The organism is Synechococcus sp. UW179A, assembly GCF_900473965.1.
Classification (GTDB): Bacteria; Cyanobacteriota; Cyanobacteriia; order PCC-6307; family Cyanobiaceae; genus Synechococcus_C.
In genome coordinates this window covers 1-109,464 of sequence record NZ_UCNJ01000004.1, presented here as the reverse complement: position 1 = coordinate 109,464, position 109,464 = coordinate 1, and the positions used below count along the sequence as shown (strand labels likewise).

General features: G+C 51.0%; 126 protein-coding genes, 1 tRNA gene and 2 pseudogenes (1 of these 129 only partly in view). 61 read left to right on the top strand and 68 right to left on the bottom strand.

The genetic code is table 11. From position 1 onward, the window contains the following. The 7 genes in view from lysA to DXY31_RS02130 are tightly spaced (at most 27 nt apart) and all read left to right on the top strand, a layout consistent with a single transcriptional unit that may run on beyond the window. On the top strand, positions 1–1,014 hold the 3' portion of the coding sequence (gene lysA / locus DXY31_RS02160) for a diaminopimelate decarboxylase (protein ID WP_114991508.1). It extends 348 nt beyond the left edge of the window; the window shows 1,014 of its 1,362 coding nt (coding positions 349–1,362); its start codon lies beyond the left edge, outside the window; its stop codon occupies positions 1,012–1,014. A 27-nt stretch (positions 1,015–1,041) separates the two neighbouring features. Further along, complete coding sequence (cdaA, locus tag DXY31_RS02155; protein ID WP_170953500.1) at positions 1,042–1,875, top strand: diadenylate cyclase CdaA; 834 nt, start codon at positions 1,042–1,044, stop codon at positions 1,873–1,875. Further along, positions 1,872–2,669, top strand: a complete 798-nt coding sequence (locus DXY31_RS02150) for an isoprenyl transferase (protein WP_114991505.1) — start codon at positions 1,872–1,874, stop codon at positions 2,667–2,669. Before cdaA ends, DXY31_RS02150 begins: the two co-directional genes overlap by 4 nt. 26 nt (positions 2,670–2,695) lie before the next feature. Then, positions 2,696–3,703: a biotin synthase BioB gene (bioB, locus tag DXY31_RS02145; RefSeq protein WP_114991587.1), complete on the top strand. Its 1,008-nt coding sequence runs from the start codon at positions 2,696–2,698 to the stop codon at positions 3,701–3,703. Continuing rightward, positions 3,700–4,680 carry a rhodanese-related sulfurtransferase gene (locus DXY31_RS02140; protein ID WP_114991501.1) on the top strand — a complete coding sequence of 327 codons (981 nt, stop codon included), beginning with the start codon at positions 3,700–3,702 and terminating at the stop codon, positions 4,678–4,680. Before bioB ends, DXY31_RS02140 begins: the two co-directional genes overlap by 4 nt. Next, the gene (locus DXY31_RS02135; RefSeq protein ID WP_114991498.1) at positions 4,677–5,678 is read left to right on the top strand and encodes a DUF952 domain-containing protein; all 1,002 of its coding nucleotides are present in this window, start codon (positions 4,677–4,679) and stop codon (positions 5,676–5,678) included. Before DXY31_RS02140 ends, DXY31_RS02135 begins: the two co-directional genes overlap by 4 nt. Further along, the gene (locus DXY31_RS02130) at positions 5,678–6,172 is read left to right on the top strand and encodes a hypothetical protein (protein ID WP_114991495.1); all 495 of its coding nucleotides are present in this window, start codon (positions 5,678–5,680) and stop codon (positions 6,170–6,172) included. The genes DXY31_RS02135 and DXY31_RS02130 overlap by 1 nt, the downstream gene beginning before the upstream one ends. On the opposite strand, the gene lipA is transcribed toward DXY31_RS02130, so the two are convergent. Then, entirely contained in the window at positions 6,157–7,161 is a 1,005-nt protein-coding gene (gene lipA / locus DXY31_RS02125; RefSeq protein WP_114991492.1) for a lipoyl synthase, read from the bottom strand. The genes DXY31_RS02130 and lipA overlap by 16 nt on opposite strands. 9 nt (positions 7,162–7,170) lie before the next feature. Continuing rightward, positions 7,171–7,740 carry a recombination mediator RecR gene (gene recR, locus DXY31_RS02120; protein ID WP_305791084.1) on the bottom strand — a complete coding sequence of 190 codons (570 nt, stop codon included), beginning with the start codon at positions 7,738–7,740 and terminating at the stop codon, positions 7,171–7,173. Between the two features lie 117 nt (positions 7,741–7,857). Here recR and psbP point away from each other — a divergent pair, with 117 nt between their 5' ends. From psbP to DXY31_RS16675, 3 genes are all read left to right on the top strand, one after another. Then, on the top strand, positions 7,858–8,412 hold the full coding sequence (gene psbP, locus DXY31_RS02115; RefSeq protein ID WP_114991485.1) for a photosystem II reaction center PsbP: 555 nt from the start codon (positions 7,858–7,860) through the stop codon (positions 8,410–8,412). 72 nt (positions 8,413–8,484) lie between these two features. Then, positions 8,485–9,807, top strand: a complete 1,323-nt coding sequence (locus DXY31_RS02110) for an NHLP bacteriocin system secretion protein (protein ID WP_114991482.1) — start codon at positions 8,485–8,487, stop codon at positions 9,805–9,807. Positions 9,808–9,822: 15 nt separating this feature from the next. Next, on the top strand, positions 9,823–9,999 hold the full coding sequence (locus DXY31_RS16675) for a hypothetical protein (RefSeq protein WP_170953499.1): 177 nt from the start codon (positions 9,823–9,825) through the stop codon (positions 9,997–9,999). 113 nt (positions 10,000–10,112) lie between these two features. Here the strand turns inward: DXY31_RS16675 and DXY31_RS02105 are convergent, their stop codons facing one another. After that, positions 10,113–10,277, bottom strand: a complete 165-nt coding sequence (locus tag DXY31_RS02105; protein WP_114991478.1) for a metallothionein — start codon at positions 10,275–10,277, stop codon at positions 10,113–10,115. A gap of 167 nt (positions 10,278–10,444) precedes the next feature. On the opposite strand from DXY31_RS02105, the gene DXY31_RS02100 reads away from it, so the two are divergent. From DXY31_RS02100 to DXY31_RS02085, 4 genes are all read left to right on the top strand, one after another. Beyond that, positions 10,445–10,705: a Nif11-like leader peptide family natural product precursor gene (locus DXY31_RS02100; protein ID WP_114991474.1), complete on the top strand. Its 261-nt coding sequence runs from the start codon at positions 10,445–10,447 to the stop codon at positions 10,703–10,705. Between the two features lie 193 nt (positions 10,706–10,898). Continuing rightward, positions 10,899–11,174, top strand: a complete 276-nt coding sequence (locus DXY31_RS02095) for a Nif11-like leader peptide family natural product precursor (protein ID WP_114991471.1) — start codon at positions 10,899–10,901, stop codon at positions 11,172–11,174. Between the two features lie 196 nt (positions 11,175–11,370). Next, positions 11,371–11,661, top strand: coding sequence for a Nif11-like leader peptide family natural product precursor (locus DXY31_RS02090; RefSeq protein WP_114991467.1), 291 nt, complete (start codon positions 11,371–11,373; stop codon positions 11,659–11,661). 158 nt (positions 11,662–11,819) lie between these two features. Continuing rightward, positions 11,820–12,107 (top strand): Nif11-like leader peptide family natural product precursor, encoded by a 288-nt coding sequence (locus tag DXY31_RS02085; RefSeq protein ID WP_114991464.1) that lies wholly within the window; start codon positions 11,820–11,822, stop codon positions 12,105–12,107. A 267-nt stretch (positions 12,108–12,374) separates the two neighbouring features. On the opposite strand, the gene DXY31_RS02080 is transcribed toward DXY31_RS02085, so the two are convergent. From DXY31_RS02080 to DXY31_RS02055, 6 genes are read right to left on the bottom strand one after another with little or no spacing between them, the layout of a single operon-like run. Then, positions 12,375–14,204: a TolC family protein gene (locus DXY31_RS02080; protein ID WP_114991461.1), complete on the bottom strand. Its 1,830-nt coding sequence runs from the start codon at positions 14,202–14,204 to the stop codon at positions 12,375–12,377. A gap of 52 nt (positions 14,205–14,256) precedes the next feature. Then, positions 14,257–15,384 (bottom strand): FUSC family protein, encoded by a 1,128-nt coding sequence (locus DXY31_RS02075; protein ID WP_114991458.1) that lies wholly within the window; start codon positions 15,382–15,384, stop codon positions 14,257–14,259. Further along, positions 15,381–16,343 (bottom strand): FUSC family protein, encoded by a 963-nt coding sequence (locus DXY31_RS02070; RefSeq protein WP_114991454.1) that lies wholly within the window; start codon positions 16,341–16,343, stop codon positions 15,381–15,383. The genes DXY31_RS02075 and DXY31_RS02070 overlap by 4 nt, the downstream gene beginning before the upstream one ends. A gap of 36 nt (positions 16,344–16,379) precedes the next feature. Continuing rightward, positions 16,380–17,282 carry an LCP family protein gene (locus tag DXY31_RS02065; protein WP_114991451.1) on the bottom strand — a complete coding sequence of 301 codons (903 nt, stop codon included), beginning with the start codon at positions 17,280–17,282 and terminating at the stop codon, positions 16,380–16,382. 60 nt (positions 17,283–17,342) lie between these two features. After that, positions 17,343–19,469, bottom strand: coding sequence for a cation:proton antiporter (locus DXY31_RS02060; protein ID WP_114991448.1), 2,127 nt, complete (start codon positions 19,467–19,469; stop codon positions 17,343–17,345). Continuing rightward, complete coding sequence (locus DXY31_RS02055; RefSeq protein ID WP_114991445.1) at positions 19,469–21,277, bottom strand: ABC transporter ATP-binding protein; 1,809 nt, start codon at positions 21,275–21,277, stop codon at positions 19,469–19,471. Before DXY31_RS02055 ends, DXY31_RS02060 begins: the two co-directional genes overlap by 1 nt. A gap of 304 nt (positions 21,278–21,581) precedes the next feature. Between DXY31_RS02055 and DXY31_RS02050 the strand changes: the two genes are divergently transcribed. The 3 genes from DXY31_RS02050 (at position 21,582) to DXY31_RS02040 (ending at position 22,568) form a co-directional block, all read left to right on the top strand. Next, the gene (locus tag DXY31_RS02050) at positions 21,582–21,812 is read left to right on the top strand and encodes a hypothetical protein (protein ID WP_114991442.1); all 231 of its coding nucleotides are present in this window, start codon (positions 21,582–21,584) and stop codon (positions 21,810–21,812) included. Between the two features lie 46 nt (positions 21,813–21,858). Continuing rightward, complete coding sequence (locus DXY31_RS02045; RefSeq protein WP_114991439.1) at positions 21,859–22,119, top strand: Nif11-like leader peptide family natural product precursor; 261 nt, start codon at positions 21,859–21,861, stop codon at positions 22,117–22,119. Between the two features lie 152 nt (positions 22,120–22,271). Further along, complete coding sequence (locus tag DXY31_RS02040; RefSeq protein ID WP_114991436.1) at positions 22,272–22,568, top strand: Nif11-like leader peptide family natural product precursor; 297 nt, start codon at positions 22,272–22,274, stop codon at positions 22,566–22,568. A 215-nt stretch (positions 22,569–22,783) separates the two neighbouring features. Here the strand turns inward: DXY31_RS02040 and DXY31_RS02035 are convergent, their stop codons facing one another. Next, the gene (locus DXY31_RS02035) at positions 22,784–23,578 is read right to left on the bottom strand and encodes a transposase (protein WP_114991432.1); all 795 of its coding nucleotides are present in this window, start codon (positions 23,576–23,578) and stop codon (positions 22,784–22,786) included. A 122-nt stretch (positions 23,579–23,700) separates the two neighbouring features. Between DXY31_RS02035 and DXY31_RS02030 the strand changes: the two genes are divergently transcribed. From DXY31_RS02030 to DXY31_RS02015, 3 genes are all read left to right on the top strand, one after another. Next, positions 23,701–23,964, top strand: coding sequence for a Nif11-like leader peptide family natural product precursor (locus DXY31_RS02030; protein WP_114991409.1), 264 nt, complete (start codon positions 23,701–23,703; stop codon positions 23,962–23,964). Positions 23,965–24,164: 200 nt separating this feature from the next. After that, complete coding sequence (locus tag DXY31_RS17815; protein ID WP_114991406.1) at positions 24,165–24,563, top strand: Nif11-like leader peptide family natural product precursor; 399 nt, start codon at positions 24,165–24,167, stop codon at positions 24,561–24,563. Between the two features lie 567 nt (positions 24,564–25,130). Next, on the top strand, positions 25,131–25,328 hold the full coding sequence (locus tag DXY31_RS02015) for a hypothetical protein (protein WP_114991400.1): 198 nt from the start codon (positions 25,131–25,133) through the stop codon (positions 25,326–25,328). A 19-nt stretch (positions 25,329–25,347) separates the two neighbouring features. On the opposite strand, the gene DXY31_RS02010 is transcribed toward DXY31_RS02015, so the two are convergent. The 8 genes from DXY31_RS02010 to DXY31_RS01975 form a co-directional block, all read right to left on the bottom strand. Beyond that, the gene (locus tag DXY31_RS02010; protein ID WP_114991397.1) at positions 25,348–25,689 is read right to left on the bottom strand and encodes an RNA-binding protein; all 342 of its coding nucleotides are present in this window, start codon (positions 25,687–25,689) and stop codon (positions 25,348–25,350) included. 303 nt (positions 25,690–25,992) lie between these two features. Beyond that, the gene (locus DXY31_RS02005) at positions 25,993–26,289 is read right to left on the bottom strand and encodes a hypothetical protein (protein ID WP_114991394.1); all 297 of its coding nucleotides are present in this window, start codon (positions 26,287–26,289) and stop codon (positions 25,993–25,995) included. 5 nt (positions 26,290–26,294) lie between these two features. Beyond that, positions 26,295–28,121: a DEAD/DEAH box helicase gene (locus DXY31_RS02000; RefSeq protein ID WP_114991391.1), complete on the bottom strand. Its 1,827-nt coding sequence runs from the start codon at positions 28,119–28,121 to the stop codon at positions 26,295–26,297. 107 nt (positions 28,122–28,228) lie between these two features. Next, positions 28,229–28,576: a phosphomannose isomerase type II C-terminal cupin domain gene (locus tag DXY31_RS01995; RefSeq protein WP_244279453.1), complete on the bottom strand. Its 348-nt coding sequence runs from the start codon at positions 28,574–28,576 to the stop codon at positions 28,229–28,231. Continuing rightward, positions 28,573–30,273 (bottom strand): ATP-dependent RecD-like DNA helicase, encoded by a 1,701-nt coding sequence (locus DXY31_RS01990; protein WP_114991385.1) that lies wholly within the window; start codon positions 30,271–30,273, stop codon positions 28,573–28,575. Before DXY31_RS01990 ends, DXY31_RS01995 begins: the two co-directional genes overlap by 4 nt. Next, a complete protein-coding gene (locus DXY31_RS01985; RefSeq protein WP_114991382.1) occupies positions 30,273–33,923 on the bottom strand; it encodes a UvrD-helicase domain-containing protein in 3,651 nt (1,216 codons plus the stop codon). The genes DXY31_RS01990 and DXY31_RS01985 overlap by 1 nt, the downstream gene beginning before the upstream one ends. 5 nt (positions 33,924–33,928) lie before the next feature. Continuing rightward, complete coding sequence (locus DXY31_RS01980; RefSeq protein ID WP_114991379.1) at positions 33,929–37,240, bottom strand: exodeoxyribonuclease V subunit gamma; 3,312 nt, start codon at positions 37,238–37,240, stop codon at positions 33,929–33,931. Further along, a complete protein-coding gene (locus tag DXY31_RS01975) occupies positions 37,234–37,890 on the bottom strand; it encodes a metallophosphoesterase (RefSeq protein WP_114991376.1) in 657 nt (218 codons plus the stop codon). Before DXY31_RS01975 ends, DXY31_RS01980 begins: the two co-directional genes overlap by 7 nt. A gap of 66 nt (positions 37,891–37,956) precedes the next feature. On the opposite strand from DXY31_RS01975, the gene DXY31_RS01970 reads away from it, so the two are divergent. The 3 genes from DXY31_RS01970 to DXY31_RS01965 all read left to right on the top strand — a co-directional run bounded on the left by DXY31_RS01970 (position 37,957) and on the right by DXY31_RS01965 (position 39,479). Continuing rightward, positions 37,957–38,223: a hypothetical protein gene (locus DXY31_RS01970; RefSeq protein ID WP_244279451.1), complete on the top strand. Its 267-nt coding sequence runs from the start codon at positions 37,957–37,959 to the stop codon at positions 38,221–38,223. A gap of 424 nt (positions 38,224–38,647) precedes the next feature. Then, positions 38,648–38,806, top strand: coding sequence for a hypothetical protein (locus DXY31_RS16670; protein WP_170953498.1), 159 nt, complete (start codon positions 38,648–38,650; stop codon positions 38,804–38,806). A gap of 238 nt (positions 38,807–39,044) precedes the next feature. Continuing rightward, positions 39,045–39,479: a hypothetical protein gene (locus DXY31_RS01965; RefSeq protein ID WP_114991373.1), complete on the top strand. Its 435-nt coding sequence runs from the start codon at positions 39,045–39,047 to the stop codon at positions 39,477–39,479. Between the two features lie 14 nt (positions 39,480–39,493). On the opposite strand, the gene DXY31_RS01960 is transcribed toward DXY31_RS01965, so the two are convergent. Both DXY31_RS01960 and DXY31_RS16665 read right to left on the bottom strand, forming a co-directional pair. Then, positions 39,494–39,805, bottom strand: a complete 312-nt coding sequence (locus tag DXY31_RS01960; RefSeq protein WP_137024868.1) for a hypothetical protein — start codon at positions 39,803–39,805, stop codon at positions 39,494–39,496. A gap of 44 nt (positions 39,806–39,849) precedes the next feature. Then, entirely contained in the window at positions 39,850–40,014 is a 165-nt protein-coding gene (locus DXY31_RS16665; protein WP_206749784.1) for a hypothetical protein, read from the bottom strand. A gap of 39 nt (positions 40,015–40,053) precedes the next feature. Between DXY31_RS16665 and DXY31_RS16335 the strand changes: the two genes are divergently transcribed. The 3 genes from DXY31_RS16335 (at position 40,054) to DXY31_RS01950 (ending at position 41,254) form a co-directional block, all read left to right on the top strand. Continuing rightward, positions 40,054–40,389 (top strand): hypothetical protein, encoded by a 336-nt coding sequence (locus tag DXY31_RS16335; RefSeq protein WP_137024867.1) that lies wholly within the window; start codon positions 40,054–40,056, stop codon positions 40,387–40,389. Positions 40,390–40,469: 80 nt separating this feature from the next. Continuing rightward, positions 40,470–40,820, top strand: a complete 351-nt coding sequence (locus DXY31_RS01955; protein WP_137024866.1) for a hypothetical protein — start codon at positions 40,470–40,472, stop codon at positions 40,818–40,820. Then, a complete protein-coding gene (locus DXY31_RS01950) occupies positions 40,820–41,254 on the top strand; it encodes a hypothetical protein (RefSeq protein WP_114991365.1) in 435 nt (144 codons plus the stop codon). Before DXY31_RS01955 ends, DXY31_RS01950 begins: the two co-directional genes overlap by 1 nt. Before the next feature lie 19 nt (positions 41,255–41,273). On the opposite strand, the gene DXY31_RS17285 is transcribed toward DXY31_RS01950, so the two are convergent. Next, entirely contained in the window at positions 41,274–41,471 is a 198-nt protein-coding gene (locus DXY31_RS17285) for a hypothetical protein (RefSeq protein WP_137024865.1), read from the bottom strand. 706 nt (positions 41,472–42,177) lie between these two features. After that, positions 42,178–42,495 (bottom strand): annotated as a pseudogene (locus DXY31_RS01945) (AbrB-like transcriptional regulator). Between the two features lie 554 nt (positions 42,496–43,049). On the opposite strand from DXY31_RS01945, the gene DXY31_RS01940 reads away from it, so the two are divergent. Beyond that, positions 43,050–44,684 (top strand): SGNH/GDSL hydrolase family protein, encoded by a 1,635-nt coding sequence (locus tag DXY31_RS01940; protein ID WP_114991363.1) that lies wholly within the window; start codon positions 43,050–43,052, stop codon positions 44,682–44,684. Between the two features lie 728 nt (positions 44,685–45,412). Here DXY31_RS01940 and DXY31_RS16660 read toward each other — a convergent pair. From DXY31_RS16660 to DXY31_RS01910, 7 genes and pseudogenes are all read right to left on the bottom strand, one after another. Further along, complete coding sequence (locus DXY31_RS16660) at positions 45,413–45,577, bottom strand: hypothetical protein (protein WP_170953494.1); 165 nt, start codon at positions 45,575–45,577, stop codon at positions 45,413–45,415. 20 nt (positions 45,578–45,597) lie between these two features. After that, positions 45,598–45,870 (bottom strand): hypothetical protein, encoded by a 273-nt coding sequence (locus DXY31_RS01935; protein ID WP_170953493.1) that lies wholly within the window; start codon positions 45,868–45,870, stop codon positions 45,598–45,600. A 439-nt stretch (positions 45,871–46,309) separates the two neighbouring features. Beyond that, positions 46,310–46,678 (bottom strand): AbrB family transcriptional regulator, encoded by a 369-nt coding sequence (locus DXY31_RS01925; protein WP_114991354.1) that lies wholly within the window; start codon positions 46,676–46,678, stop codon positions 46,310–46,312. 114 nt (positions 46,679–46,792) lie between these two features. Then, positions 46,793–48,520 (bottom strand): annotated as a pseudogene (locus DXY31_RS01920) (Hsp70 family protein). A gap of 749 nt (positions 48,521–49,269) precedes the next feature. Then, positions 49,270–49,809, bottom strand: a complete 540-nt coding sequence (locus DXY31_RS16325; RefSeq protein ID WP_137024864.1) for a hypothetical protein — start codon at positions 49,807–49,809, stop codon at positions 49,270–49,272. Between the two features lie 238 nt (positions 49,810–50,047). Next, the gene (locus tag DXY31_RS01915) at positions 50,048–50,725 is read right to left on the bottom strand and encodes a MarC family protein (RefSeq protein WP_170953492.1); all 678 of its coding nucleotides are present in this window, start codon (positions 50,723–50,725) and stop codon (positions 50,048–50,050) included. Positions 50,726–50,769: 44 nt separating this feature from the next. Next, complete coding sequence (locus DXY31_RS01910; protein ID WP_114991348.1) at positions 50,770–52,164, bottom strand: glutamate decarboxylase; 1,395 nt, start codon at positions 52,162–52,164, stop codon at positions 50,770–50,772. 389 nt (positions 52,165–52,553) lie between these two features. Between DXY31_RS01910 and DXY31_RS01905 the strand changes: the two genes are divergently transcribed. After that, on the top strand, positions 52,554–52,802 hold the full coding sequence (locus DXY31_RS01905) for a Nif11-like leader peptide family natural product precursor (protein ID WP_114991345.1): 249 nt from the start codon (positions 52,554–52,556) through the stop codon (positions 52,800–52,802). Positions 52,803–53,263: 461 nt separating this feature from the next. Here the strand turns inward: DXY31_RS01905 and DXY31_RS16320 are convergent, their stop codons facing one another. Both DXY31_RS16320 and DXY31_RS01895 read right to left on the bottom strand, forming a co-directional pair. Further along, a complete protein-coding gene (locus tag DXY31_RS16320) occupies positions 53,264–54,346 on the bottom strand; it encodes a hypothetical protein (RefSeq protein WP_137024863.1) in 1,083 nt (360 codons plus the stop codon). 1,256 nt (positions 54,347–55,602) lie between these two features. Beyond that, complete coding sequence (locus DXY31_RS01895) at positions 55,603–55,995, bottom strand: nuclear transport factor 2 family protein (RefSeq protein WP_114991340.1); 393 nt, start codon at positions 55,993–55,995, stop codon at positions 55,603–55,605. 1,621 nt (positions 55,996–57,616) lie between these two features. On the opposite strand from DXY31_RS01895, the gene DXY31_RS01880 reads away from it, so the two are divergent. The 5 genes from DXY31_RS01880 to DXY31_RS01860 all read left to right on the top strand — a co-directional run bounded on the left by DXY31_RS01880 (position 57,617) and on the right by DXY31_RS01860 (position 60,957). Continuing rightward, the gene (locus DXY31_RS01880) at positions 57,617–57,883 is read left to right on the top strand and encodes a hypothetical protein (protein WP_170953490.1); all 267 of its coding nucleotides are present in this window, start codon (positions 57,617–57,619) and stop codon (positions 57,881–57,883) included. Positions 57,884–58,443: 560 nt separating this feature from the next. Beyond that, positions 58,444–58,911, top strand: coding sequence for a hypothetical protein (locus DXY31_RS01875; RefSeq protein ID WP_114991328.1), 468 nt, complete (start codon positions 58,444–58,446; stop codon positions 58,909–58,911). After that, positions 58,904–59,272, top strand: coding sequence for a hypothetical protein (locus DXY31_RS01870; RefSeq protein WP_170953489.1), 369 nt, complete (start codon positions 58,904–58,906; stop codon positions 59,270–59,272). The genes DXY31_RS01875 and DXY31_RS01870 overlap by 8 nt, the downstream gene beginning before the upstream one ends. Before the next feature lie 1,058 nt (positions 59,273–60,330). Continuing rightward, entirely contained in the window at positions 60,331–60,534 is a 204-nt protein-coding gene (locus DXY31_RS01865) for a hypothetical protein (protein WP_244279450.1), read from the top strand. 141 nt (positions 60,535–60,675) lie between these two features. Beyond that, positions 60,676–60,957 (top strand): hypothetical protein, encoded by a 282-nt coding sequence (locus DXY31_RS01860; RefSeq protein ID WP_114991317.1) that lies wholly within the window; start codon positions 60,676–60,678, stop codon positions 60,955–60,957. A gap of 634 nt (positions 60,958–61,591) precedes the next feature. Here DXY31_RS01860 and DXY31_RS01855 read toward each other — a convergent pair. Beyond that, positions 61,592–61,786, bottom strand: coding sequence for a hypothetical protein (locus DXY31_RS01855; RefSeq protein ID WP_114991314.1), 195 nt, complete (start codon positions 61,784–61,786; stop codon positions 61,592–61,594). A gap of 144 nt (positions 61,787–61,930) precedes the next feature. After that, positions 61,931–62,140 carry a hypothetical protein gene (locus DXY31_RS01850; protein WP_114991309.1) on the bottom strand — a complete coding sequence of 70 codons (210 nt, stop codon included), beginning with the start codon at positions 62,138–62,140 and terminating at the stop codon, positions 61,931–61,933. A 354-nt stretch (positions 62,141–62,494) separates the two neighbouring features. Here DXY31_RS01850 and DXY31_RS01845 point away from each other — a divergent pair, with 354 nt between their 5' ends. Continuing rightward, positions 62,495–63,619: a fatty acid desaturase gene (locus DXY31_RS01845; protein ID WP_371638969.1), complete on the top strand. Its 1,125-nt coding sequence runs from the start codon at positions 62,495–62,497 to the stop codon at positions 63,617–63,619. A 4-nt stretch (positions 63,620–63,623) separates the two neighbouring features. On the opposite strand, the gene DXY31_RS16315 is transcribed toward DXY31_RS01845, so the two are convergent. After that, complete coding sequence (locus tag DXY31_RS16315; protein WP_137024861.1) at positions 63,624–63,902, bottom strand: hypothetical protein; 279 nt, start codon at positions 63,900–63,902, stop codon at positions 63,624–63,626. Between the two features lie 105 nt (positions 63,903–64,007). Next, the gene (locus tag DXY31_RS01840; protein WP_170953488.1) at positions 64,008–64,607 is read right to left on the bottom strand and encodes a class I SAM-dependent methyltransferase; all 600 of its coding nucleotides are present in this window, start codon (positions 64,605–64,607) and stop codon (positions 64,008–64,010) included. Between the two features lie 491 nt (positions 64,608–65,098). Between DXY31_RS01840 and DXY31_RS01835 the strand changes: the two genes are divergently transcribed. After that, positions 65,099–65,296: a hypothetical protein gene (locus DXY31_RS01835; RefSeq protein ID WP_114991298.1), complete on the top strand. Its 198-nt coding sequence runs from the start codon at positions 65,099–65,101 to the stop codon at positions 65,294–65,296. A gap of 53 nt (positions 65,297–65,349) precedes the next feature. Then, positions 65,350–65,619 (top strand): DUF1651 domain-containing protein, encoded by a 270-nt coding sequence (locus DXY31_RS01830; protein WP_114991294.1) that lies wholly within the window; start codon positions 65,350–65,352, stop codon positions 65,617–65,619. A 772-nt stretch (positions 65,620–66,391) separates the two neighbouring features. Here the strand turns inward: DXY31_RS01830 and DXY31_RS17280 are convergent. The 3 genes from DXY31_RS17280 to DXY31_RS17275 all read right to left on the bottom strand — a co-directional run bounded on the left by DXY31_RS17280 (position 66,392) and on the right by DXY31_RS17275 (position 67,767). Further along, positions 66,392–66,544: a hypothetical protein gene (locus tag DXY31_RS17280; protein ID WP_206749783.1), complete on the bottom strand. Its 153-nt coding sequence runs from the start codon at positions 66,542–66,544 to the stop codon at positions 66,392–66,394. Positions 66,545–66,752: 208 nt separating this feature from the next. Then, on the bottom strand, positions 66,753–67,583 hold the full coding sequence (locus DXY31_RS01820; RefSeq protein ID WP_244279449.1) for an alpha/beta fold hydrolase: 831 nt from the start codon (positions 67,581–67,583) through the stop codon (positions 66,753–66,755). A gap of 46 nt (positions 67,584–67,629) precedes the next feature. Continuing rightward, positions 67,630–67,767 carry a hypothetical protein gene (locus DXY31_RS17275; protein WP_206749782.1) on the bottom strand — a complete coding sequence of 46 codons (138 nt, stop codon included), beginning with the start codon at positions 67,765–67,767 and terminating at the stop codon, positions 67,630–67,632. A gap of 514 nt (positions 67,768–68,281) precedes the next feature. On the opposite strand from DXY31_RS17275, the gene DXY31_RS01815 reads away from it, so the two are divergent. From DXY31_RS01815 to DXY31_RS01800, 3 genes are all read left to right on the top strand, one after another. Next, positions 68,282–68,734 (top strand): hypothetical protein, encoded by a 453-nt coding sequence (locus DXY31_RS01815; protein ID WP_114991288.1) that lies wholly within the window; start codon positions 68,282–68,284, stop codon positions 68,732–68,734. A 1,334-nt stretch (positions 68,735–70,068) separates the two neighbouring features. Further along, entirely contained in the window at positions 70,069–70,299 is a 231-nt protein-coding gene (locus DXY31_RS01805; RefSeq protein WP_114991281.1) for a DUF1651 domain-containing protein, read from the top strand. A 28-nt stretch (positions 70,300–70,327) separates the two neighbouring features. Further along, the gene (locus DXY31_RS01800) at positions 70,328–70,597 is read left to right on the top strand and encodes a hypothetical protein (RefSeq protein WP_114991278.1); all 270 of its coding nucleotides are present in this window, start codon (positions 70,328–70,330) and stop codon (positions 70,595–70,597) included. A gap of 577 nt (positions 70,598–71,174) precedes the next feature. Here DXY31_RS01800 and DXY31_RS01795 read toward each other — a convergent pair. Both DXY31_RS01795 and DXY31_RS01790 read right to left on the bottom strand, forming a co-directional pair. Then, on the bottom strand, positions 71,175–71,879 hold the full coding sequence (locus DXY31_RS01795; RefSeq protein ID WP_114991274.1) for a VIT1/CCC1 transporter family protein: 705 nt from the start codon (positions 71,877–71,879) through the stop codon (positions 71,175–71,177). A 180-nt stretch (positions 71,880–72,059) separates the two neighbouring features. Beyond that, positions 72,060–72,830 (bottom strand): SDR family NAD(P)-dependent oxidoreductase, encoded by a 771-nt coding sequence (locus DXY31_RS01790; RefSeq protein WP_114991271.1) that lies wholly within the window; start codon positions 72,828–72,830, stop codon positions 72,060–72,062. 397 nt (positions 72,831–73,227) lie between these two features. Between DXY31_RS01790 and DXY31_RS01785 the strand changes: the two genes are divergently transcribed. Then, positions 73,228–74,127: an SMP-30/gluconolactonase/LRE family protein gene (locus DXY31_RS01785; RefSeq protein WP_114991268.1), complete on the top strand. Its 900-nt coding sequence runs from the start codon at positions 73,228–73,230 to the stop codon at positions 74,125–74,127. A gap of 646 nt (positions 74,128–74,773) precedes the next feature. Further along, positions 74,774–75,511 carry an MIP/aquaporin family protein gene (locus DXY31_RS01775; RefSeq protein ID WP_114991262.1) on the top strand — a complete coding sequence of 246 codons (738 nt, stop codon included), beginning with the start codon at positions 74,774–74,776 and terminating at the stop codon, positions 75,509–75,511. Between the two features lie 107 nt (positions 75,512–75,618). On the opposite strand, the gene DXY31_RS01770 is transcribed toward DXY31_RS01775, so the two are convergent. After that, positions 75,619–76,386: a sulfite exporter TauE/SafE family protein gene (locus DXY31_RS01770; protein ID WP_170953486.1), complete on the bottom strand. Its 768-nt coding sequence runs from the start codon at positions 76,384–76,386 to the stop codon at positions 75,619–75,621. A gap of 90 nt (positions 76,387–76,476) precedes the next feature. Here DXY31_RS01770 and DXY31_RS01765 point away from each other — a divergent pair, with 90 nt between their 5' ends. From DXY31_RS01765 to DXY31_RS16655, 4 genes are all read left to right on the top strand, one after another. Continuing rightward, complete coding sequence (locus tag DXY31_RS01765; protein ID WP_114991258.1) at positions 76,477–76,749, top strand: DUF3104 domain-containing protein; 273 nt, start codon at positions 76,477–76,479, stop codon at positions 76,747–76,749. Positions 76,750–76,802: 53 nt separating this feature from the next. Next, entirely contained in the window at positions 76,803–76,985 is a 183-nt protein-coding gene (locus DXY31_RS01760; RefSeq protein ID WP_114991255.1) for a hypothetical protein, read from the top strand. A 674-nt stretch (positions 76,986–77,659) separates the two neighbouring features. Further along, a complete protein-coding gene (locus tag DXY31_RS01755; RefSeq protein ID WP_114991252.1) occupies positions 77,660–78,241 on the top strand; it encodes a ferritin in 582 nt (193 codons plus the stop codon). 498 nt (positions 78,242–78,739) lie between these two features. After that, positions 78,740–78,880 carry a hypothetical protein gene (locus DXY31_RS16655; protein WP_170953485.1) on the top strand — a complete coding sequence of 47 codons (141 nt, stop codon included), beginning with the start codon at positions 78,740–78,742 and terminating at the stop codon, positions 78,878–78,880. 182 nt (positions 78,881–79,062) lie between these two features. Here DXY31_RS16655 and DXY31_RS01745 read toward each other — a convergent pair whose 3' ends face one another. From DXY31_RS01745 to DXY31_RS01730, 5 genes are all read right to left on the bottom strand, one after another. Further along, on the bottom strand, positions 79,063–79,302 hold the full coding sequence (locus DXY31_RS01745; protein ID WP_114991576.1) for a Nif11-like leader peptide family natural product precursor: 240 nt from the start codon (positions 79,300–79,302) through the stop codon (positions 79,063–79,065). Positions 79,303–79,459: 157 nt separating this feature from the next. Next, positions 79,460–79,765 (bottom strand): hypothetical protein, encoded by a 306-nt coding sequence (locus DXY31_RS01740; protein WP_137024859.1) that lies wholly within the window; start codon positions 79,763–79,765, stop codon positions 79,460–79,462. Positions 79,766–79,832: 67 nt separating this feature from the next. Continuing rightward, positions 79,833–79,976, bottom strand: coding sequence for a hypothetical protein (locus DXY31_RS16650; RefSeq protein WP_170953484.1), 144 nt, complete (start codon positions 79,974–79,976; stop codon positions 79,833–79,835). Then, positions 79,976–80,689, bottom strand: coding sequence for an SDR family oxidoreductase (locus DXY31_RS01735; protein WP_114991242.1), 714 nt, complete (start codon positions 80,687–80,689; stop codon positions 79,976–79,978). Before DXY31_RS01735 ends, DXY31_RS16650 begins: the two co-directional genes overlap by 1 nt. Positions 80,690–80,950: 261 nt before the next feature. After that, positions 80,951–81,280, bottom strand: coding sequence for a hypothetical protein (locus tag DXY31_RS01730; RefSeq protein ID WP_137024858.1), 330 nt, complete (start codon positions 81,278–81,280; stop codon positions 80,951–80,953). A 9-nt stretch (positions 81,281–81,289) separates the two neighbouring features. Between DXY31_RS01730 and DXY31_RS16310 the strand changes: the two genes are divergently transcribed. Beyond that, positions 81,290–81,562, top strand: a complete 273-nt coding sequence (locus DXY31_RS16310; RefSeq protein WP_137024857.1) for a hypothetical protein — start codon at positions 81,290–81,292, stop codon at positions 81,560–81,562. Positions 81,563–82,703: 1,141 nt separating this feature from the next. On the opposite strand, the gene DXY31_RS01715 is transcribed toward DXY31_RS16310, so the two are convergent. Continuing rightward, on the bottom strand, positions 82,704–82,985 hold the full coding sequence (locus DXY31_RS01715; RefSeq protein WP_114991232.1) for a Nif11-like leader peptide family natural product precursor: 282 nt from the start codon (positions 82,983–82,985) through the stop codon (positions 82,704–82,706). Between the two features lie 628 nt (positions 82,986–83,613). On the opposite strand from DXY31_RS01715, the gene DXY31_RS01710 reads away from it, so the two are divergent. The 3 genes from DXY31_RS01710 to DXY31_RS16305 all read left to right on the top strand — a co-directional run bounded on the left by DXY31_RS01710 (position 83,614) and on the right by DXY31_RS16305 (position 85,041). Next, on the top strand, positions 83,614–83,739 hold the full coding sequence (locus tag DXY31_RS01710; RefSeq protein WP_256359614.1) for a DUF3104 domain-containing protein: 126 nt from the start codon (positions 83,614–83,616) through the stop codon (positions 83,737–83,739). A 791-nt stretch (positions 83,740–84,530) separates the two neighbouring features. Next, positions 84,531–84,815, top strand: coding sequence for a hypothetical protein (locus DXY31_RS01705; protein ID WP_137024856.1), 285 nt, complete (start codon positions 84,531–84,533; stop codon positions 84,813–84,815). A 13-nt stretch (positions 84,816–84,828) separates the two neighbouring features. Continuing rightward, positions 84,829–85,041: a hypothetical protein gene (locus DXY31_RS16305; RefSeq protein WP_206749781.1), complete on the top strand. Its 213-nt coding sequence runs from the start codon at positions 84,829–84,831 to the stop codon at positions 85,039–85,041. A 387-nt stretch (positions 85,042–85,428) separates the two neighbouring features. On the opposite strand, the gene DXY31_RS16645 is transcribed toward DXY31_RS16305, so the two are convergent. The 6 genes from DXY31_RS16645 to DXY31_RS01680 all read right to left on the bottom strand — a co-directional run bounded on the left by DXY31_RS16645 (position 85,429) and on the right by DXY31_RS01680 (position 88,794). Continuing rightward, a complete protein-coding gene (locus DXY31_RS16645) occupies positions 85,429–85,596 on the bottom strand; it encodes a hypothetical protein (RefSeq protein WP_170953482.1) in 168 nt (55 codons plus the stop codon). Continuing rightward, entirely contained in the window at positions 85,593–85,847 is a 255-nt protein-coding gene (locus tag DXY31_RS17270; protein WP_114991223.1) for a hypothetical protein, read from the bottom strand. The genes DXY31_RS16645 and DXY31_RS17270 overlap by 4 nt, the downstream gene beginning before the upstream one ends. 231 nt (positions 85,848–86,078) lie before the next feature. Next, positions 86,079–86,693 (bottom strand): histidine phosphatase family protein, encoded by a 615-nt coding sequence (locus DXY31_RS01695; RefSeq protein ID WP_114991220.1) that lies wholly within the window; start codon positions 86,691–86,693, stop codon positions 86,079–86,081. Positions 86,694–87,159: 466 nt separating this feature from the next. Then, positions 87,160–87,408 (bottom strand): Nif11-like leader peptide family natural product precursor, encoded by a 249-nt coding sequence (locus tag DXY31_RS01690; RefSeq protein WP_114991217.1) that lies wholly within the window; start codon positions 87,406–87,408, stop codon positions 87,160–87,162. A gap of 149 nt (positions 87,409–87,557) precedes the next feature. Continuing rightward, positions 87,558–87,839: a Nif11-like leader peptide family natural product precursor gene (locus DXY31_RS01685; RefSeq protein ID WP_114991571.1), complete on the bottom strand. Its 282-nt coding sequence runs from the start codon at positions 87,837–87,839 to the stop codon at positions 87,558–87,560. A 673-nt stretch (positions 87,840–88,512) separates the two neighbouring features. Next, positions 88,513–88,794 carry a Nif11-like leader peptide family natural product precursor gene (locus tag DXY31_RS01680; RefSeq protein ID WP_114991213.1) on the bottom strand — a complete coding sequence of 94 codons (282 nt, stop codon included), beginning with the start codon at positions 88,792–88,794 and terminating at the stop codon, positions 88,513–88,515. 459 nt (positions 88,795–89,253) lie between these two features. Between DXY31_RS01680 and DXY31_RS17505 the strand changes: the two genes are divergently transcribed. Together DXY31_RS17505 and DXY31_RS17500 are read left to right on the top strand one after the other, a co-directional pair. Next, positions 89,254–89,418 (top strand): hypothetical protein, encoded by a 165-nt coding sequence (locus DXY31_RS17505; protein WP_244279458.1) that lies wholly within the window; start codon positions 89,254–89,256, stop codon positions 89,416–89,418. Beyond that, a complete protein-coding gene (locus DXY31_RS17500; RefSeq protein ID WP_244279448.1) occupies positions 89,388–89,534 on the top strand; it encodes a DUF3104 domain-containing protein in 147 nt (48 codons plus the stop codon). The genes DXY31_RS17505 and DXY31_RS17500 overlap by 31 nt, the downstream gene beginning before the upstream one ends. A 154-nt stretch (positions 89,535–89,688) precedes the next feature. Here DXY31_RS17500 and DXY31_RS16300 read toward each other — a convergent pair whose 3' ends face one another. Continuing rightward, positions 89,689–90,072, bottom strand: coding sequence for a hypothetical protein (locus DXY31_RS16300; RefSeq protein ID WP_137024854.1), 384 nt, complete (start codon positions 90,070–90,072; stop codon positions 89,689–89,691). A gap of 199 nt (positions 90,073–90,271) precedes the next feature. Here DXY31_RS16300 and DXY31_RS16640 point away from each other — a divergent pair, with 199 nt between their 5' ends. Next, positions 90,272–90,526: a hypothetical protein gene (locus DXY31_RS16640; RefSeq protein ID WP_170953481.1), complete on the top strand. Its 255-nt coding sequence runs from the start codon at positions 90,272–90,274 to the stop codon at positions 90,524–90,526. A gap of 518 nt (positions 90,527–91,044) precedes the next feature. Here DXY31_RS16640 and DXY31_RS01660 read toward each other — a convergent pair. From DXY31_RS01660 to DXY31_RS01640, 6 genes are all read right to left on the bottom strand, one after another. After that, entirely contained in the window at positions 91,045–91,281 is a 237-nt protein-coding gene (locus tag DXY31_RS01660; RefSeq protein WP_114991206.1) for a Nif11-like leader peptide family natural product precursor, read from the bottom strand. 167 nt (positions 91,282–91,448) lie between these two features. Further along, entirely contained in the window at positions 91,449–91,709 is a 261-nt protein-coding gene (locus DXY31_RS01655; protein WP_114991203.1) for a Nif11-like leader peptide family natural product precursor, read from the bottom strand. Between the two features lie 187 nt (positions 91,710–91,896). Continuing rightward, positions 91,897–92,142: a Nif11-like leader peptide family natural product precursor gene (locus DXY31_RS01650; RefSeq protein ID WP_114991200.1), complete on the bottom strand. Its 246-nt coding sequence runs from the start codon at positions 92,140–92,142 to the stop codon at positions 91,897–91,899. A 202-nt stretch (positions 92,143–92,344) separates the two neighbouring features. Then, the gene (locus tag DXY31_RS01645; protein WP_114991197.1) at positions 92,345–92,617 is read right to left on the bottom strand and encodes a Nif11-like leader peptide family natural product precursor; all 273 of its coding nucleotides are present in this window, start codon (positions 92,615–92,617) and stop codon (positions 92,345–92,347) included. Positions 92,618–92,831: 214 nt separating this feature from the next. Further along, a complete protein-coding gene (locus tag DXY31_RS16295) occupies positions 92,832–93,167 on the bottom strand; it encodes a hypothetical protein (protein ID WP_137024853.1) in 336 nt (111 codons plus the stop codon). A 91-nt stretch (positions 93,168–93,258) separates the two neighbouring features. Next, positions 93,259–93,651, bottom strand: coding sequence for a thermonuclease family protein (locus tag DXY31_RS01640; RefSeq protein WP_114991194.1), 393 nt, complete (start codon positions 93,649–93,651; stop codon positions 93,259–93,261). Positions 93,652–93,734: 83 nt separating this feature from the next. Here DXY31_RS01640 and DXY31_RS17265 point away from each other — a divergent pair, with 83 nt between their 5' ends. Next, a complete protein-coding gene (locus DXY31_RS17265) occupies positions 93,735–93,890 on the top strand; it encodes a hypothetical protein (protein ID WP_206749780.1) in 156 nt (51 codons plus the stop codon). A gap of 431 nt (positions 93,891–94,321) precedes the next feature. Here the strand turns inward: DXY31_RS17265 and DXY31_RS01635 are convergent. Both DXY31_RS01635 and nrdJ read right to left on the bottom strand, forming a co-directional pair. Next, positions 94,322–94,408 (bottom strand) — tRNA-Ser (locus tag DXY31_RS01635). A 73-nt stretch (positions 94,409–94,481) separates the two neighbouring features. Continuing rightward, the gene (gene nrdJ / locus DXY31_RS01630; protein ID WP_114991191.1) at positions 94,482–96,818 is read right to left on the bottom strand and encodes a ribonucleoside-triphosphate reductase, adenosylcobalamin-dependent; all 2,337 of its coding nucleotides are present in this window, start codon (positions 96,816–96,818) and stop codon (positions 94,482–94,484) included. 137 nt (positions 96,819–96,955) lie between these two features. Between nrdJ and DXY31_RS01625 the strand changes: the two genes are divergently transcribed. The 3 genes from DXY31_RS01625 to DXY31_RS01615 are packed head-to-tail and all read left to right on the top strand — an operon-like array spanning position 96,956 to position 101,516. After that, entirely contained in the window at positions 96,956–99,172 is a 2,217-nt protein-coding gene (locus DXY31_RS01625; RefSeq protein WP_114991564.1) for a mechanosensitive ion channel family protein, read from the top strand. Continuing rightward, on the top strand, positions 99,169–99,882 hold the full coding sequence (locus tag DXY31_RS01620; protein ID WP_170953479.1) for a trans-aconitate 2-methyltransferase: 714 nt from the start codon (positions 99,169–99,171) through the stop codon (positions 99,880–99,882). Before DXY31_RS01625 ends, DXY31_RS01620 begins: the two co-directional genes overlap by 4 nt. Continuing rightward, the gene (locus DXY31_RS01615) at positions 99,879–101,516 is read left to right on the top strand and encodes a peptide chain release factor 3 (protein WP_114991558.1); all 1,638 of its coding nucleotides are present in this window, start codon (positions 99,879–99,881) and stop codon (positions 101,514–101,516) included. The genes DXY31_RS01620 and DXY31_RS01615 overlap by 4 nt, the downstream gene beginning before the upstream one ends. Before the next feature lie 93 nt (positions 101,517–101,609). On the opposite strand, the gene DXY31_RS01610 is transcribed toward DXY31_RS01615, so the two are convergent. Next, positions 101,610–101,981 (bottom strand): AbrB family transcriptional regulator, encoded by a 372-nt coding sequence (locus DXY31_RS01610; RefSeq protein ID WP_114991188.1) that lies wholly within the window; start codon positions 101,979–101,981, stop codon positions 101,610–101,612. A 733-nt stretch (positions 101,982–102,714) separates the two neighbouring features. On the opposite strand from DXY31_RS01610, the gene DXY31_RS01600 reads away from it, so the two are divergent. Together DXY31_RS01600 and DXY31_RS01590 are read left to right on the top strand one after the other, a co-directional pair. Further along, positions 102,715–103,245 carry a hypothetical protein gene (locus tag DXY31_RS01600; RefSeq protein WP_137024852.1) on the top strand — a complete coding sequence of 177 codons (531 nt, stop codon included), beginning with the start codon at positions 102,715–102,717 and terminating at the stop codon, positions 103,243–103,245. 542 nt (positions 103,246–103,787) lie between these two features. Continuing rightward, positions 103,788–104,477 (top strand): CPP1-like family protein, encoded by a 690-nt coding sequence (locus DXY31_RS01590; protein ID WP_114991179.1) that lies wholly within the window; start codon positions 103,788–103,790, stop codon positions 104,475–104,477. Here the strand turns inward: DXY31_RS01590 and hslO are convergent. Further along, positions 104,445–105,386, bottom strand: coding sequence for an Hsp33 family molecular chaperone HslO (gene hslO, locus DXY31_RS01585; protein ID WP_114991176.1), 942 nt, complete (start codon positions 105,384–105,386; stop codon positions 104,445–104,447). The genes DXY31_RS01590 and hslO overlap by 33 nt on opposite strands. A gap of 21 nt (positions 105,387–105,407) precedes the next feature. Then, positions 105,408–106,040, bottom strand: a complete 633-nt coding sequence (locus DXY31_RS01580; RefSeq protein WP_114991553.1) for an ABC transporter ATP-binding protein — start codon at positions 106,038–106,040, stop codon at positions 105,408–105,410. A 96-nt stretch (positions 106,041–106,136) separates the two neighbouring features. Here DXY31_RS01580 and DXY31_RS01575 point away from each other — a divergent pair, with 96 nt between their 5' ends. Together DXY31_RS01575 and DXY31_RS01570 are read left to right on the top strand one after the other, a co-directional pair. Further along, the gene (locus DXY31_RS01575) at positions 106,137–106,586 is read left to right on the top strand and encodes a DUF3531 family protein (RefSeq protein ID WP_067096925.1); all 450 of its coding nucleotides are present in this window, start codon (positions 106,137–106,139) and stop codon (positions 106,584–106,586) included. Next, a complete protein-coding gene (locus DXY31_RS01570) occupies positions 106,583–107,344 on the top strand; it encodes a 16S rRNA (uracil(1498)-N(3))-methyltransferase (protein WP_244279447.1) in 762 nt (253 codons plus the stop codon). Before DXY31_RS01575 ends, DXY31_RS01570 begins: the two co-directional genes overlap by 4 nt. On the opposite strand, the gene DXY31_RS01565 is transcribed toward DXY31_RS01570, so the two are convergent. After that, complete coding sequence (locus DXY31_RS01565) at positions 107,334–107,615, bottom strand: hypothetical protein (protein ID WP_114991173.1); 282 nt, start codon at positions 107,613–107,615, stop codon at positions 107,334–107,336. The two genes, DXY31_RS01570 and DXY31_RS01565, sit on opposite strands and share 11 nt — an antisense overlap. Positions 107,616–107,669: 54 nt before the next feature. Further along, on the bottom strand, positions 107,670–108,116 hold the full coding sequence (locus tag DXY31_RS01560) for a hypothetical protein (RefSeq protein ID WP_114991170.1): 447 nt from the start codon (positions 108,114–108,116) through the stop codon (positions 107,670–107,672). Between the two features lie 84 nt (positions 108,117–108,200). On the opposite strand from DXY31_RS01560, the gene DXY31_RS01555 reads away from it, so the two are divergent. Further along, positions 108,201–108,968 (top strand): TIGR00297 family protein, encoded by a 768-nt coding sequence (locus DXY31_RS01555; RefSeq protein ID WP_244279446.1) that lies wholly within the window; start codon positions 108,201–108,203, stop codon positions 108,966–108,968. On the opposite strand, the gene DXY31_RS01550 is transcribed toward DXY31_RS01555, so the two are convergent. Beyond that, the coding region (locus DXY31_RS01550; RefSeq protein ID WP_114991164.1) for an RNA polymerase subunit sigma at positions 108,937–109,464 on the bottom strand (528 nt) is incomplete at its 5' end. The two genes, DXY31_RS01555 and DXY31_RS01550, sit on opposite strands and share 32 nt — an antisense overlap.

Sequence of the window (109,464 nt, the reverse complement as noted above, 5' to 3'; positions counted from 1 at the left end):
ATGCCTGCCGAACGGATGGTGCTTCACGGCAACAACAAATCGGTTGAAGAGCTGGTGTTGGCTTATGGCCATGACGTGATGGTGGTGGCAGATAACCAGCACGATCTGGATTGTCTTGAGAGGATTGTTCCTGATGGCGGGCAGCCTGTTCGGCTGATGCTTCGCTTCACGCCAGGCATTGAGTGCCATACCCACGAGTACATACGCACCGGGCATCTCGATAGCAAATTCGGCTTTGATCCTGATCAGCTTGAGCCCGTGCTTCGCAGGCTCCAGGGCTGTTCCTGGGCGAGAGTTGAAGGCCTCCATGCCCATATCGGCTCACAGATATTTGAGCTTGAGCCCCATCGCGACCTGGCCGCTGTCATGGCCGATGCCCTGCGTCTGGCTCTTGAACTCGGCCACCCCGTTCGGGATCTGAATGTTGGAGGAGGCCTGGGAATCCGCTATGTGGAAAGCGACGATCCCCCATCGATCGATGCGTGGGTGAAAGTCGTGGCAGAAGCCGTCGTGGCGGCCTGCAGAGAGCGTGATATTGCGTTGCCGCGTTTGCTCTGCGAGCCAGGACGCTCGCTGGTGGCGCCCTCAGGGGTGACCGTCTACACCGTTGGCTCTCGCAAGGTGGTTCCTGGGATCCGCACCTACCTCTCTGTTGATGGAGGCATGAGCGACAACCCCAGGCCGATCACGTATCAATCCCTCTACACCACATGTTTGGCGGACCGCCCATTGGCAAGTGCAGAAGAGACCGTGACTCTTGCTGGTAAGCACTGTGAGTCGGGAGATGTGCTGCTCAAGGATCTTGCCTTCCCTACCTGCAGCAGCGGGGAGATCCTGGCGGTCTTCGCCACCGGGGCCTACAACGCTTCGATGAGTTCCAACTACAACCGCATTCCAAGACCAGCCGCAGTGCTTGTCAATTCAGGAGAAGCTGAGCTGGTTCAGCGCCGCGAACAACCTGAAGACCTGCTGCGTTACGACCTGATGCCTGAACGGTTGCGCTCTGTAAACTGAGGACACCAAAAGGCGAAGGCGAAGGTGTTGGAGGTGTTGCAACTGCGCCTTCTACTTGATGTTCTCTGCGCTTCTCTCCTCGGCTTTCTGCTCTTCACCAGAGTCAATGAGCAGCGAACGCTATGGCTGTTGCGTGGCTACCTCTTCCTTGTGGCGCTGGCCTGGTTTGTCAAGCGTTTTTTCAATCTGCCACTGACCTCAACGCTCATTGATGCGTTGGTTCTTGCCTGCTCTCTGTCACTAGCCATTCTCTGGCAGGGAGAGTTGCGACGGTTGATGGAACTTCTCGGTACGGGCCGTCTTGCTGTGTTGCTGGGGAATCCCCAGAGCAAAATGAGGGCGACTGCCAGCACCGTTGCACAACTCACCGACGCAGCAGGGCGTCTGTCTAAGAGTCGTCGTGGGGCCTTGATCGTTGTCGATCTCGGCAGTGATCTGAGACCGGAGGATTTTCTCAACCCTGGCGTCACCATTGATGCCCAGCTGAGCAGCGAATTGCTGCTGAATCTGTTTGCTTCCGATACGCCTCTTCACGATGGTGCCGTTGTGATCAAGGGCAGCCGCATCATCTCTGCAGGAGTGATCCTGCCGTTGTCACGTCAGGGCATCAGTCGCTATGGCACACGTCATCTGGCGGCTCTGGGTATTACTGAACGGTTTGATCGCTGCATCTGCGTGGTGATTTCCGAGGAGACCGGTACCTTGTCTCTGGCCAACCAGGGACGTCTAGAACGCCCGATCACCAGTTCACGCTTGCAGGATTTGCTCACCGAGTTGATTGCCGCGTCTGTGTCGACCGCGCCGGTGAAATCACCATCTCCGCGTAGCGTGAGTTCAGGCACCCAGGATTCACTGCCTTGAGCCGACGACTGGCCGTCAGTACTGATCAAGCGGCACCGCGGTGCTGTCCCGAGGGGCTGGATCCACGCAGGATGCCCGGTCATATCGCTGTGATCATGGACGGCAACGGACGCTGGGCCAAAGCTCGCGGTCTGCCACGGGTCATGGGTCATAGGGCCGGTGTTGAGGCGCTCAAATCCACTCTTCGGCATTGCAGTGACTGGGGTGTCGAAGCACTCACCGCCTATGCCTTCTCCACGGAGAACTGGTCTCGGCCAGGCGATGAGGTCAATTTTTTGATGACTTTGTTTGAAAGCGTCCTGCAGAGAGAGCTGCAGGCGCTCGAGCAGGAACAGGTGCGAATTCGCTTTCTTGGAGACCTGGATGAATTGCCGATCAAGCTGCAGTCACTGATTGCGGAAGCCACGCATCGGACCTCTGGGAACAGTGGCATTCACTTCAATGTCTGCACGAATTACGGCGGTCGTCGTGAGTTGGTGCGCGCTAGCCAGCGCCTGGCGGAACGTGTAGCTCGTGGAGATTTGCAGCCCTCGCAGATCGATGAAAATGCGCTTGCAGCTGAGCTGTTTACGGCAGGGGAGCGTGATCCGGATCTGTTGATCAGGACCAGCGGCGAGCGGCGGATCAGTAATTTCCTCCTCTGGCAGCTGGCTTATGCCGAGATTCATGTCACCGATCTTTTTTGGCCGGATTTCGATGCTGAGGCCCTTGAGCTCGCTCTGCAGGATTACCAGGGCCGTCAGCGACGTTTTGGTGGACTTCACTCCATCGAGCCCCACTCTCTGGGATCCTGAGAGCAGCAGCAATGGTGGCTGGTTCAATGACGGACACGGTGGACCTACGCCACGACTGGAGTCTTGAGGAGATTCAAGATCTTCTTGACCTGCCTCTGATGGATCTGCTCTGGCGCGCCCAAAGCGTGCATCGGGCTGCCAATCCTGGTTACCGGGTTCAGCTGGCGTCCCTGCTCAGTGTCAAGACCGGTGGCTGCGAGGAGGATTGCGCCTACTGCTCTCAGTCGATGTATCACAGCAGTGATGTTGCTGGGCAGGCTGATTTGGAGGTGAAGGCCGTCCTTGACAGGGCTCGTGCGGCTGCCGATGCCGGTGCGGATCGCTTCTGTATGGGCTGGGCTTGGAGGGAGATCCGGGAAGGACCTGCCTTTGAGTCGATGTTGAAAATGGTTCGAGGCGTTCGTGAGCTTGGGCTGGAAGCCTGCGTGACTGCAGGAATGCTGACCGATACGCAGGCGGAGCGTCTGGCCGAGGCCGGACTCACGGCTTACAACCACAACCTCGATACCAGTCCGGAGCACTACGACAGAATCATCACGACCCGCACCTATGAGGAAAGGCTGGAGACCCTGCAACGCGTCCGTCGTGCCGGGGTCACGCTCTGCTGCGGCGGAATCATCGGCATGGGTGAAACTCTTCGCGACCGTGCCTCGATGCTGCGGGTCCTGGCCTGCATCGACCCCCATCCGGAAAGTGTCCCGATCAATGGTTTGGTGGCTGTTGAGGGAACACCGCTGGAAGGCCTGCCCACCGTTGATCCGCTTGAGTTGGTGCGGATGGTGGCCGTTGCCAGAATTCTGATGCCGTTCAGCCGCGTGCGTTTGAGTGCCGGTCGGGAAGAACTCAATCGGGAAGCTCAGATCCTTTGCCTTCAGGCAGGTGCCGATTCGATTTTCTACGGCGATACCTTGCTCACAACGGGGAATCCTGCTGTGGATTCCGACCGGGCCCTGCTTGAAGCCGCAGGTGTCCAGGCCAGCTGGCATGAACACCCGCTCGAGAACCAGCCTGAGCGGGAGATAGCTGCGGCATGACGGCTGCGCAGCCCGAAAGCCCATCGTTTTTAGTGGCCGCGTTTTACGCCTTCACGTCATTAGGGCCCGCTGAGCTGGAGTCGTTGCTGACAGATCTGCCGGAGCTGGCCTCTTGTGAACAGGTTGTGGGTTCGGTGTTGCTGGCACCGGAAGGGGTGAATGGCACGATCAGTGGTCCCGACCAAGGCGTGAGCATGATTCTGGAGTGCTTGCGCGCCAGGATCACGCTGGGGAATGCCCATTTCGAGTGCCTGCAGGTGAAGCGGAGCCGCTGCAGTCGGCCCGCTTTCCGGCGTTTCAAGGCCCGTCGCAAGCGCGAGATCGTAAGCCTGGGGCAGCCTTGTGCTGATCCTCGCCGCAATGTGGGTACCTATGTGGACCCTCACCACTGGAATGAGCTGGTGGATGACCCAGACACGCTGGTCATCGACACCCGCAATGCCTATGAGGTGGCCGTAGGCAGTTTTGTGGGTTCTCTGGATCCAGCAACTGACAGTTTCCGGGATTTTCCTGACTGGGTGGAACAGCATCTCCGCCCTCTGGTTGAGCGCACGTCTCCGGCGCGCATCGCCATGTTCTGCACCGGTGGAATTCGTTGTGAGAAGGCCAGCAGCTTTCTTCAACAGCGGGGATTCCCCGAGGTTCATCATCTTCGGGGCGGCATTCTCAACTACCTGGAGCAGGTGCCCGAAGACCAAAGCCGCTGGAAGGGTGAGTGTTTCGTGTTTGATCAGCGAGTCGCTCTCAACCATCAGCTCGAGCCTGGCCAGCACAGCATGTGCCATGCCTGCGGTCTGCCACTGACGCCTGAGCAGCGGCAACTGGAGAGTTACATCCCCGGCGTGCAGTGTCTGCAGTGCAGGGATCGTTTCACAGATGCCGACAGGGCACGCTTCGCGATGCGGCAGAGCCAGCTCAGACAAGGAGTCCTCTCGCAATCCTCAGGCTGGCAATCAAGGCCCAACACTCAAGGATGAGCACACTGCCTGTTCTCTACAGCTTTCGTCGCTGTCCCTATGCGATGCGCGCACGCTGGGCCTTGTTGCAGGCAGGTCAGCTTGTCCAATGGAGGGAAATTGAACTCAAGGACAAACCAGCGCCGATGCTCGAGGTATCCCCGAAAGGAACGGTGCCGGTTTTGGTTCTCGCTGACGGCACGGTGATCGATGAAAGCCTTGCGGTGATGCACTGGGCACTCAACCAGGCCGATCCGCGCGATCTCCGCCGGCAGGGTTCTGGCAAAACGCAGGACTGCATCCGGCAGCTGATTGAGCTCAACGACACGACCTTTAAACATCATCTCGATCGTTTCAAATACAGCGATCGCTATCCGGGGCAGTCCAAACAGGAGCATCAGCAGCAGGGGTTAGATGTGTTGCGGGGGTGGGCTAAGCGGATTAATGACTGTGGTGGCTGGCTTGTGGATGCCAGCTGTTCACTCGCTGATGTCGCACTGTGGCCGTTTGTGCGTCAGTGGCGAATCGCTGATCCTGAGGGATTTGATGCTGATCAATCCCTGGAGCCGCTGCGTGGGTGGTTGATGCGCTTTTTACAGGATCCTGATTTTGAGCGCCTCATGCAGAGGGCTGACCCATGGCATCCCGGTGGTCTTCAGCCCCTGTTCCCTGCTGATGCTGTCGATGTTCCAGCTGACCAACCCTTGTTCCATCTGGCGCTGGCTGAGGACTGGAAAGCCGCAAGCCAGTCGGGTCACTACGACATGTCGACCCGAGGACTGCGACTTGATCAGGTGGGATTCATTCATCTGTCTTGGCGTGAACAGGTGGTGAGCACCTTTGAGCGTTTCTATGCGGATGCTGAATCGGTGATCCTGCTCACGATTGATGCGGCAAGGCTGACCTCTCCTCTGCGCGCCGATGCGATTCCGAGCGGAGAGTTGTTTCCACACCTTTATGGAGCATTGCCCATCGAGGCTGTGATCGATTCGGGGCCTTACCTCGCTTCGGAGTGGTGATGCTGGATCAACTGGAAATGGAGGCCCGTCAACGGGGCCTGCTTCTGAGGCTTCAAGTTGGCCGTCCTTTGGGACTATGGAGTCTGAGGCTTGTAGTGGCTCGTTCGCAGTCGGAACGTTTGCAGCTTCTTGGCGAGATGAAAGCCTGGGCTTACAGCGCCCCCCGTGGATTACAGCTGGACACGATGCGCGTGCTGCCGGCCGCCCCTGCGGGATGCGGTGATCTCATCTGGGCGGCCACGATGGCCTGGGCGATGGAGGCCACCCCTTGCCGTCAGGCGAGACTGCTCGCCATTCGTGATGACGAAAGCCAGCATCAACGTTTAGTGCGTTATTTCAGGGGGCGCGGATTTGAATCCGTGCGCGAAGTGCAGGCCGCCCTCTGGGACCTGCCGATGCGCATGGTCTGGGGAGGCGCTGGTGCACTGATGCTTGGTGACTGCGTTCAGGTGCGGGACAGGGCTCTGACGCGTTGGCGTCAGTCCGCGGCGTGATAGCTGCTGCGCACCAGGGGGCCACTTCTCACTACGGCGAATCCCAGTTCGCGAGCAACGTCTCCTAGATCCTCGAATTCATCGGGATGCCAGTAGCGGGCTACGGGAATGTGGGCCAGCGAAGGGCGTAGGTACTGCCCGATGGTGAGCCGCTGGCAGTCAACGGCTCGCAGATCGCGCATGGTTTCGATCACTTCATCCCTGCTTTCTCCGAGCCCCAGCATCAGTCCGCTTTTGGTGGGAATCGCCGGTGCCAGCGTCCTTGCGGCGGCCAATAACCCCAGCGATCTCTCGTACGTGGCTCCTCTCCGCACCTCCCTCTGTAGTCGTTTGACGGTTTCGAGGTTGTGGTTGAAACACACCGGCGCCGCATTCAACACTGTCGCCAATCGCTCGCGTTGAGCACTGACGGCTTTCTGGGAGTCTGAGTGCCCTCCCCAGAAATCCGGGGTCAATACCTCAATGGCGATCAGGGGATTCCTGGCCCTGATCGCTCCCATGGCAGAGGTGAACAGGCAGGCCCCATGGTCGTCGAGGTCATCGCGTGCAACGGCAGTCAGGACGACGTATCGCAGTCCCATCGCCTCAACGGCATCGGCAACCTTCTCCGCTTCGAGCGGGTTGACGGCCTGAGCACGACCTTTCTCCACCTGGCAGAACGCGCAGCTGCGCGTGCAGATTGATCCACCAAGCAGGAACGTGGCGGTGCCGGCGGCATAACACTCACCCCTGTTGGGGCAGCGTCCTTCTTCGCAGATGGTGTGCAGGGCATTGGACTTCACCAGCCCCTGAACCCGTTCGATAGCGGAGGCTTCTCCCAGGGGGCGACGCAGCCACTCGGGCAACCGCTCATGGGGCTGGATGGATGAAAAACGGCTGGTCTTGCGCACGCCTGCAAACGTGTCTGCTTCCAGAGTGGCTCTATTTCCACGAAGGGAGAACCTGATGGCCGACTCCACACCCGTGATCGATCGCCTCGCCGCAGTCATCAGCCTGGATCAGTCCACGTCGCGTCGTCCCTCGAGTGCACGGCTGAGAGTCACATCGTCGGCATACTCAAGTTCACTGCCTACTGGGAGTCCGTAGGCAATCCGGCTGACCCGGGTGAACGGCTTAAGCAACCTGGCCACGTAGAGGCTTGTGGTGTCGCCTTCCACGCTGGGGGTGAGAGCCAGAATCACTTCCTCGACGTTATCGGCGGCCACCCGCTTCACCAGGCTGCTGATCTGCAGCAGATCAGGACCGATGCCATCCATGGGAGAGATCAGACCTCCCAGAACGTGATAGCGGCCGTTGAACTCTCGGGTCCTTTCCAGAGCGAGCAGATCACGTGAATCAGCAACCACGCAAATCTGGCCGTTGGAACGCTCCTGATTGCGGCAGATCTCACATACAGGATCGGCGCTGAGGTGAAAGCAGGTTTGGCATTGCCCAACCTGGGTCCGTGCCGCCAGCAAGGCATCCGCGAAACTGCGGATCTGCTCTTCCGGTTGCCTGAGCAGATGCAGGGCCAGTCGCTGTGCAGTACGGGGACCAATCCCCGGCAGTCGCTCGAACTGGTCGATCAGCCGAGCTAGGGGTCGGGTGAATCCGCTCAGAACATCGAGGCAAGTGGCGAAAATCTAAGCAGGGGATGAAGCGGGCAGAATGGCGCGCATTCGGTCAACTTCAATCCAGCTTTCTCAATGCGCTCATTGCTGCGTCAACCGCTCCGGTCACTGCTCGTTCTGCTCTGTGTGCTGATGCTCAGCGCCTGCGGCGGTGCCAGCGCCGGCCTCAACTCCTTCAAGAGTCCCGACGGTCGCTATGCCTTCCTTTATCCAACCGGCTGGACTCGGGTCGCTGTGACCGGCGGGCCTGCTGTGGTGTTTCATGACCTGATCCACAGTGATGAAACGGTGAGCCTGGTCGTCTCGGATGTTGACCCCGATGACGATCTTGTGAGTCTCGGGAGCGCCGTGGCCGTCGGCGAGCGATTGCGGCGAGAGGTGATCGCTCCTGACGGCAGTGGTCGGAATGCCGAGCTGATCGCAGCAAGTGAGCGTGATTCCGATGGTCATGTCTTCTATGACCTGGAATATGTCGTGCATCTGGAGGACCGCGATCGCCATGAGCTGGCCACAGTGGTGGTCGATCGCAGTCGCCTCTACACCCTGGCGACCAGCACCAATGAAGATCGCTGGTCGAAGGTTCAGGGACTGTTCTCTTCAGTGATCAGTTCGTTCACACTGTTGATCTAAGACTTCGGACGTTGATCTGAACTGTCCTCTCAGTACCGACAGAGACTGTTCATCGCCAGCAAGATGGCGTGTATGACTACGTCTTCCCGCGTTGAGCGTCTTCGGGGCCGATGGAACGGCCTCACCGACCATCAGCAGGTCGGCGCCTCACTGGCCGGCATGGGCACGCTATTCGGTGCTTGGCTTCTGTTCTGGCCGGTGCCCACTGAAGTGGAAGGACGCGGCGTTTTGATCTACCCGGACAATGCTGGGATTCTCAATGCCAGGGCAGCTGGCCAGGTCCTGAGCATCAACACCGAGGTCGGACAAGGCGTGCGCAAGGGTCAGGTGCTGATGACTCTGTATCTACCTGTGCTGGAACGGAAGCTCGACCAGCAGAAAGGAAACTTGCGTCAATTGGTGCGTCAGAACGCGGAACTGGATGAGCGGGACGCCCTACGGATTCGCACAGCCAAGCTGGCTCTTGATACAGCGTTGGCCAAGTTAGACGACGATGAAAAACGTCTGGCCAGGCTTCAGGCGACTTACAACAGCAAGCTCGACAACCTCAACTGGTTGGCGAGACGGGAGGTGGTGGCGCCATTGGCACAGGAGGTGGTGTCTGCGGAACAGGGCCTCACCACGACAAGTGTCCAGCTGGATGACATCAAGATTCAGCGCAGGGACCAGATCACCGATTTCCAGCAAATCAAGCTCAACATCGAGTCTGAGAAGCTGGACCGGCGGTTTCAGATCGATGATCTCAAGCGGGAGATCAAGGTCATGGAGGCCAGAATCGCCTTTGACGGCAATGTCACTGCGGTGCGCAGTGGCACGGTGCTTGATCTTCAGGTCATTCAGGGGCAGACGGTCAAGCTTGGTGATCGTTTAGGCACCATTGGCCGTAACGCCAGACCTCCGAAGGGCGAAAGCAAAACCGGAGGTGATCTGATCGCCGTGTCGTATTTCTCTCCTGCGGATGCCCGTCGACTTCCGATTGGTTTGCCAGTGGAGGTTGTGCCCCTCTGGAATCAGCGCGGTCGTTTTGGTGGGATCGTTGGCAAGGTGCGCAGTGTGCTCACCCTCCCCGCCACGCAGGAAGATATCTCCACCACGATTGGCAATAACCAGTTGGCAGAAGCGCTTGTCGAACACGGCCCTGTGATGCGTGCTGAAATCGAGCTCGACCGTCACCCCCGCACTGATGACGGCTATCGATGGACGCTTTCGCAGGGCAGTGGGGTTTTCCCGATCCGCGAAGGTCTCACCGTAGATACGTTCGCCTATGTGGAGTGGCGCTCACCGGTGACTTACATCATTCCTGGGTTGCGTTCGCTTACCGGCGGGTTCCGTACATTCCGCATTGATCGCATCTGGGATCTGCCGTTCCTGCGGCAGCCAGGAACCCCTCAGTGATGTTCTGACTTTTTTATGTCACTCCGTCCTCTTTTGCGTCAGGAACTTCCCTGGCTGGTTTCAGAATTAGTTCTGCTGATCATTCTGCTCAATGCCAATCCACCTGAACTGTGGTTCTGGCTTGTTGTGTTTCTCGTGATTTTTGGCTATCGCATCGAGCGATGGTGGTCGTCCAGACCCGTAGATAAGTAGTACGGCAGCTCTGATGTTTCAGAGTGCTCCATTCCGAATAAGAACCGCGCCCGTTTCGAAGGGTTGAGTTCATCCAAGCGGCGAGATAAGAAGACGGTTGGGGGGCATTCGGCTTAGATCAACATGGCTGAGGGGCACCATCCCCGATGGCATCCGCAGCCATGTCCATCCGCGCAGGCTTCAGAGCAGAAGGCTTTGCCCTGACGTATTACAGCTTTCGGCACTTGAACGGTGCACTGACAACCTTGGTATTCACACCTGATCAGATCAACATCCATGGGTGACTCCGGGATCGATGATCTTGGTTTAGTCCTGCTGAAAGTTTCTCGATAGGGCAAGAGCCGCCCCTTAAGGTTCGGTTTTAGGACCAAGGTTGAATGTTGCCCGGAGTACGGGTGACACTGTGGCTGGCCATGCCTAAGTCTCCTGTACTCGCCAATCACCCATGTCAGAGGCGCAACTCAAAGCATTCCTTGAAAAAGTCAAAGGCGACACCAGCCTTCAGGAGAAACTACAGGCAGCAAATTCACCTGAAGATGTTATAGGCATTGCTAAAGAACATGGTCATGAATTCACCGCTGAAAAGCTCAGTAAGCTAAGTGAAAATGAGCTAGAAGGTGTTTCGGGTGGCGGGCGAACAGGTTGGGTATGTTCAGTGCTGGTCGCATGCGGGAATAGTGTCCAACTGGAATGCCGAACTAAGTGACCTGCCAATCTAATTTAACTACTAACCATATCAAACCTGAAGCGCTTGCAATTGCAGGTGCTTTTTATTCCTTCAATCTCATTCAATAGCCCAACAATTAGCCTCCAATCCCTGCCACGATTGAGTGCAGTAATTATTAGCCAAAGACACTTAAAGACATTATTGCTATAACAATTAAAGATTCCCGATACCCATGTCAGAAGAGCAACTGAAAGCATTCATCGCCAAAGTCCAAAGCGATACCAGCCTTCAGGAAAAGCTCAAAGCAGCTGCTGATTCAGACGCAGTTCTTGCGATTGCGAAAGAGGCGGGATTTAGCATCTCTGCTGATGACTTGAAGAACGCTCAATCAGAGGTTTCAGAAGAGGAACTGGAAAACGTGGCTGGCGGTTTTGATCCTCGGAACTGCGGTGGAACCCTTGGGTGCTGGTTTTCCTTGCTTCCTGTTCTTGCTGGCTGGGGTGGTTAGTTGGTTGTAGTTTACTCATAAAAACCCCTACCACCACAGGGGGGTTTTATTTCTTCAATCACCCCAAAAAGACCAACAATCAGTCTTCAATAGGTGACGACTTCGTCGCCATACCTGGCACGATTGAGCACTTTAATTGTTAGTCAAAGACACTGCAGAAGACCGTTGCTATAACCGGTAAAGACTCCTGGAACCTATGTCAGAGGAACAGTTCAAAGCCTTTATTGAGAAGGTTCACGGAGACGACAATCTGCAAGCGAAACTAAAAGCAGCAGCTAATCCTGATGCTGTGGTCTCTATTGCAAAGGAGGCGGGATTTAGTATTTCTGCTGACGACTTGATGAACGCTCAATCAGAGATGTCTGAAGAGGAATTGGAAGGTATAGCTGGCGGAGTCGTTGACGAGGCTCCTTTGGGATTATCGCGCCCAGGCAAGACACAACAGCCGCCAGTCCGTGCTCCCAGGTTGAGCAGCAGCCTACTCTGAATCAAAGCCCCTCCAACCGCAGGGGCTTTTTACTTCTTCAACCTCGCCAATAAGCTCATAAATCAGCCTTCAATACCTGGCACGATTGAGCGCAGTAAGTATTAATCAAAGACACTTCAAAGCATCGTTGCTATGACTGCTTAAAAGACCTACTAACCATGTCAGAAGAGCAACTCAAGGCGTTCCTAGAGAAGGTCAAAGGTGACACCAGCCTTCAGGAGAAGCTCAAAAGGGCAGTGGATACCAATACTGTTGCTGAGATTGCGAAAAATGCAGGTTTTACGATTTCTGCTGATGACTTGAAACAAGCTCAATCAAAGGTTTCTGATGAGGAGCTCGAAGGCGCGTCTGGAGGACTGATGACAGTTCCACCTCATCCCTGCGGTGAAAATATTTTACGCCGCTTTTCTCTTGAGATAGCTCTGCTGTGCGACCATCCAAATTGAAGATTTTTGATGTTGTTTACTTGTTAGGAGTTTACTCATAAGAGCCCCTGCCTCCTCAGGGGGGTTTTATTTCTTCAATCACCCCAAAAAGACCAACAATCAGCCTTCAATAGGTGACGACTTCGTCGCCATACCTGGCACGATTGAGCGCAATTGAGCAGACATAGGCGGGATTTAATGAATCATCAAATCTGCTATTAGTTTGCAAGACAAGCCAGTATTCGCTCAGCGCTAGTTATCAATCCTGATTCCCAGATGTTCGGCTGGTCAGGGTTGATTCAGTTCATGCATTGAGAACCCTTCCAGGGTCAGCTCCGTGGGAACAGTTGAGTCGGGATCCCTTGGCATCGGCAGAAGTTCACGCAACAGCTGGGCGTAGGTCACATTCACATCCACAGTTGCGATTAGGCGGTTCACCAGTGAATCAACCAGCTGTGTCTGAGTCACTGAGAGATCCACTTCATTGGTGAGTCCTGTCTTGTAGCGGAGTGTGCTGTCTCGGAAGGCTTCCTTGCTTGCTCCTACTGCACGCCGCGCCGAAACCAGCTTGGCCAGACTTGCTTCATGATTCAGGAAAGCCCGTTCGAGGCGAAGCCGGATGCTGTTGCGGGTGGCCGCGTACGACTGGCTTGCTGCCTGCTCCTGCAAAGAAAGGGCTTTCACGGCGTTCGCCGTTGCACCAGCATTGAAAATCATCCAGTTGAAAGCGAGCCCAACCGACCAGTCGTATCCCGCCACCTGCTCGAGGGGAAAAAACGTGCCACCGCAGCATCCTTCGCCCATTAAAGAGAAGTTGAAAGTGCGTTCTACCGATGCCATGCCTCCCACGGACGCGAACAGGCTCAGCTTGGGCAGGAGCTGAGCTGCCGTTTCGTCCTGCTGCAATGCCAGGGCCCGTCGCGTGGCGAGGATCGCATCAAGCTCGGGGTTGCTGTCGTAGGCGGCTAGCAAGGACTGTTCAAGACTCAGTGGCCAGGCTGGTGCCAGCCTGATTGCGTCGCCTGCACTAGGAACCACATCGGCGGGCAGATTTAACAGGGTCCATAACGCTCTTCTTGAAACAGCTCGATCCGCCAGAGCCTGGATCAGTTCCTCCTGATCAGTTGCGAGGGTTGCATTGCGGCGCAAAAGATCCACCCGCGGTACGAGCCCTGCCTGTTTGAGATTCAGCGTATCTTCCAGCACGATCAAGTCGGTTCGTACCACTGCATCACGAATGCGTACCAACTGCTCATTCAGCTGAAGCTGGTAGTAAGCCTCACTGATCTCGAGTTGCAGCGCTCGGAGCTGGTTGGCGTACTGCTGTTTGAACTGCTGCAGCTTGGCATCGGCGGAGCGGACCCTTGGCGTGCGGGCGAAATCGATCAGCGCGTAGTTGAGTTGCAGGCCCGCTTGCGAGTCAACGCCATTGGAGTCGGCATATAACCCCCCTCCTGCTGGTATGTAGAAGGGGCCTGAAGTACTGCCGCTGATCTTCTTGTCGTTCTTGGTGAGCGCGAAATTGGGTGTCTGGCCCTCTTTAGCGAACAGAGAACCAAATCCGAAGTTGTTGTTGCCGTAAGGCGAAAAGGTGGTGCTGCCGTTCTGGAAACCCTCTAGATCGGCAAACACGCTGATGGTGGGCCAGTAAGCCCCTGAGAGCGAGGCGACCCTGGCGCCCTGCGCAGCTATCTGCTCCCGTTGAATCTGAAGTTCGGGGTTGTTGCGGAAGGCAATCGCGATGGCCTGCTTCAGGCTTACGGATTTCACCTTGGAGTTTTGATCAGCCAGTCCAGGAAGACTGAGAGGTGGATCTGGAATGCTGTCTTCTTCACTGAGAGCATCTTCTGCCGGGCGGTTGGCGTCGATGAGATTGGATGGCAGTTCCGGCGCCTTTAGGTCGTCCGAATCATCAAGGTCTGTCGCAGGGCCCAACAGCGTGTCCAGGCTGTCGAGTTGTTGGTTCAGTTCGCTCCAGCTGCGTTCGAGCTGATAGGTATTGCCGCCGTAATTCAGGCGCGCTGGAGTTCCTCCATCTGGAGTGGCTGTAGAGGCCGCCGGTAACAGCAGGCCAACAATCGGGATCAGAAATGAACCCCTGATGAACGACCTGATCAAGGGATGAGCCTGGTGTCCTTGAGGGCCTTGATCCTGACGCCGTACAACAACTTCAGCGAGTTGAAGTGACAGGCTTCGATCTGGCCATTCCCGGCAGGCAGTCGTGCATCACGGAAGCTCCATGCTCAATCAGGGATGTGCGCAGAACGATCTGTCGCATCCGCTCTGGGGAAATGTCTGCCTCCTTGCCCTTGCGTCCAGCATGCAATTCGAGGCTGGTCGTCAGCTGTTCAGCCACTGCTTCTAGATCTCTGTTCAGCACCATCAGGGCTTGCAGATCCAGGCACTGCTTCTCGGTTAAATCGGGCTGGCGCAGGTTTCCGGACAGGGCAGTCAAGAGTTTGATCTGATGCTTGATAACTTCCGCCTCTTCAAGATGAAGGGCTTTGATGCTGAGCGGTGACTGGATTGGTGCCGGTAATCCTCGCAAGCCGTCCAGCACTGAAATCAGCTGGGAGATCAGTAAATCAAGTGCTGTCCAGAGCTGGTGCAGCGGGTGGTTCTCCGGATTTAGGCCTAGTTCCACTTGGGCCTGATCCCGTTGCTGTCTCAGGGCATTGAGTTGTTGCAGGATCTCGGTGCGTCGGTCCCTGCGATTGGTCATTGAGATTCGTGTGGGAGTTTCCGCCTCCAGCCGTTGTCTCTCTAGCTCAAATTCTTGGATTAGTTCGTCGATGAAGCGGGCGAACTGCCGATGAAGCGACGGAATCGTGCCACTGGGCCAGACGTAGCGAGTTGCCCACAGCGATAGTGCGATGCCGAAGGCTGTCCAGAACAGGCGAGCCATGCCCCAGATTGATTCCTCTGCGCTGTGGACTAGCCAGCCCATGATCACGATGTTGCCGGCGACCTTGTATCCCACCTGCAATCCAAGAGCACCTCCGAGCAGACGAACGCTGGCGAGAGCAAGACCGAGCCCAAGGGGTAGAGGAAGTTCAAGGCCGCGCGAGAAGAGCACCGCGATCAACACACCCATCACCGACCCGAGGATGCGTTGAATGCTCAGCTTCATCGAGTTGCCGTAGCTTCCCGACAGCACCGCGGCTGTGCAAAGAGGCACGTAGTAGCCGTAAGGAACAGTGTTGAGCAACCCGAAGCCTGCACCTAGACCCGTCACCAGGGCGAGCCGAATGTCGGACCGTTGGATCCAGCGATTGGGTTGTTTTCTACTGCCGCTCATGATGATCGCTCAGCATTGAGTAGTTGCTGGCACGTCAGCACCCGTCGGAAGCGAGTCACCTGCTCTTCAAGAGCGATCCGTTGAGGTAACGACAACCCTTCATCGCAGCCGTTCAGATCCAGTCGACGTCGGGGTGCTGGTCGTTCAACCAGGTATCTCCCAAGTGCAGGGAGATATTCGCTCCCCTTGTCGCGGTGAAGCCGCTCAATCAGCCGTTCCACGAGTATCCAGCGCACCTGTTGGCAGCGCCACAAACTGAGGCATTGGCGCCAATGATCGCGATCTAGTCGCTGCACATGACGAGGCCCCAGACTCAGCTCCACATTGATCAGGCGCTGCAGCTCCAGAAGCTGGTTCGTGATTACTGCAGGTTGGATTTCAGGTGGAGGAGAGCCCATGCCCTGCAGCGCAAGACTGTGGGCTTCGACCCTTGTTTGCAGAAGCTTGGTGAGCTGTTCATGTAGGTATTGCATGCGAGCCAGTCGATTCTTCGGCCAGAGCAGACGACCCATCACCAGTGCCACGACGATTCCCACCAGCGTGTCGATGCTGCGGTTGAGCACGTAGTCCCAGCTCAGCGTGGCGTATTCGTGAATGCCCAGAAACATGACGGTGACTGTCACGGCTGTGGACATGCCACTGGCCCAGCCAAACCGCCGCAGCAGCGGAATCGTGATCAACAGGCTCATTAGGATGCCGATCCAGCCACTCATGATCGAATGCACCAGAAAGGTGATTAGCCCACCTGTCACTGTTCCGAGGATGCGTCCTCGGGCAGCTCGAATACTGTTCTCGTCCTGGTCGTCGACGATCAGGTTGACAGCCAGAAGTGGATACCAGAGATAGGTGATGCGCTGGAAGTGCTGAGCAATGGCGCAGGTAATCAGGATGCTTACCCCGAGCCTGATGCTCTGTCGCAGCAGATTCCTGTCCACAGATGCAACCGCCGGCGTCGCCATTGTGAATGGCTTAGGCGATGAAGGCTCGTCGTTGGCTCAGTAGAGGAAGCGGTAGCGCCGGCTGCTGGATTCACTGGCTTCACCACCGCTCTGTTGCGCAGGCCATTCAGTGTCGAGATAACTGATTCCGTTCCGATAGAAGGGGCGTGCATCAAGACGTTCGGTTTCCAGTTCCGTCAGCCCCATAGCCGTGATCAATCCGCCCAGCTCCATTGCACCCAGATCGGTCTCAAGGTTGTTGCCTGCCTCTTTGATCAGGGCTGGAAGTTTCACGAGGTGTTCAGGACGGGTGAGTCGGCTGAAAAGGCTTTTCAGCACGAGCTGCTGTCGTGCCAGACGACCCAGGTCACCTTCCTCATCATGTCTCCAGCGCAGGAAACCCTCAAGGTCTCGACCTTTGAGCAGCTGCGGTCCAGGTTGCAGATCAATCAGCAGTCCCTGACTGTTGTCGCGGTAGTAAAGGCGTTTGGGGACATCGACTTCTACGCCATCTACTAGATCACTGAGTGTTCGGATTCCATTGAGGTTCACAAGGATGTGGTGGTCGATCGGTCGACCCATCAGCCTTGATAACTCCGTCTTCACGGCTTCATGCCCTCCGTAGGCATAGAGAGCATTGGCTTTGACAGGCCCGAAGCTATGGGAATCGATAAAGCTATCTCTAGGGATCTGGGTGATGGAGGTGCGGCCTCCTTCCACTTTCAACGTGAAAATTGCATCGGTGTTGCCGCCACCCTCATCAACGCCGAGCACAAGAATCTCGCGGTTATCGAAGACGGACCAGGCTGAAAAAGGGTTGCTGACAGGCAGCAGCAGGGGAGCTTCGGATTCGGGCATGAGCGAGCGACTGAGGGGAATCGCCAGCAAAAAACCGCCCGTCAGCCCAACGATGGCAGACAGGAGCAAGGTTTTTGGCCGAACTTTTCTCGCATCATCCATTTCCGTACTTTAAGCCCAAAATCTCAATTTCTTAACGATTCCTTTCTTGGTTGTTCTGGTTCAGGTCAGGGGCTCGCTGATCACCATCGAAGCGCAATTCAGCAGAGACACCAGATTGCTGGTTCGATCACTCGCGGGGATGGGCAATCCTGCAACTTGACGGCGCTGAGAGCGCAAGATCACCAGATCGTGATCGCGGCTGCTGAGTTCGATCTTGGTTTCAACTCCTGGTCCGTACGTGAGCTGAATGCGAATGTTGGCGCCCATGCTGTTGCGAGGTTGCCAACGACGCAGCTCATGTTCGATCCGGATACGTTCAGATCGATTGAGTCGAGGATCAACGATATGCAGAAGTGTGATCAGGCCCTGCTCGCTGGATTGGCTCGCGAGAATTCGCTGGGCGAGTTCAAACTGTTCGCGGGCGCTGGCGGAGAGATCTTTGATTGGAACAAGAATTCGTCGAAGTGATTCCACCTGACGTTCAGCAAGGTTGACCACCACAACTGGGCAATGTGCAGTGCGGCAGACCCCGTCCACGAGGTCACCGAAGAACCAGCGCCTCACCTTGTCCGGTCGTCCGGCTCCAATCATCAACAGATCAGCACCCTGTTCAAGGGCGCTGCGACTCATTCCGCCTGCAATATCTTCATCCAGTCGCAGCAGGCAGCGGGTTCTCACCTGCAGCTGCCTGCCGATAGTCGCAGCCTGGGACAGCCTCTCTCGGGCAGATGCCACTGCACGATTCAACCCACCTCTCGCTTCTTCAAGGCTGGGACATACCAGAGCAAGGGGCAGCAATTGACCCTGCATTTCGGCACCGCCGCTCAGGAGTCGTGAGGCAATGCTCAGCAGCCCCTGTTCGGTGGAAGGATTCGCGATCGGAACGACGATGGTCAGTGGCCGGCTGACCACATCGAATGGGGTGACATCGTCTGATGAGGCGTCATCGCTAAGCACTGCGTTGCTGCGCCTTGTTCGTTTTGGTTCCACCAGTTGCCTGACCGATCGTGCGGTGAGGGTCGGGCCGAGGGTTGCGGTCACCACCATCATCGCCAGAACGGCATTCAGCACCGTTTGGTCGAGCAATCCGGCCTCGTAGCCAATGAATGCTGTGGCCAGTGTTGCAGCGACCTGTGGCATGGCCAACGACCACATCATCACCATCTGGTTGCCGTTGTACCGGAAGGCCCGACCGGCAATCAGGCTCACGACCCCTTTGCAGCTGATGACACCGATCACCATCAAGACAGGCAGTTGAAAATGGGTGATGGAGTTTTTGAGGCTGCTCAGATCGAGCAGCAGGCCAAGGTGAATGAAAAAGATGGGGATGAACAGAGCCGCACCAACCAGAATCACCTGCTGTTTTGACTTTCCCTCTGGCAGCACGGAGTTCACCGCCAGTCCAGCCAGAAAGGCCCCGACGATTTTTTCTACGCCGGCAAGTTCCGCACCAAGCGAAGCGATGAACAGGATGAGCAGGATGGTGAGGAAGATCCGACTTTCGTCGTTGACGCTTCCGCGGAAGATCCTGCGTCCGACCGTGCGAATGATGACGACGACTGCTACCGCAAAGATTGCGACGCTGGCGATCAAGCCGGCCAGATTAATGAGTGAAAAGGAGTGCCTGCCAAGACCGATGGCGATCGCAAGTACGACCAGAGAGGCGATATCGGTGAGAATTGTGCTGCCCACGCTGACCACGACGGCCTCATCTCGTTGCGCTCCATAACTGCGCACGATTGGATAGCCCAAAGGGGTATGCGTTGCAATCAGGCTCCCGATCAGCAGGCAGGGCACCAGCGGATAGCCGAGTAGGAGTCCGATGACTCCCCCTGTTGCCATGCCACCGACAAAATGGAGAACTCCAATGGTCAGAGATCGACTGCGTACTCGATTGAATTCATCGAGATCAATTTCCAGTCCAACAATGAACAGGAGATAGATCGCGCCGATGTCAGAAACGAGTTGAAGGGTCTCACCATCGGGCTGCAGAAGGTTGAGAACGCTGGGGCCCATTAGGACGCCAGCGAGCAGTAGGCCGACGAGATCGGGAAGGCCTGTTCGCCTGAACAGGGGTGGAACCAGCATTGCCAGCGCCAAGAGCAACGCGAAGCTTCCCAATGGCTGATGTGCCAAGTGGGACAGCGACGTGAGCCCCGGTGATGCCGCAGCGAGCAGGGGCAACATCAAAGGATCAGTGCTTCATCGCGGCGCAGTCCGGCCTGAACGCGCCAGAGATCGGCGTAGACACCAGCTTGATGCAGCAGTTGTTCATGGGTGCCATCTTCCACGATGCAACCGTGGTCCATGACAACGATGCGATCAGCATGTCGAACCGTGCTGAGTCGATGAGCAATCACCAATGTGGTGCGGTTCGCGGTGATGCGCATCAGTGAACGCTGGATCGCAGCTTCTGTGTCGTTGTCGACTGCAGCGGTCGCTTCATCAAGGATTAACACAGGAGCATTTTTCAGAATCGCTCTTGCTAATGCGATGCGTTGGCGCTGCCCTCCTGAGAGTCGTTGTCCTCTCTCTCCAACGACTGTGTCGAACTGTTCCGGCAGTGCCTGGATGAACTCAAGTGCTTCGGCCTCGCGAGCGGCGTCACGTACCTGCTTCGACGAGGCGTTGGGTGCTCCGTAGGCGATGTTTTCACTTACGCTGCCGTGAAAGAGATAGACGTCTTGACTGACAAGCGCGATGGAGCGCCGAAGATCATCGAGTCGCAATTGTTCAATAGGGATTTCATCCAGAAAGATTCTCCCTGAATTGAGGGGATAAAGCCTCAGCAAGAGTTTTATTAGAGAGCTTTTGCCTGAACCGGTAGCTCCGACAATTCCAAGTGTTTTCCCCGCAGGAATGTTTAGGTTGAATTTGTTCAGCAGAACGGGTCGATTTCGATAAGCGAAATCGACCAGCTCGTAACGGATGTCTCCACGCACCTGATCTGCGGCTACGCGGCGGCTTCCACCAGCGATCTGTATCGGTGTGTCGATCAGATCCAGAACCCGCTGGGTTGAGGCCATGGCGCGTTGGTAGTCATCCAGCGTGCGGCCAAGAGTTGTGAGTGGCCAGAGCAATCTCTGGGTGATGAAGACAAGAAAGCTGTAGGTTCCAACTGCGATCACGCCATTCCTGGCTTGAACTCCCCCGACCAGCAGGATTGCCAGGAACGCAAACAGAATGGCGAAACGGATCAGTGGAATGAAAGCGGCGGAGATCCTGATGGCATGTCGGTTGCATTCCCTGTAGGCATCACTTTCCCTTCGGAGCTGTTCAAGCTCCCAGCCTTCTTGAGCAAAGCTTTTGATGGTGAGCATCCCTCCAATGTTGTTGGTGAGCCTTGAGGCCATGTCTCCTGCTCGTCGGCGTACATCGCCGTAGCGTGGGGCAAGCCGGCGCTGGAAATTGAGTGAGCCCCAGAGAATGATTGGGATTGGCAGGAAGGCGAAGAGCGCCACACCCGGAGCCAACACCGTCATCAAACAACCCACCAGCAGCACTGTGGTGATGAGATGCAGGATCTCATTAGCTCCATGGTTCAGAAATCGCTCAAGCTGATTGATGTCATCGTTGAGCACCGTGAGCAGCCGTCCACTGCTGTCGTGTTCGAAGAAGTCCATCTCCAGTCTCTGGAGATGGTCATAAGCCTCAAGGCGCAGGCTGTGTTGAGCGCTCTGGGCCAGGTTTCGCCAGAGCAGGCCATACAGGTACTCAAAAAAGGATTCAGCCGTCCAGACCAGGAAAGAGAGTATTGCCAGCACGATTAACTGACTGAGTACCGTGGTGGCTCCGAGCTGAGCAAGCCAGGACGTGTCCTGCTGAACAACCACGTCCACTGCAAGAGCAATCAGTACCGGTGGTGCTAGATCGAAGATTTTGTTGATCACCGAGCAGCTGGCAGCACTCCAAACCCTCTGGCGGTATGGGCGCAGATGCTTGAACAAACGAATCAGAGGCGCCTGCTCGCTGGCATGGGGCTTGAATTGAGGCATCCGCTCTGGGTGTTAACAGCTTCATTCAAGCGTTGAGCCACCTGTCAAGCTCTGACTGGTTTTGATTACGACGAAAGGAGGGGTTCTACAACGGTTTCTCCATCGTTTCTACGACGATCACTTGGCTCTTGGCCGCGACTTGCTTAGCAGCGGAGCAGTCGCAAGCCTGCGTCTTGCTGCTCTCCTTTGGCGCATTCCCATCCCCTTTGAAGAGATCCCTAAGAGATCGCTGAACGTGTTGCATCCATACCCTTCTAGGCAGTAGTACAGACGTACTGTTGCTAGGTCGTTGGGTGGTCCGCGCATGGAGGAATGGGATTTCATTGACGAGCGAGAGCTGCAGAACTGGAAGGGTTCGCGCATCTGCCTCACCTGTCAGCACTTCGCCTATGGCGTGGATGGCCACTGCCGAACGATGGTGGCCTGCAACCTCAGGCAGCAGCAGCTGCAGCAGGGCGATCACTTGATCAAGCGTTGCCGCCACTGGAGCCCCACTTGGCAAGACCAGGCCGGATGGTGCCCGGAGTGCGGGTGACGCTGCTGCAGGCCATGGCTAAGTCTTCTGTACTGGCCAATCACCCATGTCAGAAGAGCAACTCAAAGCGTTCCTAGAGAAAGTCAAAGCTGACAGCAGCCTTCAAGAGAAGCTCAAAACCGCAGCTGATGCCAATGCGGTGGTTTCGATTGCAAAAGAAACTGGATTTTCAATCCTTGCAGGGGAGTTTCAATCATTAGTGGATGATGCCGAATTGGAAAGTGCAGCTGGAGGATGCCAGGTCAATTCAGCGAAACTTAGTTTTCCTCCGTATTGCGACTTTCCTCCCAAAAATCAAATTGGATAGGATTTGTTTGACCATGCCCAGTCGTTGAAATAATTGGGATCAAAATAAAGCATCAATTATTCTATAATTTATGCCGCGATTGAGCGCAGTAATTGTTAACAAAAGGCGCTGCAGCAGGCCGATGGTATTATCTTTGATCAGAACTGATAGCCATGACAGAAGAGCAACTCAAAGCCTTTCTAGAGAAGGTCAAAGCAGACACCAGCCTTCAGGAGAAGCTGAAAGCTGCTTCGGATGCTGATGCTGTGGTTTCTCTTGCCAAAGAGGAGGGATTTAGCATCTCTGCCGATGACTTGAAGAACGCTCAATCAGAACTTTCAGAAGAAGAGCTGGAAAGCGTAGCTGGCGGAAACTACACTGACACTGGGTTATACATCTGTCCGGCAACACACGGCGGCGGAAAAGGACACACGGGACACTGCACTCACGGACTAGCTCCATGCTGTTGAATTAAGCCTACTCATCAAAGCCCCTGCATTGACAGGGGCTTTTTATTTCTTCAATCAACCAAATAAGCCCGCCATTAGTCTCCGATACCTGGCACCACTGACAACAAAATAGTCATAGCTTTCAGCCGCCCAGTCGCCTAATCCATCCACAAAAAATGCAAGGCAGAGCAAATAAAACCTCAGCATTCTTTAGCCCTACATCTACCCTTATTCCCTCAACGCAACTGCCAAAACCTTCGCCCCATGTCGCCATCACGGATGCCATTCGCTCGTCTAAATCTCACCGCCACCTGATGCCACTCCTCTGGAATTTGATTGAGGCAAATATCAAATGCAAAGCGTAACTTCTGCTGTCCTGGTGACACCCGGTTCTTCTTGCTTCTGGCACTTCTATTGGTTTCAACCAGTCGTTTCAGCATCCTTGAGCCCCAATGGCGCCTAGAGCCGCCTTTGCTTTTGTGCCGGTAGTTCTGGCAGAACCGTGCATATCGCCTGGAACATCCCTTCAGGCTTGATGCCAGTTGCAGAAAGCTTGGGTGCCATTCGCTGATGCCATCACATGCCAACCGTCCGTAATGCCCGTAATTGGAATAGGGGTCATAAAACCCTTTTCTTATTCCTTCTGCCTTTGGATTGGCGTGGATATAACGCAATGTATTCAGCACTCGCCTGTGGTCTGTTGGAGCAATTGCAGTGGCGTAATACCTCGCCTCCCAAAAGTGCCCGCAACGACCACTCAGGCGATTAAGTGCCATCGCTGAATACCAACCAAACCAATGCATCAGCTTTGGCAATTCATTTGCATCATCAGGACGCAACAGCAAATGCAGGTGATTAGCCATCAGGCACACCGCATACAACCTATGGGGCACCTTTTGCTTGGCTTTAGAGAGCACAGCTAGAAGCACATCACGCCTCAATCCTTTGGCAATCAGAAACTGACGGCTATTGCATCTGAGTGTGATGTGAAAGGCGTGACCTGCAGGAAGCTTGCGTTGAGTACGTCCCATTCCATAAACGATCAGGTTCGCTGATTGTGGCTATTAATCTCCCGACTAAATATTTACCAGCCCCGCCACGAGCGGAGGTTTTGCTGAACCAGTGCTACAACAGCTCTATTAGCACCTATCCCATGTCAGAAGAGCAACTCAAAGCGTTCCTTGAAAAAGTCAAAGGCGACACCAGCCTTCAGGAAAAGCTCAAAGCAGCAGCTAATCCTGATGCAGTAGTTGCGATTGCAAAAGAAGCTGGGTTTAGTATTTCTGCTGACGACCTAACTAATCCAAAGCTCTCTGACGAGGAGCTGGAAGGTGTGGCAGGTGGACACTGCATTTTACATCCATCCATCACTGACACCCCCTCTTTAATACTGCCCATCATCATTTGCCCACCATAACTGCCACTAACAACTCAGTGACTCACCAACAGCTTACACGCTCGAATAACCTCTGAAATTGACAGGGCTTTTTATTGCTTCAATCACCCCAAAAAGACCATCAATAAGCCTTCAATACCTGGCACGATTGAGCGCAGTAAGTATTAGCCAAAGACACTGCAGCAGACCGTTGCTATGACTGCTGAAAAGACCTGCCACTCATGTCAGTAGAACAACTCCAAGCCTTCCTGGAAAAAGTGAAAGGTGATTCCAATCTTCAAGCCAAGCTAAAAGCAGCTAAGTCACCTGAAGACGTCGTGGGCATCGCTAAAGAACACGGCTTCGAATTCACTGCTGATAAGATTACTGAAATCAGTAAAGAGGAACTAGAAGGCATGGCTGGAGGCTGTGGTGTTGGGGGGCAGAGAAGAATACCAAAACTGGTGGCTTTGGCTCACACTGTGGGGCAGGTTGTTGCTGGTAAAAATCTGGTGTCCATAATTTTTCCCCTTCGGCTTCAAAACTTACACACTCAAAGCCTCTGCATTTACAGGGCCTTTTTTATGCTTCAATCACCCCAAACAGCCCACAAATCAGCCTTCAATGCCTGGGACGATTGAGCGCAGTTGAGCAGAGATAGTCAGTGCTTAATTAGTAATCAAGGCTGCAATCAACTAGCAACTCCGGGCAATACTCGTTCAGCAGCAGCGATCAACTCCGACTCCCTGGCGTTGGTGCTTGGCGTGACTTAGAGAGGCTTCTGTGTGGTCTCTGCAAGGCCCTGTGAGAGGCGCTGCTTTGGTTGATCTGTGTCGGCAGACGTTGCTTTGAGCTTGTCTGTGAGCCTGTAGGCGTGTCTCAATATCAATGCGCATTCCTTCCTCTTTTCCCTCAGCGCATCGCGACAACTGATAAGCACGCATTCGCAATAATAAACCCTTGTTGAGAGCGTGCTGGCAGCGACTCCCAAGGCGATTGGCAGCAGCAGCAGCAGCGATTGGCCGCTCAGCACCACCATCGGATGCTTTCTACAGCGATGTCGCAGTGTCTGGCCTATCTAAGCCAGTGCAAGCTCGGTGTTTGCAGTGCATCTCAGCATCTGTGTGCTCAATCAAGCGTTGTATTGCGTGGACGCTAGGTTTCGGTGACAGCCGAGGTAGACCGGAAGAAGAGAACGAGGAGGTTGCATGACCCGTTCACGCGCACTGAACCGCTTTCATCGGTATTTGGCACATCTTCATCGGCAGGTCCTGCGCTGCAGGATCCCCAGCCTTCAGCATGAATGGGAGCGCTCTGAACCCCTGAACGTGAGTGATCGTTTGAGGCGACGTGCTCTTGTTCGTGATCAGCTGCTGGATGGATTGGAGCAGGAGCCGGCTCTCTGAACCGGCTCCAAGGCCTTAATCACCAGCGATTGCCTCCACCACCGCCGTAGCCGCCGCCGCCGCCATCGCGGCCGCCGCCGCCATAACCACCGCGGCCGCCGCCACCGCCGCCACTGCGCTCGCGAGGTGTGGCCTTGTTGACACGGATCATCCGGCCCATCCATTCGACGTTTTGGAGATCGTCGATTGCTTTTTGCTCGTCCTCGTCAGTGTTCATTTCAACGAAGCCGAAGCCGCGCTTGCGACCCGTTTCTCTATCGAGAGGAAGGCTGGCGCTCTTCACTTCGCCGTACTGGCTGAACAGGTCAAGCAGGTCTTCCTGCTCAGCCTGGAAGGAGAGATTGCCGATGTAAATGGTCATTTCCTGTTGGGACCGATGGACATTTGATCAGTGAAGCCGTGGTCCGAATTGGAAAGTCCTTGATGCTGTAGCCGAGAAGCTGAAGCCGGGGGGAGCGAGCCGATCAGAGCCGAACGATGAAGCTGATGCTTCTACACGCTACAGCCTGGACAGGGAAGAGATGGGAAAACAATGTCTGATTCCAATGTCTGATTCCCTGCTGGCGTGTTGATGAGTGAATTGCTGGTGTTCGGATCAAATTCCCTGACTCACCGATGGAGAGCTCAGTTTTTATGCGAAACCCTGGTCAACTGCTGATGCAATTCAGATTTTGAAGCGTTCAGCAGCCTCCTGTTTGCAGGTTTCCTGTGCCGCTTCAATCGTGCTCAGCAGAGATTGCCACTGAATTGAATTGCCCTGGTTCATTTCCCTGAGAAAGCAGGCACAGGTGAAATCCCCCATCCCCTCAGGAGGGATTTTCCCAGCCTGGCTCATGGCTGTCTTGAAGCCAGCAAGGCAAAGCTGGGTGATCTTGTTCTCAGCTTCCATGGAGCTTGCCGGCAAGGAGGCCGGAATTAGCGTGGCAAGAGCCATGCTGATCAAGCAAGTGCGGCCGACCATCAGGTTCAGGAGGCTTGAGAGATCTGAAGCTCTCGGTTCATGACTTTCAGTTTGCGAAGAGCGTTGTACACATCCTCAGGCATGCCTTTGGGGAGATCCACAAGGCTGTGCGCATCAAAGATTTGAATTCTTCCGATCATTCGCCCTTGCAGTCCTGATTCATTGGCGATCGCACCGACTAGGTTCCCAGGCTTGACCCGGTCGCGATAACCCACCTCAACCCTGTAACGCATCATGTTGTCTTCAGGTGGGCGTGACTCTCGATCGATGCGGCGACGATCGCGACCGCGTGGATCACGGCGATCATCTCGTCGATCGGCGCGGGCAGGAGTCTTGAGCCAGCCTTCATCACCCTGCACCAGCAGCGGTTGATCACCCACTGCAAGCTTTAGTGCTGCCACTGCCAGCTGCTCCATGCTCAGCTCGTTTTCCTGACCCACCCGTTGAATCAGCTCCTGCAGCAGCGCGATTTCTTCGTTGCTTTCGGCTGAAGCAGCCTGACTGAGGCGACTACGCAGCCGATTTAACCTGCTTTCGTTGATTTGGGCATTGCTGGGAATGTCCATCGGTTCAATGGCCTGACCCACAGCCCGTTCGAGGTTGCCGACAAAGCGACGTTCCCGAGGCGTGATGAACAGGATGGCTTCTCCTGTGCGCCCGGCACGACCTGTGCGCCCGATGCGGTGCACATAAGCCTCACTGTCGAATGGCATGTCGTAGTTGATCACCAGCCCGATCCGGTCCACATCAAGACCACGGGCTGCCACGTCTGTGGCTACGAGGATGTTCACCGTGCCCTTGCGCAGGCGATCAACGGTGCGTTCGCGCTGGTTCTGTGGAACATCACCATTGAGAACCGCCACATCGTGACCTGATGCCTCCAGGGACTCAGCCACGGTGAGAGTGATGGCCTTGGTGCGGGCGAAAATGATCACGCCTTCTCCGGTCACAGCTTCTAAGACTCGGTTCAGGGCCTCGAGTTTGTGGCCGTTCTGAAGCGTGATGGATCTGTGGCGAATTCGTTTGGCTTCACGGTCTTTGGTCTTAATAGTGATCTCTGCCGGTTCGCTCAGATAGCGCTTGGAGAGACGGCGGATCTCATTCGGCATCGTTGCCGAGAACAACACCACCTGACGTTCCTCAGGCAGTTGCTCGAGGATCCACTCCACATCGTCGATGAAGCCCATTCGCAACATCTCGTCGGCTTCATCCAGCACCAGACTGCGCAGTCCTGAGGTGTTCAGCGTTCCCTGGCGCATGTGGTCCATTACCCGACCAGGGGTGCCGACCACCACATCCACACCACGCTTGAGAGCATGAATCTGTGATCTGAAATCGGAGCCTCCGTAGATCGCCAGCACATTCAGATGGGGATGTCCGGCGGCGTAGGCCTTGAAGGAGTCGGCCACCTGCATCGCCAGTTCGCGAGTGGGTGCGAGCACCAGCACCCTCGGCTGATTGCTACGCCCCTCAAGGCGTTCCAGCAGAGGAAGCGCGAAGGCAGCGGTCTTGCCTGTACCCGTCTGAGCTTGGCCGACCAGATCGCGTCCCAGCATCAGTTCCGGAATTGCCGCTTTCTGAATTGGGGACGGTTCCTTGTAGCCCTTTTCTTCCAGGGTTTTCAGCAATGCCTCACTGAATCCGAAGCCTGCAAACTCGGAAGGATTCGCTCCCTCTGTGCTTTGGTTTGCAGCTAATTCGCCTTCTCCGCTCGGTTCAATCACGGTGGTGAAAAGATCCTGCTCCTCAGCAGCCGCTGTCGGTTGAGGAAGTTCTGAAACAGTGAGATCCACTGCGCAGGGCTCAACGGCCTGCGATTGCGTCTGGGTCATGTCGATGAAGGCGGTCTGCCTGATTGATCCTTCAAATCAGGCCTGCAACGTCCCATCGGCATGTTGTGCCGCGCTGTATTGCTTGCCTTCTTTTCAAAGGTGAACGATTAATTTATCACCCTGCCGAAGTCATCCTCCAGTCGTTCGATGTCGGATTCCAGCAAAATCGCTCCTCGTTGGACTTCGATGATCAGAAGATCTCCGGGGCCGCCGAAGGCACGGTGAATGGCCTTTACGGGAATCTCAAAAGTGTTTCCGACCGAGGCGTCCATCCAGGCACCATCGCAGTAGACAGATCCGGTGCCAGCGGCAATCACCCAATGCTCGCTGCGATGTTGGTGGCGTTGCAAGCTGAGCCGTGCGTTCTCTTTCACAAGCAGCCTCTTCACTTTGTAGCCAGGCCCTTCGGCCAGCTCCTCGTACCAACCCCAGGGACGCTCCACTCTTGTTGTCACACCGACCCCTGACGATCGATCGCCCTAAGCATGCCGCTGCTCTTTGAGGATGCCAGTCGCACCACGGTCAGTTGATGACGGGCTCTGGTAATAGCGGTGTAAAGAAGAGCTGTGTTGCTTGCGTCATCGCAAGGTGGCCACAGCAACAGAACCTGATCAGCCTCGCTGCCCTGAGCTTTATGGATGGTGAGAGCAAGAGCAGGCTCGATTCGTCGGACTCTGGCAGGGTGCAGCAGTCGATAAACCCCGTTGCCGGTGTCATCACTGCATCGGAACAGCAGCCTGCGCGTCTCGCCACTGCCGATGCACACACCCAGGTCCCCATTGGCAAGGCCCAGTCCCATTTGATTGTCGCTGCAGAGAACCGGCAGCCCCTCGGGCCAGTTACTGGCATCAGTGCCCGATACCAGGTGCCGGTGAAGGCTGTCCACGCCCCATACCCCACGACGTCGTGGGCAGAGCACGATCAAGGCATCGAGACCCTCGAGCAGAGCATGGGCTAGCTCGGGATCTGGAGAGCCATCAGATCTGATGTCCAGGCTGTTTGCCGCCAATCTCAGCTTCTCCAGCTGCTGATTGACGGCATTGGTGACCACAGCTGGAAATCCAGAAGACTCCGACAGCAAATGATGCACGTTGGCCTTGTCATCGAGATCAGCGAGGTTGGCCCAAAAGGCTTCCGCACCCTTTTGGCACAACAGGGAACTCAGCCGAGCCAGGTCTCCTCGATTTCTGTACACCCGATCAAGACGCACAGCAGCAGAGCCGAATCGCCTTTGGAGATCCGCTGTTTGGAGGTGCTGCCATACAGCTCCCACTCCGATCGGTGGCAACTGGTTGGCATCTCCAACAAGCAACAGCTGTGCAGTCGCTGGCATTGCATCCATGAGTGCCTGCGCCAGGGTCAGGTCGACCATTGACGCTTCGTCTACCACCAGCAGATCCAGCGGAAGTGGATTGCGGCGATGACGGCTGAAGCCGCCTGGTCTGGCCTGCAGCAACCGATGCAACGTGGTGCAGGGCAATTCCGACGTGCGTTCATCGGAGCGGATCGCGTCCTGCAGTCGTCGTGCCGCTTTCCCTGTCGGAGCAGCCAGATGAATGCGCAAATCGCCACGATCGGCCATGGCTCGAATCAGCATGGCGCGCACGGTGCTGGTTTTTCCGGTACCAGGCCCTCCACTGAGTAACACCACCCTGTGATCACTGACGGCATTGACCGCCGCCAGCTGCTCCGGATTCAACTGCTGGTCCGAAGCCACTCTCTCAGTATCTCTGTCAATGTCTCTCTCTCTGAGACGTCCGTGTGGGTTGCCTATGGGAGAAAGTTCGCTGCGTTTGATCAGCGTCTGCTCCAGGGTCTTCATGCCCTGATGCCAACGTCGCCAGAGCAGGCGATCCCCATCCATCACCATCAGTACAGGGTCTTTGTTCAGCCAGCCGCTGGCTTCAATCACTTGTCGGTGCGTCTCGGGCCAGCCATCAGTCTCCAGCTCACAGGGCTGCTTAACGTCAGGGCTTAGATCGATGCTCATCTCTCCCTGGCTAAGGGCCTGAGTCATCGCCTGCACAAGATCGTTGAGAGCGCTGAGCTCGTTTTCACTGAACTCAGCCGGGGGGGGATAGCGACGCAGCAGCATCGACATCATTCCTCTGCTCAGAGCCGTTGATGAGCCTGTTTGATCAAATGGATTCATCAGGCCTCACCTCTCAGAACACAATCGAGAGTATGGAGGCGTTGAAGAGGTGGGGCTTCAAGAATCACACCGCTGCCACCAGACCTGGAAACACCCCGAAGAAACACGTAGGCGTATCCTCCAAGATGTCGCTCAGGTTGATAGCCGTCCAGGCGCCACTGCAGGAATCGATGCAGGGCTACAAGGTAGAGGTGGGCTTGGAGAGGGTAATGGTGAAGGTACATCTGCTCCTCCATGGCGCGCTGTGAATAGTGTCGCGGTCCGCAGCGCAGCGGACGCCCATCCACATCTCTCTCGCCGATCCAGTTGCTTTTCCAGTCCGCAACCCACCAGCGTGCCGTGGTGGGGTCGTCTCCATCTGTAAACACCAGATCGATGGAGCCAGTGAGAAAGCCTCGGCTAATAAACTCCAAATCTTCCAGCGAATCGGCATAGCGTCCACCGAATCGTCGATGGGGTTCCATGCGAAAGGCACGTGCCAATTGCTTGGGCTGGACCGCTTTGCCCTGGTGAGCAACAGGCAAATCAAAACTGAGTTCATGCAGGCGGCGTCCACTGTGCAAGGACCTCAGTTGCAGATCACCGAGTGGTCCTCCAAAGGGAGCCCGCACCAGTGTCGTCAGGCCTTCAAGAACTGCATCAACCAAGTCGGTCTCCAGGCCGGAGCGCGTCAGTTCTCGCTCCACTAAAGCGCGGTTGTTTTCCTGTTCGATGTCTTGATCGAATGGGATCTGCTCCAGGATGCGGTGGAGGCAATCACCGGCTGCTGCACCCCTCGGAAATGATCCCAAGGGGCTGTCATCTGGATCTATCGGCTGGCTCTTATCATCGAATGACAGGCTTTCGGAATCTGCGCCGGTGCGGGCATCCACGTCGCGCCCTTCCTCAAGGTTGCGGGGATCCGGGCTGGTGGCTTTCGCACTGCCATGACTTGAGATCCAGGCTGAGTAGCTGCTGCGCCCCCAGCTGCGATCAAAGCTGTGTGCTGGCACTGCACCACATTGCAAATTCCGTTCAACAATGCGGGGCTGCCAGCGTTGGGGCACAGGGTCGATTTCGGCTGGGTGCAGACTGATCAATGGACCCGGTGGATCAGCGAGTTCTGCCAGCCATGGTGCGAGTGGATTGCCTTCCTGGCGTGCGGCCCTGGCCTTAAATAGAACAAGATGACGTTCGGCCCGCGTGATCGCGACATAGGCGAGACGTTCTGCTTCCGCTCGACTTTCAAGTTGTTCGCATTGGCTGGCCGCATGCCCCAGTCCCCATTGAGCATTGAGCGCTACGCGCCAGCTGCCGGAGTTGTCCCCCGGGGGTACACGCCACAGCGGACCTTTCCCTGGGGAGGGCGCTTCCCATAAATAGGGGCAGATCACCACCGGATACTGCAAACCCTTGCTGCGATGAACAGTCACAACAGCAACGGCACTTTCGGCCAGATCACTGAAGGGCTGTCGCTGTTCCGGGATTGTGTCTGGCGGGTGAAAGCGTTGGCGTCGCAACCAGTCGGCACCACTGGAAGCATCCAACCCTTGGCGGTGCATTGTGTCCTGAACGAGTCGTGCACATTGCTGAAGGTCGCCGAGTAAGCGGCCGCGGCTGGACAGATCTGCCACGGTCTGCCCATCCATCAGGCGCGCCAGGCAACCCATTATTCCCAGCTTCGGTAGCTCCACGGCAAGCTGCTGGAGCTGAGAAGCCAGCAGATCCAGCTGACCGTTGTCATCGGCAGCGGCCAGATCCTCGCTTCTCCACTGCAGGAGTGAGGACACGGCCAGCTGGCGTAAGCCTCTGGCATGAGCAGGACGTGCCAGCGCGTCAAGAAATGTCTGCAGATCCGACGCTCCTTGGCTGGTGAAAACATCACCCTGACTGACAAGGCGGCTCGGTAGACCGGCAGCCGCCAGCTCTGCTCGGATGTCTTCGGCTTGTCGATGCCTGCTCACCAGGATGCAGAGTTCGGAGGGATCCAGGCCTGGATCGTGTTGCAGGGTGTTCAGGATCAGGTTCGTTGTAATGCGGGGGATTCGCTCCTCAAGCGATGTTCGGCTTCTTTCCCCGTCGTCGTCATCGGGATTGATGTCGACAATCTGGAGTGATGAGCTTCCCTTAGGTAGCGGTAGTGGTTGTGCGCAAGACCTTGAGATGACTTCGGGTACCAATAGTTCGGAGAGCTGCAGTCCAGGAGCCATCAGCTGGTTCATGGCCTGCATCAGTAGCGGTGTTGTGCGGCGGTTGTCGAGCAGGTCATCGATGCAATCCGCATCACGCCGTGCAGCTTTGTAGGTGTTTAGATCTCCACCTCGGAAGCGATAGATCGCCTGTTTGGGGTCACCGACCATCAGTAGCAGGTGGTTCGGCGTTGTGAAGGCGGTTTTCAGCAGTCTCCACTGAAGCGGGTCGGTGTCCTGAAATTCATCGATCAGCACCACCCGGTAACGCGCTCGCAGAGGCGTGAGCCAGGCTTCTGCTGCTTCCGACTGTGCAGGGTCGAGTGCGTCCAGCAGCCCTGAGAATCCAACCACTCCGCGTTGTTGGCGCCGGTCGTTGAGCTGCTTCAGGCCCTTGATCAGCAGATGCCGCCAGGTCTGTTCGGCTGGTCCGTCCCAGAGATCGGCAATGGCAGCCTGCAGAGCAGGAGAGGCAAGGCTGGGATCGGCTTCACCGCAGGAACGCGCCGTTTTCTGAAAGCTGCCGGGATGGAAATAACCACCGAGAAGCACCTGCTTACGCACGTCGACGTAGTGGATTCGATGTTCACTGGTCTCGCTGATGTACTTAGTCCAAGTGTCGAGCTCTCGGCTTCTGTCTTTTCTGGGGCGGGCACTGAAGGGCTTGGTGTCGCTACAACCCAGGCTGCGCCATTCGGCGGCGCAGCCTTGAAGGGCTTGTTCTAAGGCTGCACCATCGGTGTTCCACAGATCGAGGAAGCGCCCCCAGCGGCTCTGCAGCCAGCTCTGAAACACCTCACAAAGAGCTTGCTCAGCTGCAATCGCTTCCGCATCTTCTGCAATGCGCACCGCACAGTCACCATCCAGTCTCTGGAGTGCCGAGGCGAGCGCTTCGGGCGACAGGCCTGCTTGCAGCAGTCCGGCCACATGTCCCGGTTCAAGCTTGAGGACCTCCTCTCGCCAAAGGTCATGAGCCACCTGAATGGCCAGGGTTTGTGGATCATCATCAAGGTTGAGATCGATGGCCTGTCCGCTCTGCAGCGCCTGCCGGCGAAGGCTGCGGCGACAGAAACCATGGATCGTGGTGATATCGGCCCGCTCCAGGGCTTCGAGGGCCTCGAGCAGTCGGCTGGCCAATAGCCTGCGCTGCTTGGAATCCTGTCCGTGCTGTTCCAGCCAGTTCTGCAGGACTGCGTCCGTTTCAGGCAAGAGGGTGCTGTTCCGTTCTTTATTCAGCAGGCCCTGCAGCGCCGAGTCAAGTCGGCGTCCGATCCTGTCGCGCAACTCATCGGCCGCGGCTTCCGTGAAGGTGACCACAAGCAGTTGATCGAGGCTTAACGCTTTTTCCGTCACCAGTCTTAAAACGAGATGGGCCAGGGCGAAGGTCTTGCCCGTTCCAGCACTCGCCTCCAGAAGTCGAACGCCGGGTGTCAATGGGTAGTCATTGGGTTCGAATCGTCTTGTGCCGCTTGTCGTTGCCATTTGTATCAGCACCGTGCCTCGAGTAATGGCTCATACAACGCCTGGAAGGCTGCTTTGAAACCTCCATGACCCAACAGCAACTCGGCGTTGCAGTTGCTGCCGAAGCAGACTTTCTGCTCGGGCTGATCCCGTTCGGCCCAGCCGCTGAAACCTCCCTGCCAGCGATTGACGAATGCCCTGTCGGCTGCTCCCTCCCCCTTCGACCATGCCAGTGCCCTGGCCAGGCCGCTGTCGGGTGGGATTGGCCAGCACACATTTGATCCATGCTGAGCCAGCCTTTGCAGAACCCTGATCTCGTGTTCAGCCTCCAGGGGTTTCAGCGCTCTCCAGCGCATGGCGATGTGGAATTGATCGGCTTTTGTACTGCCGTCTTGTCGGCACACCACTGCGGTGTTGCAGTCTGCTCCATCCAGCTGGGCGAGCAGGTGCTTCAGCCAGCTCTGCAGCAGAGAGCGTGACCTCAGCCTTGATGTGCTGATCTGAACGGCTGTTTCGCCTGCCATCACAAGGGCTGAATGCTGGGAGGCTTGTTGCAGCAGCAGGCGCACAGGCCCGAGGCTCAGCACAGTTTTTTGGAGGTTCTGCCAGCGTCGCTCTAGCCGTTCGTCATCCAGTTCAGCAGCAGCGCCAGGAGGCATGAGGCCTTGCCCGTAACTGCGTGCAATCCAGTCTCCAGTCTCCTCAACGTCCCAGCGGGAGTTGGGATCATTGGCCAGCAGGTCGAACTGTTCTGAGAGTCGTTGGTTTAGCAACTGATGACAGTCGAGTTCCGGCAACGACAAGGGGGAAAGATCGTTGACGGGATCACACCATTCACCCGCATCGATGCCCTGACGTTTCAACCATTCCTTCTGGGGGGCTTGCAGCCAGCGTTCCAGTGTTTCGATCGATTCCGAGGTGATCGGTAGGGCTGCATCGCTTGTTGGATGCTGCCAAGTAAGCGGCAGGGCCAGGCCCAGATCACGATGCGGTTGCTCGATCCCAATCTGTGCATCGAGATTGCGTCGTGCGTCTAGAAGCCTGCGGTCGCAACTGATCGCATCTGCTTTTGGCGTGGCCATGAAATTGGCGACATCTAGAGGATTGGCTGGAGGATGCATCAGCAGCTGGTCCATGTCCTGAGGATCGAGCTGTTCTGCAAGCAGGCTCAGCCACTGCTGAACAGGTGGACATGGCGGCAGGCTTTTGCCTTGTCGCTCATCACGACTACTCCAGCTGATCAGCAGATGCTGCCGAGCTGAGAGCAGTGCCTCAAGCAACACATAACGATCCTGGTCGGTGCTACTGGGGTCGCCGAGTCGACGTTGCAGTTCGAGTAGGTGAAAGCCTGCACGTTCTTGATGCCTAGGGAAGGAGGAGGCATCAAGACCCATCAGCACGATCACGCGGTGAGGGATGGCTCGCATTGGTTCCAGTGCGCTGATTGTGAGAGCACCGCTGCGATGGCCGAATCTGCCGCTTTCCGTTGAGAGTGCTTCCTCCAGGACACTGATCACAACTGCGATGTCCAGCTCCAGAGAGCAGTCACTGGCCTGTAGCTGCCAGGTTTCCAGGCACTGATGAATGGCTTGCAGTTCCCAGTCCCAATTGCCACCGTCATTGAAAATCTCCTGAAGCAGCCTCCGCAGTCGATCCACCCACGAAGTGCACGCAGTGCTGCGACGCAACTGGGCGATCCATCCGGCCAGTTGGTCCAGTAGCGGCCACCACACCTCCAGTTGCTGCAGGCTCAGATCCGTTAGCGCGGGTGCGCAGGAATCAACGGCCAGACCAGGTTCTTCCGGTAAGGCCAGGCCCAGCAGCCAGCGATCGAGGCACCAGCGCAAGCTATTGCTTTCATCTCCGTTGCGTTCAGCTGCATCCAGACCCCAGCGGAAGCCACTGCGCTGCAGTGCATCAGTGATCGCCATCGCGTCCTGCGATGACAGCTGTTTCAGGTTTTGGAGTGCCGGGTTCCCAAGCAGCGCTTCCAGGCCGCTTGCGGTCAGCCGATCAGCGCTCAAGCGCAACAGGCTCATGAAAGCCTGCTGAAGCCCAGGACAGTTTTGCTGACTGCGATCGGTCAATCGCCAGGGAAGGTCCACGCCGGTGGCATCCCTGTCCGAAAAGACAGAGGCCAGAAGCGGTGCATAGCGTTCCACATCGGGTGTCATCACTAATACGTCTCGGGGCTGCAGTGTTGGATCGGCAGCCATCCAGCTGAGAATGCGATCACGTACAAGCTGCACTTCTCTCCAAGGACCTGCACAGCCCATGAACAACAGCGAATAATCGCCTTGCGTCAGTGAAAGGGATACTTGGTCCGTTTCGCCCCTCGCGAGTTGCCGTTGCAACTGCTCCAACAGAGATGCCTGGGAGTCCTCTTGCTGTTTCATTACTGTGGGATCAGCAAACAGGTCCCCCTGTTCCCAGCTGCCCAGAAGACACTCGCCGCTTCCCTCCAATAGCAACTGAAATTCGGCTCCCATGCGGCCCAGGATCCCCTCCAGACGAGGAGCCTCGATTAACCAGGAGCCATCGGGCGAGTTGGTCCAGTCCTCGCCAAGCTGACTCCGTCGTCGCTGCGACCGTTGCCAAAGGTCTGGACAGGGTGTGAGTAGAAACAAGTCCACGCTGATCCTTCCGGAGAGGGCCTGCAACAAATTGATCTGGACAGGGGCCAAGTTGCTGACGCCGAAGAGTCGTAGGCGTGGGGGTAACGGCAGCGCAGGGTCTTGACCGTTGCGGAGTCGTTCAACCGCCTGCTGCACCTGCAAACCGAATGGCTTGCAGGGCAAGCGCTCTGCCAGAGCACGAGCCAGAAACGGCTGCCACCGCAGGCCTTCAGGGAGTTCTTCACCCGCACCCCCTGCTAGCCAGTCGGCGAGCTCCTCCGGTCTGTAAAGCGCATAGTCGTCGATTGCATCGGCCAGGCTGCGGGCCAGTTGCCACTGGTCACGATTGAGTCGTCCTTGTTGACCACCATGCAGCTCCCACCACTCCCGAAGGTTCGAAGCACACCTCTGGTCAAGCAGTTTCGGAAGAACCTCTAGTACTTGCCAGACCAGACGTTCCGCTCTCCATGGATCCTCGATAGCAGGCGCATCGCTGAGTATGGTCTGCGCGAGCTGTCGCAGGCGACTGCCAGGGAACGGAAAGCGCACCAATGCACTGATCCCATTGACTCTCGCCAGCTGTTCACCGAGCCAACGACTGGTAGGCCAGGTGTTGACGACCACTTCGATCTGTTCGAACGGGCCAGGAGGCTCAATCCTGAGTTCTTGGGCTAGAAGCTCAGCGAGTAATTCCGCTCGGTTGCTGCGGTAAACCCTCAGCAAGGCACTTCTGCGATCAGCTCATGACTGGCTGGGGGCACTGCCTTGTCACTGGGCTGTCCGATCACCTGGACCACCGCTTCAGTTTCGGGGCAGAACGCTGTGAGAAGACCGCCATAGACAGCGCCAGTGTCGATCATGACGATCTGGCCGAGTTGCTCCACAGCTGGTCGGGGCGTATGCCCCACCACAACAGTTCCATAGCGACCGTCGTAGCTCTCCCAGAAGGGCTCGCGCACATTCAGGTCTGGATGACCATGCTTATCAAAGCCGGCATGAGTGGCTACCCACCCATCACCGTAATAAACAAAAGGCAGCGTGCTCAAACGCTGTTGCCACTCCCTTGTGAGTGCGTCACCCAATTGCCGGTACGTCTCGATGGCCAGCAGATCATTTTTTCCCTCTGTGGAGACGGCCTGGAGACCTTCAACCAATCTCTGCTCATGGTTTCCTCGCAACCAGGTGGCACGCCCGCTGTCCACCAACTCCCACACCAGATTGATGCAAGCGGCAATTCCGGGCCCTCGATTGATCACATCACCGCAGAACACCAGCTGATCTTCGGGCGGTAACACGGAAATCAGACGAAGAAGGGCCTCGTGACATCCATGAACGTCACCGATAACCCAGTGATGGCCTGGTGGGGACGCCATTTCAAGCGCTTCTATCACTCGATTCTGACTGTGTGAACCAGAGCTGTCAGCGAATGTGATTACGGTATGCGCCAAAGCGCTTTGGATATGGATCCCCGTTCTCTTTCACCATTTCGTCGAGTGGCTTTGTTGGTTAAGGCACTCAACGGTGCCAAAAAAACAAATCAGGCCCTGGCCCGGTGCAGCGATGGAGAGGAGATGTTGGATGTGCTTCTCGGTGCCTCACAGAAGCTCAAGCTTGGATTGACGCGGGAGGAGTTGCGCAATACCCCTCCAATCCGAGATTGGGTGTGGTGGAAGAACAAGGAGGCACTGATAACCATTGGGAAGTGATGTATGGGACAGCGCTGGGGACTGGGTTACATGCGGTGAGGGACGGAATGTCTTCTGGGTTACGGGCGAATCACCAGCAATGAGACGGGGTTCAAGGACGGAGTTACGAATGCCCTTTTAGGTGAGATACACGACGACGAGAGCGTTACTGTCTTCCAACTGCACCTGAATAAGGAACAAGCCACCATTTCCCCCTTTTGAAGTGGAGCAAGCACAAGGTGGCGGAGATTACAGCCAACAGAGGACGAAAACCATCTGTTGAGTGTGTGACGAACCGGGATAAGGGACAGGGTTTATTTGTGGATAAGAACGCCCGTGTTTTCGTGCCGTTGCGTGCTTGAAATCAGAAATCCTTCAGACGAAGGAAGACGAGGAGGAGATATAGGTGCTATGAAGTGTGTAATCCTACAATTTCATCAAGGAAATGTCTAAGGAAGAGAAGCAATTGCAACAACCTAAAGAAGAGTTGACTGCTGAACAACTTAAGGGAGTTGATGGTGCAGAAGGCATCACCATGGAGCAGGAACAACTCGATGCCGAAGAAGAGGCGGGGAGCGCTAACGCCGCTATGATGGGTTTTTGAGTAATAAATAGTGGTGCTGGTTTATATCGTTCCGGCGCACCGAACATTTATTTCCTTTCTTCGGTGGACACAAGAAAAGAGGAGGGTCTTGCTCTTGCCCTCCTCTTTCTTTATGCGTTCATGTCCCAAGAGTCCCTCTTCAGGTGGTAGATGGAATAGGGAGTCGTCTCTAACCTTATGAACAGCTGTTGGGAGCACACTAAGGCTTGTGAATCAACCAGAATTCCTTCCAGAGTCCATGACGCTTTATCCCAACAAAATTAAATGGTTGTTGGTGTTACTGCTCTGCTTCATCTTTATTGTAATGGGGATCTTCCTAATAGGAGATCACGACACTGAAACATTGCTTGGACTATTCATCTGCGTGCTGGGCGGCTTAGGAATTCTGATATCCATACTGACACTCTGGCCTGATAGTAGTTGGTTGAAATTAGGGCCAGATGGCATACGAAATAAGGTGATGTTTCGAAAGTTTTATTATCGCTGGAGTGACATCAATCGGTTTGGGATTACGACTGTGCAGCATGGCGCAGGCTTATCCAAAAGTAAGACGGAGTTTGTGAGCTTCTGGATGAATCATGATAACCAGATGCGTTCATTCAGTGAATGTTATGGTAAAAATGCTGAGGAACTTATAGGAATACTGGAGTCATATAGGAATCGATATGGTTGAGCAATTGCCAATCTCTATGCCTTCTTATTACTCAGAATCTTAAGCAGATGCCCGAGCATAGAGATATCGACATACTTTTGGTCTTCCACACTCATCTTGGTATTGCTCTCTGAATGCCACTCTTTATCCCATCTCCTCTTCTCCACCTTCTCAATCTTTTTAAGTCCATCTACTATCTCTTGTTCATTGCTTGCCATAGACATGGCAGTGACAAACCATCTCTCTGCTCCTCTGTAGTTCTTGATTGCTCTCTCCTTCGCTTCGACTGCTTTGTTCGAGGCATCCCTCTCATTCAAGAAGAGAACTGCCAGTACGAACGAGGACACTAGAAAGACAGCAGTCAAACCTTCTCAATCGATGTAAAGGCACTTTAGTTCTGCCTTTCCTCCTTGAGGCGTTCCAGTTCTCCCTTGGTATCGGTTGGTCTATCCATGCTTGGTTCTTTACCTTGTTCCACTCCCACCATCACAACGGCGACTAGAAAAATGACCACGAGCACTCCCACCTGAAAGGTCTTCACCACCTCAGTCTCCATTCCTACCTCTAGGTATATCTCACTCACTGAACTTTTTAGGTGGTAGATGGAATAGGGAGTCGCCTCTATCCTATTGATATGAAATACCTCACCCTCTTCGGTGCTCTGCTTCTTTCAGCATCACCTGCATATTCACTTGACCATCGAGAGGAAATGAATTGGGTGTGTTCTCCAAGCGAGAAAACTCAGAACTCCTGCGGATATTTGTCTATACATTCATCATTGGCAGTAATATGCACGCTTCAAGATAGGGGAATGATTAGTCAGTCTGGAATAGATCTTTTCAAAGAAACAATGTTCAATGACGCTATTATTAGCCAACCAGGATTTATTCAAGCTTTGAATGAATGGAAAAGTCAAGGCTGTTCGTTATGAAACTCCCAATTCTCATTGGTTCTCTACTCCTCTCAGTAATACCCGCTGTAGCTGACGACTTCCTTTATGTGTCCTGTAAGATGAATGGAACTAACAAGAAAACTGCTCTACCATCGGGTAAGGTGATTTACGAAGAGCCTTTGTCGGTCAATACCTTATTGTTCAAAGTCGATTTAACAAGCATGAAGTTAAGGAGTAATACGAATGCAGAATGGAGTGATATTCGTATTGAAGGGAATCAGATTATCCAAGACAATAAATTCAATGAAACGGGTTTCAGGGCTCAAGTAAGAGGAGTAATGCCATTAAACCCACCAGGCCCAGCCACAGTGCACAATTGGTATAAGAGCAAGACAGAGTATCAGGTGATTAAGGGAGAGGGTGTATGTACAGAGATTGACTCATCTGCCTTTGATGAGGCCTCAAAATAATGAAACTAACAATCTTCCTTGTTGCTCTGCTTCTTTCAGCATCACCTGCCATTGCTGAAGGCCTCATCTATTTGGAATGTGATGTAAAAGCGACGGAAACTACTATCCAGGCAAGCACGAATGAGGTTTTGGAGAAGAGAGACTTGGCAACTGAAGGTTTTTACAAGATAGATACCATCAACAGCCGACTCACCAGTGATAATTCAGGTGATTGGGAAGACGCAACTATTGTCAATGGTATTGCCACAGGTCAGTTCAATGAAGTTGAAAATGGAGTAACTGTTGTAGGTAACGCATTGATAGAGTTCTCTCCTCCTGGAGTCTTTAACATGCAATACACTGCATCACAAGATGATATTTTGTTGAAAATGGTGATGACGGGCACTTGTCAAAACACTGATAGAGAAACTGCTGAAAAGGGCATGAATCAATGAAACTACCAATCTTCGTTGATTAGTTGTCTTCTGCTTCCGATAAGGCCAGATAACATTTTCTGAGTTGTTCAGGGTTCTTGATTCCTAAACGCGTAAGACCTTTGACGAGCTGTTTGCAATCAGGAGGAGAAAGATAGATCTCTATCTCAATCATGTCACCATAAGGACTTCTTTGCTCGTCTGTGAGGTCTTTATACCAATGCCAGCCGGTAGGCAAGACACACCCTCAAGCCTAACCAGCATCGTTTCTTAACTTATTTCTGTGATCCCCCAATAGAGTCAATGACCAAAGCCTCTCTTTGGTCCAAATGGGCTCTGCCATGAACAGCAAGATCAAATACATCAGCTGAGGTCTCGACCAGCTCAAGGATCGATGAAGTTCAAGGGGGCTCTGCTTCTGATCACCGTTTCACTAGGATTAGCGTTAGCAAGGCATTTAAATATTCGCCATATGGTCGTTTAATGCTTCGCACGCTCTCAAACCGTGATAGATGTTCATTTATACAGGGACAACAATATCACTATGATTGGTCGGGAAGTTAAGAAGGTGTTTGTGTGAGAGTTATGCCTCTCCGGGTTATAACCAAAATGTTGTCTAGCTCCATTCGTAGATTATTGCTTGAATCAAGACAGGTGATAGTAGACGGAGGGGTGAGTATTGAATCACCGTTTGGGAATGATGTTGGCAAATGGAATGGCGGACCCAGTAATGTCGTTGGGACAATCAATACAAGCAATGGAAGTTTCTAGTTTGCCTGTAACTGGAATGCTGTCATCGTCAAAGATCGAGGAATATGCTATGGAAACATTAAAATAAGAAGCGTTGACTTATAACGCTGCTTCAAGAGAGTTACATGGAGATTGGTGGTATGAGAGCCTGATCACTCCTTCTCGCCGCCCACTGGGATCAGGTGAATAGCCTTCTATCCAAGTCGAATGCTGAAACTCGCCGCCAATTTGAAGATTCAACATTGCTGTGTATGCTTTGCCAATAAGGTAATTGTCGTTCCCCTGAACAGTTGTTTTGCAGGAAAGCTACCTCTCTCCTTTGCCAACACCTGTGGTTCCGTCTCCAACATTTATACCTTTGGCTTCGAGTAAAGCGAAGTAATAATTAGTGAAGTTCACACGTTCAGAACCGTCTTTCTTCTTGGAGACATACCCACAGGCCGTTGCCAGGTCAATTTGGAGACATTACCCAAATCCTTTACTTTTGTTAGGAGATCTGCATCAGTAAGAATTGCTTTGAGATGAATTAGATATTTATTTGGTGCCATATCTTCCTGTGACTGCAAAAGTCTCTGGTGGGAGAATGCTAGATAAGGATTATAAATAGTGGAAATATGGAGCATATGAATAATGAACAGCTCACAAGAAATTAAAAGGCTTCAGGAGCTTCAGAGGTGCTCAAAACGGAACAACTTTGTGCTTCCTTTTGACTTGCAGAAGGAATACAGCTAACTTCTCAAGAATTTTCGAAACCTGGTTTTGGAATGGATAGGCCTAGGCCATGGAGTTTATCTTTATAATCTACCAAGAAAACTTGTATTGCTAAGTCTTGATTAGTGCCAGGTATCGGTGGCTCATTTATGATCTTTTTAGGGTGATTGAATTAATAATAATTGCTCGTGGTGGCAGGGGGGTTTGAGTGTGTAAGCTGTTCAAATGTGAGTTAATGTTTGTACTCAGTTATAATCTCTAGGTCAGTATGTTAATGGCCCCCTTTCCACAGTTGAGTAATTGTCCAACCCCCAGCCCGCAGTCTCTAGCGCATCAGTAATCTCATACCTAAAAAATGTATCTCAACTGCCCTCCGCCAATTCCAATTGAAAGGTCCAATAGTTTATACTATGGCCACAAAAATATAAAGGGAATCACCGTATTTGGTGACAGCATGAGCGATTTTGGCTCAAGATCTGCCGCCATGTATAAAAATGTTCTCTACCCTAAATCATACCCTGCATGGAGTGGTTTAACGTTTAATCATTCGAATAATAACTGGCAAACTTTTTTGCGCCAATCGCTTGGCGCATTCAGTCAAAATTCTTCCTGTCAAGAGATTGCTAATAGCCTGATTGGTGGTGTGCCAAGTACGATTAAAGCAAATGACTTAAATCCGTCCTATGCTCTTGGCGGCGCCTTGACTGACCGAAATACATATTTTGATCTATTGAAATCTGTTGGTCAATTCCCCCAAGAACTACTCAAACCCCCCTATGCAGTCAGCAAACTAGGAATACGTTCACAGATTGAGCATTATTTTCAAAGTGAGAGCCCAGATCTTTCTGCAGAACTTGTAGTGATATGGGGGGGTGGAAACGACATTCTAGCGACGGTCTTGCATCAACAGGATCTACGTACAGGATTTCGGAATATCCTTATTAATAGCAAAGCTAATTTGATCTCGTTGCTGCGAAATAGCAATGCAAAAATCATCTTGGTCTCAAGTGGAGCGCCGATTATCGGCAGTGTCGATGGTGTGAGTTATGCCCTTCCTTATCTAAGAGATCTTCCGCCAAGTTGGCAAGAACAAATTCACTCGGGCGCTGCTTCAACCCTTTATGCTAAAACCCATCAAATGGCTGAAGCCGTCACAAAAATGTTTCCTTATGCCACTATAATTCCTTTTAACAGTGAGTATGAATACAATTGGGAGCGTTTTGGTGTCAAACTCGGAAATTTTAGGAAATATGGAATCATTAATACAACCGATCCTGCTCAACAGGAAGCTCTGCTAGATCAAAAAGATGGAATCCTTTATAATTCACTTCCCCATGCTGATTTGAATCATACAATTCAAAAAAAACAAACCGAAGGAGGTTTTCTTTACTTCGACTCACTGCATCCAACCGAATCCGGGCACAGAATGCTTGCTAAAGCCATCGAGCTGACATTGGAAGAGTTTCAAGCAGAAATCAAATCTTCAGTTACTCATACGGTGTTTTCAACGAAAGAGTCGTTTTATATTGGGACATCAGGCAATGATTTCATCACTTCCTCTGCCCGGAGCAGCACCCTTCAGGGTGTAGAAGGTAACGACATTTTGCAAGGCTCTGCATTTGACGATGACCTGCAAGGGGGAATCGGCAATGACAAGCTTGATGGAAATGGGGGCAGCAACCGCCTGAATGGTGGGCCCGGTGCAGATGTTTTTGTCATTGGCCTCAAAGGTCTTATCGATGGTCCTCAAATCATTGAAGACTTTAATAGTGAGGAGGGAGATAGGATTTTGCTCTCGCCGGTTCTTAGCGAGCTGGCGGGTGATCCTTTTTGGGTCTCCACTACTGAAGAGTGGGGCAAAGCACTTACAGTCGAGCGCACCCAAGAAGGCAACCTTAAGCTTGTGATTTCATTGAGCCCAATCAATAAAAATCCTGGTGTTATTATCCTGTATAACGTAAAGACCTTAGATTTAAATTCTCTTTCTTAACCGATATTTTAGGCTTGCGTACAACGGTAGGATTCACATCATTTCCTGAACAGTAACCTACTACGCATAAGTGAACTTGTGATTTCCACGCGCTAGCTATTGTTGGAAGTGTTGGATTTCTTCGGTTTCTATGTTCAACCCTGAAGAGCCCTGCAATGATCTTGATAACCGATAAAAAGAAATGCTTAATGTTGACAAGTTCTCATGGATAGAATGTAGAAGAACCTTTGATCTTTGTGTTGGAGTTACTGATGGAATAAATGAGAATTGCTGCTTGTCTGTAATGCTCTATCGTTTTCAGGATGAGCTTGGTTGCGCACCATCAGCCTTCGTGATTGCAGGAGCTTTTTCATTGTCTCATGTCCAAACGCTTTTGAACCATCATTAACCACCTAGCACGATTGAATGCATTGAATATCAGAAAAAAAACACCGCAACTTTCTGTTTCTATCACTGCAGAAAATTCATGATACCCATTTAAGAAGAGCTTGCTTCTCTTCGTTGAGTCTAGAGTTCTTTAATCTCTGGCTGCTGAATTCAAAGAATTAATTATTTGCTTTATTTCTATTAGGTTGTTATTTTTTTATTTCTAATTGTTGATTTTTACGTGGTTTTGGAGCATCGCCAATTCAAGCACATCCTTCCTACAGCTGATTTATCGAAGGTATGAAACATGACTGCCCTAGGCATAGCTGTTTTGAATGTCAATCGAATGGCGAGGCGCTGTCTTAATGTAGATAAGGTTCTATTGGATGAGTTCCACCACCATCAACACCTTTTAACACCTTCTCGCTGAGTTCTGGCACATCTTCACACCCGCAACCAGCACCTTCGATCCTCTTTAATTCCTTCTCGCTGAGTTCAGGTGATTTGCTTCCCTTGGGCTCTTCCATAGTGATAGATGAATAACTATTTAAATGTCCGGGTCCAGGTGGTCAAGCACATCCTGAGATACAGGGTTAGTTGCTCTAGACGAGACCGTTTGGTTCGCTGCTCCACCTCCAGATACACCCTTTAAATCTTCCACCGTTAGAGAATAATTGGGAGCAGGGACTTCACCAATGATTGGATTGGCTATTCCCGAAGCTCGATCACGTGCGGGAGCCCCAGAGCCGGATATGCCTTCAAGCTCCATCTTCGACATCTCTTTCTTCCTGTCCTTCTGCTTGGCTTGCTCTTCAGTCATCAGCCTTTCCAGGGTCTTCTCTGTAATAGCAGTCATCTCGGGTCACTAGGTACAAGCTTCCACTGAGCAACCTCTGGAATCTCAAGACCAACCTGCTTGTCTACTGGTTTTGAGAACATCACTCTCCAATCAGCCACTCTGCAAGGAACGAAATCCCCCCTCTCGATACTGATGCCGCCAAATGTTGATGTCGCTCTGTATCGACCACTCGCCCAGTAAGAGCCTTCGTTCAATTCTCCACGGATCAACACCGAGCAGCGGCGTTGGCTTGAGTTGTGGATTGCTTAACTTCCACAGGGGGGGGCTTCATAGATCGGAAGGTTGGTCTGTAGAGAGATCCCTCCTGGCTTGCAACCACTTTGTTGTTTTTGCGGCAAAGACAAGGCAGTGCTGACGAGCAAACCTGCCTTGTCTTTTGATGCAAAGTTCTGGAGTTAGCTCACTCCTCGCCTTCTTCCTCGCTACCCACAGGGATCAGACGAATCGCTTTACGACCCAATTTGATTTCGAATTCATCACCTGGGTTCAGATCCAACATTGCTGTGTAGGCCTTACCGACGAGCAAGTTACCGTTTCCCTGAACTTTCGCTGTATAGGAAAGCTTCCTTCCACCCTTGCCAATACCTGCTGACCCACCACCCAGTTCGATGCCCTTTGCGTTCAGCAGTGCCTCGTAGAAGGCCGTAAAGTTCACACGGTCAGAACCATCCTTCTTTTGGGAGACATAACCACAGGCTGTAGCCAAGTCAGTCTTGGAGACATCTCCTAAGTCCTTGACTTTTGCAAGGAGATCTGCACCAGTTAGCATTGTTTTGATGTGAAGTGGATACATTCAATGTGCCAATAAATTCCAGCTTTGACAAGAGTTCCTGGCATTACATCCCAAAAATAAACCCCGCCTATTGAACGGTGTGTTCTTTGATCAGACATCAATTACTTCAGCATCAATGGGTTCTTTAGAGGAACCTGTGGTTGGTGGTTGTTTCTGTGACTGATAAACCGACAGACCCATCTCCATCAGGGCTGTTTGGAGTGCTTCCAATCCTGCCTTGATCTTGGTGGAGTCATCTTCTTGCAATGCCTGCTTCAGTTCGCCAATCACCAGTTCAACCTTGGTTTTGAGCTCAGGAGTGACGTCGTTTTCCAATTCATCAACCTGCTTTTGCCTCTGATCAGTCAGTGCTTCTGTCTGGTTCTTCCTGTGAATGAGTTCACGCTTGGCCTTGTCTGCTTCTTCATTGGCTTCAGCACCCTTGACCAACTGTTCCAAGTCAGAGTCACTGAGAGTGGAAACACCAGAGATGGTAATGGACTGTTCCTTGCTAGATCCCTTGTCATTAGCTGTGACAGACAGGATCCCATTGGCATCAACGGCGAACTCCACTTCAATCTGAGCAATACATCTTGGGGCAGCAGGAATCCTATCCAGACGGAATTGCCCAAGTGACTTGTCGACGGTCACCATCTCTCGCTCAGCCTGGAGAAGATGGATCTCTTAGAAGGATGTCTTTCACCTCACCAGAGACAACACCCCCCTGAATGGCGGCTTCAACAGCAAGCACCTCACTAGGGTTAACCGTTTGGTTCAGGTCTTTCCCAGTGAGGGACCTCACCAGTTCCTGAACAGAGGGAATCATTGAACTACCACCCACCATGACAACTGCATCGATGTCGCTGGATTGGATGCCTGCATCCTGGAGGCACTGAACCACTGGTTGCTTACAGCGTTCAATCAATCCAGAGGAGAGCTTTTCAAACTTGGCTCTGGTGACAGTGATGTTCAGCTGCTTAGGGCCTGTATCTGTTGCAGTGATGAAGGGAAGGTTGATCTCTGACTGACTGCTGGAGGAGAGCTCAATCTTTGTTTTTTCAGCAGCTTCAGTCAATCGGTGCAAAGCTTGTGGATCCTGTCTCAGATCAGTGCATTCCTCTTTCTGAAAGGTCTCATCAAGGTGCTCAACCAACACAGCATCAGACTCATCGCACCCAAGTGGGCATCACCAAAACTGGAGAGGACTTCAAACACCCCATCACCAATCTCCAGGACTGAGACATCAAAGGTTCCACCACCGAGGTCAATAACTAGGATCTTGCCCGCCTGTTGTTTCTTAAGCCCATAAACAAGGGCAGCAGCAGTGGGTTCGTTGATGATTCACAGGACTTCTAGTCAAGCGTTCTTTCCAGCGTCTTGAGTTGCCTGTCTCTGTGAGTTGTTGAAGTAAGCAGGAACCGTAATCAATGCCTCGGTTGCCTTATCTCCTAGATAGGTGGAAGCATCCTTTGCCAACTTGCGAAGGACATTGGCAGATATTTTTTCGGGATAGAACTGCATACCCAGCTGAGGACAGTCAATCTTCACTGCATTCTCGGAAGCCTTCACCCCATAGGAAACTGGGGTTAGTTGTGATGATACCTCATCTGCTATCCCTCCAATGAGGCTCTTGATTGAATAGAAGGTGTTTTCAGGATTTATCATCGCCTGTCTCTTGGCGATCTGCCCTCACAACTTCTCATCACTCTTGGTGTTACCAGCAATAGAGTGGTGTGTTCTGAAACCCTCTGCATTAGCTATTACCACGGGAGAACCACCTTCTACAACTGCGACATAGCTGTTTGTGGTTCCAAGATCAATCTCAAGTACTTTGCTTATCAATTGTTGTTTATTAACTTGCTCATTTTTCGACGTGTTGAAAATTAATTTGTGGTAGAAACCTACCAATGCGTGTCTAAAAAAACCTATTTCTATTGCCAGAGGTTGGGTTTACCCCACAGCAATTAATTTTATGAGCTTCCTGCTCCCGAGTTTTAACTGCGATGGATGCTGTAGGTCACGAGCTCGGCATTGACCCTGAGGATCAACACTGACCTGTTTCCTGACGCGCTGAGCTTCGTTAGGCACTGTGTTCTGAGTTATTCACTAGAGGCTCACCAGAACTTCGCAGGGCCTGCACCAGATCTATGCACTGGGCTACACCAGAACAGATGTGAACTCGAAGGAGTCGAGCGGGTAACAGCCCCAACACAAATTACACACTCAACTCATTCTGAAACCATGACTGAACAAAACACTCAAAATGAAACCATTGAGCTAACGGATGAGCTTCTTGAAACAATTTCAGGAGGTCGTGATATAGATGATGACCACTATTTGGACACGAGCTGGTGGTAAAAAAGAATGGGTTCGCTTCCTATCCATTCTTAATCAATATCGCCTTTTGTGCATACAAGTCCCCGCCTGCATAGCGTGGGACTTGTATTTCACACTTGCTCTATTGTCTCAGGACTTTTGCGTGAGCAAAAATAATTAACACTAGTGAAATTTTAGACTTTGCGAATCTGCTGAACGATAAATCTAATAATTGCGTCACCGTTAGTGCTGAATTCTACAAACGCTATGGTTTAGTTTTTGCAGATCCATGCCTGGAATGTTTTATTGTATTCAACGGCTGGGCATCCGGGGTGAATATATGCCTTGTCAAATTCAGTATTTTTGTCTACATATTTGCCATCATCGCAGTACCATCCAATACCCATTGTTCCTCCATCTTTGGACCAACCAGCTGCAGAGCAATTTGTGTGTATAAATGCATTGTCAGCACAGCGCCAGGCTGCTTGACCTCCCTCGGACATTTTGGGGACATATTGGGGCGACCTTCCTGACTCAGCTGTACAACCCTTCAATATTTCACAGCTATCAAGCTCGGTTGATGATGTAACTAGCTTTCCGTCGGTGCAATACCAGCCGATTCCCATTGATGAGTTGGGATCATTGCTGTAGCCAACTGGTTTCTCGCAATCTGTGTGTATCCAGCATGGATCATACTTATCGTCGGCAAAACTCGGGTTTGTTTTTGCTTCTAGTACGGCCATTGAAAGAATGGTACTTAGGGCCAGTGGCGCGTACCGTTGGATTTTATTGAAAAAACTTTTGTTTGTCATTTGACTTGATGTGTCTTCGATGACATGACTAGCTACTCTTTGAAGCTAGCAAGGGATTGACCGATAGTTGCAACTTTAATACATTTTGTGCTTCTGTATTGATTGCTGCTCTGATTTATAAAGGGCTATGAAACGAATTCGTTCACCATTCGAACTCATTTGTTCTTGATAGGGTGTAATAAGCGACTATCGTCAATTGCTGAACTACTAATTAGGTATACCTTGGCACTGGCAATGATTACCATCCAAGCACGGCAACTGATACGTCTCGATATTTCAAGTAAAAATATCCAATTCCTTGGGCTAGGAACTGAATGCCTATTGATAGCATAAATAGCCCCATGACTTTGATGAAAATTTCCATACCCATTGAGCCGAGTAGGGTCATGATTTTGCTGCTGAATCTAAATATTAGATAGTTAACAACTACTAAGACAATAATCGCTGCAAGTAAATCAAAAAATGTGCCTGTGCGGGCGGCAGTATCCGCAAAGAGAACAACGGCTGAAAGTGTCGCACCTCCCACTGTCAGTGGGATTGCGAGTGGAACTACAGCAGCTGAATAAAATTCTGTGTCGCTCAGATCTTGTTTTTGATTTTTGACATCATTATCATTTTGATCAGATGTACTATCAGATTTAGAGTCCAGCATCCCAAGTCCAATACGACCTAGGATTAATCCACCTGTGATCTGAAATGCACCGACGGAGATCCCGAAAAAATCAAGAATTCGTGTTCCAACAAGTAAGAAGAGAATAAGTGTGACTAAACATGCAATGCTACTGATCAAGATTAGATGATTAACTTTTTTACGAGGAATCCCCTGAGTTAGCATTAAAAATGCACCCAGGGCTGAGACGCTATTGCCAATGGCAAGTAAACGCGTCGCATAATGTTGGAACGAATTTGGATCCATCATTGTTGATTTGATATGCAGATTTTTTTATAAGTCATCGGTTTTCAATGATGGAATGGTTTATGCTCTGGATTTGGGTCAGGCATAGGAAGATTCAGTTTCTCGAACCATTCGATTGCATTTCGAATATCTTGAAGTAATAGGTCAGCCATGTCTCTTGTGAAACCGGCTCGAATCACAAAACGTAGAACGGCTAGATCTTCGCAATTGGCTGGCATTGTGTATGCAGGTACTTGCCATCCACGCATTCGTAATCGATCTGACATCTGGAATACGGTCCACTTGGTGACTGTTTCAGAGACTGCAACAGCGAAAACGGGAAGCTGGCCTTTTGGATGGCTTAAAAGTTTCATCGTTCCCATGGCTTCAATCGAGTCAGCAATGTAAGAAGCTGTACTTTCAAGCGAAGCCATCCGCTGGCAGTATCCCTCGTGACCAAGATGGATAAAGTTAAAGTACTGACCAACAATTTGTGCTCCCGGTCGTGAGAAATTCATCCCGATCGTAGGCATTTGCCCCCCCAGATAATTAACGTTAAAGCGAAGTTCTTCCGGCAAATCAGCTTGTTCACGCCAGAGTACCCAGCCAACTCCTGGTACGACCCCACCATATTTATGCCCACTCGTATTTATTGACTTGACTCGAGGAAGTTGAAAATCCCAGAGTAGACTTGGACTGTTGAATGGTGCGACAAAAGCGCCAGATGCGCCATCGACATGAATGGGAATATCAAGCCCTTTTTCTTGCTGTACAAGGTCAAGCCCTTCCTGGATTGCCTTAATCGGTTCGTAGCTGCCGTCAAAGGTGCTACCAAGCACGCCTACGACGCCAATTGTATTTTCATCGCATGCAGCAATTGCCCCCTCAGCTGTCATTTGCAGATGATTCTTGGAAATTGGCACCATTCGAGGCTCGACATCGAAATAGGCGCAGAACTTATCCCAACAGATCTGGGTATTGGTTCCCATCACAAGATTGGGCTGAGTGTCGTCCAATCCCTGTTTTTTACGACGTTGTCGCCAATGCCACCGCAGCACCATTCCGCCAAGCATGCAGGCTTCACTTGATCCCGTGGTTGATGTGCCGATTGCCTGATCAGGATCAGGAGCATGCCAGAGCCTTGCAAGCATGCGTATGCAACGATTCTCCAGTTCGGCGGTTTGTGGATATTCGTCTTTATCAATCATGTTTTTATCAACACACTCGCGCATTAGATTCAGAGCTTCAGGCTCCATCCACGTGCCTACAAATGTGGCAAGGTTGAGCATTGCATTGCCGTCAAGCATTAGATGGTCGTGTATCAGCCGATAGGCCAGATCCCCTTGAATTCCGGCTTTTGATAGCTCATATCGCGGTAATTCGAGCCCTTTCATCTTCCGTTGATCGAGTCGATGTCCAAGATTTGTCTCTAGGTCCAGTTTTGGCTTTGAGTTCTCCATGTTGGTAGCTCATGATCTTCTTTGCTTTCACTGCTAGCTACGATTCCAATAAAGGGCTATTTCTTTTGAGCGAATGTGATGTGATGTGCTTCATTCAACACATTCATGAACATTTTAATACTTCTGTTATCAGTTCGACTTGAGCCTGGCGAATCATCATCTGATCTCATTGTTGCCGAGGCTTTTCTGATTTGCATTGGCGTTCTTCTTGGATGTTTTATCAGTCATTGGTCAAGCTTGGTTTTTGTCTAAGCTATTAAACACATGGTTCAGTTTCAATCCTTCAGATGCAGTATTGAGGGCCAGACAGCCACGGCGAAATATCCCTCAATCGAAGGATTGGCATCTCTTGTCTTTACGGGTACTTTCAGAGAACTCGCAAGACACCAATGTCTGAGGAACAACTCAAGGTCTTCCTTGCCAATGCTAAAGGTGATACCCACCTTCAGGAAAAGCTCAAAGCAGCTAAGTCTTTTGAAGAAGTTGTGAGTCTTGCCAAAGCATATGGCTGTGAAATAACTTCTGATAAGCTCAGTGAGATTAGTAAAGAGGAGTTAGAACACGTAGCAGGTGGATGTTGGATGAACACCTGCTGGGGTTATGGCCAAGGAACTGCAGCGGCTCCAGATTGGAACTAATTGTCAATGTCATTGACGTTTCACACGTCCCTGCAACATCTCAACGTATTCTTGAAAACCTCTCTATTGCCATATTAATCTGTAGTAAAAATTACTGCAGCTCAAATAGCTGATGAGTGGAGTGGCATTGTTAAAAATCATAGTTATAAATCTGCAACGCAATTAATTTCTTGATATGTAAGTAAACCTCGAAGAATTGAATGTATGTCAGAGCTTTTGGCCACTCTTTAGTACCCTTTATGCTGATTATTAACATTTTCCATTAACTACGACTGCTTAGGTTTTTCTAGAGCACATTTTGATTTTAATAACCTTGGTTTGGTCGACCAGTGCAGGAATAGATCAAGTTGCCGTCTCAGACAAGACTATTCAAGGCAATAAAAGATTTATGTATTCAGATGGGATATTGCTCGGAAATAAAATGTGTGAGTGCAAAACAAAGGACTCAATTACAACCGATCCTACAATTCCGAAATAACATGGGCATAAGTCTTTAGTTCAGCTGGCTTGTTTTTCTCAAGACAAATTTTGTAGTGACTAAAGACAGCTGCAATATTGTTAAAAGGCAATTGCGGACATGGGAAAATATGACTAAATGGAGTTTTTCTAACTCCTCGTGGCACGTTAGCGTATAAATTGCATATCTGGAGTCTCAAATTTTCACTCAAGTTGAAATGCTGTTTCAGACAGTTTAAAATAGACCAGCTCGTTGACTCTTTTACCCGACTGCTTGGGAAGATTTCAAAACAAAGTCTTGGATGATTTGATGGATTTGATAAGCATAAGTCAATACAGCAGCGTACACTAGTGTGTTCAAGCGAAGAAAAATATTTCATCGTATTTTCAAATGAAATCCTAAATTCTGATGTGAACCACTTCCAGAAATTAGGTTTAATATTGTCAAGCGATACGGAAGATTTAAAAATTAGTTTCACCATTTCTCCTCGCCCAATCATCAGACCAATCCAATACGGGCAGCCAAGAGATTCAAAGATATCCTTCATCATTTTTTGATAATTGTTCGTTCGAGTTGACCTCCCCTGAACAGCTAGGCAATAATCAAGGATTTCATTTAACATCTGCGCTGGCACCTCAGTCTCAAGATTGTCTAATCTTTGAAATACACCTCCCAGACGAATTGAATTCTCAAAAACATCAAACTCAAGATAATGAAAGTCAGGCAATGCACAATCGAACGATGTATTTTTTTTTCGATATTGGGTACTGGCATTGCTTGTATTAATCCCTTCTGGAGGATTTGTATTGGGTACAATTTGGTCGCATCTATCCACATATAAGTCCCACCAGGTTGGCATGAATTCTTTAGGCAAAAGTGCTGCTGATGATAAAACGCCAAATGATATATCAATGGCTAAGTGAATATCATGGTGAAATTCAAGCAAACATTCATGTATCTGACAGGTTTCAGCAAGCTTAATTTTACCTGCCATATTCAGAACAGGATCCCATAAGCGTTGATCTGTTTGATCAAAGATCTCATTAATGACCCAGGATATTGAGTTTTCAAAACTACTGTAAATCAATTTTGAAAAAACATATCAGGAACCTAATTTACAGGTGTATGGTTTGCAATATTATTTTTAATCTGGGTTTGAAACCTATATTAATCTTAAGTTCACCAAGTCTGCATATGATCGCATTCATATTAGGAGCATCAGTATTAGCCGAAGGCCTTTTACGGGTCATTGATTGAGGCGGTTGGGGTCATCGATACATGTCGGTAGGCGTATCCCAAAAATAGCGGTGAGCTTGGTTGACCACCAACCCTTCAGTTATCAGCTGCCATGACTGACATTGATTACCGCCTTTCTTCCTACGATGGTTTGTTGCTCTTGAGACTTCGAAGAGGGATTTGTGCTTTTCACCAGAAGTTCACCAGAACTTCTAGGTGTCTGCACCAGAGTCCCGCACTGTGTTCACCAGATTGTCTGTGATCTTGGAGTGATCCAGGGCGGGAGACTCCCCCATATTCACTTCTTCAATCCATGACATTTTTCAACAAGGCCTTCAAAGTAACCGCATCTGTTCTGTGTATTGGTTTAGTTGGTTCCACAATGTTTGTTCTAGCTCCTGCAGCTGAAGCGCGAAGCAATAAAAATAAGTTAAGGCATGAGTTGAGGTTGAGGCAGCTACGCAGGGACATCCGCCGTGACACTCATAACCACCGAAGCGAACTGCGGGCATATCAACATGAGGTCAACCGCCATCCACGTGTTATTCCTGTTTATGGCATAAGGTATGAATATGTCTATTAAGCATCTGCAGGCTATGGAATTCAGTCGTGTCTCTGAAGCATGAGCATTGCCTCCCTATGTTTAGGCGGAAAAGACAGCTTCTTTAGCTATCACCTTCAACCGTTCTCCTTTAATAAGAGGGGTAATGATCTTTTAATATGCCAACTTTAAGACCATTTTAAAAACGCGTTTACAATTCTGATATTTATGATATCTAAAGTTTACCGTATCGTGGAAAGAGTAAATTTATGACCATCCTATAAGAGCCTCTTAAAGTTTCTAATGTGCCCAAGTGAATCTTTAATTACATGGTATATGTTCACTATTGTTTTCATTTGTGAAGTGAATTTTAGGAACTATTGTTAGTCGGCATAATCGTAAGTGCAAAATTTCTGTTCGCATTCCTCAATCCATGTACTTTACTTTCCTTTAAAATGCATAATTTTTAATACTCTTAGGCGCAAGGATAATGTTTGGTTAGTGTAAAGTTCGAACATATGTACCGCCTATATGATGTCGGCTTAGATCGTTTGCTGAAGTGTTATTTATTTAATAATCTTGTCAACCAAGACATCGTCAAAATACACTCGTACGTTATTAAATGTTTTGCCATTAAACTCTAGTATCCAAACGTATTGGTTATTGTAAGGTTCTCCCTGCTTGGAAACCGCCTTTGAAGTCATTTCTAGTACAGCAACGGGACCATCAATGATTACACTCTTTACTTTCCATTGAATGTTGCCATCTAATGAAGACTTTAACCTTAAGATCGCGGTATTGATAAAATGCTTTCTTGATGAATAAGTGCCACTAAGTACACTTGAACCCGTGATAATCCATTGGACATCTTCAGCTATGTAATTGGCTAGGAACTCGTCAATAGCGCCAGCCTCAAGCAATTGTATGGCATTATCAACGAAATTACGAGTAAGTTGCATAGCCTGGTCTTAAATTGAGGTGTGTGAACGGATAAAACTTTGGAAAGAATTTGATTTTTCGATTCCCTAATTGTTTCAGGATAATGAGACCTTTTGCCTTTGCAATGCTTTCGTAGTTGGCGTTTCTCATCTCTTTGTTGTTTTTAGCTTAGCAGGCTTTCTGAATCACTTTAGTTTTCGAAGGAAGTTTTTATTTGCTTTAACTTAGGCTTGCTTTACCTTGAAAGATGAATGGATGCATATAGTGACTGATAGATTAATCGTGTAAGTCGTTTTTTGAATTATTCTTAGTTCAATCTTATGATTACCTTGGTTTTGCATTAAGTTTTTTGCTTCTAATCGGTGATGAGAATAATAGTTATGGGAATATTTTTAGTTGGTATCATGCTTTTAGTGCCACGATACCACTTTTCTTATCACTTTTTAACTGTCTAATGGCTTGTTTTTGGATTATTTGCTTAATGGCCTAAGCCTGCTGCCGGATTATTTCTATCTACGTGTCGGATTCTATGTTCTCGAGCCAGAGAGGATGGATGATCCAATTAGAAGTTTCAAAGAACTGCAATTCATTATTGATGGCAATATCCTTGAAAAGCTGCTTTGTTTTCAAGGCTAAGGTGTGTATAGGCTCATCTTTATCAACACTTTTTTGTTTTTTGTTTTTCTTTTGTAAAGAGATTAGTTGGTAGGTAATGATCTTGTGGATTAAAACAATATCCTTTAAGGTGTCAGTTATGATTAGCATTCTCCTACGTATTCAATGGATCTTTTAATTGCCTTAGGTATTCCTATATTCTTTCTTCTTGGTCTCACTATCCTCTTTGTGTCTGATGGTGTTCCGAACTGGGTTCACGATTTTAACAGCAAATATAGTCGTAAAGTTTGGCTTTATGGTGTGATAGCTCTGAGCACCATTTCGTTGCTGATTGTCTTGTTCACGAAGTGAGGCTTTATTGTCTTTTGTTGATATGATTAATTAATAACTACTTTTTTGTTAGTGATTAAAGAAAGATTGTTTTTGCCTAAAACTGATATATGAAGCTAGAGCTATTGTGAGGACTAATGTACCAACGCCTAACCAGTTGATGCTCATGGACTATAGATCTCTCTATATTCATCTCACCATAGGCAAGGAAACGGTTTCGTCGCATTAATCACAAAATAGCAAAGCTCCTGCAGCAGAGTCTCTTTGTTAGATATTCTTCGAACTTTGTCTCCTGTTTTTCAACCTTTTGAATGATTGTCTCAGGTTGTTTCCTGCTCTGACGAACAAACTCATTGAGGCGTCTGATGTTTTTTACAGGTTTCGTACGGTGCACTTCTTTGTTCAGTAAGTAGTCTTGGATGTTTTGCCATTCTTTTTTAGTTTTTCTCTATTTGTAAGTTGGTGCGTAATTCCAGTGTTGATTCACTGCGTTGACGCTCTAGTTACTCAAAGCCTGCAAATGTTGTTTGGCTGATTACTTGGTGGCCGCAAGGGCCTCATCATTGGACTTGTGCATCAGCAATGAACTGCACCATGGTGCGTGACTGCATGTTGGAGTGGTAACAAAAACCTGACAACGCAACAGCATCAACGCACAATTCATGGGTCTGTGGAAGTTCAATGAGCCCTACCTACTTGATTACAACTCCCGTCGAAGTCGACGTCCTCTGGAAAGTCGCAGCAGATTCTGAGGAAGAGGCGGTGAAAAACCTTTCAGAACACTGTACAGAGCTTCAGAAGATTCCGGATACCCTGTCACTGGGGTCGATCGCTAAGGGAATTTCATACCATGGCCTGCCAGACGAAACGCAGAACATTCAACAGATGTCGATCCTATTTGCAGCGGATAATCCCCATCGATGTGTCGTTTTCGATGAGATCGACGATGAAGGGAGCCGGTGAATACGGATGAGCGAGTTGGTTCATGAGCAGACCCATCACAATCAATCACCCGACTTGCCCACCAGGACTTGACCTGGAGAACACCAGTCATGGTTGTGCATCGAATGATGCAAGGCATACCAAGCCTCGCTACTGCGATGTCCATCCGCTCCAATTGCTTCGGCTTGACGTCATGATGATCACTTACTTTGTATGGGCACCAGCGTCTCTACTTAAATATCCTGCTCGGACGCGACCGATGATATTGTTTGGATATAGCTTGCTCCCACACTGCTTGATCTCGAGTCTTCTGTAGAAATTGTTTCATCGGATGAGGCTGATGCTTTTGACCACGCGTGATGGGTTATGGGTTTGCAACAAAGACAGGTTTACAGAATGATCTCTGGCGTGATTCAGCGTGGTGCAATCGCTGTTAATACCAGGCATAATAGCCCATATGAATTTTAGGCTAAAATCGTGATTTTTAATGTGGCTTGCTTCTATTCCATTGACTCCATACACCTCACTTGATAGAGCGAGTGCTATGGCTTTTGTGTTTTACAATGAACTATTCTGATTAGATGCAAAGCAGCCAGCCACCAGACAACCGAGGATGGGAAGAGAAGTTCTATTCCATTAAAGATGATCTAATTGAGGATTCCAAGGACTATTCGAGATATGAAAGTGGATATTATTGGAATGATCATCATCATTCAGGCTTGTTATTTATTTCGAGCAGGATAGCCGAAAAGTACCAGCTGAGGATGTTTGTTGGTGATAATATTGAACTCTGGATCAATGACTGTGGCTTGGATGATGCTGATCGTGCACAATGCTTGAAAAACTACGCTTATGCCATTTATATTCATCATGCCGAAGCCTTTTCGATAACTAAGGATGGATTAGATTTTTCAAGCGGTAGTTATACAAAAACACCTCACGGAGAATGTTACTCTTTGGAATTTGTTGCTTGGTTTAATGGTATTGCCGTTGACTTGTTTAAGGAAGGCGACGAGGATCTCAAAATAATTGACTGGTGCCATGGTTAGCTTTTCAAGTTGGTATGAATCAAAAAGCTTGATCGAGCAGGGGCTTGTCGATTTAATCTCCGATCGTACCCAATTTATTGATGATCAAAAAGAAGTCGACAGCTTTCTTTTAATTTTGGCAGACTATAATATCAGTACTTCGGCTCAATTTTTAGACTTATTCTTCTCTGAGTATAAGGGTACTGAAGGAGACGTGTTGGAACAGTTTGTCAAAGACTGGATGTCTCTTTCTAGGGGATGTCTTCCTAAGCTGTTGTTGAAGCGCCATAATCCAGAACAGCTTTGGCAGAGCCTAATTCACCTTGATTTCTATAAGATTGTGTTCAATGGAAACACTTATCTTTTTAAAAGACATTTATAAATGACATGAATTTGTCGTATGACAATTGTCTTATCCTTTTCTGGCTTAATGACGAGGAGCAGCTTGACAGCCACCACTCATCTCTGCAGGAAGCCAGGAAGAGATTTGGATATTTGAAAGACAACTGGCATGAAGTATTTCCAGAAGGGTTCATTGCTCTTTAGTTGGTGGATCAGTATATTGATCAAATCGATTAATTTAACCCTTTTGATCACGGCTGAGAGTAGACTAACTATCAGCGTTTAGTTACACCTGTATTTATAAGCCTGCAGCAATGTGTCTAACAACCTTCCGCTGTGGCTAAAGCGAAGCTTCAGTTACTAGTATATGTTTTGTATTGCTTGATAATCAGTGTTTAGACAGGCTATACCTAGAGAGATTTTACGGATTTCAAACTTCGTTTTTTAGACAGAATTTTTACTTAAAAGGTAATCAGTTTGCTCAAACTTTGGTGATGGTTCAAAGCAAAATTCAATTAATAAGGTGGTCAAGAACTTTCTCAAACTTCATACCACCTCTCATGTAGAGAAGAACAACGCTTGAAATGATCATTGAATTCACAATCAAGAAGCCTGAGATGATTTTGATTTCATTTTTCATTTTGATATTTTCGCTGATGGAAGACTGCTGTTGTGGCTCGAAAGCTGTTGTGATGTGGAAGAAAGTGTCTTGAGACTTCTTTTTCGTTGACGCATTGCTAATGCTTTGTTTAATAAGCCCTAATCCTTCCTGATTTCTTCATCTTTCGCCGATTTGCTTAGCTTGTGCGTCTACGCATGACCTGTAGAGAATTGTGTGTCTGGGATCATATGCCTTTCTTGTTTGATTGTCTCAGCCCCTGCTGTTTGGCTGATTTTTCACCTAAGACCCCATCCTGGATCCATGAGAAGCCTTGACTTGCCTTGAGTTATGTAGTTCCAGTAACACACCTTCGCTTACGACTCGGGTTTTTTTTGCCTTCGCTGGTAGCTGCTTTATGGAAAAACTCTGAATTCAGGAGCTTTGTAGGGGGTTACAGCGACTAACTCCCGAGCATGGATCAGCCTGGAAGTATGAGCATGACGCTTCAACTGGCTGTTGCCCGTGGGACCGCCCGCGGTCTGATTAACGGTACAGCCGCCGCTGATTATGGTGACGTGATTTGTCTGAGGAAACTGCTCCTGCGTGAGGGTGAACACGGACTGGCGACTGACCTGCTGATCCTGGCCAAAGCAATGAGTCCTACAGCTGCTGAGCTCTCTGAATATGGTCCTGCAGCATGATCACAATGAATGGAATCGATTCATCGCTTATAGTGTCACGTTGTTTCTTTGTCGTTTTGTCAAGTTAATCGTCTTGGTGTAGTGCCCATCTGCCCTGAGCCGCAGAGCTTGCTATGCATTGGTTGGTTGTCATTAAGTCCAATGTCGGAGAATTCAGATCCTCAAACGGTTGATGTGACAGCGATTGTTGAAACTCACCCTCTCTTGGATGAAGATGATCTTCATGGAGGCGTCGCTGAAAGGCTGAAGCATTCCAAGGAGTTTGGAGCGCTCGTTTGGGATGCTACAAAAGATTATGTTCAAAAAATGAATCTCACGTCCGAGGAGAAAGCTAATGTCAGCACCTGGCTTTCTTCAAAAAAAGACCGACTACAAAAAACAATTGTTGAAAGGCTCCATAAGCTTCACCAGCATGATTCTTAGTTGTTGAAGCTCTGCTGTGGTCGATGGCCTGCTCCTTTTGTGTAAGGCTCAACACCTTTTATTTCCTGAACATTATATTTAAGGTCGCATAATGGGCCTAATACACATCCTTATTATTTGTTTTGCTTGATGTTATTGCTTTCGGCGTTTGCCGAAAGCAATTAGATGCTTGCTGAATCTAACTCGTGATCAAATCATCCTCCTGTCTGTTCGCTGAACAACGTGTTTCCACGCGTTAGCCTGTTTTCTGGAGCAATAGGCTGAGATAATTGGATCAGATGCCATGGCACACGGTGAGGAATACTTTTTTTAAAATTTGGTCCATACTGTCTAGATAGTGACGATTCTCTACGAGGAGAACCTGCCATCCGACGGTCTTCTCAACATCCCATATAAGACTGTTCGCCTACATCGATGGCTTGATTCACGACTGCGAGAGCTTGCCGTTGGGCAGCTGTTTCAGGATGCTAGAGCTTTGAAAGCTGAGTTTTGGATTGAGTAGATGTTTAGAGTCGAAATATTGATTGATTTATGATAAGTTTTTGTGGCTACAAGCTGATTTTGTGTGCTGAAGATTTGCTTGTGTTGCTGTAGAAGCGCTGGTTACAGCTGTGTTCAGAGAGTTGGTCAGTTTCTAGGCAGCTTTTGCTTCTAATGCAGGAGTTGGTTCAGCGGTTTCGTTATTGAGATCGTCAAAACGCTCTCCTTCTTCAATGGCATAAAGCTTGTAAAGAGTCATCGCTGCTTCTTCCCACCTTTCCTGTTCAACAGCTTCGAGCATCTGTTGAAAAAAAAGCACGTTCACGACTTCAAGATCGAGGTTGTTCATCGATTCCCGATTTCTCTGATTAATTTAACGGAGTTGAGTGTTGGATCTAGAGCCCAAAGCGGTAGAGAGGTGGAAGATTCGGACTGTCTCCGCCCCTGTCCTGATTTGGTAGGACAGAGACGATGGTTGCTTAGGAGAGCGCAGTCACTGCTGGCAGTTTTGTTTTTGAACCTGTTCGTTTGAGGAAACCTCCCAGGTCTCGGCTTGCTCGTTGGTGCATTCCTGTGCTCTGATTTCGCTCAGTTCGCTTTGCTCGCCTTCGTTATCAGCAGCTTGCGTAATCAACTCACCGGCGAGGAAGCCGCTGAAAACGACGATAATCACGCTGATGGGTTTCAAGGCTGTTCGCAGCATGTCGTCCCAGCATGGTCTGATTTTCGTTGGCTGTCTGGTTGCTGGTCCGTCTTCCGTGCATCACTGGTCGTTGACCTGCCACGACTGAGTGCCCAGGAGCCTTTCCAGGCATCTCCCATCTCTCTTTATGGTCGCTGCTCGTGTTGTGGCCGGCACAGTGTATGGACCTAAGACAAGCCTGCAGGCGAGCAGGCATCATGCAGATGGCCTGCCCTCACTGGAATCTGTCCACTAATCACCCCATTCATCTCCAAAGTGTCCTTATCTGGTCCAAATGATCCAACGTAATTGAGGAATTTTCGATAAATTGATCGGAGCTTCACCCAAGACAAAAGACCAAAATGCAACAATCATTTGAATAGTTCCGTCACCCGCGCCAAAAAATCAAGACCTGTTCGAAGAGTTGATTTTGATCTCAAGTCCTTTATGGCTAGCGATGATCGTATTGCCATATGGCAGGTTTTTAATACTGTTGTGCCTTTAGCTTTGTGTGCATTTCTTTTTTCTGTCGTAACTAACTCGTTTAATTTCATATCGGTATTGACTGCTCCAATCCTTTTTGTTCTCATTGTTCTTCTGTTGAGTCGCAGCTTCTCATTGATGCATGACTGTGGACATCACAGCTTATTCCGCTCGAAAAGTTTGAATCGAATTGTTGCTTTTGGGCTCAGTCTTATTCATGGGATACCCCATCACCCTTGGTCTCGAGGCCATGCCTTTCATCACAAATATAATGGCAATTGGGACCGCTACAGAGGACCTTCAGCTTTGACGACGCGCGAACAATACGAATCGAAGAGATCAAGTGAGAAGGCTTTTTATCAAATTCTGCGTCACCCATTACTGCTTTTCCCCGGAGGTTTTTATTACCTTATTCTTAAACCCAGGATTGCTCTCTTTTTAGGTTTTTTTGAATGTCTTGTTGTAAGTTTCAAAAAGTTTTTTAGTTCTGTTTCTAAGGGAAATTTGCCCAATATTTTTTCAATTATTGGAAGTCATCAATCTAGCTTTTTCTATACCAAAGGTGAGGTTTACGACACCATCGCAAATTCTGCCGTTCTTTTTTGGTGTTGGTGGATGATTGGAGGGGCAATTGGACATTGGCACTTTTGGCTTCTTTATGTATGCGCGATGAGTGCCAGCGCTGCTTTGATGATTGCTGTGTTTTTTGTTCAACATAACTTTCCTGGGTCTTATGCCAGTAATGAGAAGGATTGGAGCTATTTCAAAGGCGCTATTGAAGGATCGTCTTTCCTTCAACTACCGCCAATTCTGAATTGGTTCACCGCTGATATTGCATATCATCATATCCATCATCTCTCTGAGAGAATTCCTAATTATCGGCTTCGCGATTGCCATTATGCCAATCTTCATTTACTTGACGATGTTAAACCTCTTTACTTGCATCAGATCCCTTCGTGCTTTTCTTTGATTTTGTGGGACAACGTCAACCTTGAATTGGTGTCAACTGGTATATGAATGATTAATTGGGTTTAGGTTGTGGGATCAGTGTATTCGGTCCGGGTCGTTCGTCGCTGAGTTGAACTTCAACTCCGTTGAGTACCAGGCAATGCGCTGTTAGTGCGCGGAATCCATCGATTGGAAGTAGTAAATATTGGGCGGCTTCCCTTGGGTCTTCCTGCATGATTGTTATCGTCTTGGTGATATTTAAATTGGTGGCTTTGCTCAAATGATCATGAAACCAGCTTTCAGGTGTTTTTATGCTGCGACTAGAAAAACTCATTGAGGGCTTGATCTCCATCAGCTCACCTGTCTAGATATAGACCGTCACGATGCTGTCATTTGCTACCACAAAGCTTGGTTATAAATGATTTGATTTTTCATAGGAAAATCAAAATAAAGACACCTAACCCATTTCAGTTCCTCGTCGTCTGCTCAACCAGAGTCTTGAAAACAGGCCTTGATAGAGCTGAAGTGCAGGTGTCAGCTCTTCGGCGGACAGCACAGATGAAACTCTGTGGGAGTCAATCGAGAACACGTCCCTATTCCGACTCCTTCGTATCGCTTCGACCTGATCGTCACTGAGACGACGGTCGCGAAGGCGCTGAAGCCCAATTTCCAGCATCTGTTGCGTGCTCTTTTGCTCAGAGGGCTCGCTATAACCGCTTAGTAGCAGTGAGCCATTGAAGGCTGTGCTTTGAGCCAGTAATCGCAGCAGGCTCACTTGGTTGTCGGGTTCATACAGATGCAGCACGTTGTGACACACCACAAGATCCCATTCGATTGGATGGATGGATCTCAGCAACTTTTGATTGAACTCTCCCTGGATCAAGCTGCACCGTTCTCGTCCAGCATGGTCGGCGATAGCCTCCCGGCAGAACGAGAGCATCTGCTGGCTCGGCTCCAGGATCGTAAGTTCAGCGTTTGGACAGGCGTCTAGTAAGTCGGGGAGCTGTTGTCCTGGACCAGGACCCACCACAAGAACCCGATTGGCTTGAGAGGCCATGGTGTGAACTGCTGCGAGTGCAATCTCGTGAAGGACGTCATAACCCGGTACTGAATTTCGGATACTTGTGCGATAGGAGTGACCGTATGGTCCCTCGAAATTCAGTGTGGTCATCGTTTTTTTCTGTGAATTCGAGGTTGTTTTGGTGAGTTTTCACGTTTCGTTATCGCAATCTATTGTTGCGAGTGCTATCCGATAGCCCTGCATTTTTAGTTTCAATTCCATATTTACCTGCGATTAACGATCGATTGATTCATCGTCTGCACGGCTTGATGAAGGTATTGATGGTTTATTAGCACAGGCTGTAGTTGGACTGTTTGCTGTTTATTGAGCTTCCACGTAGGGTGCTTTTCGCATTGGCTTGGTAATCGGCCGTCGCTTTTGTTGGCCTCTTAGGCACTGGCATTGACACCCTTGTCGCGAGTCAAGCGACAAGCTTGCTTGCTTCAGTTTTCATTAAGGGCCAGAACAGACACAGATGAACGGACTCCATGGCGTCAAGCCCTGGCCAGCAGACAACTGTTGACTTCCAGACCAGAGTGATCATGGCTACTAGTGTTGTGGCTGGCCTGAGCTGTTTGGCGGTTGTGATCACCGGTGGCTTCATCACTGCAAAGGCAGTCAAAGAGGGGGTTCAACAAGTGCCTGTGGAAGCACCCATTCCGATGGAGAATTCTCAGGCTCAGTAACGGCAACCGCAAAGCAAGGCGGCTGTCGTTTCGATTTCCGTCAGACTGCATTGATGTTCAACGATCATCTTGATGATGCGTGGTCTCAGCAGCAGCTCCACTGGTCAGGATGGCTGGTCAATCGTCAGGAAGGTCTGTTCATCCAATTCAAGCCAGACACTTCGACAAAGCACGTTGACTGCGTTCTGCTGAGCACTTTTCGCTGGTCTCCAGTGCTGGGCAATCCAGTTCGGCAGCAGAGGATGCCGCGTCATCTCGGAATTGAGATGTGGACCAATTTGCAAAAAATTGGTTGGATTCCCTGCTCACCGCCGCAGAGCTGATATTGCGGAAAGAGGGAGTGTGACGTCTCCCTCTCCCCAACGGTCATGAGTCGGCTGCTCGACTTGCCTCCCATGACACTATTCAACGTATCAAAACGAACACGTTTCTGCATGGATGCAGGTGCAAAGGCGTTCAAAGCTTGCTCAGGCAGCCTGTTACAAAGCGGTTTGTTGGTTTTGGGGATCGGGGACGATGAAGTTGTCGCAAATGGCGTTGATCAACCCTCTCTGGCAGCTGAAGAACGCAGCCCTTGCTGTTTGCGTGAAGCTTTGATCCTGTCGTGGCTAACAGGCATGCATGCTGCCACTGACAGTGCCCGAGCCAGCTGGTTTCTCTCAGGTCCTTTTTTGTTTGGATAAACCAATCTGCAGCTCCCTTTGATCAGTTCTCGACGCTTGGCAGCTCCGAGATCAATAGTTCCTTTAGAGCCCAGATCCAGACCCGATTGCGGATTGCTACTCGCACCAGGACGAACGATGACTTCGCCAGTTCAGAACCAAAGCGATCCTCAGTTTGTCGTTTCTCTTGGATCTGTCAAAGAGCATTCACCAGCTCCGCTGATTTGAACACTGACAGCTTGCTTGGGTAGTCGTTGCTGAGTGCTTGAACTTCGTGAAGGTTAAGTAGCGAGAGCATCCAGAAACTCAGGAGGTCTGTTTTGCAGTGGCTCTAAGGATCGTTACAGCGCATGACCAGATGCCATGACCAATGTGTCTGATGATCGAAAAGCGAGCGATAGGTGATTGGCTCACGAAACATGCAGTCAGAGGATTAGCCAGCGATTGAGAGCGCAATGTTGACAAGGGCCAGTCCACCTAAAAAGAAAGCCGCCAGCAGCGAGGATTCGGGAAAGAATTTGGCCAATGCCAGCCCGGCTCCCATGAATGTGGATGAAACCAGAATTGCCGTGACATCAACGGGCATCTGAACGGGGGCTGTGAGGAATGCTTTTTAACAGATGGCGCCGTCTTTTGAAGTCACAGGCGACTCATTCTCGATCGTCTGGCTTCTGGCTGCGTCCACTCCTGCCGAGCACTCCAATGCAAGCCGGTGTTTGCGGAGCGCACGTGACTGAGGTCCCAATGGTTAGGGCCTCTGCCCTCTGGACTCAGTGAAATGATGGGTTGACTGGTTAGAGCGTTGAGACCCATTCCCTGACGCTGTTGACGCATTCCTCTGTTGACTCATAGGGAAGAACGTTCCTTCCAGGGATGGTGCTAATCGAAGCGTTGGGCAGTTTTTCTCTGTATGTACCAAGTCGCTCTTCGAGATCATCCCAGCTCCTGGATGAACCAATCCCAGTTGCGTTGATGCCGAAGAGGATCTGAATAGGAATGTTCAAGCCGGTCAGCTGTGGCTCCCAGTCACGTCGCCAGAAGCCTGCAAGAAAGGAGTACACCGCCCAGCGGGTATCCATCGCTCGTGAGCCTTGCTTGAGCATCTCCAGCCATTCGTCATCAACCGATTCAGGGCGTGCAAATAAATTTTTTCTGGAAAATCCGTCGAGAAATCTGCGACGCCTTGCATAGCGGTAAAACAAGTTGCCGATCAGTCCATCAAACAAGATGCGCCAGAGCCAATGTGCTCTGCTCTGAGGGAACTCCTGCTTTAGAACCCGCCAGCCCGGTGGGCTGATCGCCACCAATGCGCTCACCAACTCGGGAGCGTTGGCCTCAATGGCTAGGGCGATGGGCAGAGACGCTCCCTGGCAGACCAGTACAACAGGTCCTTTGGCTCTTTCTCGAAGCAGATGGATGAGAGGCTCAGCCCAGTCTTCAGGTGTCAGTGGGCGTGCCGGGCATGGTGCTTTTCCGCAGCCGAGAAGATCGGGCTTGAGTAAATCCGTCGTGCTGTCTTGGTCTTGCCAGTGCGCTACGAATCGGTCCCAGAACCGCGATGACAACCCAACGCCAATTGGATGAATTAGAAGCAGCTGTTGTTCAGCTGATGTGTGGCTGGCCAACTTCTCAGGCAACGATGGGAACCATGATTGTGATGAACAGAAGCACTCAGCGCGACGACAGCTGAGATTCAATCAGCTTTCGGATTGATCCATGATCCATGCCGTGGTCACCGCCGTTCGGCTGAGAACATCCGGCCTGCAGCAACTGCGAAGCTTCATGACCCCTCTGCCAGATCAGGGTCATCACCCTGCTTCTGAGTTCAATCGTTAAGTCGACTGGGCACGGACTCTCTCTCTAGAGACATGCATAGTGAGTTGTTAGCACTAACAAGCTCTCCTTAGCACCATCTTTGCCCGCATGGCTGACACCCTCGAATAAACGAATACCTTGGACGATTAATGGAATGATGCAGTCAACGGTGAGGTTAAATCGATCTTTATAAGATCAGTTGACACCTGTATACCTTTCTATGAAAAAGTTTTTGATTGCATTTAATCGGTCCTTGTTATTGATGCTTTCGAATGGTTGGTTCAGGTTGGAATATTGGTCTGTGGGTGCAAGAAGCCACTTGAACCTTCATTCTGGAAAGTGAGGCTGTTCACGTCTAAGCATCACGGTCTGCTTTCCAGCCGTCTCCAATCGTGAAGCATGCTGATCTGGTTGGCCAGATTGAATTTTGTGAGAGGGCTTGAATCCCTACAGCAAGGAATTAAAACCATGGCCATTCTGGATAGAAGATGATTGCAGGTCGGTTCGGATGACCGTCGCACCCACCGATTTCAGAGAGGCCCACCAGAGGGTGTGGGCCCTCATCGAGTCTGGACTTGAATCCAACTCCAGCTGGCGCGAGAAGTTTGTCGACTATGGACTCCTCGCCACTGTTGGATTTGATCAGCCGTTTGACGGAGATGACGACAAGGTTGGCGAACTGGCAGAACAGCTCAACCTTTCTGCTGATGTTGTTGTTGGTGAGCTTCGTTATTTCATTCGCCAGAACTGCCTATGGAGCACTGACGAGCTTGTTGCGGATATGGACAGGGCTCTTAAGGTTTTGGTCACAAATGGAAGCCCTGAGGAAGTCGTTGACTGTTTGCTCGACTTCTCTCCGTACGCGAAGCGTCCTGACGTTTTACGAGCATTGCGTACAGCCGCGACAAAGAGAGATGATGCTGAGGCTTTTCAGTCAATCTTGTCTGAGTTTGAGCAATAAAGCTGTTGTTGGCGCTTTAGAGGCCCGGCGACACCACTCGACGGGAGTGATCGCTACCGATCCACACTGCCGTGGAAACAAGTTTGTGCCCATCTGAGCATGTTGTTGATGGGCTCCTAAGGATTCATTGGCAATGGACGTGCGCTGCGTTGACGACTTTGATCAAGACTCGCTTGGCAACTGCGCTGATTCCTGTTTGATCGAGTTTGTTGCCCGCTTTGAATTGTGGAACCTGATGAAGTAGCAAATGAACTGGTATTTGTTTTCAGGCTTCAGTTACAGCAAAGGCAGGAGCTCTCGCCCTGTTAGAGGTGACTTGGACTTGAGCTCAGGCGGTTTGGCCAGTACCAGGCTGGATCGTCCTGCCTGGCTCTTTTTCGTTACCCGTTTCATCAGAACGACCACATTTAGGCTATCGATCTAAGTGATGAGGCGACTTGGCTCAAATTCGGCTGCTTGAGTAGGTTCTCGATTAAAACCTTTTCTGTCAATCATCTCAACCGCTGGTCACAGACAACGTAAAGCGCTTCAACAACTTTGCTGCGATGGACGATTTGTGCCTAGAGGAACCAGATTAAACTTCCCTGACGGAATTTGCCGTAGGCTCGATACCGATAACTTTAAAAGGGATAACTATGTCCAATTTCCAAATAATGTCTTGAAACCTGTAGACTTTTAATATGATTACTTTGCGGATCTTATACGTAAAAATATAAGGGCTGTTACTTGTTGCAGCATTCTAATTCGTCTTGATGATTGACAGACGCTCGGCCGTTTGCGCAATCTTCAGAGCAGTAAGTGCTGCCATCTTTCTCCACAGCCAAGTGGGAGGCAACTTTGTTGTCACACGGTTGGCAATCGCAAGATTGATCGTTCACTGTCATTTCAGTGGCTCTTGATTGATACTCCATATTTATCCCCGTCCAGCTTTGCTGTCAACATGATGATCAGCATCAGGAAAGTGAGAATGATTCTCGTTCTGTTCTGAATCTTGTTGTCCCATCGATCGACAATGTTTGTTTTTCACTGCAGGTATTCACTCCGCCGTTAACCATCGTTGTTTGAGTCCTGGTGAAGCGCAACTTTATTGGGGCTTAATGAGCGATTTCTGGCAGATCGTTATCTTTTGTCCTGAGTCAGCATCGCGGCTTCGACTCTGACGTGGTCATGCCTGATCCCCATAACAGTCTGCTGGGGCCGCAGTCGCTGATGCCACAGGCCGACTCGCTCACCCCCAGTTGTGCAGTTGCTCGCTCCTTGTAGTTATTTGTACTTGGCTGGGCATCAGGGGGTACGGGCCTCTATCGATAAGAGCAAGACCTCAGCAAGTGACTATGTCAGACGCCTGGCTGGAAGACCCCAAGACTCATTGGGCAATGCGGTTCCACCAGCAATCCAAAACTCTTGATGGAGATGTCCAGGTTGTTGTCGAAAACGGCAGGCCCATGCCTCACAGCCAGCCAGCTCTGATCAAGTCACGCATTCATATGGCCTATGAGGATGCTGTGTCTCTCTACAAGGAACTGCAGCAGATTGGCTGGATGCACTGTCCCGCTTTCTGGTGAGCCTCTTGGACGGAAAGCCTGTCAAACAATGACGACCGATCCAATCTCCGCAGTTTTGGATGGAGTCCTGCTTGGAGCCGAGGATCTTCAAGGCATCCATCCCTGGAAGGCCAGTACTGAGCAAATCATCAGCGCCTGTACACGTCTTGTTGAGGACTACGGCATCATCCTGCAAGGGAGCAGTAAAGATTGCAGCGATTCGAGGTTCCAGCTTGGCGGTGACGACGAATTTCGTTACTCAGACCACAAAGACGACGATGGAAATCCTGCTGTATTGATTGAGGTGACAGAGAGCTGAGCTTCCACTGTCAAAGCACAGCAAGTTCTCTAAGGCGGCTGCGTGACCATGCCCATTAACAATCTGTGTTGTGTTCTTTGTGCTTACTGGACTGAACTAACCCCAGTTTTTCAGACTTAGTCGGTTGAAAGGCATTATTAAGTTAATCCGAATGATGAATCGTCGGAATGTTCTTCTAGCCGGAGAGGGTAAATGTCTAAATATGGACCCTTTTTAATGATAAATTGTCTTGATTTCAGCGCCACCACAATCGCTGGTGAGCGCCCTAGTGTTGACAATCTCATTTCTCACGTCATCAATAGGCTGTTTTTTGATACGGGGGAAACTCGGTTGAAGTCAGTTTCTTTGCTTGTTGATCAGGCTTAACTTATATCGAACCTAGCCCCACTTGCATCCAGCAATGATTGCATGTGGTCTCTAGTATCAGAAAAATTGCGGACTATTGAGGCAATTTGGGAAGTATTTTTCATCTTTTTTGACTTAAGTCTAATGATCACTAGTAGAAGATGCTTCAGTATTAGTAGAGAGTTTCAGTGATTGCATGCTGAGGTTGTTGGCGGAGTCTTGCTAGCAATTTTTATGAAAAGCTTCGGCTGATTATCTGTCCAATGATGACTCCGCCTGCTGCTGCGAAGCTTGCAATGCCAACGGTTTGTATCACGGTGGGGTAGATGGCGCGTTGGCCTATTTTTGCCCTCCCAAATCCAAGCAGGAATAGGAGTGTAAGCGTCATCAGTAGTGATATCCAACGCGCTGTGGCTAGTGGCCAAAACGCAAAAGCGACCACTGGAGTCAATGCAGATAGTGCATTTGAGATGAACATCCAGCAAGCATGGATGAATGGACTATCAGGTGTGTCTGACTCTTGCGAATCAAATGCTGAGTCCAAAGCGATCAGTTTCTTGGTGTCATCCGTGATCTCGGATCGAATTGTATAAATGGTTTGTTCACTTATTCCAGCGTCCGATAGTTTCAATAGAAAATGATCGGCTGCTTTTCCGGGTTCATTTTGGATTTTTATAAAGCGTTTCTTATTCTTGATTTTTTCTTGATCGTGGTCGGATTGAAGATCAAGAAAAACGCCGCACATCATTGATATGGCTGAGGAAATTCCACCTGTAGCTCCTGCTAAAAGAACTTGTGTGCTGTTATTAGCTGTAATTGCAACCCCAGCAACAAGTCCAAAGATGGTAACGGTTCCATCTTCCATGCCAAACACGATTTCTCCAATCGATGCATAGAAAGACCTTTTTATGGTTTTTAGATCAAGAGACAGGGCCATTCGCAGAACGTTTTCATTACATATCAATTTTATCCCTGTTCTTTCAATCTCTTGGCCAAAACGTAATTGTAGATAAGACTCTTAAAGTTAATTGTCTTGAGAGTAAATCATCTCAAAAAGCGGTTTCAACATGATTGCATTGGTTGGAATGCTTAGGTCACTTAAAACCTGGATTTGCTGTCAATGCTGAATCATGAAACCACCATCCACCAAAAGCATTGAGCCTGTGATGAACGCTGCTTGATCAGAGAGAAGCCACACCACAGCGTTGGCAACATCATCTGGTTTAGCCATGCGTCCCAGGGGGTGAAGTGCGCGAGCTCGTCTCCTGAGGGCGTCCGGGTCATCGCTTGCTTCCAAGGCTTGGTGGGTAAACCCTCCGTCGACCCAACCAGGTGCAACGTTGTTCACGCGGATACCTTGCGGCGCTAATTCCCCAGCTGCGGCGTAGCTCAAGCTGAGCACGGCTCCCTTGGAGGTGGTGTAGCCCCCTCCATCCGCTGAGCCGATGAACGCCGAAACACTTCCCATGGTCACAATCGAGCCTCCTGTCGATTTCAGATAGGGAATGGCGGCCTGCACTGCATGGAATGTTCCATCAACGTTGACGGCCATCATTTGTTGCCAGTCTCGATGGGTCTGGGTCGCGAGTGGTCCTGTGCGTAAAAGCCCGGCGGCGGTCACCAGGCCGCGCATTTCACCAAGTTTTTCGACTGACCTCTGCATGATCTGTCTCACTGCGGCCGCATCGGTGACATCGAGTTGGAAGCCTTCGGAAACGCCCCCGTTTGAGCGAATCTGTGCAGCGATGCGTCCAGCAGCTTCGATATTGGTGTCGCAGACGGCAACGCTGGCTCCTGCTTGAGCAGCATGAAGGGCAATAGCGCTGCCGATCGAGCCTGCTCCGCCGGTTACTACAACCAGGCCACCGCTTAGATCAATCCTTGTCATTCTGCGATGAGTCGACGACTTGATTCCCTAAGAGTGGAGGACATTAAAGTTTTCGTCATCAGCACTTACCTGGACTGCATCGCTGCAACTGGGGTCGCTGGTCGACGTGGCTCAAGTGACATCGCTGATGGATGGTCCCAGATGTTGAATCACGCCTCATAAATGAGTCGGCACTGTTGGATCGCTCGAGGGATGCGCGGAATAATCACAACGCCTTCTAGCTATCCGTTGCTCGGTTTCGTGTGCAGAACGCAGCTTTTAATCTGATGTGCAGATGTAATGAGAACCAATTATGAATCTTGTCTGTGAAGATAAGACATTTTGAAAGTCTTTGCTTCTATGACATTCTTCGCAGGAGTTGTCACAATGATTTCAAAACTCTTAGCAGAAATTCTTCATGCATCAACAGATCAGGGTCTATGCATCGGAATGCGTACTTGATGTCGGAGCTCGTCTCGCAGAAGGTCCTCACTGGTGGGAGGAGCGTGGGCTTTTGATTTGGGTCGATATCGAAGCCTCACGCATTGGCTTATTCGACCCTTGCCATCAGACCAATCGTTTTATTGATACAGCTAGCCATGTGGGTTGTGTTGTGCCAACAAGCAAGGGTCGCTTGTTAGCTGCGACGTCTGATGGATTTAAATTAATCAATCCTGATAGTGGAGAAATAATACCGTTGCATAATCCAATTGAACATCTGTCTAACCACCGATTTAATGATGGAAAGTGCGACCCTTGGGGACGATTATGGGCTGGCAACCTTCATTATGATTTTTTGCCTAATGCTGGATCTCTATGGAGGTTAAATAAATTTTTTAAGTCCAGTCAGATGATTGATGGGGTTACCATCTCAAACGGACTTGCCTGGTCGTTGGATAGAAAAACTTTTTATTATGTTGACACCCCAACTCTTCATGTGAAGCGGTTCCCCCTGACCGAAAGTGGTGATTTGGCGGGTGCTGGAGAGGTCTGCATTCAAATACCTCCTGATTGGAATTGTTCGCCCGACGGCATGACTATTGATTGTAATGGCATGCTTTGGATTGCTCTTTGGAACGGAAGTGCTGTGACTTGTTGGGATCCAAGAAATGGTAAGCATTTGGCAACAGTAGAAATTCCTTGCTCGCAAGTAACCTCTTGCTGTTTTGGGGGGTCTGCATTTGATAAGCTCTATATCACAACCGCTAAATATGATCTTGATCAGGAGAGCCTGGCTTTGATGCCTTCTGCTGGTGGCATTTTTATGGCTGAGGTTGATGTTTCTGGTATGCCTGCCTCAGTTTTCTTGCAGTCGTGAAATCATTGATTTTCAGGATTTGATTATTCATTGTGGTTCGCTAGGTAATTGGCAACAACAGAACTCTGCTAACTTTGATTGGGATTGACTGGCGATTGCGTTACTGGTCATCACTCTCGCAGCAACAGCATGGATGCGCTGTTTCTGTCAGTGGTTTGGCTTCAGTGCGCTCCGCTGCTGAGCATCCTCAGGTATGTTTCTCGGGCCTATATGCAGCTGCCTCTGGCTCCCATCAAGAGTTTGGAAAACGATTCTGTGAGCTTTGGAGAGGTTGTGATGCTTGAGTGACCCAGCTGCTCGACGATGAGGAACCATGATTTCCAGTTTCATCGATTAGATCGGAGAGCGGTCCAATAGAGCCGTCGTGATGATGTGAATTCCCTATTAACCTTTGGCGTAATGCATAGGCGTTCTTGCCAGTTTTTGGAGGTGTCTTGCAATAGTCTGTTGGCGTTTGCCAACGCCAGGGAGCGTGGTCTGTTATTTAAATGGATAATTGCCGTCAATATAGATGCAATTAAGTTCACAAAAGCCTGGTTTTATATGTTAACTAGTGTGCCTTGTTGCTCCGCCTAACGGTTGCTTTTGTTTTTGATTGTTAGCATGAAAAAGCCGAATTACAATGATTTTATAAAGAATCAATCCTATGTATCAGAATTACTTCATTGGCGAACTATTGGGCACACTTTTTTTGGTACTGTTTGGATGCGGTGTATGCGGTGGAGCCTTATTGAAATCTTCGAAATCGTATAGCTCGGGTTGGATGGCTATTTCAGCAGGTTGGGGCTTCGCCGTAATGATAGGTATATTTATCTCTATGGCATCTGGGTCCAGAGGCGGAGATATTAACCCTGTCATTACTTTGATGAAATATGGCCTTGGCAAGTATTCCTCTGGATGGATGGTTATGGCAATCATCCTTGCTCAATGCATTGGAGCATTCTTGGGAGCAGTGTTTGTATGGCTTGTTTATTTGCCTCATTGGAAGCAAACGGAAAGTAGGAGCGATAAGCTGTCGGTTTTTGCAACAGCACCTGCGATCAAAAATGGTTTCGCAAATTATCTTTCTGAATGCTTAGCGACAACAGCGCTTGTGATTATCGCTGGTGCGCTTGCCGAATACGGCAATACTTATAATTTTTCAGACGGTTCGTTGCCTTATATCTTTGGCTTTGTCGTTTGGGGAATTGGTTTATCCCTTGGAGGACCAACGGGATACGCCATCAATCCAGCAAGAGATTTGGGTCCACGATTGGCGCATGCTGTTCTTCCTATTGATGGTAAAGGTTCGTCTTGTTGGAGGTATTCATGGGTTCCGGTGGCTGGACCATTGTCTGGTGTTTTGTTTGGATTGTGCATTATCAAACTATTTCTAACAAAATAAGTTGATGTGGATGTGTGCAAGTTTCTCTAAGGCATTCGAAATTGATCGCCGCTGTTGAACGATGTTGCATTGATTTACTGGTTGACCGTGTGAGCTGGAAGACCGGCTCAAAGGCTGCGAATCAGCAGTGAAAGGCCCATCAGCAGAGCGAGACATTCGAAAGCTTTTTTTACCAGTCGATTTCCTTGTTTGAGTGAAAGGTGAGCACCGAGATATCCCCCGATCAGCGATCCCACGATCAGGGCTGGCAGCCAGCTCCAGTGGATTTCGCCGCTGAACCCGAGGACCAAAGCGCCGGTGCCGTTCCAGATCAGGCCCACCATGATCAACGTGTGGGCAACAGCTCTTGGATAACTCAATCCGAACCAGCGCACCAGCCACAGCGTGACGAAAAGGCCTGAGCCTGATGAAAGGGAACCGTTGAGCACCCCGATCGCGAAGAGCACGCCAATCCCGATCAGCTGTTGCTGCCTGTTGATGTTCACCACCCGTTCGGTTTGTCCGAGTTTGGGGCGACGGGCTGAGTACAGCCCGAGAGATAGCGTCAGCAACCCCAGGGCTGCTGTGGCGATGCGATGCGGCAAAGCCAGCACGCTGCTTGCTCCGATCCACACTCCCGGTAGACCCGCGCACAGGATCATCAGGCATATGTGGGGGTCGAGGCTACTGGCTCGCCAATGGCGACCAGCCGCACCAACACCTAGGGCCACGCTGGCCAGTTTGTGGGTGGCCAGAGCTGAGGCGAAGGGGAGCCCCAGCAGGATCAGCGCCGGTAGCTGCACTAGGCCAGCACCGCCACCTGCAAAGGCTGAAAGGGCGTTGGCTACAACAGCAATCGCGCCGAGTGCCAGCTGCAGAAGCAGCTCAATGGCCATGGATTGACGTCGCTTGAGTCATTGCTGGGAAACATCCCCGCCCATGCCTACCCCATCCATGGCTAATACGTGCGTACTATGCTTGTTGTTATGTCTGTTGATCATGGTCTCTCTAGTCGGCAGGACTCTGTGGAACGGCCAGTGTTCCTGGACGTTGCTCCAGGGATGACGGTGATCGTTCGCCACGACTATCTAACTGGGGAAAAGCGCGACAAAGACTGGTGGATGGGTCACGTGATTCACTGCGGTGGTGCCGCTCGTGATCCGAAGATCCACAACCTGTTTCAGATCGCTGATGTGGACTCCGGTGAGGTCAAGTGGGTCAATGCCGATCTGGTGACCCAAATCCTTCCTGGTTGCTAGAACCGCTGATAGGCATTGCTTCAAAGAGCATGAGTAACCACTGGGCAAATCGCATGACAGTTCCCGTTCTGCGTGTCAAAGAGTTTGCAGAGCTATCAGCTTGCTATCAAGAAGCGCTGAAGGACCGTGGCGCCCTTGATTGCACCTACAAGCTTTGGTCTGAAATGACTGCTGCCGAAAAAGCTAAAGCAGCAAAAAGGCTGCCAAACACAGCCAATAACTGGTATGTGAATTAAATGGACGACTTTAACCTGCTCATTGCGATAAAAAGTCAATTCTAATTATTGCTTTCTTGATGGTGCTTTGTTGATCATTTTGCCACCATCCAGCTGTCGATAATAAATTCTTAGATTTTGGCTATTCGATGTCATTATGCATGATTTGAGTAACAATTGTTAGTGTTAAGTTGTAAGGCTCTTCGTGAGAATCCAATCTAACTCGGATTAGTCATTGTTCTGTCGAGTTAAGTGTGCGGCTCGGTAGTCGTTTGTTTCCTGCCATTGTTTGCCCAATTAATCACCAGCTGCATAATCGTGTCTATGTAGATTTTTGAGTGTCCAGCAACCGTATTGATTGAAAAAGATGCCATGTCATTGATTGGCTTGTATGAATAGGCAATCCCTGGAAATCTCTTTCGCTCAGGCTAACCAGTCCATGGCTTTGGGCGTCTTCTGATGTGCCTTGTATGCATTGCGTCTAGTGCTGCGTGGCGTTATTTGATTTGGCGCACAAACGAAACTGATTCTCATCAGCAGATTTGCGCTTCTGATTGTGATTCTCAAGAGCATATTTGCAGCACTTGAATGTGATTCTCAAGAGCATATTTTGATCCACTAATGTTCGGTTTTTACGCATATCTTTCGCTGTTTTGTGATGTAGAACTGATGCATCCCCCCAAGAGGACAAGGCAATGACAAATTCCGCCACCCAAGCCACCATCACCATTCCCGTCGGTCCTGCAGGCCGGGCCATGGCCGAGCCCATGTCAGGCGAACTGCTTGATCTCATGCAGGCTCATCTCAACCTTGAGCGTCAGTCCTCAGCCGACTATTTCGCTGCTGCCATCTGGTTTGCTGAACGTGAACTGGTCGGCTTTGCCGAGCATCTGCGTGATGAAGCCAAGCAGGAGCAGGAGCATGCTGCCAAGTTTGCTGACTATCTGATCTCCAGAGGCCAGCGCCCGGTGCTCGACACCGTTGAACCACCGCGTCAGCAGTGGACTGATGTGGAGCAGGTGATCGCCAATGTTTTCCGCATGGAAGCTGACGTGACTGCCTCGGTGCTGCAGCTTTACGGCACTGCTGAACAGGACATTGACCGCCGCACCACCGTGTTCCTCGACGCAATCGTTGATGCTCAGCGTCTCTCTGAGCACGAGGCCGCCTATCTGCTGGGCCGCGTCAAGTTCGCTGCCGGCAACCCTGCTGCGGTGATGATCATCGACGCTGAACTCAGGGAAGGCGAAGCCGAACCCGCCAAGCTCGAAGGCTGATCGATTGATCAGTCTCTAAGCCCAGCAACAAGCCCTGCCATGCGGTGGGGCTTTTCTTTGCTGAAAATGGAATGTCTGTGCAGGCTGGCCTGTTAGCAGTGCATCGTTGGTCTGCAAGCAGAACGATCTGACCGGTTCTTGGGCGTCCTGGTCGATCAGCCTGCTGCTGGCTCGAAACAACGTTGATCACACAACTGCGAGGATTACTGCAAATACCTCAGGGAATGGATATTGACCAAATACCATCTTAAAAACTTATGCATGTTCGATTGTTTGCAAACAATTCATTTGGATTGATTAGAACGCGCTTTTCATCATGGGAGTGTGTTTCGTATCACCTTGAGCTGCAATAGTTGTGTGGTTTTCTTATGCCATCCTTGTTTGTACAGAAACCTTGTTGGTCCAGGCTCAGCTACAACTGGATAAAATCTAAAAGCCTCTTTTGAATTGTTCTAATTACTTTTTATTCATTTTATTGATCAGGTTAGAACTGCGGACGTGACCGTGGTCTTTGGTTACAGCAATTCCTGCATCGGCATCAACTGCTGTTTAGAAGTTGTCCTGAAGAGTGGTGTCGCCTTTGGCTTTGGCAAGGAAAGCTTTGAATTGGCCAAGGGACACGTGGAACAGTTCTCTTGAGAAGTATTCGCGAGGGTGCTCAGCTGAGGCTTTGGTTAATGATTTCTGCCCTTAATCGTGCCAGGTATTAGAACGACATTAATGGGCTTTTTGGGTTAATTAGAGAACAATAGCTCTGCGGTTGCATAGGTTTTTGTTGGCAAGATGTAACATGGTTTGTGAAAAGAGTCATATAGCATCAGCTAAGGGTTGCACATAAAATTTAGAGGCTTAAGACTAGGCGTGCCAACAGCACCACCACCAGCAACACCTTCCAGCTCCTCTTCACTGAGCAGGCTGATCTTATCAGCAGTGAATTCATGACCATGTTCTTTGGCGATAGTCACGACATCTTCGGGTGACTTAGTTGCTTTAAGTTTCTCTTGAAGACTGGTGTCGCCTTTAACTTTTTCAAGGAATGCCTTGAGTTGCTCTTCTGACATTGGGTGATTGGCCAGTACAGAAGAATTAGCCATAGCCAGCAGCAGCGTCAGCCGTATTCCGAGCACCATCTGGCCTGGTCTTGCCGGGGTTTCAGAGTGAACCGCAGCGGTAGAGAGGGTTCTGGCTTTGACCCGCCAGGCGGATGGATGTATTCCGCTATTTGATGACGTAATTCATCGGGTTGTCGAAGGTTTCGGTGCCGCATGGGCTCGAATCACGCCCGCCGGGAAGCATGGTGTCGGGAATCATTTTGTCTGAGTAAAGCTCACAGAGCTCTGCAGGGGGACGGCTATCAACCCACTGCTGGAACGAGGAATCCTGAGCCAGAAGCTGAGCGACGATCAGAACTTCGTACATGGCGATGTAATGAGCTACTTCATTGCTAGCCAGGTGGAGTTGAGCAGCCTTAACCAATCTGCCTAGTACTGATGTCCTGTATTTGTTGGCCTGTCGATTGGTCACGGGGCATAGAGCTCGCAGGAATCAGAGGGGCCGGTCTTGTTGGGCGTAGTTCCAATGTGGATGGTGGTCATTCGGCATGACCACCTGACAGCAGAGAAAGCCGACAAGGATTGGTGGATGGGCCAGGGGCAAGGTCATCCACTGCGGCGGTGCTGCCCGTGACCCAGCTGATCTGGTGACGCCCATCCTGCCGAGGGGTTAGGGCAAGCATCAGAATCCGCAGTCAGTTGGCATAACTGCGACATCTCGAATGCAGATGTGTTGTGGCTGCTGCCAACAGAAGAGGACAATTTTTGCGAGTTCAATCGGCTCAATGAATGTCGGGTTGCCGAGCATTTCGCAGTATTCCTCAAAGCTGATCCCCATCTTCTGATGAATCGCTGTTCGGATGAGTCCGGGAGCAAGGTTGATCACACGGACGTTGTGCTCTGCCTCTGACATGTTCAGGCTCTCGCCCAATGAGCGCACGGCGTGTTTGCAAGCGTGATACACAGGTGCTCCTGGCGCAGGCTTGCGATCACCAATGGAGCTGATATTGATGATTGTTCCGCATTTGCGTTCTCGCATGCCTGACAAAACATGGTGAATGCCATTTGTCACCCCTTTGATCATGGTGTCGACTTCCTCGTTGACCTGCTCGAGGCTGAGACTGTCTAGTCCGCCGATGTGGATCATCCCTGCGTTGTTAATCAGGCAGCCTGTGGGCCCGTACTGACTCTCTGCTGATGTGATGGCATCCCCCAGCGCTTGGGCATCGGAGACATCGAGTTGGCGATACAGCACTGGCTTATTGGCCAATGTGGGATCCATCTCCTGGTTTCTTGAGATCAACAAACAGGGATGGCCGGCTGCAGAAAAAGCATGTGCTAATGCCTTTCCGATCCCTGCGCCTGCACCTGTAATCACAACCAGTTGTGCTGTCATGGCCTCAAACGACTGACTGATTGATCACAGCTTGGCAAGAGACGCTTTCACTGAGTGACGACTTAGATCTGTTGATCCAAATACTTCTTTTCACTCCAGAGCAATGAAAAGCCCCGCGCTTGGCGGGGCGTGGTTGGTGTGAGGTTGTTTTGTCGGGAGATCGATAGCGACTACTCAACGCCCCCTGCTTTTCCCTTTCGGGTTTTGTATAGCTCTCAGCCTCGCTTTCATGGCTTCAGGCTTCCCGACAACAAATATCGATCAGAGTCTGATTTGGATTCCGAATCCAGGCTGAATTCTCTGGTGATAGCCATTTCCATAAACAGGAATCACACGTGGGTAGCCAAACTCTTCATGGTTATAAATCCTGCGCTCATGGCGCCAATCACGATTGTAAGCCCTCTGATAATGATTAAACTCGCGAACATCATGGCGGAATTCTCGATGAATTCTTCTTAGCTCATGATTTCTATGTTGATGATGGTGATGATGACGGTGGTGATGATGTTCATTCGCATTTGCAGCAGGTGGCAGAATAAACATTGAAGTGCCGATTACAGCAGTTGCAGCTATGGATGTGAAAGGTTTCATTTGATTGGTGTGCCTGAAGGAGGTCGTCTCTCCGATGCATTCACCATCCCTGATCAGCAGAAAACTCACATCACCCATGAGGGTGATGTTTTGTTTTCAGCTATCCCCCAATGGTGTGATCCGCGTATTCCAGAGAACCGGTTTCAGCAATTTAGCTTGGTCAAAACTTGTGGAGCTCACGCTGCCGCTCAGCTCTGGAAGGTCGAGGTGGAGAAGCCCCTTCACTGGTCGGCGTTTGTGCTGATGGCATCGTGTTCTCGCAGTCGCAATGCGGTTCCTTGATCGCGAGCACAATCACAGCAATTGCCAAGAGAGCTACTGCTATCGAGTTGATCGGCGCAGATCTTGGGTTCATGAGGTCAAGGGGGGAGGTGTTGCTTCCCAATCAATTTCGGGATGGCGCTCGGCGACCATTAGCTGTTGCGCATGTCTTGCATTCATAAAGCGCTCCTCATATGACGTTCAGCGGCTGTCGCCGTCGTTGGAGCCCTCATGCTTACGGTCTCTAGGGCCACAACCTGCTGCTTCAGTCCCACCAACTAGATCAGGACAATTGACTTGATCGAAGTGCTATCACTTCAGCCTTTCGTCTGATCCTGGGCATGCCATTTCCACTATTGGAGGTTTTGCCTTGGAAGGCAATGCGCGATTCAACCGATGTCAAAAGGCCCACTGCGGGTGGAGAGTAAGGCCACGACATCGGAGGAGCCCATGACGGCCGATACTCCACCTGAGCAGATTGCAGAAGCAGACTGACTTTCTGGCCCCTGCTCCAACAGTCTCAACAATGACCTGGGTTGGTCCTTTGGTAGGCAGACCTTGTGCGCCACGCCAATCGACACTCCGCTTGCACCGCCCTAGGTGCCCTAGGAGGTCACAACCCGACACCTAGAGCCAATGGCCCCAGGGTGCCTCTAGCCAGAAGCTTCGACCCCTTCCTTTTGCCACAAGTAACGGGTTGAACAATGCACAAACGAGCGAGTTAGGCCGTCTTTCCACCGGGAAGGGCGGCCTTCCTTTTTTAAGCCAACAGCAGAGACTGGTTTGATCCTTCTTGTGCATCAAAGTGAACCTCATATGGTTTTGCATGTGCTTGCTGGGCAGCTTTTGCACTGTTCAGTCCGCGGCCTTTGAAGCGTGGCCACTACTTCAAGCCTCATCTCAGAAGTTGTTTTGTGATGTTTAGGTGTTTTTAATTGTGATTCTTTTCTCTAGCTTCTTTCCGCATCAGTGTGAATGTTTTGAGCTGTTCTTCGGATATGAGTATTAGGTCTTTTTGCGTTTGTTGCAATGTTGTGCAGCGGCTTCTCTGACGAATGATTCCTGCACTCAATCATAATAGAATTTGGAAACGACTATAAGTGATTGGATGTGGCTTATCCAATACAAAGCTCTTCGGAGATTTCGGTTGAGTCGACATTAATTACCACATTTTCATTGCGCCGTCTAAACAACTATTAATGGCAGGCGATGCCCCTAAAGTGCAAAAAGCGGGATTCAGTCTTTTGCCTCCTACCGCTCTTTCCAATTCATCATCTGATATCTCTGATTGCGCTTTCTTCAAATCGCCTGCGGAGATATTAAATCCAGCTTCTTTGGTAATGGCAGCAACAGTATTAGCATTAGAAGCCGCTTTAAGCTTGTCCTGAAGCTCCGTATTGTCTTTGGCGTCAGCCAGAAAAACTTGAAGTTGTTCTTCCGTCATGATTTTAAGAGATGAATATTTGGGGGTGTTGCCCCCTCGACTCCTTGAAGATCACAGCCTTTCTGGTGACCACCACTACACAGCTCTGGTGGAGACCTTGCGATGTTCTGGTGAGCTTCTGGTGAATAGCTCAGAACTATTTGCCTGACTGATCAGCGCATGCGGCAGCTGATAAGGACACTGCACTGCGACAGTGAAAACTCCGTACTTGGTAGAGTCTCAATTTCAAATGATTAGTTATTTTGCGTTATCTACTTCTGTTCAATAGCGCTTAATCGCGCCAGATATTAGAGGATAATTTGCGTGCGTTTTGTTGTGCAAACTTCACTCCTAAACTTGTCACCTTTGACCTTCTCAAGGAAGGCTTTGAGTTGCTCCAGCACTATGGATGATTGGCCAGTAGAGAAGACTTAGCCAAAGCCAGCAGCAGCTTCGCCTGGTTTCCTTGCACCATTGGGTCTGGTTCTCCCAGGTAAAGCCGATCGGTCTTCCCTGATCTGGGCTAATGCTGGTGTCTTAGTTTTGAGGAGCTGTTGGTTGATCAGGGGGACTACAGCTCGCCTGAGTCAGAGAGGCAGGTTTTACTGGATGTGCCTCCAGGTACGACGGTGATCGTTGGCCTCCCTGCCTGACCGGCGAATCGGTTAACAAGGATTGGTGGATGGGCCAGGTAATCCTCTGCAGTGGTTCTGCTCGAGATCCGAAGCTCCACAACCTCTTTCAGATCGCTGTTGGGGGCAATGGGGGGAGCTGAGTCAACCTCGATCTCCCGTATTACATCCTCTCTGCGGTCTGAACGACTAGATTCTTCCTCCCTACAACCCAGGCAATGATTCCAGAACCCTATGAACTTTTCGATATTGACAAAGGCGCAGACAAGTTTTTCCTGATTGGGACCACTTGGATCATTCTCTTTTTGTTTCTCCTTTGAAAAGACTCTGATTCTCTGCTGAGCCAACCCGAACTCGATGAATCAACAGGTATTCCTGCTACGAGCGACGTTTTCGGCTTGTCCGCATGCCAGTGATCCCCTGGCTCTTGGGAGTTACTCCCTGTCTGAAACGTATTTCAGGTCTATCCGTGAACATCGGTTATTGGCCTGAGACCGCCCTTCTTGTTTTGCCCTGCAGGCATTCCCAGCTCGTCCGAAACGAACGTAATTCCTCTCGGAATTGTTCCAGTCCTGCCAATACGACATGCAGACAATCTCATCTCTGTTGTTTCATGGCTCGATGTCAATTCCCTTTCCCGTGGATGCGGGTCGTCCCCAGTGCTACGGCAGAAGGGACCGCAATTTTCTTCATAGGCTGATCCAGGCTGATTAACTGGCAGTTCCATGTGTGCTTTGCGCTCCACTCGACGGCCGGGTTGGGTAATCAATGGACGATCTTCCTGTGTCATTTCCTCAGTGACCACGATTAAGGTGCAGCGCTAAGGCGATGTTTATCTCATGGTTAGAAGTAGTAGGTAGCTTTTGATGCCTATCTGGATTTTGGCGGGAAACTAGTTATTTTGTCTATGTACTATTCCAGTGTTTTTCTGAAAGTGAAAACAATCAAAGTTTTAATTCTTCTTCCGTTGTCTCTGTTTGTTGTTTCCTGTCAAATGACTGCAGATGTTCCAGGTGACTCGGATAAAAAGATTAAAGAAATTTGCTCTCAATACAAAACAGACCAAATCACTAAAGATGAGGCACTTGTTCGCTTGGGGTTAAAGGATGAAGTGCAGGCTAATACTGTTGACGGTTCTATTGATACAGACGAACTGATCTATGACATCTGTGATCCTTCGGCATCAAAAGATCGGGGGGATGTTGAAGATGGCATCTGATTAAAAGTTATGCTTGGGCTGCAACTACTTGATGGGGGCAAGTGGCGTAATGACCTTGGCAGAATGGTTTATGGCTATAGCCCAAGTAGACATTAAACCAGCTGCTGACTTCTATCTCAGTGATAATCTGATCAAAATGATCTTCAGCGGTCGGCTGTTATATCCACCGTTGTGGAAAAGTATGAATGAGTTCGCCATTCAGCTAGTGGAAACCAATGTGCGTTGAAGTTGTGTTGGTTGCGCCCGCCATATCGGTGTTGCTGCGTTTGTAGGAGCCCTCAGGCTTTTCAAACTTGAGTTTGCGTATTCATCAGTGAATCCGCGGCTGTTGTCGCCAACCAACAGGGGGAAGAAGGTCAGACGACTGTCTGATTTACTCTTGCAGCAGATTGCAACACCTTTAGAAACGACCGTGGGTTGATCACGTCCTTGAGGTTGATGCGCATTACATCACCTAGATTCTCAGTACTGCCGTTGTGCGCTTTCAACCTCAGTGCGGAGATGGTAGCTGCAGAAACCAGAAGCCCAATGGAGAGATGACGGAGTACTGGTTGGTATCAGTCTGGGTACGACAACGAGCCTGCTTGATTATGCCCGTAAGGGCTAAGACGGCTCAGCCGATCAATATTCCAATCAACACTCCAATCACGATTCCTGTGATTAGACCCGAAAACCAGATAAGAACACCCATTTGGTGCTCACTCAGGCCGAGCTTTTTTTTGATCCAAAAATAGGCATCTCTATCGGCATCAACGAATGTTTTTAAGGGGCCTTTAGTCATTGTCCTGGCTGTAGTTGTGTTGATGTTCGCTCAGTCAGAAGCCGAATGCCAGTGACCTCGCTCTTTGGCGGCCGCATTCTCCAGGGCAAGCGCTGCTGGATGCGTTGGATCTGCGCTTCTAAGGGTTCGACCTTCAGAGCTGCAATTTCATCTTTTCCACTCTTCGCCATCTGATCAAAAAGCCGATCCTTTTCTCTTTTGTTACGGAGGTCCAATAAGTTGGAACAGCAAGAGATGTCAACATCAATCATTCCATATGCGGCCGTCTCAGCTGACAAAAGCTCGAAATACCACTGGGAGTTCCCGGCATGGCTGCGGACGGCCCATAGGATGTGTTTAGGTCTCCCTGCTAGCTATGACGATCGACCGGTTGTCGGGCGTTCCGCTGGATTGAGCAGCCGCTGAACGAGTATTAATTGGACCCGCTTGTTAATCCAAGGGTTGAGAGCGCTGAGTGTTAACTAGTCCACGAGTGGTGATGACTAATAATTGCAGTGGATAGATGGATTTATTCCTAGCTTGTCGATTTCTAATGATGCTTTGCCATTTTTGAATGAGATGACCCAGATACTGTCAAAATCTTCTTTTCTCCATTGAGGTGGATTCTTTACCCCGAGGTTTTGAGCGATATTTTGAATTTTGCTGTGTTTCCATACTAGAAGGATAGTGCCTGCTTTAGAAAGTAGATGTTTAGCTATGCCATCATAATCTTTTCCGCCAAAGCTGCTGTTGACTTCTAATTTATTCTTGATCGCTAATGGAGTGACTGTCTGAAACATTCTTGCATGACGCGTGTGTTCTCCGTTCTTTAACGAAGGGACAAAAGTATGATCAAAATTTAGAAATTTTTTATTAAGTACTTCCGGAAGCTGCAGAGCTCGGTTCAAGCCTTTGCATGACAGATTGTGGTTATTTAATGGTTTCTCTCCATGTCGGATTATCACTACAGTTAAGTTATTGCTTGGGGTTACTTTAATAACGTCCTGAGCAGCAGTAGACAGCAAAACTCCGTTGGCGAGTGTCAGTGCAGCAACACCACTTAGGGAAAACGTTAATCTCGGTGAATGCTGCATTGATTCAGCTAGCTCTCCGCCCATGATGACTAGCTTTTATCGACATTGCATGTTGCAGTAGTCAGTTTCAGCTTTGTTGCTCTTCAGTAGGGAATTAATTCCCCCGAACTTTGCTGGGCTTCAATGACAGACTTTTAGCGATCTTGCACTATTTACTTCTTCCCAAATGCGTTCAATTGTGCCAGGTCTTGAAGGTGAATTAAGGGGGGGTGTGGGTTTAAAGCATTGAGCTTCTCTGAAAAGGGCCTTGAGCTGTTCCTCAGATGTTAACTTAAATACTTGATGTGCTTATAGGGTTAAGACGCGAAGTATCAAGCGATATTTAAATGTTATCGCGAATTTATAGAAAGGCGAGACTTTTATTTTGCGCAAGTTTTGCCAGCACAATAGAGGCCATACTATCTATGGACAATCTGGTTCAAAGTAAGTTCAGCATTCGTTAGAACGAGAGTAAACATCAGACCTGCCTCATTTTTCCGAAGCTTTCAGTTCAGCAGTTAAAATAAGTGCAGCATTCGTTTGAACAAGAGAAAACATCCGTTCTACCTCCACCTGCAGAAGTTTCCAGCTCAGCATCAGAAATATTTTGCTGGCACAAGGCCAAGTCATCTTTCGACAAAGAGAATCCAGCAGCTTTTGCAATCGCTAAAACGTCTGCACCTTCCGCCTTTAGTTGTTTTTGCAGTAAATCATCTGATTGAATTTTAGCAATGAATGCCTTGAGTTGTTGTTCTGACATTGATTCTGATACTGGCTGTTGGTTGTAAGCCTAAGGTTTAGGCTATTGATAGCTTATGGCATAATCTTGAGATTGAAAAAACTGTAAATCCAATTCAAACATAGTAGCTCAGTAGTGCTAATCGTAACGAGCCTGATAGCCAAATCTTATCAACATAAATCACCTAAACAGGATTGCAAAATAGTACAAGGGAAGTATGGAAGATCACAAGTTTCACTTTGTGTGAGACCCCCACCAGCAGCAGTTTCAAGATCTGCATCCGTAAGCTTATTTCTTTGTTTTTTAAAGAGAAGCAGATCTTTTGTATCTATTAAGAACCCAGCAGCCTTCGCAATAGCAATAGGATCAGCACCTTCTGCTTTCAGCTTCTCCTGAAGCTCGGTGTCACCTTTGACCTTTTCTAAGAAGGCTTTGAGCTGTTCTTCTGACATGACTATCGGCAATCTATAACGACTATAGCAAAAGTGTTCCACAGTTTTATTGGCTAATTATTAGTGTGCTCAATCGTGCCGGGTATTGAAGGAGAATTCATGAGTTTTTGAGTGTAATTGTCACAAAAAACCCTTAGTCAATATAGGGGCTTTGGCTGCGTAGTCCATCCCACTGACTTTTATTGTTTGTTCATTCCCACTGCCACTTTTTAGTTTGAGCAGGTTTTTGTTTGAGTATTAAGCCAAATATGCTTGGCCTGGCTGAAAGAATCCTTGGCGCCGAGTCGCGCCTTCATAGGTCCTCTTCAGAAAGCGGGATTGACCGTTCTTTTCATCTTCGAAAGTAATGCCAGTTCCTGATTCCGGAATAATCTCAATCACAGCATCTGTGTCCAAAGTTGTTGCGTGCTTCTTATGGGGCTTAGTATTAGCCTTGATGTCTTCAATAAATGCTTTGAATTAAGTTCTGTTAAGTGAATTAGAGCCATGAAAGCATCACGGCAAGAAATACTTTAATGGACAAATTATAACCAACTATGATTGTCATAAAGATGCCTAGACTGATGTTATCACTGCACTTCAATGACAAGACTGAGCGTTGAAGAGATAGGTGTTTCTTCTCCCGAAACAATAATTGCCCTCAAAAGAGGGCAATTTGCCAATATCTATGACCTCATTCTTTAGGGTAACCGACTTCAATAGGTAAGGACTGTTTGCAAACACATCCAACAGAACAGCTTTTCCCGGCCTGGCCACCTCCACCTCCGGTAATCGCCTCAAGCTCCTGATCCGAAATGGAATCTCCCGCATACAAATCATCCACAGGAACTGTGTAACCGAGTTCCTTGGCTATTTCAGCGACAGCCTGTGGACTTGTTGCAGCTTTAAGCCTTGACCGTAGACCTTCGTCAGCCGAAGCCCTCTCCATGAAGGCATCGAGTTGATCATTAGACATCAGAAATTAAAGCATAAAACAACTGTATAACTATAAACCCGACTCCTTCAGGTGAAATTCAAGCCAAAAGGGGATTACTTTGCTTACCCGAGCAAATTCATTTTTTACATGCTAATTCTCGATACCGTTCCAAGGTCGATTGCGTTCAAAGTTCCAAAGATTCCAGCGAGAGATTTCCACTGTTTTGTTGCGAATGAGCTCGCCGAATTTAGCTAATAGGGCAGTGCGCATTACTGAATAACATCAGTAAGCTTGACTTTGGGGCCCTTCTTCTTCTTTGGTTGCTCTTCAGTCATTGGAGTTGTCTGCTTGGGCTCAGTGGCAGCAACAGGCAGCTCCGGAAGATTTGGTTCACCAGCAGCGTTGCCGTACCCAGGCACCATCTGGACTCGTCCTGCCAGGCGAACTTGAGCAGTCCTTCTGATTTGCGGATAGTACGGGCGTTCTGTTTTTGCAGGTATGTCAGATGACCATTGGATCCACAACCAGTTCGACCCTTCGGAACGCCCGATCGTTCTCGATGCGGCTCCCGGTATGACGGTGATCGTGAAACACGACCGTTTGAAGGGGAGAAGCACGACAAGGATTGCTGGATGGGTCAGGTCATTCACCGCGGAGGAGTAGCCCTTGACCCGAAAGCCCACGACTTCTTTAAGATCGCTTATGTGGACTCCAGCAAGATCAGATGGGGCAACGTTGATTTAGTGACGCATATTCTGCCGTGCGACCCAGGGAAATAAAAAACCCCGCATTTGGCAGGGCAGACATTAGTGAGAGTTGTTTTGTCGGGAGATCGATAGCGATTACTTAACGCCCCCTGCTTTTCCCTTCCGGGTTTTGTATAGCTCTCAGCCTCGCTTTCATGGCATCAGGCTTCCCGACAACAAATGAATCTCAGAGTCTGATCTGGATTCCAAATCCAGGTTGAACTCGTTGGGGATAGCCGTATCCATAGGGGGTAATGATACGTGGGTAGCCATACACCTCGCGGTTGTAAATTCTCTGAGAATGACGCCAATCTCGATTGTATGCCCTCTGATAATGATTAAAGTCACGAATATCGTGACGGAAGTCACGGCGAATTCTTCTCAGCTCATGATGACGATGGTGACTATGGTGATGCTGATTAGCTTCTGCTTCAGGGGTGATAGCCAATGTTGAAACTCCCAGCGCTCCTGCACAAAGAGCTGCAGTAGCAATTAGCCTTTTGAATCTGTCAGTGGCAGTGATCGATTGGGTGACCATAGCTTTACTTCGGTTGTATTTAGGCTCATTCATGAGACCGATACGAAGGGTGAGACTACGCTGAGAAATTGATGTGGATAGCTGTGGTCTTCCCTCCGATGTAGTGATAGTCGCTGAATTGCTGTCATCCCATGTCCCCCGGAAGGGTGAACTTCCCTGCCCTAGCTATCCCCCGTTCAGGTATGCAGCGCGTCCAGGGGAACGGGCTGGCCTATGTCCAATAGATCTCGGCATGGCTGCTGGCGACCATTGCCTGGTGCACGTTCATTCCGTCCACGAACAGCTCTCCTACAGTCCGGCAGTAGCGATCGGTGGTGATGCGGCGAAGGCCTTCCGGCTGAGCTCGCTGACCATTCAGTTCGATGGTGTTGATGCAAGCCAACCTGATCTGCTCACCGCCTCTGGTCCGGCAGGTTTCACTGTCGTAGCAGTTGCGGATGGTGACGGTTTCGAGGACCGCAACGGGCTGCGCCAGGCCCACCACTGATTACAGTTCAACTGGTCTGATGATGGCAGTACGGAATCGCATCTCTCATCTGAAGCGACTCTGAGAATCCTTTAAGACACGAAAAACCAGTCATTGACTGGGCTTTTGGAACGGAGAGGCTCGGATTCGAACCAACGGTGCCATTGCTGACATGCTGGTTTCCAAGTCCAAAGGTGAAACCAGTTGCAGCTCGGGTTTTGATTCCTAAAGCGATGGCATGGCATCATTCATGACATCAATTCCACCGCTGGTCTTCAGACCAGTGGTGTATCGCGTTGATGCATCACTACGGCACCAACCCTAGGGAGTCTTAGTTGATTGCTGCCGCTGAACGCGTGTTGCTAGGAGTTGCTAGTTGGTTGAAGGCTTGATTACTAATTAAGCGCTGACTATTGCTTCTCAATTGCGCCCAATCGTGCCAGGTATTGAAGGCTGATTGTTGGGCTTATGGGTGTAATTGAAGCAATAAAAACCCCTTTCTATACAAGGGGCTTTGATGGTTAGTAGGCTCAATATTCTTAATTACACCGCCTCCCCAGCAGTGCCCACAGCACTGAATACCCTCCGCCAGAGGCTCCTTCCAGCTCATCGTCAGATACAGATTGCGAGTGAATGTCATCTTCAGTGATTGAGAATCCCGCTGCTTTTGCGATGACCATTGCTTCCTCAGAGGAGGCTGCCGCCTTGCATTTTTCTTGCAATTCGGTATCGGCTTGAACTTTGGCGATGAATGCCTTCAGTTGTTCTTCTGACATTGGTATCGGTAGTCTTTAGTGGTTATAGCAACGGTCTGCTGCAGCGTCTTTGGCTAACAATTACTGCGCTCAATCGTGCCAGGTATTGAAGGCTGATTTGTGGGATTATTGGCGTGATTAAAGCAATAAAAAGCCCCTGTCAATACAGAGGCTTTGAGGGCGTAGGCTCACTCGCAGATCCGTGCCTTTAATAGGCTTAAAGGAGTGATAGTGATAATCATAGGTGAAGTACCGCCGGCTGCGTCTTCCAGCTCCTCATCTGTGATCTCTGATTGAGCGTTCTTCAAGTCATCAGCAGAGATGCTGAAGCCAGCTTCTTTCGCAATCGCAAGAACTGCATCAGTATCAGCTGCAGCTTTGAGCTGTTCCTGAAGCGTGGTGTCGCCTTTTACTTTTTCAAGGAACGCTTTGAGTTGCTCTTCTGACATGAGTAGCAGGTCTTTTCAGCAGTCATAGCAACGGTCTGCTGCAGCGTCTTTGGCCAATACTTATAGCGCTCAATCGTGCCAGGTACTGAATGCCAACTTATGAGCTTTTAGGGGTGATTGAAGAAATAAAAAACTCCTGCTAATGCAGGGATTTTTGAGATCGCAAGCAGAGCACCCGTCTTGCTAGCTATATTCTGTCAATGGTTTGACCCATTCTGCACCCACCCGGAGGATCATAGAAGCCTCCAGCGATACCTTCCAATTCCACTTTTGAAAGTTCTGATTTAGCCTTCTTCAAGTCGTCAACGGAAATCATAAAACCAGCGTCTTTAGCAATCGCAACAAGGTCAGCACCTTCTGCTTTGAGCTTCTCTTTCAGACTGGTATCCGCTTTGACTTTTTCTAGAAAGGCTTTAAGTTGTTCTTCTGACATTGGAGGGCGCGGAGCTACTGCCTGGTCATAGCAGTGGTCGGCTGCGGTGACTACAAGCAATAAAAAAGCCCGCTAAGTGAGGGCGATGGTGCCAGGTATTGAAGGCTGATTTATGGGGTTAGTCAGACTATTGATGCAATAAAAAGCCCCTGCTAATGCAAGGGCTTTGAGGGCGTAGGCTGGGCAACGATAAGAACGCGAGCTAGCTGGGGCAGCCATACAGAATGGGCGCAAGTGAAAGGTGACGAAAGGCTCCTTCCAGATCAGACCCACCAGCTACACCTTCCAGATCCTCGTATGACAATTCTACCGTTGCCGATTGCATTGATTGAATATCTTCTGCGGTAATTGCAAATCCTGCTTCTTTCGCAATCTCCGCAACAGCATCTACATCTGCAGCTCCATTGAGCTTCACCTGAAGGCTGGTGTCAGCTTTGACTTTTTCCAGGAAGGCTTTAAGTTGTTCTGAGGACAAGGGTGATTGTGATTGGTCAGTTCAGTATTTATATCAACGGTCGGCAGTAGGCAATGAAAAAAAGAACCCCGCACTTGGCGGGGCGTGGTTGGTGTGAGGTGTTTGTCAGGAGATCGATAGCGATTACTCAACGCCCATTTCTTTCCTCTTTCGGATCTTGTATGGCTCTCTGCCTCGCTTTCACAGCTTCAGGCTTCCCGAAAGAAACTTCAAATCAGAAGCTGATCTGGATTCCGAATCCAGGATGGCGATGGTTATATCCGTAAGCAGGAATCACTCTCGGGTAGCCATACACCTCGCGGTTGTAAACCCTGCGAGCATGCCGCCAATCATGATTATATGCTCTCTGGTAATGATTAAATTCGCGAACATCATGGCGGAATTCACGATGAATTCTTCTTAGCTCATGATGTCTGTGGTGATGATGATGGTGGTGATGCTCTTTTGCGTCAGCAACCGGTGCAGCAATAAACATTGAAGCGCCGATAACAGATGCGGCAGCAATGGAAGAGACGAGTTTCATTTGTTTGGTGTGAGGGTAGGAGGTCATCCCTCCGATGTCTTCACCATCGCTGAACTGAGCGAAACCCACATCACCCGAAAGGGTCTCTTAAGGCCCTCTGTCTCCCCCATTCAGGTCTTCAGCGCGTCCAGGGGCACTGGCTGGCGTAACGCCAAAAGATCTCGGCATGGCGGCTGGCGACCATGGCCTGCTGCACGTTCATCCCGTCGACGAACAGCTCACCGACGGTCCGGCCATAACGGTCGGTAGTGATCCGGCGAAGGCCGACGGACTTCCCCACCACCATGCCGCGAAGGTGATCACGGGCAGCCCTAGCTCGCTCTGGTCGAGCCCGCTTCCCTCTCAGCTCAGAAGTGTCGATGCAGGCCAGCCTGATTCGTTCGCCGTCAGAGGTTCGGCAGGTGTCGCCGTCGTAGCAGCTGCGAATGGTCACGGTCTCCAGGGCCGCAGCAGGAATCCCAAGCTGCAATAGCAGGGCAAAAGAGCCGATCGCAGCGGATCGAAGTTTCATCACTTCTGCCCCTCATCTGAGCTTGGGCATGCTTTTACCACTATTGGATTTTTTGCCTGTAAGAGCAATGAGCGATTCAACCGATGGCAATAGCCCCAATGCGGGTGGAAAGTAAGTTCATCGAGATCGGAGGAGCTGATGACAGCCGATACTCCACCAGCGCAGATCGCAGAAGCAGACTGACTTCTGGCTCCTGCTCCAACAGTCTCAACAATGACCTGGGTTGGTCGTTTGGTTAGGTACACATCAGATACGTCACGCCAATCGCGGCTCCATTTGCACCGCCCTAGGTGCCCTAGGAGAAAACAACCCGACACCTAGAGCAAATGGCCCCAGGGCGCCTCCAGGCAGAAGCTTCGACCTCTTCCTTTCCCAACAAGTGATGGGTTGAACAATGCACAAACGAGCGAGCTAGGCCGTCTTTCCACCGGGGAGGGCGGCCTTTCTCTTCGTTCAGGCGTGGCCATCTCCACGGCCAACCCATCGAGCTTTAAGGCTGGCTGCAGTGGCACTCAGATCGACGGGCCTTTTTTGGACACTTTTTTGGCACGTTCTGCCCTTATTTGCCCCGATTCCAAGCCTTGGGGCTGCTCGTAGGAACTCTGCTGTAGCCCCGCTGAGAACCCTTTTAGACACTAAAAAAACCCAGTCATTGACTGGGTTTTTGGAACGGAGAGGGTCGGATTCGAACCGACGGTGAACTTGCGCCCACGCTGGTTTTCAAGACCAGAGCCATAAACCACTCGACCACCTCTCCAGCCTGCGTGACATCGGTGACGTCCGCATGATCATTTTAAAGGAGTCACCACAGGATGACTCCTTTCTCGCGTTCAACTGTTGGGCTTGGCCAGAGGTAGGAGGCACTTGTCTGAATCGCAACCTGCGGGTCCCGCTTCGCTGATTTCACCCATGTCGTAGCGCTGCAGAGCTTCGAAGAAATCAGTACTCACGCGACGTTTGATCACGTCGGATTGCATCCGCTCGTAGGTTGCGGCATCGATTGGCTCGAATGGCAGCCTGGGGAAGGTGGCGTTGGCATCGAAACGGGCCAGCAAGGCAGCTGAGATGTAGCCATCTCCTCGGTCGATGCTGCCGTGAAGTGCGTCGACGAGCGCATCGATTTCATGCTCACGGAATTCGATCGTTGCCGATGTGTTGTGAGCGGTGTAGTGGGTCTGCACCTGCATGTAGAAATCAAATTGGGCCATGGCCGAGAAGGAGTTGATGTCCACCGCATCTGCGCCAGGCAGGTTGGCCCAGCTCACTTCAGTTGGAATCTCAACCAGCCACTCGGTGCAGCGGCTGTCAAATGGGTCATCGAGCAAGCGACCTTGCTCGTCCTTGTCGGACTGAGAGGGCACCACTGTGTAGCCATAGTCCATGCAGGCCATCGCAACGGGATCGTTCTTGCCAAACGTGATGCGTCGGATGAAACGCTGCGCTTTGGGGGGGTGCCAGCCAGGAGCAGCACCAGTGAGCAGGCTTTTCGTACCGGCGGGTTGAACAGTGGTGCAGCGGTTTGGGCGACGCAGTCCGTGACGGTCGCAGTACTCCCAAACGGCTTCATTGACCGTTGCCTTCCAGCGACTGAGGTAATCGGCTTCCTGACGCTTGAATTCACGGCCTTCCTCCGTGTCTGGGCGACCGGCTTCCCACCATTTCAGCCAGGGGGTTCCGAAGGCGTGAACAAAGAAATCGAATAAGCCCGTAAAACTCACGCCAACGATCGGATCCCAGGCACGGCTTTGGCGATAGCGCTCCACTTCGAATTGATGGTTCAGCAGACAAGCCACCGATAAGGCACCAGCCCTGAAGGCGTCACGCTGTCCCTCGTCGTCGCTTGGGTCAATCTGATTGAGATGAACTTCCGCAAGGTTGCAGTGGAAATCCGCACCAAGGATTTCTCCACAGGGATTGAGCCCATAGCGGCCGAGTCGATGCTCGAGTTCGTCATCAGCAATCGGGCCGTGATTCAGATTCAGCCAGCGACCTGCTTCTTCCTTGCCTTGATCGCAATAAATGTCGATGAATTCCCGACGCAGTTCAGGGGTGGAGAGAAGGTCGGCATTGGAGCGAGCAATCGCTTCAGGTGCAAACTGGATCGCTCCCTCACCGCTGTGGAACTGACGGGTGACCGCCTCTAACACCACCTCGCGGCTGGGGCGGGTGTGATAGACCCGGGTGTGGTTGGCCATTCGCAGGGCATCACGCTCGGGATCAATCCGCCAATTGCCGTCGGAATCCTGCTGCCAGAGGTTGTCTTTAGCTCCTGCTGCGCTGGTGTCGTTGGATGAAAACTGACGCATGCCTGCGCTGCGACGGATGTTGCCGGCCACGATGGTGACGGCAGCTTCATCAATCAGCAGGCAGCATTCAATCGATGTGAGCTTGCGTCCGACGGCTTTGCCCAGAAGACGGGCGACACGTGCGTAGAGATCCTTCAGCTTGACCGGATTGGCCATGCCGCCGAAGCCCTTGAGGGTTTCGCCAACAGGTCGTACGTCGGAGAGGTCAACTTCAACCTTCACCGTCCGTCCTGCAAAACGCTGATCACTGCTGAGGTTGAGCAGCAACTGATAGCTATCAACCCAGCCACGGCGGGTGTCGCCAACCCGAATCGAAACCGTGTCGCCAGCAATGGTGTGGCTCGTGCACTCTTGACGCTCACTCGCAGGCGTTGCGCCGATGTCGGTGACGTTGATCACCTCAATCGGATTGGTGACCACCGGTAGTCGATCGATCAGGTGCGGCTCGATGATGGCGCCTGTCCCGCAGCCCATCATCGCCAGGTCCATCATCAGACCGAAGGCTTCCCAGTCCACAAGATTGGTGGAAGTGCAGTTGTAGGAGCCGGAGAAATTCTCTTGGCGTTCGATCCAGGGGGTGCCGCCGATCCAGAGCCAACGTCCTGACGGCAAAGCTTTCTTTTCGGCCTGCATCCGTGCCATCAGCGCAACCTCTGCGTCGGTCAGCTGGCCGAGCTTTTGCAAACCGCCGAGATTTCGGGCCCCAACTTCACTCCAACTTTCTCGTCCAGCAGTGCTGCGTCGGCTGTAAGTCCGATAGAAAACGGGATTGGCTGCGGGTGCTGTTGCGGGGAAGTCCCCATTGCTGGACAGGGTTTCGGTGATGTCCTGGGTATCACTGCGGCTTGGAGACAGGGTCACGTTGTCAGGCGGGTCAGTGCCGGCACCCTAACGCCAGCAATGGGGGTAGCAAGTGGTTGGTGGCACTATCAGCAGTGTCGCTGGTCAAGAGGGGTGAGGGGCTGCCACCATTTCGGCCAGTCATCGTGAGCAGGCAGATGGTTTGTTCTCAACGCCCGGTGAGGCGACTGTTCACGCGATTGTTCACACGAACGTTGCGATTTCAGTTGGTTGCTTTGCTGGCACTGGCCTTGTGCATTGGGCCGGCGCTGCTACCTGTAACTGCGACTCAGACTTCTCAGCCTCAACCCCAGAACTCCAAGGGGCTGATTCCGATTGAAAATCAGCCGTTCTTTCCACAGCTGGTGAAGTCTTCCGAGACCTGGAGTGATGTGGTGCTCGATCAGGTGGTCGGAGACAGCCCTCGGGCCACTCTGCTGAACTTTTATGCCGTGATGGCTGATGTTGGCCATCGTGCTGATCGTCTTGGCCGGAGATCCAGCGACCAAGATCAGTCACGTCGGGAGCAGATTGACGACACGAATCTGTTGTTTGGTCTGGCGGTCAAGGCACTGGATGTCAGCTCAATTCCCAAGAGCGTCCGCGATGACATGGCAGATGAGGCAGCGATTCAGCTCAAGCATGTGCTCGATTACGTGCTGACCCACAGCCGGCAGGTGATTGACGTCCCCGATGTGGAAGGGATGAAACAGCTGAATGATCGCCGTTCAACGCCAACCAACTCATGGCGGATTCCTGGAACAGCGGTCACCCTTACATCTGATCTTGATGGAGATCCAGAGAACGAAAGCTTTTATTTTTCAGCGTCAACGGTGTCATCGATCCGCTCGATGTATGACGAGATCAGGGCCATTCCCGTGATCGAACAACCATTCGCCACGCCTCATTTTTACTCCGACTTCATTTACACGCCTGGTTATCTCATTCCCCCAGACTGGTATTTGGCTTTTCCAGAGAGCTGGCGTGGCTTGTTCGAGTGGCCGATCGGAGATCAAACACTTTTTCAAGTGCTTTGTGCCGCACTGTTGATTGGTGTTTATGGATTGATCTCATTCCGCCTGCTGCGGATGCTATTCAGCACTTACAAAGCAGGGTTTCAACGACTTGAAAATGATCAGGCCATCTTTCAACTGGATTCATTGGCCTGGAAGCGGGTGCTGATTGTGCTGCCTTCGCTGCCTCTCACCTATATCACTGAACAGCTGATCGATAACATCCTCAACTTCACAGGCTTGCCACTGGTAGTGGCCATTTATTCGTTTTATGTGATTTGGTATTTCTCAGCCAGTGTTCTTGTCTTCTTTCTCTTTGAGGCGGTTGGTCGTAGCAGCTCTGAGGTTCTTGCACGGGTTCGTGGTGGGGAATCTCCGATTCAATTGCGCAGGATCACCAGTCTGGTGATGCCGATCAGCCGAGCAGTCGGCGCCTTGGTTTCAGTCGTTCTGATCTATCGGCTGTTGCTGTTGCTGGGCCTTCCTTCCAGCACTGTGCTTGCCTTTTCAGCCGTACCGGGCCTCGCTATCGGCCTTGGCGCCTCCAAGCTGCTCGGCAATCTGTTTGCTGGATTGTCGATCCAGACCGATCGTCCGCTTCGGGTGGGCGAATTCTGTGAAGTCGGAGGCAATCTCGGCTTCGTGACCAAGATCGGCCTGCGTTCGATGGAACTGCAAACGCTGGAAAGTCGCGTCACGATCCCTAATTCCGTTGCGGATGAAGCCACAATCGTCAACTTTTCAAGACGAGGCGTCAGCTGGGAGCGTCAGCCGGTGCAGGGGCTTGAGTTGCGCTTGCCGATTCGTGACCCTCTCTCCCCGTTTCAGCTGGAGGAGTTGATGCGCCAGGCCAGACGGATGGTGGCCATGCCTGAAACGCTTCGGTTGGAGTTGGAACTGCATGAACCTGTGGTGAGTCTCGAATCACTCGAGGACGGCACGAATCAGCTGATTGTGTTTGTGATGGTGCAACTGCATGGCTGGACAGCATTCTTGAAAGTGCGTGAAACCCTGCTGGTGGCCCTGGAAGAATTGCTGGAACGCGTCTCACTCAGTGAGGTTGTTGTGGGTGTTGCCTACAGCACAACGCCTGAACAGCTGGAGAGCATTCCAGAGCTCATGCGATCAGTGGTGGCGGAGGATGCTCAGCTTGATTTCGAGGCTTGTCGGCTCGTGCGTATTTCTGCCTTCAGCTATGACCATGAGTTGGAAATCCGTTCATGCCATGCCACGCATGACGCCTTTGAAAACAGTGTGCACCGACTCAATCGCAGGATCCTTGAGGTGCTCTCGCAGCATCGGATCGAGATTCCTTTCCCCACGCAGACTTTGGAGTTGCATTCCACTGAATCAAGTCAATGATTCAGCGCATTCCTGAACCGGAAGTTATGAACGACCCGCTGCAGGTGGATGCCTATGCAGCAGCCGATTTCAGTGGAACTGATCAGGCCATGGTTGAACGGATCTCTACGTTGCTGCAGTCATCCGGGGCGTCTTTCGGTGCACAAGCGCGTTTGCTTGATCTTGGTTGTGGACCAGGAAACATCACGGCTCGACTTGCCCAGCGATGGCCGCACTGTTCAGTGCTTGGACTCGATGCCGCTGATCGGATGATTGCTGTTGCGGATGATCGTCGACGTGACGCAGGGTTGTCCCACGAGCGTCTCCAATACAAACAGACTCTGTTGCCGATCCATCAGACAGATCAACAGGCGGATCTGATTGTCAGCAATAGCTTGTTGCATCATCTTCACGATCCTCAGCAGCTTTGGTCCTCGCTTATTCCACTTGCATCCCCTCACTGTCTGGTGCTGCATCGCGACCTACGGCGTCCTAACAGCCAGGCAAGCATTGATCGACTCTGTCAGTGCCATGTCGCCGATGCACCAGCGGTGCTTCAACGTGATTACCGGGCATCACTGCATGCTTCCTTCACGTTGGAGGAGGTCAAAGCGCAGCTGCTGCATGCCGGTCTGGGGCATCTGCGGGTGGTTGCCGTTGAAGACCGCTACCTGGAGGTGAGTGGCTGGATCACGGGCTGTCAGGCTGGTTCTGATCAATGCAGGCCATGAGCACGGATTCAGCACTTCAGGACGGACGTGAGCTGCTGGATGCGGTAGCGAGACGGCGTAATTTTGCGATTATTTCGCACCCTGACGCGGGTAAAACCACGCTCACCGAGAAATTACTGCTGTACGGGGGGGCTATTCAGCAGGCTGGTGCCGTGAAAGCTCGCGGTGAGCAGCGCAAGGTCACGTCCGATTGGATGGAGCTTGAGAAACAACGGGGTATTTCGATCACCTCCACCGTGCTTCAGTTCGATTACACGGGAAACACCATCAATCTGCTGGATACTCCCGGCCACCAGGATTTCTCCGAGGACACTTACCGGACTCTGGCCGCAGCGGATAACGCCGTGATGCTGGAAGACGCGGCCAAGGGGCTTGAGCCGCAGACCCGCAAACTGTTTGAGGTTTGCCGCATGCGGGAAATTCCCATCTTCACGTTCATCAACAAGATGGACCGACCGGGTCGGGAACCTCTCGCTCTGCTCGATGAAATTGAATCGGAACTGGAACTGACCCCCTGGGCCGTGAACTGGCCGATCGGTAGTGGCGAACAGTTTCGTGGGGTGATTGATCGTCGGTCCCACGAGGTGATTCTGTTTAGTCGTGCTGAACGCGGGCGACAATCGGAGGAACGTCATCTCTCTCTGGATGATCCTGAGCTCAAAGAGCTTGTGGAACCTGAGCTGCTCGAGCAGGCGGTTGAGGAGATGGAGCTGTTGGACGCAGCCGGCGCTGAACTTGATCTGGAACTGGTGCATGCCGGCGAGCTGACACCTGTGTTTTTTGGTTCGGCGATGACCAATTTCGGTGTGCGTCCCTTCCTGAATGCGTTTCTGGAGATGGCTCAGAAGCCTGTGGCACGTCAAGGACAAGACGGTCCTGTCGACCCATTGCGGCCTGACTTCAGTGGTTTCGTGTTCAAGCTGCAGGCCAACATGGATCCTCGTCACAGAGACCGGGTCGCTTTTGTACGTGTTTGCAGCGGACGTTTTGAAAAAGACATGACAGTCCGTCATGCCCGCACGGGAAAGGCCATTCGTTTGTCACGTCCGCAGAAACTGTTTGGGCAGGACCGTGAGGTTGTGGAGGATGCGTTTCCAGGGGATGTGATTGGACTGAACAATCCCGGGATGTTCTCGATTGGCGACACTCTTTACACCGGAACCAAGGTGGAATACGAGGGGATTCCCTGTTTCAGCCCAGAGATTTTTAGCTGGCTGCGAAATCCCAACCCATCAGCATTTAAGAATTTCCGTAAGGGGGTCAATGAATTGCGTGAAGAGGGAGCCGTTCAGATCCTCTATGACAATGACGAGAGTAAAAGGGATCCGATTCTCGCTGCAGTTGGTCAGCTGCAACTCGAGGTCGTGCAGCATCGTCTTCAGAACGAATATGGCGTTGAAACACGTTTAGAGCCACTGGGCTATCAAGTGGCTCGTTGGGTTACTGGTGGCTGGCCGTCATTGGAGAAAGTCGGTCGGATCTTCAATTGCAAAACCGTGAGGGATGCATGGAATCGACCAGTTCTGTTATTCAAAAACGATTGGAATCTCAATCAGCTTCATGAAGAGCATCCCGATCTTGAGCTCAACGCTGTGGCTCCTGTTGTGAGTGGGGTCGAGCCGATCAGCCTTTAAGCGCAGCAGTCGCTGAATGTTCAGGCAATTAAAAGCCCTCCGTGATGGGGAGGGCTTTTGGTTTGGTAATGAAATTGAACGGTAATCAGCTCATCACTCTTCGCCTTCTTCGTCAGTTGCGCCTACAGGGATCAAGCGAATTGCTTTGCGACCAAGCTTGATTTCAAATTCGTCACCTGGGTTGAGGTCAAGCATGGCGGTGTAGGCCTTGCCCACAAGCAGATTGCCGTTTCCTTGAACTTTTGCGGTGTAGCTGAGTTTGCGGCCACCTTTGCCAATTCCGGCGGTACCAGTTCCCAGCTCGACACCTTTGGCGCTCAGAAGTGCTTCATAAAAAGCCGTGAAGTTGACTCGCTGGCCTCCATCTTTTTTGTCGGTGACGTAACCGCAGGCAGTGGCCAGGTCAGTTTTGGAAACATCACCAAGCTCTTTCACCTTCGCCAGAAGATCAGATCCAGTAAGCATCGATAAACCTTATCTATATTCATTTATGCATTACATGCATCAGTTCGTCAACTATTCAATCCGGTCCTGTAGGTAGTGTTGTTTAAATGGGTGTCTGTGCTGCTGCTCGTTTGAATCGCGCTGCAGAACGTTGTCAACGGATCGGATGCATCTGTTGTTTCTGATTGAGCTGAGTGCTTTCAGACTGCGATGCAGATTTTATGGGAGCCTGAATTCGCCAAAAGCCCACTTTCATTGCCAGCCCTGGTGTTTGGGTTTGAGTGTGAACACCTCTTGGCAAGCCTGTCTCAGCGCAAAGCGAGCTCGCTTCTCTGAAAAGTATGTGTTTTCGCTTGATCGACTCCACGAGTGAAGTGGTCCATGAGCCCGCCTCTTCTCGATGCGGTTGCTTCTCAGAGTCGCAACCGTCGACTGAAGCCTTGGTGAGAAGCTGTGGTCCAGGTGCTGTGAGCTCATGAACGGAAAGCATGTGAACCTCGACAAAGGGTCGGCTTGAAGTCGATGACGGCAATGCCTGACGTCTGCCGCCTTTCACATCTCCAGTTGGTGCCGTTCTGAGCAAACGCAAGTTCTGGGGACAGGCACTTCCTTTTCGTGCTGCTCACCCGACTTGATTGTTGACACGCAAAATCTTCTTTAGTCCATGGATTCGGCTGGATGGTCGCAGCCGTTGGTTTAACTGAGTCTTGGATTGATTAGTTTGGCCTGGAATACCTCTTAGGAGCGTTTTGAGTTGTCCGTCGGGCGTTTACTTGTTTTTGCAGTTGTGGTCTTGTTCCCCTCTGCTGCATCAGCGCTTGAGGTTTCGGCGGTTCGAGGCGTTCTCGATTCCCATCCAGTGGTTGCTTCGGTTCGAAAGTACCGTGGCAAGGTTGTCATCAAAGATCAATGCAAAGCAGACAACTATGCAATGTTCGTTAACTATGGTCCGAATCCATACCTGATTATCTGTCCAAAATCGGCACAGTCACTGGCTTTGATTGAACGTGCACTCCATCATGAAGCTGTGCACATGGCCCAGTGGTGTTGGGGGACAGCCTCCCTTTACAGCAGCAAAGACTTAAGGGCTAATGCAATGAAAAAGGGTTTGACTTACAAGCATGCGGATTTGGCCTTAAAGAGTCTGGGGCATCAGCCTGGCTCAGATCAATATGAGTCTGAGTGGGAGGCCTATTACTTTGAAGATGCGCCTCCGAAGTCGATTGTTTCTCTGCTAGATGAAAATTGCAAAGATGCCACTCAGAAGGATCTTGATCAATATTAAAAAATTGCATTTTTGGCTGGGTTTGCTTTAAACCGCAGGCTCTTCATCAGCGCTCTAAAGGGGTTATGAGCTTGCTGGCAGGATGCTGCGTGCTCTTTGGTTTGGCGGCTATGGCGAGATCTGGTTCGAATCATTGTTGGCTTGAATCCCAATCCTTGTTGAAATGTTGAGATTCATCCACGACCGCTTTTCAGTCACGGGGAAGCAATTCCATCGCCAGAATATTGCCTCTGAAGCGGTCTGCTGTGGAAACCCTGTGGCTGCTCCGTCCCTGTGACGACGGCGGTACCGATTACGTTTGTTTTCGTGATCATCGGGATCACGTAGAGGTTTTGGAGGGTTACCATCAGCCCCCCCAAATGCCTTTGATCAAGCACCGTCAGGTTTTGCTCACTGCCGAGGTGCCCAGTTTTCGGCACCGTTTTGAGCGTCAGCATGGATTCCGTCACGGTCCGCCTCTGTTCTGAGTCGCTTCTGAATCCATCGTTTGTACTCGCTTGGGCGTGTATCTCGATAATCTCTAGGCAGGTTGCTCTATATCAATGGCTGCAGGGCTGGATCCAAGTTCGGATTCGGATCCTAAGGATCCCTATTCCTTGCTCGGCGTCAGTCCTGGCGCTGGGTTCGACGACGTTCAGAAAGCCAGAGATCGGGTCGTCGCATCCTGCGGTGATGACGCAGTCGCGCGCGCCCGAGTGGAGGCTGCGTACGACGCTGTGCTGATGGCGCGTCTTCGTGATCGTCAGTCAGGTCGTCTGAGTTCGGCAGCAGCCTCCGCTTCACAGGTAGAGCGCCAACAAGTTTCTGCAGGAGTTCCTAGCAGTGGCAATGGACCTGCAGCTTTGTTGACGCGTCTGCGCGGCATGTCGTTGCCAGCGCCATCGCTCAGTGGTGCTGGTTTTGTGCCTGATCTGCAATTGGTGCAGGGTCAGGGACTTGTTGTGCGCTCCATCGCGGGGGCATTGGCCTTGCTGCTGCTGCTGCTGGCTCCGCAAACCGTTGATCTGCTTCTGGCCTTGTCAACGATTGCTGTATTCGTCAGTCAAGTCAAACGAGGCCGGCGACCCCTGGGCTCTCTTGGCTGGACCCTTTTGCTTCTAATTGTGGGCTTGGCTTTGGGTGCATTGCTCAGTGCTTTCACCGCTCAGACTGGTCTGCCACTTGGTGTGGAGCAATGGCAGGCGCTGCCTACCTTGCTTTTATTGCTTGCCGGAGCTCTTCTGCTCGCCTGATTGGCTCATCTCGTCAATCAGGCTTTGCAGCTCTGATTCACTGAATCGATAAACCTCACTGCAGAAATGACAGGTGAGCTCCGCTCCTTTGTCTTCCTTCAGCATTAAGTGCAATTCTTCGGTGCCCAGCAACGTGAGTGCTCCCAGGCTCCTTTCACGGCTGCAAGGACAGTGGAATTGCACTGGCTGAGTTGGTTCGCTGCTTGGTATGGGCTGAGGATCGAGATCTGGGAACACATCCCGAAGCAACTGTTCCGGATGGTCGCCGCAGCTGTGCAGCTTCTTGCTGAAGTGTTCAATCTCGCGGCACCTCTCCTCGAGCAGAGCCACCAAAGCGGGCTCTTCTGCTGCCTTGGGCAGCACCTGAACCAGCAACCCTCCGCTGCTCTGCAATCCATCACTATTGATCGTTTCGCCCACGAACACCGCTGAGGGTGTTTGTTCGGAGTGGAGCAGATAGGAGGCAACATCGTCTCCGATGCCTCCGCTGACCAGTTCCACCGTGCTGCTGAAGGGTTCGCCTTTGCCGTCATCCCGCACCACATGTAGATAACCCGTTCCTGCCGCCGAACCAAAGTCGAAACTGGCTTGGCCTTCGGCATCACGTATCGGGTCGAGTTCCAGCGAAGGGTTGCCAACAAAGCCCCGAACGCTTCCGTCTCGACCGGCATCCACTGTTAGTCCTCTTAGAGGTCCGTCTGAGCCCAGTCGCAGGTTGACGCGACCATGCCGCACCTTCATGGAACTGGCCAGCAGCAGACCCGCACCCATGGCTCTGCTGAGCATCACGGTGGTGAGGTAGGAGAGCCCGTGACGTGATTGGGCGGCACGAGAGGTTTCGCCAGTGGTTACCGCCACAAGCCTGATTCCCCCACCTGCTGCGGTGGCGCGGACCAGCCGATCAGCCATGGCACTTCAAGAATCCAGGCGTCATGGTGACAGAGCATGCAGTCGACCATTGCGCAGGCGCAGATGCTCGCAGCTCCAGTCCTGGAACAATTCCGGCTCGTGGGTCACCACGATCAACAAGCGCTCCTGGCTTAACCGGTCAAGCAGGTCGAGCACTTCGCCACGCACTGACCAGTCGAGTCCTGCGGTGGGCTCATCCAGCAGCAGCACATCCGGCTTGCGTAGCAGCTGCACCGCCAGGGCCAGTCGCCGCTGCTGTCCGCCGCTGAGTCGCTCCGGAGCCTGACGTCCATCCACTCCACTAAGTCCGACCTTGCGAAGTGCGGACATCATCTCCTCACTGTTCAGCCGCCGGTGGCCCAGCTTCAGTTCCTGGTTGACGCTCAAGCCCAGAAAGTGTCGTTCTGGAAACTGAAACACCACTCCGCAAAGCCAGCGTCGTTGACGCTGATTCAGCGGCTGTCCTTTCCAGCTGATGCTGCCGTTGTTAGCACCTGCCATCCCGCTGATCACCTCTAAAAGGCTGGTCTTGCCACTGCCGCTGTCGCCGGAAATTAGAAGGGGTCGCCCCGGATCGGCCTTCAGCTGGATGCTGTTCAAGACCAACTGCTCTGCTGTTGCAGGTCTGTAATTGATATCCGTGAGTTCCAGCATTCCGCTCGAATGCCCCGTTCCGGGCTGCTTTCTTTGGCTCTCCAGCATGGTCGATGGTTGCCTCAGCGGCGATGATGACCGTGTCAGCGGTGGGTCATGCGCGTTCGCTTCCGAGAAGTTGATCCTTTCAATTGCTGGGTCTGGTTGCGATTCAGCGAGATTCCTAGTCAGGGAGAACGGAATTATGTGGATGGCATCTTTGACAGTTGGTACGTCCTGGGGCGTCTCGGAGGTTTCAATGCCGAGAGCCTTCAGGTGCATGAAGAAGGGGATGAGCTCAGCTGGATGAGCTACGAAACTGAGGAAGCCACCGGTGTGATGCCGGCCTTGATGCACAACATGGGCCAGATGGAGTATCAGCAGGACTGGGCCCGTTGCTGGATTGATCTGGGCACTAGCGATGGGATTGCCCTTGATGTTCTGATCAATGCCCTGCGTCAGCTTGATTCTGATGTAGTGCAGCTCGAGGAACTGCTGATCGGTGGTGTGAATGACGACTGGCCGGTGGAGGACCATCCCGACAGCGTTTTTCCGGGCATGGGTTGATCGTTGTTGTGGCGGAACGACGACGCCTGCTGATCGACTCCCGCAGGTTGCAGTGTGCCGATGATCATCGTCGTTTTGTGCTGGAGGAGCATGAATCGCGCTATCTCCGCAAGGTTCTGCGTCTGAAGCAGGGTGCTCAGGTGGATGTCATTGATGGTTGTGGCCATCTCTGGACTTCTCGTCTTCTCGACGGACACCAACTCGAGTTGTGCACAGAGATCGAGGCGCCCAGTCAGAGCGTGATGTCCCCACAGCCGAAATTGGGCCTTGCCATTGCTTTGATTCGTCGAGGCATGGATGAGGTCGTGCGGATGGCCTGTGAACTGGGTGTGGATCGGCTGCAGCCGCTTGATTGCCAACGCTCCGTTCCTCAGGCTGAGCATCGTCCGGAGCGTTGGAGCTCGATCCTCCAGGAAGCCGTTGAACAGTGCGAGCGGCTCTGGGCTCCTGAGCTTCCCGCCGTGTGTTCCGCTGCAGCGTGGTGGGGAACACCGGGCCAGCAAGACCTGCGCCTGATTGCGGTCACTCGTGAGATCGAGAGCCCACCACTGTCTGAACTACTTGCGGCTCAGGCTTCTGTGGATCGATCCATCTGGCTGTCGATTGGACCCGAGGGGGGATGGAGCGATCAGGAGATTGCAGCAGCACAAGCGGCAGGCTGGATCTCTGTTTCTTTGGGTGACACCATCCTGCGCAGCTCCACAGCCGCTGTGGCTGGGGTCAGCAGTCTGAGCAACTGGCGGACCTTCAGGTGCTGAGGCTCCGACGTTTACAGGCATCCATGAAGGGGCGCCCTTTCACTCCCATGCGCTGCATCAGAGCGATCTGAACGGAGGATGGTCCCTGGACTGCGCGGTTCACATCAGGTTCTGATTGTTTGGAACTCTGGGCTTGTCCTAATCCACCCTGCCTGAACAGCTGACCGAGACGGTTCGTGAAGAACTGAAGAGCTGATAGTGGCCGGTTCATGTCGGTCGGGGCAGGAGCTGCGGCTTGCCTTTGCTCGTTCACTTGAGGAAGCAACGGCATGACGCATCAATCGGTCAGATCTGGATTGTGCCTGACAGTGATGCCAAAGCCAGTTCAGCCTTTGAACAGGTCAGTTGCCATGCTGCGGAATCCAGCCAGGTTGTTGCCAGGACGACGCTTGCCGGGACGAATGGAGTTGCCAGGTTGAAGTGCCTCTGGGGCAAAGGTGACGAGTTCAACCTCTGGTCTTGCGGAATCTGCTGCAGCTAGTTCAGCTGCGATGGTTTCAGCAATGGTCAGGGATGGCTTCGCCTTGGTCTCGACCTCAGTGCTCTCTGCTGTTGTGTCGGTTTTGCTTTCAGCAGCAACGGCAATAGGAGCAGGAGCGATCTGTTCAACAGGAGCAGGCGCGATCTTTTCGACTGGAACTGGAACAGCTGCGGGCTGAGATGACTCAGGCGCACTCTCGACCTGGATCTGCTTGGTTTGAGGCTTGGGCTCTGCCGCTTTCTCCTTATGGTCTCCCAGCTCAAGGAAGAAACCCTTTCTGTTCAGCACCATGCCTCAGCGGGGAAATCGTCTAGGTGATTATCCGTGTCGGAGCTCCCTTCAGCGTTGATGCTTAGGGCAGTGCAACACAGCCTGATGTTTTCCACGCCTTTTGAGCTCCCGTCTCAAACCGCTGCGCTGTGGCTCACTGCGCTAGTGCTCAATTCGCTCTTGATCAGTCTGGCTCAGCGTTTTCCGCTGCTGACTCGGGCCGGTTGGTGTCATGCAGGCATCCTTGGCACGGTGCTTTGGGGCTCGCTGGCCTGGCGCGGTTGGTTGGCCGTTGTGGCCTACCTGGTGCTCGGCTCCCTTGTGACCAAGCTGGGTTTTGCCAGAAAGCAGGAGCTGGGTCTTGCCGAAGGACGTGGCGGTCGTCGCGGTCCGGAAAATGTCTGGGGATCAGCCTTCACCGGACTCGTGCTGGCCTTGTTGATTGCTGCTCGCATCGGATCGCCGCCGTTGTTGCTGATCGGCTTTGCCACGAGTTTCGCGGCAAAGCTGGCCGATACCTTTGGCAGTGAGATCGGTAAGCGCTGGGGCCGAACCACTCTGTTGATCACCACTCTCCGGCCCGTGCCTGCTGGCACGGAGGGTGCGGTGAGTGTGGAAGGAACCCTGGCCAGTGCTATTGGCAGTTTGTTGATGACTGTCGTAATGGCTGTCCTTGGATTGGTTCAATCCGAGGCTGCTTTTACCGTTGTGCTGGTGGTCGGCTTCATCGCCACACTGCTCGAAAGTCTGCTTGGAGCTCTGGGCCAGGACCGTTGGCCCTGGCTGACCAATGAGCTGGTCAATGGCCTCCAGACCGCCTGGGCAGCAGGCCTGGCCATCGTTACTGCTTGGCTTCTGGGTTTGTCGAGCTGAAATTCCGAACCGCTTCGGCACGCAGAGTGTTGAAGATCCCTTGCAGTGCTGTACGCAGGATCTGCCGGTCGATGCTTTCGCGTCGTGCAATCTCCGTGAGGGATAGTCCATCGATCCAGAAGGCACAGAGCCAACGGCAATGGTTCGGCTCCATGTTCGCCAGCGTTTGGATCAGCCATTCGCGTTGTGGATCAGCCTGCTGGCGTCCGTGATCTTGAAGACAATCGATTCGCTCCACTGGTTCAGAAGACCCATCGCTGTTGCTGCGCCGATAATGCAGTGACTGGATCCGACGATCCTGGTGTGCCATACAGGCCTCTTGCCAGCGCTCCGTGGTGACTCCGAGTTGTTTTGCGAGGTCCTCATTGATGAGCTGTGGCAGCCCCACATGCAGTCGTCGCTCCTGCACTTTCATCCCGCGTGCATGCAGATCACCTAGTCGCCAGGGGATTCGCAAGATTTGCAGCCTGTCTCTGCGGTAATGCTTGATCTGCCC

Bases quoted from the DNA above. Each gene is read 5' to 3' on its own strand.
- DXY31_RS01840 (WP_170953488.1), bottom strand. From the start codon at position 64,607: ATGGCCTCTCAAGCCAATCGGGTTCTTGTGGTGGGTCCTGGTCCAGGA.
- DXY31_RS01730 (WP_137024858.1), bottom strand. From the start codon at position 81,280: ATGAAACCTTTCACATCCATAGCTGCAACTGCTGTAATCGGCACTTCA.
- DXY31_RS16300 (WP_137024854.1), bottom strand. From the start codon at position 90,072: ATGAATGAGCCTAAATACAACCGAAGTAAAGCTATGGTCACCCAATCG.
- DXY31_RS16325 (WP_137024864.1), bottom strand. From the start codon at position 49,809: ATGACAAACAAAAGTTTTTTCAATAAAATCCAACGGTACGCGCCACTG.
- DXY31_RS01950 (WP_114991365.1), top strand. From the start codon at position 40,820: ATGAAACTAACAATCTTCCTTGTTGCTCTGCTTCTTTCAGCATCACCT.
- DXY31_RS02030 (WP_114991409.1), top strand. From the start codon at position 23,701: ATGTCAGAAGAGCAACTCAAAGCGTTCCTTGAAAAAGTCAAAGGCGAC.
- DXY31_RS01870 (WP_170953489.1), top strand. From the start codon at position 58,904: ATGGTTAGCTTTTCAAGTTGGTATGAATCAAAAAGCTTGATCGAGCAG.
- DXY31_RS02000 (WP_114991391.1), bottom strand. From the start codon at position 28,121: ATGACCCAGACGCAATCGCAGGCCGTTGAGCCCTGCGCAGTGGATCTC.
- hslO (WP_114991176.1), bottom strand. From the start codon at position 105,386: ATGGCTGATCGGCTGGTCCGCGCCACCGCAGCAGGTGGGGGAATCAGG.
- DXY31_RS01765 (WP_114991258.1), top strand. From the start codon at position 76,477: ATGTCTGTTGATCATGGTCTCTCTAGTCGGCAGGACTCTGTGGAACGG.
- DXY31_RS01745 (WP_114991576.1), bottom strand. From the start codon at position 79,302: ATGTCAGAAGAGCAACTCAAGGCATTCCTTGAAAAAGTTAAAGGCGAC.
- DXY31_RS01935 (WP_170953493.1), bottom strand. From the start codon at position 45,870: ATGACTGAAGAGCAAGCCAAGCAGAAGGACAGGAAGAAAGAGATGTCG.
- DXY31_RS17500 (WP_244279448.1), top strand. From the start codon at position 89,388: ATGGGTCAGGTCATTCACCGCGGAGGAGTAGCCCTTGACCCGAAAGCC.
- DXY31_RS02085 (WP_114991464.1), top strand. From the start codon at position 11,820: ATGTCAGAAGAGCAACTCAAGGCGTTCCTAGAGAAGGTCAAAGGTGAC.
- DXY31_RS01970 (WP_244279451.1), top strand. From the start codon at position 37,957: ATGCGCCAAAGCGCTTTGGATATGGATCCCCGTTCTCTTTCACCATTT.
- lipA (WP_114991492.1), bottom strand. From the start codon at position 7,161: ATGACTGCGGCGAGGCGATCGATCACGGGTGTGGAGTCGGCCATCAGG.
- DXY31_RS02130 (WP_114991495.1), top strand. From the start codon at position 5,678: ATGCTGGATCAACTGGAAATGGAGGCCCGTCAACGGGGCCTGCTTCTG.
- DXY31_RS17270 (WP_114991223.1), bottom strand. From the start codon at position 85,847: ATGATTGATGTTGACATCTCTTGCTGTTCCAACTTATTGGACCTCCGT.
- DXY31_RS02070 (WP_114991454.1), bottom strand. From the start codon at position 16,343: ATGGCGACGCCGGCGGTTGCATCTGTGGACAGGAATCTGCTGCGACAG.
- DXY31_RS01615 (WP_114991558.1), top strand. From the start codon at position 99,879: ATGAGCACGGATTCAGCACTTCAGGACGGACGTGAGCTGCTGGATGCG.
- DXY31_RS17275 (WP_206749782.1), bottom strand. From the start codon at position 67,767: ATGACCCTGATCTGGCAGAGGGGTCATGAAGCTTCGCAGTTGCTGCAG.
- DXY31_RS01830 (WP_114991294.1), top strand. From the start codon at position 65,350: ATGTTCAACGATCATCTTGATGATGCGTGGTCTCAGCAGCAGCTCCAC.
- DXY31_RS01965 (WP_114991373.1), top strand. From the start codon at position 39,045: ATGACGCTTTATCCCAACAAAATTAAATGGTTGTTGGTGTTACTGCTC.
- DXY31_RS01565 (WP_114991173.1), bottom strand. From the start codon at position 107,615: ATGCCGTTGCTTCCTCAAGTGAACGAGCAAAGGCAAGCCGCAGCTCCT.
- DXY31_RS02035 (WP_114991432.1), bottom strand. From the start codon at position 23,578: ATGGGACGTACTCAACGCAAGCTTCCTGCAGGTCACGCCTTTCACATC.
- DXY31_RS01785 (WP_114991268.1), top strand. From the start codon at position 73,228: ATGCATCAACAGATCAGGGTCTATGCATCGGAATGCGTACTTGATGTC.
- DXY31_RS01990 (WP_114991385.1), bottom strand. From the start codon at position 30,273: ATGAATCCATTTGATCAAACAGGCTCATCAACGGCTCTGAGCAGAGGA.
- DXY31_RS02100 (WP_114991474.1), top strand. From the start codon at position 10,445: ATGTCAGAGGCGCAACTCAAAGCATTCCTTGAAAAAGTCAAAGGCGAC.
- DXY31_RS16665 (WP_206749784.1), bottom strand. From the start codon at position 40,014: ATGGAGACTGAGGTGGTGAAGACCTTTCAGGTGGGAGTGCTCGTGGTC.
- DXY31_RS01940 (WP_114991363.1), top strand. From the start codon at position 43,050: ATGTATCTCAACTGCCCTCCGCCAATTCCAATTGAAAGGTCCAATAGT.
- DXY31_RS01650 (WP_114991200.1), bottom strand. From the start codon at position 92,142: ATGTCAGAAGAACAACTTAAAGCCTTTCTAGAAAAAGTCAAAGCGGAT.
- DXY31_RS02050 (WP_114991442.1), top strand. From the start codon at position 21,582: ATGGAGGAATGGGATTTCATTGACGAGCGAGAGCTGCAGAACTGGAAG.
- DXY31_RS16650 (WP_170953484.1), bottom strand. From the start codon at position 79,976: ATGCTTGCCCTAACCCCTCGGCAGGATGGGCGTCACCAGATCAGCTGG.
- DXY31_RS01905 (WP_114991345.1), top strand. From the start codon at position 52,554: ATGTCTGAGGAACAACTCAAGGTCTTCCTTGCCAATGCTAAAGGTGAT.
- DXY31_RS16660 (WP_170953494.1), bottom strand. From the start codon at position 45,577: ATGGAAGAGCCCAAGGGAAGCAAATCACCTGAACTCAGCGAGAAGGAA.
- bioB (WP_114991587.1), top strand. From the start codon at position 2,696: ATGACGGACACGGTGGACCTACGCCACGACTGGAGTCTTGAGGAGATT.
- DXY31_RS01620 (WP_170953479.1), top strand. From the start codon at position 99,169: ATGATTCAGCGCATTCCTGAACCGGAAGTTATGAACGACCCGCTGCAG.
- DXY31_RS01560 (WP_114991170.1), bottom strand. From the start codon at position 108,116: ATGGTGCTGAACAGAAAGGGTTTCTTCCTTGAGCTGGGAGACCATAAG.
- DXY31_RS01610 (WP_114991188.1), bottom strand. From the start codon at position 101,981: ATGCTTACTGGATCTGATCTTCTGGCGAAGGTGAAAGAGCTTGGTGAT.
- DXY31_RS01955 (WP_137024866.1), top strand. From the start codon at position 40,470: ATGAATGGAACTAACAAGAAAACTGCTCTACCATCGGGTAAGGTGATT.
- DXY31_RS01575 (WP_067096925.1), top strand. From the start codon at position 106,137: ATGCGCGTTCGCTTCCGAGAAGTTGATCCTTTCAATTGCTGGGTCTGG.
- DXY31_RS01695 (WP_114991220.1), bottom strand. From the start codon at position 86,693: ATGGGCGGAGAGCTAGCTGAATCAATGCAGCATTCACCGAGATTAACG.
- DXY31_RS16295 (WP_137024853.1), bottom strand. From the start codon at position 93,167: ATGACCTCCTACCCTCACACCAAACAAATGAAACTCGTCTCTTCCATT.
- DXY31_RS17265 (WP_206749780.1), top strand. From the start codon at position 93,735: ATGGCAATAGCCCCAATGCGGGTGGAAAGTAAGTTCATCGAGATCGGA.
- DXY31_RS01865 (WP_244279450.1), top strand. From the start codon at position 60,331: ATGACGCTTCAACTGGCTGTTGCCCGTGGGACCGCCCGCGGTCTGATT.
- DXY31_RS02005 (WP_114991394.1), bottom strand. From the start codon at position 26,289: ATGGTCGGCCGCACTTGCTTGATCAGCATGGCTCTTGCCACGCTAATT.
- DXY31_RS01625 (WP_114991564.1), top strand. From the start codon at position 96,956: ATGGTTTGTTCTCAACGCCCGGTGAGGCGACTGTTCACGCGATTGTTC.
- DXY31_RS01815 (WP_114991288.1), top strand. From the start codon at position 68,282: ATGACCGTCGCACCCACCGATTTCAGAGAGGCCCACCAGAGGGTGTGG.
- DXY31_RS01735 (WP_114991242.1), bottom strand. From the start codon at position 80,689: ATGACAGCACAACTGGTTGTGATTACAGGTGCAGGCGCAGGGATCGGA.
- DXY31_RS01685 (WP_114991571.1), bottom strand. From the start codon at position 87,839: ATGTCAGAAGAACAGCTCAAAGCCTTCTTAGAAAAGGTCAAAGGTGAC.
- DXY31_RS01800 (WP_114991278.1), top strand. From the start codon at position 70,328: ATGACGACCGATCCAATCTCCGCAGTTTTGGATGGAGTCCTGCTTGGA.
- DXY31_RS17505 (WP_244279458.1), top strand. From the start codon at position 89,254: ATGTCAGATGACCATTGGATCCACAACCAGTTCGACCCTTCGGAACGC.
- DXY31_RS01915 (WP_170953492.1), bottom strand. From the start codon at position 50,725: ATGGATCCAAATTCGTTCCAACATTATGCGACGCGTTTACTTGCCATT.
- DXY31_RS02010 (WP_114991397.1), bottom strand. From the start codon at position 25,689: ATGACCATTTACATCGGCAATCTCTCCTTCCAGGCTGAGCAGGAAGAC.
- DXY31_RS01715 (WP_114991232.1), bottom strand. From the start codon at position 82,985: ATGACGGAAGAACAACTTCAAGTTTTTCTGGCTGACGCCAAAGACAAT.
- DXY31_RS17280 (WP_206749783.1), bottom strand. From the start codon at position 66,544: ATGCCCGTTGATGTCACGGCAATTCTGGTTTCATCCACATTCATGGGA.
- DXY31_RS02045 (WP_114991439.1), top strand. From the start codon at position 21,859: ATGTCAGAAGAGCAACTCAAAGCGTTCCTAGAGAAAGTCAAAGCTGAC.
- DXY31_RS01855 (WP_114991314.1), bottom strand. From the start codon at position 61,786: ATGAACAACCTCGATCTTGAAGTCGTGAACGTGCTTTTTTTTCAACAG.
- DXY31_RS01555 (WP_244279446.1), top strand. From the start codon at position 108,201: ATGTTTTCCACGCCTTTTGAGCTCCCGTCTCAAACCGCTGCGCTGTGG.
- DXY31_RS01795 (WP_114991274.1), bottom strand. From the start codon at position 71,879: ATGGCCCTGTCTCTTGATCTAAAAACCATAAAAAGGTCTTTCTATGCA.
- DXY31_RS02055 (WP_114991445.1), bottom strand. From the start codon at position 21,277: ATGCCTCAATTCAAGCCCCATGCCAGCGAGCAGGCGCCTCTGATTCGT.
- DXY31_RS02075 (WP_114991458.1), bottom strand. From the start codon at position 15,384: ATGAGCGGCAGTAGAAAACAACCCAATCGCTGGATCCAACGGTCCGAC.
- DXY31_RS01985 (WP_114991382.1), bottom strand. From the start codon at position 33,923: ATGGCAACGACAAGCGGCACAAGACGATTCGAACCCAATGACTACCCA.
- DXY31_RS01770 (WP_170953486.1), bottom strand. From the start codon at position 76,386: ATGGCCATTGAGCTGCTTCTGCAGCTGGCACTCGGCGCGATTGCTGTT.
- DXY31_RS17815 (WP_114991406.1), top strand. From the start codon at position 24,165: ATGTCAGTAGAACAACTCCAAGCCTTCCTGGAAAAAGTGAAAGGTGAT.
- DXY31_RS02095 (WP_114991471.1), top strand. From the start codon at position 10,899: ATGTCAGAAGAGCAACTGAAAGCATTCATCGCCAAAGTCCAAAGCGAT.
- DXY31_RS01790 (WP_114991271.1), bottom strand. From the start codon at position 72,830: ATGACAAGGATTGATCTAAGCGGTGGCCTGGTTGTAGTAACCGGCGGA.
- DXY31_RS16645 (WP_170953482.1), bottom strand. From the start codon at position 85,596: ATGACTAAAGGCCCCTTAAAAACATTCGTTGATGCCGATAGAGATGCC.
- DXY31_RS01590 (WP_114991179.1), top strand. From the start codon at position 103,788: ATGGCTGCAGGGCTGGATCCAAGTTCGGATTCGGATCCTAAGGATCCC.
- DXY31_RS01910 (WP_114991348.1), bottom strand. From the start codon at position 52,164: ATGGAGAACTCAAAGCCAAAACTGGACCTAGAGACAAATCTTGGACAT.
- DXY31_RS02110 (WP_114991482.1), top strand. From the start codon at position 8,485: ATGACTACGTCTTCCCGCGTTGAGCGTCTTCGGGGCCGATGGAACGGC.
- DXY31_RS01760 (WP_114991255.1), top strand. From the start codon at position 76,803: ATGACAGTTCCCGTTCTGCGTGTCAAAGAGTTTGCAGAGCTATCAGCT.
- DXY31_RS01690 (WP_114991217.1), bottom strand. From the start codon at position 87,408: ATGTCAGAACAACAACTCAAGGCATTCATTGCTAAAATTCAATCAGAT.
- DXY31_RS01580 (WP_114991553.1), bottom strand. From the start codon at position 106,040: ATGCTGGAACTCACGGATATCAATTACAGACCTGCAACAGCAGAGCAG.
- DXY31_RS02065 (WP_114991451.1), bottom strand. From the start codon at position 17,282: ATGGATGATGCGAGAAAAGTTCGGCCAAAAACCTTGCTCCTGTCTGCC.
- DXY31_RS02015 (WP_114991400.1), top strand. From the start codon at position 25,131: ATGACCCGTTCACGCGCACTGAACCGCTTTCATCGGTATTTGGCACAT.
- DXY31_RS02040 (WP_114991436.1), top strand. From the start codon at position 22,272: ATGACAGAAGAGCAACTCAAAGCCTTTCTAGAGAAGGTCAAAGCAGAC.
- DXY31_RS01805 (WP_114991281.1), top strand. From the start codon at position 70,069: ATGTCAGACGCCTGGCTGGAAGACCCCAAGACTCATTGGGCAATGCGG.
- DXY31_RS01975 (WP_114991376.1), bottom strand. From the start codon at position 37,890: ATGGCGTCCCCACCAGGCCATCACTGGGTTATCGGTGACGTTCATGGA.
- DXY31_RS02105 (WP_114991478.1), bottom strand. From the start codon at position 10,277: ATGGATGTTGATCTGATCAGGTGTGAATACCAAGGTTGTCAGTGCACC.
- DXY31_RS01850 (WP_114991309.1), bottom strand. From the start codon at position 62,140: ATGCTGCGAACAGCCTTGAAACCCATCAGCGTGATTATCGTCGTTTTC.
- DXY31_RS01835 (WP_114991298.1), top strand. From the start codon at position 65,099: ATGGCGTCAAGCCCTGGCCAGCAGACAACTGTTGACTTCCAGACCAGA.
- DXY31_RS01755 (WP_114991252.1), top strand. From the start codon at position 77,660: ATGACAAATTCCGCCACCCAAGCCACCATCACCATTCCCGTCGGTCCT.
- DXY31_RS02135 (WP_114991498.1), top strand. From the start codon at position 4,677: ATGAGCACACTGCCTGTTCTCTACAGCTTTCGTCGCTGTCCCTATGCG.
- DXY31_RS01775 (WP_114991262.1), top strand. From the start codon at position 74,774: ATGTATCAGAATTACTTCATTGGCGAACTATTGGGCACACTTTTTTTG.
- DXY31_RS01640 (WP_114991194.1), bottom strand. From the start codon at position 93,651: ATGAAACTTCGATCCGCTGCGATCGGCTCTTTTGCCCTGCTATTGCAG.
- DXY31_RS01680 (WP_114991213.1), bottom strand. From the start codon at position 88,794: ATGTCTAATGATCAACTCGATGCCTTCATGGAGAGGGCTTCGGCTGAC.
- DXY31_RS16675 (WP_170953499.1), top strand. From the start codon at position 9,823: ATGTCACTCCGTCCTCTTTTGCGTCAGGAACTTCCCTGGCTGGTTTCA.
- DXY31_RS02140 (WP_114991501.1), top strand. From the start codon at position 3,700: ATGACGGCTGCGCAGCCCGAAAGCCCATCGTTTTTAGTGGCCGCGTTT.
- DXY31_RS16640 (WP_170953481.1), top strand. From the start codon at position 90,272: ATGGCTGCTGGCGACCATTGCCTGGTGCACGTTCATTCCGTCCACGAA.
- DXY31_RS01860 (WP_114991317.1), top strand. From the start codon at position 60,676: ATGTCGGAGAATTCAGATCCTCAAACGGTTGATGTGACAGCGATTGTT.
- DXY31_RS16670 (WP_170953498.1), top strand. From the start codon at position 38,648: ATGTCTAAGGAAGAGAAGCAATTGCAACAACCTAAAGAAGAGTTGACT.
- DXY31_RS16315 (WP_137024861.1), bottom strand. From the start codon at position 63,902: ATGGAGATCAAGCCCTCAATGAGTTTTTCTAGTCGCAGCATAAAAACA.
- DXY31_RS01660 (WP_114991206.1), bottom strand. From the start codon at position 91,281: ATGTCAGAAGAACAACTGAAGGCATTCATCGCCAAAGTTCAAGCCGAT.
- DXY31_RS01925 (WP_114991354.1), bottom strand. From the start codon at position 46,678: ATGCTAACTGGTGCAGATCTCCTTGCAAAAGTCAAGGACTTAGGAGAT.
- psbP (WP_114991485.1), top strand. From the start codon at position 7,858: ATGCGCTCATTGCTGCGTCAACCGCTCCGGTCACTGCTCGTTCTGCTC.
- DXY31_RS02060 (WP_114991448.1), bottom strand. From the start codon at position 19,469: ATGTTGCCCCTGCTCGCTGCGGCATCACCGGGGCTCACGTCGCTGTCC.
- DXY31_RS01895 (WP_114991340.1), bottom strand. From the start codon at position 55,995: ATGCAACTTACTCGTAATTTCGTTGATAATGCCATACAATTGCTTGAG.
- DXY31_RS01875 (WP_114991328.1), top strand. From the start codon at position 58,444: ATGCAAAGCAGCCAGCCACCAGACAACCGAGGATGGGAAGAGAAGTTC.
- DXY31_RS02090 (WP_114991467.1), top strand. From the start codon at position 11,371: ATGTCAGAGGAACAGTTCAAAGCCTTTATTGAGAAGGTTCACGGAGAC.
- DXY31_RS01655 (WP_114991203.1), bottom strand. From the start codon at position 91,709: ATGTCAGAAGAGCAACTCAAAGCGTTCCTTGAAAAAGTAAAAGGCGAC.